The organism is Haloferax litoreum (assembly GCF_009674605.1).
Lineage (GTDB): Archaea > Halobacteriota > Halobacteria > Halobacteriales > Haloferacaceae > Haloferax > Haloferax litoreum.
The window spans coordinates 886,913-999,712 of record NZ_WKJO01000001.1; the positions used below are offsets into that span (position 1 = coordinate 886,913).

At 63.4% G+C, this 112,800-nt stretch carries 117 protein-coding genes, 1 tRNA gene and 1 pseudogene (2 of these 119 only partly in view); 71 read left to right on the forward strand and 48 right to left on the reverse strand.

What is annotated here, in order from left to right; genetic code table 11:
* Positions 1-438, forward strand: the end of a protein-coding gene (gene thsA, locus GJR96_RS04635) for a thermosome subunit alpha (RefSeq protein WP_151163908.1). 1,212 nt of this gene lie to the left of the window's left edge; 438 of the gene's 1,650 nt are visible here — the last part of the coding sequence; the start codon falls outside the window, past its left edge; the stop codon is at positions 436-438.
* Positions 439-745: 307 nt separating this feature from the next.
* Positions 746-1,159, forward strand: a complete 414-nt coding sequence (locus GJR96_RS04640; RefSeq protein ID WP_151161863.1) for an ABC transporter ATP-binding protein/permease — start codon at positions 746-748, stop codon at positions 1,157-1,159.
* Positions 1,160-2,611: 1,452 nt separating this feature from the next.
* Here GJR96_RS04640 and GJR96_RS04645 read toward each other — a convergent pair.
* Positions 2,612-2,685: transfer RNA gene (locus GJR96_RS04645), tRNA-Arg, on the reverse strand.
* A 43-nt stretch (positions 2,686-2,728) separates the two neighbouring features.
* On the reverse strand, positions 2,729-3,106 hold the full coding sequence (locus GJR96_RS04650; protein WP_151161864.1) for a YccF domain-containing protein: 378 nt from the start codon (positions 3,104-3,106) through the stop codon (positions 2,729-2,731).
* Positions 3,107-3,227: 121 nt separating this feature from the next.
* On the opposite strand from GJR96_RS04650, the gene GJR96_RS04655 reads away from it, so the two are divergent.
* Both GJR96_RS04655 and GJR96_RS04660 read left to right on the forward strand, forming a co-directional pair.
* Positions 3,228-3,797 (forward strand): AAA family ATPase, encoded by a 570-nt coding sequence (locus tag GJR96_RS04655; protein WP_151161865.1) that lies wholly within the window; start codon positions 3,228-3,230, stop codon positions 3,795-3,797.
* Positions 3,794-4,210 (forward strand): RNA-binding domain-containing protein, encoded by a 417-nt coding sequence (locus GJR96_RS04660; protein ID WP_151161866.1) that lies wholly within the window; start codon positions 3,794-3,796, stop codon positions 4,208-4,210. The genes GJR96_RS04655 and GJR96_RS04660 overlap by 4 nt, the downstream gene beginning before the upstream one ends.
* A gap of 24 nt (positions 4,211-4,234) precedes the next feature.
* Here the strand turns inward: GJR96_RS04660 and GJR96_RS04665 are convergent, their stop codons facing one another.
* The 4 genes from GJR96_RS04665 to GJR96_RS04680 form a co-directional block, all read right to left on the reverse strand.
* Positions 4,235-5,218, reverse strand: a complete 984-nt coding sequence (locus tag GJR96_RS04665) for a nucleoside recognition protein (RefSeq protein ID WP_151161867.1) — start codon at positions 5,216-5,218, stop codon at positions 4,235-4,237.
* A 53-nt stretch (positions 5,219-5,271) separates the two neighbouring features.
* Positions 5,272-5,832, reverse strand: coding sequence for a magnesium transporter (locus GJR96_RS04670; RefSeq protein WP_151161868.1), 561 nt, complete (start codon positions 5,830-5,832; stop codon positions 5,272-5,274).
* A gap of 1 nt (position 5,833) precedes the next feature.
* Positions 5,834-6,415, reverse strand: coding sequence for a magnesium transporter (locus GJR96_RS04675; protein ID WP_151161869.1), 582 nt, complete (start codon positions 6,413-6,415; stop codon positions 5,834-5,836).
* Between the two features lie 110 nt (positions 6,416-6,525).
* The gene (locus tag GJR96_RS04680) at positions 6,526-7,920 is read right to left on the reverse strand and encodes a signal recognition particle protein Srp54 (RefSeq protein WP_151161870.1); all 1,395 of its coding nucleotides are present in this window, start codon (positions 7,918-7,920) and stop codon (positions 6,526-6,528) included.
* Positions 7,921-8,010: 90 nt separating this feature from the next.
* Here GJR96_RS04680 and GJR96_RS04685 point away from each other — a divergent pair, with 90 nt between their 5' ends.
* Entirely contained in the window at positions 8,011-8,997 is a 987-nt protein-coding gene (locus tag GJR96_RS04685; RefSeq protein ID WP_151161871.1) for a D-2-hydroxyacid dehydrogenase, read from the forward strand.
* A 9-nt stretch (positions 8,998-9,006) separates the two neighbouring features.
* Positions 9,007-9,624, forward strand: coding sequence for a LysE family translocator (locus GJR96_RS04690; protein ID WP_151161872.1), 618 nt, complete (start codon positions 9,007-9,009; stop codon positions 9,622-9,624).
* A gap of 42 nt (positions 9,625-9,666) precedes the next feature.
* Here the strand turns inward: GJR96_RS04690 and ftsY are convergent, their stop codons facing one another.
* The 6 genes from ftsY to GJR96_RS04720 form a co-directional block, all read right to left on the reverse strand.
* Complete coding sequence (gene ftsY, locus GJR96_RS04695; protein WP_151161873.1) at positions 9,667-10,923, reverse strand: signal recognition particle-docking protein FtsY; 1,257 nt, start codon at positions 10,921-10,923, stop codon at positions 9,667-9,669.
* A gap of 18 nt (positions 10,924-10,941) precedes the next feature.
* Complete coding sequence (gene pfdA / locus GJR96_RS04700) at positions 10,942-11,415, reverse strand: prefoldin subunit alpha (protein WP_151163910.1); 474 nt, start codon at positions 11,413-11,415, stop codon at positions 10,942-10,944.
* Positions 11,415-11,591, reverse strand: a complete 177-nt coding sequence (rpl18a, locus tag GJR96_RS04705) for a 50S ribosomal protein L18Ae (protein WP_058571521.1) — start codon at positions 11,589-11,591, stop codon at positions 11,415-11,417. Before rpl18a ends, pfdA begins: the two co-directional genes overlap by 1 nt.
* A gap of 81 nt (positions 11,592-11,672) precedes the next feature.
* Positions 11,673-12,338, reverse strand: a complete 666-nt coding sequence (locus GJR96_RS04710) for a translation initiation factor IF-6 (RefSeq protein ID WP_151161874.1) — start codon at positions 12,336-12,338, stop codon at positions 11,673-11,675.
* Positions 12,339-12,341: 3 nt separating this feature from the next.
* Positions 12,342-12,620 carry a 50S ribosomal protein L31e gene (locus GJR96_RS04715; RefSeq protein WP_151161875.1) on the reverse strand — a complete coding sequence of 93 codons (279 nt, stop codon included), beginning with the start codon at positions 12,618-12,620 and terminating at the stop codon, positions 12,342-12,344.
* Between the two features lie 3 nt (positions 12,621-12,623).
* Positions 12,624-12,776, reverse strand: coding sequence for a 50S ribosomal protein L39e (locus GJR96_RS04720; protein ID WP_007544136.1), 153 nt, complete (start codon positions 12,774-12,776; stop codon positions 12,624-12,626).
* A gap of 160 nt (positions 12,777-12,936) precedes the next feature.
* Here GJR96_RS04720 and GJR96_RS04725 point away from each other — a divergent pair, with 160 nt between their 5' ends.
* Positions 12,937-13,878, forward strand: a complete 942-nt coding sequence (locus GJR96_RS04725) for a DMT family transporter (protein WP_151161876.1) — start codon at positions 12,937-12,939, stop codon at positions 13,876-13,878.
* Positions 13,879-13,906: 28 nt separating this feature from the next.
* Here GJR96_RS04725 and thpR read toward each other — a convergent pair whose 3' ends face one another.
* Together thpR and GJR96_RS04735 are read right to left on the reverse strand one after the other, a co-directional pair.
* Positions 13,907-14,461 (reverse strand): RNA 2',3'-cyclic phosphodiesterase, encoded by a 555-nt coding sequence (gene thpR / locus GJR96_RS04730; protein ID WP_151161877.1) that lies wholly within the window; start codon positions 14,459-14,461, stop codon positions 13,907-13,909.
* A 41-nt stretch (positions 14,462-14,502) separates the two neighbouring features.
* On the reverse strand, positions 14,503-15,105 hold the full coding sequence (locus tag GJR96_RS04735; protein WP_151161878.1) for a histidine phosphatase family protein: 603 nt from the start codon (positions 15,103-15,105) through the stop codon (positions 14,503-14,505).
* Positions 15,106-15,196: 91 nt separating this feature from the next.
* Between GJR96_RS04735 and GJR96_RS04740 the strand changes: the two genes are divergently transcribed.
* Both GJR96_RS04740 and GJR96_RS04745 read left to right on the forward strand, forming a co-directional pair.
* Positions 15,197-15,937 carry a tetratricopeptide repeat protein gene (locus GJR96_RS04740; RefSeq protein ID WP_151161879.1) on the forward strand — a complete coding sequence of 247 codons (741 nt, stop codon included), beginning with the start codon at positions 15,197-15,199 and terminating at the stop codon, positions 15,935-15,937.
* Positions 15,937-16,239, forward strand: coding sequence for a DUF424 domain-containing protein (locus GJR96_RS04745; protein ID WP_058571528.1), 303 nt, complete (start codon positions 15,937-15,939; stop codon positions 16,237-16,239). The genes GJR96_RS04740 and GJR96_RS04745 overlap by 1 nt, the downstream gene beginning before the upstream one ends.
* A gap of 58 nt (positions 16,240-16,297) precedes the next feature.
* On the opposite strand, the gene GJR96_RS04750 is transcribed toward GJR96_RS04745, so the two are convergent.
* On the reverse strand, positions 16,298-17,344 hold the full coding sequence (locus tag GJR96_RS04750; RefSeq protein WP_151161880.1) for a sensor histidine kinase: 1,047 nt from the start codon (positions 17,342-17,344) through the stop codon (positions 16,298-16,300).
* Positions 17,345-17,437: 93 nt separating this feature from the next.
* On the opposite strand from GJR96_RS04750, the gene GJR96_RS04755 reads away from it, so the two are divergent.
* Positions 17,438-17,644 carry a hypothetical protein gene (locus tag GJR96_RS04755; RefSeq protein WP_151161881.1) on the forward strand — a complete coding sequence of 69 codons (207 nt, stop codon included), beginning with the start codon at positions 17,438-17,440 and terminating at the stop codon, positions 17,642-17,644.
* A 160-nt stretch (positions 17,645-17,804) separates the two neighbouring features.
* Entirely contained in the window at positions 17,805-19,079 is a 1,275-nt protein-coding gene (gene sufS, locus GJR96_RS04760) for a bifunctional cysteine desulfurase/selenocysteine lyase SufS (protein ID WP_225317751.1), read from the forward strand.
* A gap of 121 nt (positions 19,080-19,200) precedes the next feature.
* Here the strand turns inward: sufS and GJR96_RS04765 are convergent, their stop codons facing one another.
* The gene (locus tag GJR96_RS04765) at positions 19,201-22,017 is read right to left on the reverse strand and encodes a G8 domain-containing protein (RefSeq protein WP_151161883.1); all 2,817 of its coding nucleotides are present in this window, start codon (positions 22,015-22,017) and stop codon (positions 19,201-19,203) included.
* A 166-nt stretch (positions 22,018-22,183) separates the two neighbouring features.
* Between GJR96_RS04765 and GJR96_RS04770 the strand changes: the two genes are divergently transcribed.
* Positions 22,184-22,759 (forward strand): mechanosensitive ion channel domain-containing protein, encoded by a 576-nt coding sequence (locus GJR96_RS04770; RefSeq protein WP_151161884.1) that lies wholly within the window; start codon positions 22,184-22,186, stop codon positions 22,757-22,759.
* A gap of 72 nt (positions 22,760-22,831) precedes the next feature.
* A complete protein-coding gene (gene sufU, locus GJR96_RS04775; protein ID WP_058571533.1) occupies positions 22,832-23,257 on the forward strand; it encodes a Fe-S cluster assembly sulfur transfer protein SufU in 426 nt (141 codons plus the stop codon).
* 21 nt (positions 23,258-23,278) lie between these two features.
* Here the strand turns inward: sufU and GJR96_RS04780 are convergent, their stop codons facing one another.
* The 6 genes from GJR96_RS04780 to htpX all read right to left on the reverse strand — a co-directional run bounded on the left by GJR96_RS04780 (position 23,279) and on the right by htpX (position 29,088).
* Positions 23,279-23,695 (reverse strand): DUF1641 domain-containing protein, encoded by a 417-nt coding sequence (locus GJR96_RS04780; protein ID WP_151161885.1) that lies wholly within the window; start codon positions 23,693-23,695, stop codon positions 23,279-23,281.
* A gap of 10 nt (positions 23,696-23,705) precedes the next feature.
* Positions 23,706-24,851, reverse strand: a complete 1,146-nt coding sequence (locus tag GJR96_RS04785) for an NAD(P)/FAD-dependent oxidoreductase (protein ID WP_151161886.1) — start codon at positions 24,849-24,851, stop codon at positions 23,706-23,708.
* Positions 24,852-25,156: 305 nt separating this feature from the next.
* A complete protein-coding gene (gene radA / locus GJR96_RS04790) occupies positions 25,157-26,188 on the reverse strand; it encodes a DNA repair and recombination protein RadA (RefSeq protein ID WP_151161887.1) in 1,032 nt (343 codons plus the stop codon).
* A gap of 167 nt (positions 26,189-26,355) precedes the next feature.
* Positions 26,356-26,961, reverse strand: coding sequence for a PspA-associated protein PspAB (gene pspAB, locus GJR96_RS04795; RefSeq protein ID WP_151161888.1), 606 nt, complete (start codon positions 26,959-26,961; stop codon positions 26,356-26,358).
* A gap of 54 nt (positions 26,962-27,015) precedes the next feature.
* Positions 27,016-28,110 carry a phosphotransferase family protein gene (locus GJR96_RS04800; protein WP_151161889.1) on the reverse strand — a complete coding sequence of 365 codons (1,095 nt, stop codon included), beginning with the start codon at positions 28,108-28,110 and terminating at the stop codon, positions 27,016-27,018.
* Positions 28,111-28,206: 96 nt separating this feature from the next.
* Positions 28,207-29,088 (reverse strand): zinc metalloprotease HtpX, encoded by an 882-nt coding sequence (gene htpX, locus GJR96_RS04805; protein WP_151161890.1) that lies wholly within the window; start codon positions 29,086-29,088, stop codon positions 28,207-28,209.
* Positions 29,089-29,206: 118 nt separating this feature from the next.
* Here htpX and GJR96_RS04810 point away from each other — a divergent pair, with 118 nt between their 5' ends.
* The 4 genes from GJR96_RS04810 (at position 29,207) to GJR96_RS04825 (ending at position 32,477) form a co-directional block, all read left to right on the forward strand.
* Positions 29,207-30,097 (forward strand): NAD-dependent epimerase/dehydratase family protein, encoded by an 891-nt coding sequence (locus GJR96_RS04810; protein WP_151161891.1) that lies wholly within the window; start codon positions 29,207-29,209, stop codon positions 30,095-30,097.
* A 52-nt stretch (positions 30,098-30,149) separates the two neighbouring features.
* Entirely contained in the window at positions 30,150-30,584 is a 435-nt protein-coding gene (locus GJR96_RS04815; RefSeq protein ID WP_151161892.1) for a hypothetical protein, read from the forward strand.
* A 69-nt stretch (positions 30,585-30,653) separates the two neighbouring features.
* Positions 30,654-31,292, forward strand: coding sequence for a phosphoribosyltransferase (locus GJR96_RS04820; protein ID WP_151161893.1), 639 nt, complete (start codon positions 30,654-30,656; stop codon positions 31,290-31,292).
* Between the two features lie 57 nt (positions 31,293-31,349).
* Positions 31,350-32,477, forward strand: coding sequence for a 60S ribosomal export protein NMD3 (locus GJR96_RS04825; protein ID WP_151161894.1), 1,128 nt, complete (start codon positions 31,350-31,352; stop codon positions 32,475-32,477).
* Positions 32,478-32,583: 106 nt separating this feature from the next.
* Here the strand turns inward: GJR96_RS04825 and GJR96_RS04830 are convergent, their stop codons facing one another.
* From GJR96_RS04830 to GJR96_RS04840, 3 genes are all read right to left on the reverse strand, one after another.
* Positions 32,584-32,778 (reverse strand): DUF7317 family protein, encoded by a 195-nt coding sequence (locus GJR96_RS04830; protein WP_151161895.1) that lies wholly within the window; start codon positions 32,776-32,778, stop codon positions 32,584-32,586.
* 495 nt (positions 32,779-33,273) lie between these two features.
* Positions 33,274-35,151, reverse strand: a complete 1,878-nt coding sequence (locus tag GJR96_RS04835; protein WP_151161896.1) for a helicase C-terminal domain-containing protein — start codon at positions 35,149-35,151, stop codon at positions 33,274-33,276.
* Between the two features lie 70 nt (positions 35,152-35,221).
* Positions 35,222-35,425, reverse strand: a complete 204-nt coding sequence (locus GJR96_RS04840) for a DUF7561 family protein (RefSeq protein ID WP_058571546.1) — start codon at positions 35,423-35,425, stop codon at positions 35,222-35,224.
* A gap of 111 nt (positions 35,426-35,536) precedes the next feature.
* On the opposite strand from GJR96_RS04840, the gene GJR96_RS04845 reads away from it, so the two are divergent.
* The 3 genes from GJR96_RS04845 (at position 35,537) to GJR96_RS04855 (ending at position 38,189) form a co-directional block, all read left to right on the forward strand.
* Positions 35,537-36,433: a YkgJ family cysteine cluster protein gene (locus GJR96_RS04845; RefSeq protein WP_151161897.1), complete on the forward strand. Its 897-nt coding sequence runs from the start codon at positions 35,537-35,539 to the stop codon at positions 36,431-36,433.
* A 48-nt stretch (positions 36,434-36,481) separates the two neighbouring features.
* Positions 36,482-37,426: an NAD(P)H-binding protein gene (locus tag GJR96_RS04850; RefSeq protein WP_151161898.1), complete on the forward strand. Its 945-nt coding sequence runs from the start codon at positions 36,482-36,484 to the stop codon at positions 37,424-37,426.
* 67 nt (positions 37,427-37,493) lie between these two features.
* Positions 37,494-38,189, forward strand: a complete 696-nt coding sequence (locus GJR96_RS04855; protein ID WP_151161899.1) for a DUF7530 family protein — start codon at positions 37,494-37,496, stop codon at positions 38,187-38,189.
* A gap of 24 nt (positions 38,190-38,213) precedes the next feature.
* Here GJR96_RS04855 and GJR96_RS18040 read toward each other — a convergent pair whose 3' ends face one another.
* On the reverse strand, positions 38,214-38,390 hold the full coding sequence (locus tag GJR96_RS18040; RefSeq protein ID WP_191965809.1) for a DUF5786 family protein: 177 nt from the start codon (positions 38,388-38,390) through the stop codon (positions 38,214-38,216).
* Between the two features lie 147 nt (positions 38,391-38,537).
* Here GJR96_RS18040 and GJR96_RS04860 point away from each other — a divergent pair, with 147 nt between their 5' ends.
* Positions 38,538-39,542 (forward strand): DUF5784 family protein, encoded by a 1,005-nt coding sequence (locus tag GJR96_RS04860; protein WP_151161900.1) that lies wholly within the window; start codon positions 38,538-38,540, stop codon positions 39,540-39,542.
* A 122-nt stretch (positions 39,543-39,664) separates the two neighbouring features.
* A pseudogene (locus GJR96_RS18475) lies at positions 39,665-39,763 on the forward strand (DUF6757 family protein); the annotation flags it as partial.
* A 68-nt stretch (positions 39,764-39,831) separates the two neighbouring features.
* On the opposite strand, the gene GJR96_RS04865 reads toward GJR96_RS18475, so the two are convergent.
* Positions 39,832-40,116, reverse strand: a complete 285-nt coding sequence (locus GJR96_RS04865; protein WP_058571551.1) for a DUF5789 family protein — start codon at positions 40,114-40,116, stop codon at positions 39,832-39,834.
* A 132-nt stretch (positions 40,117-40,248) separates the two neighbouring features.
* Between GJR96_RS04865 and GJR96_RS04870 the strand changes: the two genes are divergently transcribed.
* A complete protein-coding gene (locus GJR96_RS04870) occupies positions 40,249-41,043 on the forward strand; it encodes a PHP domain-containing protein (RefSeq protein ID WP_151161901.1) in 795 nt (264 codons plus the stop codon).
* A 73-nt stretch (positions 41,044-41,116) separates the two neighbouring features.
* Positions 41,117-41,281: a DUF6757 family protein gene (locus tag GJR96_RS18045; RefSeq protein ID WP_191965810.1), complete on the forward strand. Its 165-nt coding sequence runs from the start codon at positions 41,117-41,119 to the stop codon at positions 41,279-41,281.
* Between the two features lie 59 nt (positions 41,282-41,340).
* Here the strand turns inward: GJR96_RS18045 and GJR96_RS04875 are convergent, their stop codons facing one another.
* The gene (locus GJR96_RS04875) at positions 41,341-41,853 is read right to left on the reverse strand and encodes a DedA family protein (RefSeq protein ID WP_151161902.1); all 513 of its coding nucleotides are present in this window, start codon (positions 41,851-41,853) and stop codon (positions 41,341-41,343) included.
* Positions 41,854-41,946: 93 nt separating this feature from the next.
* On the opposite strand from GJR96_RS04875, the gene hemB reads away from it, so the two are divergent.
* The 7 genes from hemB to hemL all read left to right on the forward strand — a co-directional run bounded on the left by hemB (position 41,947) and on the right by hemL (position 49,467).
* The gene (gene hemB / locus GJR96_RS04880; protein ID WP_151161903.1) at positions 41,947-42,939 is read left to right on the forward strand and encodes a porphobilinogen synthase; all 993 of its coding nucleotides are present in this window, start codon (positions 41,947-41,949) and stop codon (positions 42,937-42,939) included.
* A 328-nt stretch (positions 42,940-43,267) separates the two neighbouring features.
* Positions 43,268-44,662: an ammonium transporter gene (locus GJR96_RS04885; protein ID WP_151161904.1), complete on the forward strand. Its 1,395-nt coding sequence runs from the start codon at positions 43,268-43,270 to the stop codon at positions 44,660-44,662.
* Positions 44,659-45,015: a P-II family nitrogen regulator gene (locus tag GJR96_RS04890; RefSeq protein ID WP_151161905.1), complete on the forward strand. Its 357-nt coding sequence runs from the start codon at positions 44,659-44,661 to the stop codon at positions 45,013-45,015. Before GJR96_RS04885 ends, GJR96_RS04890 begins: the two co-directional genes overlap by 4 nt.
* A gap of 383 nt (positions 45,016-45,398) precedes the next feature.
* Positions 45,399-46,769, forward strand: coding sequence for an ammonium transporter (locus tag GJR96_RS04895; protein WP_151161906.1), 1,371 nt, complete (start codon positions 45,399-45,401; stop codon positions 46,767-46,769).
* Positions 46,770-46,772: 3 nt separating this feature from the next.
* Positions 46,773-47,144, forward strand: a complete 372-nt coding sequence (locus GJR96_RS04900) for a P-II family nitrogen regulator (RefSeq protein WP_151161907.1) — start codon at positions 46,773-46,775, stop codon at positions 47,142-47,144.
* A gap of 263 nt (positions 47,145-47,407) precedes the next feature.
* A complete protein-coding gene (locus GJR96_RS04905) occupies positions 47,408-48,097 on the forward strand; it encodes a CPBP family glutamic-type intramembrane protease (protein ID WP_151161908.1) in 690 nt (229 codons plus the stop codon).
* A gap of 32 nt (positions 48,098-48,129) precedes the next feature.
* Positions 48,130-49,467 (forward strand): glutamate-1-semialdehyde 2,1-aminomutase, encoded by a 1,338-nt coding sequence (hemL, locus tag GJR96_RS04910; protein ID WP_151161909.1) that lies wholly within the window; start codon positions 48,130-48,132, stop codon positions 49,465-49,467.
* A 62-nt stretch (positions 49,468-49,529) separates the two neighbouring features.
* Here the strand turns inward: hemL and GJR96_RS04915 are convergent, their stop codons facing one another.
* A complete protein-coding gene (locus GJR96_RS04915; RefSeq protein ID WP_151161910.1) occupies positions 49,530-49,919 on the reverse strand; it encodes a hypothetical protein in 390 nt (129 codons plus the stop codon).
* Positions 49,920-50,034: 115 nt separating this feature from the next.
* Between GJR96_RS04915 and hemC the strand changes: the two genes are divergently transcribed.
* The 6 genes from hemC (at position 50,035) to GJR96_RS04945 (ending at position 56,350) form a co-directional block, all read left to right on the forward strand.
* A complete protein-coding gene (gene hemC / locus GJR96_RS04920) occupies positions 50,035-51,132 on the forward strand; it encodes a hydroxymethylbilane synthase (RefSeq protein WP_151161911.1) in 1,098 nt (365 codons plus the stop codon).
* 1 nt (position 51,133) lies between these two features.
* Positions 51,134-52,012 (forward strand): uroporphyrinogen-III C-methyltransferase, encoded by an 879-nt coding sequence (gene cobA, locus GJR96_RS04925; RefSeq protein ID WP_151161912.1) that lies wholly within the window; start codon positions 51,134-51,136, stop codon positions 52,010-52,012.
* The gene (locus tag GJR96_RS04930) at positions 52,009-52,752 is read left to right on the forward strand and encodes a uroporphyrinogen-III synthase (protein ID WP_151161913.1); all 744 of its coding nucleotides are present in this window, start codon (positions 52,009-52,011) and stop codon (positions 52,750-52,752) included. Before cobA ends, GJR96_RS04930 begins: the two co-directional genes overlap by 4 nt.
* Positions 52,749-53,966 carry an MFS transporter gene (locus GJR96_RS04935; protein WP_151163911.1) on the forward strand — a complete coding sequence of 406 codons (1,218 nt, stop codon included), beginning with the start codon at positions 52,749-52,751 and terminating at the stop codon, positions 53,964-53,966. The genes GJR96_RS04930 and GJR96_RS04935 overlap by 4 nt, the downstream gene beginning before the upstream one ends.
* A gap of 77 nt (positions 53,967-54,043) precedes the next feature.
* Positions 54,044-54,775, forward strand: a complete 732-nt coding sequence (locus GJR96_RS04940; protein WP_151161914.1) for an enoyl-CoA hydratase/isomerase family protein — start codon at positions 54,044-54,046, stop codon at positions 54,773-54,775.
* Positions 54,776-54,931: 156 nt separating this feature from the next.
* Positions 54,932-56,350 carry a DHHA1 domain-containing protein gene (locus GJR96_RS04945; RefSeq protein ID WP_151161915.1) on the forward strand — a complete coding sequence of 473 codons (1,419 nt, stop codon included), beginning with the start codon at positions 54,932-54,934 and terminating at the stop codon, positions 56,348-56,350.
* A gap of 10 nt (positions 56,351-56,360) precedes the next feature.
* Here GJR96_RS04945 and ppk2 read toward each other — a convergent pair whose 3' ends face one another.
* On the reverse strand, positions 56,361-57,191 hold the full coding sequence (gene ppk2 / locus GJR96_RS04950; protein WP_151161916.1) for a polyphosphate kinase 2: 831 nt from the start codon (positions 57,189-57,191) through the stop codon (positions 56,361-56,363).
* A gap of 285 nt (positions 57,192-57,476) precedes the next feature.
* Between ppk2 and GJR96_RS04955 the strand changes: the two genes are divergently transcribed.
* From GJR96_RS04955 to GJR96_RS04970, 4 genes are all read left to right on the forward strand, one after another.
* Entirely contained in the window at positions 57,477-57,698 is a 222-nt protein-coding gene (locus tag GJR96_RS04955) for a DUF7557 family protein (protein WP_151161917.1), read from the forward strand.
* A gap of 230 nt (positions 57,699-57,928) precedes the next feature.
* On the forward strand, positions 57,929-58,246 hold the full coding sequence (locus GJR96_RS04960) for a DUF5783 family protein (RefSeq protein ID WP_151161918.1): 318 nt from the start codon (positions 57,929-57,931) through the stop codon (positions 58,244-58,246).
* Between the two features lie 42 nt (positions 58,247-58,288).
* A complete protein-coding gene (locus GJR96_RS04965; RefSeq protein WP_151161919.1) occupies positions 58,289-58,657 on the forward strand; it encodes a NifU family protein in 369 nt (122 codons plus the stop codon).
* Positions 58,658-58,736: 79 nt separating this feature from the next.
* Positions 58,737-60,278 (forward strand): sulfatase, encoded by a 1,542-nt coding sequence (locus tag GJR96_RS04970; protein WP_151161920.1) that lies wholly within the window; start codon positions 58,737-58,739, stop codon positions 60,276-60,278.
* Positions 60,279-60,312: 34 nt separating this feature from the next.
* Here GJR96_RS04970 and GJR96_RS04975 read toward each other — a convergent pair whose 3' ends face one another.
* The 5 genes from GJR96_RS04975 to GJR96_RS18050 form a co-directional block, all read right to left on the reverse strand.
* Entirely contained in the window at positions 60,313-61,209 is an 897-nt protein-coding gene (locus tag GJR96_RS04975; protein ID WP_151161921.1) for a ketopantoate reductase family protein, read from the reverse strand.
* A 46-nt stretch (positions 61,210-61,255) separates the two neighbouring features.
* The gene (locus GJR96_RS04980) at positions 61,256-61,543 is read right to left on the reverse strand and encodes a DUF7130 family rubredoxin-like protein (RefSeq protein ID WP_151161922.1); all 288 of its coding nucleotides are present in this window, start codon (positions 61,541-61,543) and stop codon (positions 61,256-61,258) included.
* Positions 61,544-62,181: 638 nt separating this feature from the next.
* Positions 62,182-65,790, reverse strand: coding sequence for a DNA polymerase II large subunit (locus tag GJR96_RS04985; RefSeq protein WP_151161923.1), 3,609 nt, complete (start codon positions 65,788-65,790; stop codon positions 62,182-62,184).
* Positions 65,791-65,793: 3 nt separating this feature from the next.
* Entirely contained in the window at positions 65,794-66,213 is a 420-nt protein-coding gene (locus GJR96_RS04990; RefSeq protein WP_151161924.1) for a PPC domain-containing DNA-binding protein, read from the reverse strand.
* Positions 66,214-66,304: 91 nt separating this feature from the next.
* A complete protein-coding gene (locus GJR96_RS18050; protein WP_191965410.1) occupies positions 66,305-66,472 on the reverse strand; it encodes a DUF7556 family protein in 168 nt (55 codons plus the stop codon).
* 235 nt (positions 66,473-66,707) lie between these two features.
* Here GJR96_RS18050 and GJR96_RS04995 point away from each other — a divergent pair, with 235 nt between their 5' ends.
* The 21 genes from GJR96_RS04995 (at position 66,708) to argF (ending at position 89,624) form a co-directional block, all read left to right on the forward strand.
* Positions 66,708-68,546, forward strand: coding sequence for an ABC transporter substrate-binding protein (locus tag GJR96_RS04995; RefSeq protein WP_151161925.1), 1,839 nt, complete (start codon positions 66,708-66,710; stop codon positions 68,544-68,546).
* 214 nt (positions 68,547-68,760) lie between these two features.
* Positions 68,761-69,810: an ABC transporter permease gene (locus GJR96_RS05000; RefSeq protein WP_058571577.1), complete on the forward strand. Its 1,050-nt coding sequence runs from the start codon at positions 68,761-68,763 to the stop codon at positions 69,808-69,810.
* 6 nt (positions 69,811-69,816) lie between these two features.
* The gene (locus GJR96_RS05005) at positions 69,817-71,256 is read left to right on the forward strand and encodes an ABC transporter permease (RefSeq protein ID WP_151161926.1); all 1,440 of its coding nucleotides are present in this window, start codon (positions 69,817-69,819) and stop codon (positions 71,254-71,256) included.
* On the forward strand, positions 71,253-72,332 hold the full coding sequence (locus GJR96_RS05010) for an ABC transporter ATP-binding protein (RefSeq protein WP_151161927.1): 1,080 nt from the start codon (positions 71,253-71,255) through the stop codon (positions 72,330-72,332). The genes GJR96_RS05005 and GJR96_RS05010 overlap by 4 nt, the downstream gene beginning before the upstream one ends.
* Positions 72,329-73,663 carry an ABC transporter ATP-binding protein gene (locus GJR96_RS05015; RefSeq protein WP_151161928.1) on the forward strand — a complete coding sequence of 445 codons (1,335 nt, stop codon included), beginning with the start codon at positions 72,329-72,331 and terminating at the stop codon, positions 73,661-73,663. Before GJR96_RS05010 ends, GJR96_RS05015 begins: the two co-directional genes overlap by 4 nt.
* A 3-nt stretch (positions 73,664-73,666) precedes the next feature.
* Complete coding sequence (locus GJR96_RS05020) at positions 73,667-74,089, forward strand: DUF7555 family protein (protein WP_151161929.1); 423 nt, start codon at positions 73,667-73,669, stop codon at positions 74,087-74,089.
* Between the two features lie 84 nt (positions 74,090-74,173).
* Positions 74,174-74,770, forward strand: a complete 597-nt coding sequence (locus tag GJR96_RS05025; RefSeq protein WP_151161930.1) for a DUF7529 family protein — start codon at positions 74,174-74,176, stop codon at positions 74,768-74,770.
* Positions 74,771-74,872: 102 nt separating this feature from the next.
* On the forward strand, positions 74,873-75,727 hold the full coding sequence (locus GJR96_RS05030; RefSeq protein ID WP_151161931.1) for a CBS domain-containing protein: 855 nt from the start codon (positions 74,873-74,875) through the stop codon (positions 75,725-75,727).
* Complete coding sequence (gene glyS, locus GJR96_RS05035) at positions 75,720-77,504, forward strand: glycine--tRNA ligase (RefSeq protein ID WP_151161932.1); 1,785 nt, start codon at positions 75,720-75,722, stop codon at positions 77,502-77,504. Before GJR96_RS05030 ends, glyS begins: the two co-directional genes overlap by 8 nt.
* Before the next feature lie 7 nt (positions 77,505-77,511).
* Complete coding sequence (locus tag GJR96_RS05040; RefSeq protein WP_151161933.1) at positions 77,512-78,114, forward strand: dolichol kinase; 603 nt, start codon at positions 77,512-77,514, stop codon at positions 78,112-78,114.
* 69 nt (positions 78,115-78,183) lie between these two features.
* Positions 78,184-78,669: a cation:proton antiporter regulatory subunit gene (locus GJR96_RS05045; RefSeq protein WP_151161934.1), complete on the forward strand. Its 486-nt coding sequence runs from the start codon at positions 78,184-78,186 to the stop codon at positions 78,667-78,669.
* The gene (locus GJR96_RS05050) at positions 78,669-79,868 is read left to right on the forward strand and encodes a cation:proton antiporter (RefSeq protein ID WP_151161935.1); all 1,200 of its coding nucleotides are present in this window, start codon (positions 78,669-78,671) and stop codon (positions 79,866-79,868) included. The genes GJR96_RS05045 and GJR96_RS05050 overlap by 1 nt, the downstream gene beginning before the upstream one ends.
* Positions 79,869-80,331: 463 nt before the next feature.
* Complete coding sequence (locus GJR96_RS05055; protein ID WP_151161936.1) at positions 80,332-81,552, forward strand: argininosuccinate synthase; 1,221 nt, start codon at positions 80,332-80,334, stop codon at positions 81,550-81,552.
* 1 nt (position 81,553) lies between these two features.
* Positions 81,554-83,020, forward strand: a complete 1,467-nt coding sequence (gene argH / locus GJR96_RS05060; protein ID WP_151161937.1) for an argininosuccinate lyase — start codon at positions 81,554-81,556, stop codon at positions 83,018-83,020.
* Positions 83,021-83,346: 326 nt separating this feature from the next.
* A complete protein-coding gene (lysW, locus tag GJR96_RS05065; protein ID WP_058571591.1) occupies positions 83,347-83,526 on the forward strand; it encodes a lysine biosynthesis protein LysW in 180 nt (59 codons plus the stop codon).
* Positions 83,527-83,528: 2 nt separating this feature from the next.
* A complete protein-coding gene (gene lysX / locus GJR96_RS05070) occupies positions 83,529-84,404 on the forward strand; it encodes a lysine biosynthesis protein LysX (protein WP_151161938.1) in 876 nt (291 codons plus the stop codon).
* Positions 84,401-85,444: an N-acetyl-gamma-glutamyl-phosphate reductase gene (gene argC / locus GJR96_RS05075; RefSeq protein ID WP_151161939.1), complete on the forward strand. Its 1,044-nt coding sequence runs from the start codon at positions 84,401-84,403 to the stop codon at positions 85,442-85,444. Before lysX ends, argC begins: the two co-directional genes overlap by 4 nt.
* 54 nt (positions 85,445-85,498) lie before the next feature.
* Positions 85,499-86,428 (forward strand): acetylglutamate/acetylaminoadipate kinase, encoded by a 930-nt coding sequence (locus GJR96_RS05080; RefSeq protein WP_151161940.1) that lies wholly within the window; start codon positions 85,499-85,501, stop codon positions 86,426-86,428.
* Positions 86,428-87,564: an aspartate aminotransferase family protein gene (locus GJR96_RS05085; RefSeq protein ID WP_151163915.1), complete on the forward strand. Its 1,137-nt coding sequence runs from the start codon at positions 86,428-86,430 to the stop codon at positions 87,562-87,564. The genes GJR96_RS05080 and GJR96_RS05085 overlap by 1 nt, the downstream gene beginning before the upstream one ends.
* A complete protein-coding gene (locus GJR96_RS05090; protein ID WP_151161941.1) occupies positions 87,561-88,646 on the forward strand; it encodes a [LysW]-lysine hydrolase in 1,086 nt (361 codons plus the stop codon). The genes GJR96_RS05085 and GJR96_RS05090 overlap by 4 nt, the downstream gene beginning before the upstream one ends.
* A 78-nt stretch (positions 88,647-88,724) precedes the next feature.
* Positions 88,725-89,624, forward strand: a complete 900-nt coding sequence (gene argF, locus GJR96_RS05095) for an ornithine carbamoyltransferase (protein WP_151161942.1) — start codon at positions 88,725-88,727, stop codon at positions 89,622-89,624.
* Positions 89,625-89,644: 20 nt separating this feature from the next.
* Here the strand turns inward: argF and GJR96_RS05100 are convergent, their stop codons facing one another.
* The gene (locus GJR96_RS05100; RefSeq protein WP_151161943.1) at positions 89,645-90,109 is read right to left on the reverse strand and encodes an ester cyclase; all 465 of its coding nucleotides are present in this window, start codon (positions 90,107-90,109) and stop codon (positions 89,645-89,647) included.
* Positions 90,110-90,229: 120 nt separating this feature from the next.
* Positions 90,230-90,694 (reverse strand): DUF6789 family protein, encoded by a 465-nt coding sequence (locus tag GJR96_RS05105; protein ID WP_151161944.1) that lies wholly within the window; start codon positions 90,692-90,694, stop codon positions 90,230-90,232.
* A gap of 165 nt (positions 90,695-90,859) precedes the next feature.
* Here GJR96_RS05105 and GJR96_RS05110 point away from each other — a divergent pair, with 165 nt between their 5' ends.
* A complete protein-coding gene (locus GJR96_RS05110) occupies positions 90,860-93,067 on the forward strand; it encodes an ATP-dependent DNA helicase (protein ID WP_151161945.1) in 2,208 nt (735 codons plus the stop codon).
* A gap of 30 nt (positions 93,068-93,097) precedes the next feature.
* On the opposite strand, the gene GJR96_RS05115 is transcribed toward GJR96_RS05110, so the two are convergent.
* Positions 93,098-93,688, reverse strand: coding sequence for a methyltransferase family protein (locus tag GJR96_RS05115; RefSeq protein ID WP_151161946.1), 591 nt, complete (start codon positions 93,686-93,688; stop codon positions 93,098-93,100).
* A gap of 261 nt (positions 93,689-93,949) precedes the next feature.
* Between GJR96_RS05115 and GJR96_RS05120 the strand changes: the two genes are divergently transcribed.
* Positions 93,950-95,326, forward strand: coding sequence for a cytochrome P450 (locus GJR96_RS05120; RefSeq protein ID WP_151161947.1), 1,377 nt, complete (start codon positions 93,950-93,952; stop codon positions 95,324-95,326).
* 36 nt (positions 95,327-95,362) lie between these two features.
* Here GJR96_RS05120 and GJR96_RS05125 read toward each other — a convergent pair whose 3' ends face one another.
* Positions 95,363-95,860 (reverse strand): 2'-5' RNA ligase family protein, encoded by a 498-nt coding sequence (locus GJR96_RS05125; protein WP_151161948.1) that lies wholly within the window; start codon positions 95,858-95,860, stop codon positions 95,363-95,365.
* A gap of 72 nt (positions 95,861-95,932) precedes the next feature.
* Positions 95,933-96,127, reverse strand: a complete 195-nt coding sequence (locus GJR96_RS05130) for a DUF7554 family protein (protein ID WP_151161949.1) — start codon at positions 96,125-96,127, stop codon at positions 95,933-95,935.
* A 159-nt stretch (positions 96,128-96,286) separates the two neighbouring features.
* Between GJR96_RS05130 and GJR96_RS05135 the strand changes: the two genes are divergently transcribed.
* Entirely contained in the window at positions 96,287-97,483 is a 1,197-nt protein-coding gene (locus GJR96_RS05135) for an SPFH domain-containing protein (protein ID WP_151161950.1), read from the forward strand.
* A gap of 343 nt (positions 97,484-97,826) precedes the next feature.
* On the opposite strand, the gene GJR96_RS05140 is transcribed toward GJR96_RS05135, so the two are convergent.
* The 4 genes from GJR96_RS05140 to uvrB all read right to left on the reverse strand — a co-directional run bounded on the left by GJR96_RS05140 (position 97,827) and on the right by uvrB (position 102,320).
* Entirely contained in the window at positions 97,827-98,267 is a 441-nt protein-coding gene (locus GJR96_RS05140) for a universal stress protein (protein WP_151161951.1), read from the reverse strand.
* Between the two features lie 39 nt (positions 98,268-98,306).
* On the reverse strand, positions 98,307-99,392 hold the full coding sequence (locus tag GJR96_RS05145; RefSeq protein ID WP_151161952.1) for a sulfite exporter TauE/SafE family protein: 1,086 nt from the start codon (positions 99,390-99,392) through the stop codon (positions 98,307-98,309).
* Between the two features lie 419 nt (positions 99,393-99,811).
* Entirely contained in the window at positions 99,812-100,234 is a 423-nt protein-coding gene (locus GJR96_RS05150; RefSeq protein ID WP_151161954.1) for an NUDIX hydrolase, read from the reverse strand.
* Position 100,235: 1 nt separating this feature from the next.
* Positions 100,236-102,320: an excinuclease ABC subunit UvrB gene (uvrB, locus tag GJR96_RS05155; RefSeq protein ID WP_151161955.1), complete on the reverse strand. Its 2,085-nt coding sequence runs from the start codon at positions 102,318-102,320 to the stop codon at positions 100,236-100,238.
* Between the two features lie 89 nt (positions 102,321-102,409).
* Here uvrB and GJR96_RS05160 point away from each other — a divergent pair, with 89 nt between their 5' ends.
* Both GJR96_RS05160 and GJR96_RS05165 read left to right on the forward strand, forming a co-directional pair.
* Positions 102,410-102,679, forward strand: coding sequence for a DUF7553 family protein (locus tag GJR96_RS05160; protein WP_058571609.1), 270 nt, complete (start codon positions 102,410-102,412; stop codon positions 102,677-102,679).
* A 167-nt stretch (positions 102,680-102,846) separates the two neighbouring features.
* Complete coding sequence (locus GJR96_RS05165) at positions 102,847-104,133, forward strand: hypothetical protein (RefSeq protein WP_151161956.1); 1,287 nt, start codon at positions 102,847-102,849, stop codon at positions 104,131-104,133.
* 251 nt (positions 104,134-104,384) lie between these two features.
* On the opposite strand, the gene GJR96_RS05170 is transcribed toward GJR96_RS05165, so the two are convergent.
* The 3 genes from GJR96_RS05170 to GJR96_RS05180 form a co-directional block, all read right to left on the reverse strand.
* Entirely contained in the window at positions 104,385-104,984 is a 600-nt protein-coding gene (locus GJR96_RS05170; protein WP_151161957.1) for a transcription antitermination protein, read from the reverse strand.
* A gap of 190 nt (positions 104,985-105,174) precedes the next feature.
* Positions 105,175-105,474, reverse strand: coding sequence for a hypothetical protein (locus tag GJR96_RS05175; protein WP_151161958.1), 300 nt, complete (start codon positions 105,472-105,474; stop codon positions 105,175-105,177).
* A gap of 126 nt (positions 105,475-105,600) precedes the next feature.
* Positions 105,601-106,461, reverse strand: coding sequence for a sulfurtransferase (locus GJR96_RS05180; protein ID WP_151161959.1), 861 nt, complete (start codon positions 106,459-106,461; stop codon positions 105,601-105,603).
* Between the two features lie 252 nt (positions 106,462-106,713).
* On the opposite strand from GJR96_RS05180, the gene GJR96_RS05185 reads away from it, so the two are divergent.
* Positions 106,714-107,490: a sulfurtransferase gene (locus GJR96_RS05185; protein ID WP_151161960.1), complete on the forward strand. Its 777-nt coding sequence runs from the start codon at positions 106,714-106,716 to the stop codon at positions 107,488-107,490.
* Positions 107,491-107,532: 42 nt separating this feature from the next.
* Here the strand turns inward: GJR96_RS05185 and GJR96_RS05190 are convergent, their stop codons facing one another.
* Positions 107,533-108,639, reverse strand: a complete 1,107-nt coding sequence (locus GJR96_RS05190) for an AI-2E family transporter (protein WP_151161961.1) — start codon at positions 108,637-108,639, stop codon at positions 107,533-107,535.
* 121 nt (positions 108,640-108,760) lie between these two features.
* Between GJR96_RS05190 and GJR96_RS05195 the strand changes: the two genes are divergently transcribed.
* From GJR96_RS05195 to GJR96_RS05205, 3 genes are all read left to right on the forward strand, one after another.
* On the forward strand, positions 108,761-109,894 hold the full coding sequence (locus GJR96_RS05195) for a thiamine ABC transporter substrate-binding protein (protein ID WP_151161962.1): 1,134 nt from the start codon (positions 108,761-108,763) through the stop codon (positions 109,892-109,894).
* Positions 109,895-109,975: 81 nt separating this feature from the next.
* Complete coding sequence (locus GJR96_RS05200; protein WP_151163917.1) at positions 109,976-111,709, forward strand: ABC transporter permease; 1,734 nt, start codon at positions 109,976-109,978, stop codon at positions 111,707-111,709.
* Between the two features lie 131 nt (positions 111,710-111,840).
* A protein-coding gene (locus GJR96_RS05205) for an ABC transporter ATP-binding protein (RefSeq protein WP_151161963.1) crosses the window boundary here: on the forward strand, positions 111,841-112,800 show its 5' portion. 90 nt of this gene lie beyond the right edge of the window; 960 of the gene's 1,050 nt are visible here — the first part of the coding sequence; it begins with the start codon at positions 111,841-111,843; the stop codon falls past the right edge of the window.

Consider the following 112,800-nt stretch of genomic DNA (forward strand, 5'->3'; position numbering starts at 1 on the left):
GAACTCTCGCTCGTCCTGCGCGAATTCGCTGACTCCGTCGGTGGCCGCGAACAACTCGCCATCGAAGCCTTCGCCGAAGCGCTCGACATCATCCCACGCACGCTCGCCGAGAACGCTGGTCTCGACCCCATCGACTCCCTCGTCGACCTTCGCTCCCGCCACGACGGCGGCGAGTTCCCTGCCGGCCTCGACGCCTACACGGGCGACATCATCGACATGGAAGCAGAGGGCGTCGTCGAACCCCTCCGCGTGAAGACGCAGGCCATCGAGTCCGCAACCGAAGCCGCCGTCATGATTCTCCGCATCGACGACGTCATCGCTGCTGGCGACCTCTCCGGTGGCCAGACCGGCGACGACGACGACGAAGGCGGCGCACCCGGCGGTATGGGTGGCATGGGCGGCATGGGCGGTATGGGCGGCATGGGCGGTGCGATGTGAGCACCCCCGGATAGGCCTACACCACTCACCCCCTGACCCACGCATCGACTCGAAACGTCGGCCCGATTTCGCACCGTTTTTTCTGGCTTCACGTCCGAGAGCGACGCCCACACCGTGAGAATCGCGGTTTGCGTGGCGTTAATCGAGTGCCGACGCCGAGATATCGGATTCAGTGCGCCAGAGTGTTGTATTTCTCCAGAGATTCCGAATAAAAGTGTACAAAACATTCTAAAACCGCGGTTATGGTGTTCGAAACGTCGGTGGGAGAATCTATACTTATACCCCGTGGCAACCACTGACAACGTGTATGTCCCAAACCGAGACAACGGAGTCCTCCGCCGTCTCGGACGCCACCGACCCACCGAGACGACCCCAATTCCTCGCTGTCGTCGGTTCCCGCGTCTCCGAGGCGGCCTCCGTCGCCGCCACCGTAGCCCCTCACGTGTCTCCGCTCGTCTGCGCTCCGCACAGCACGTCGCCGTCACGTCTCCGCGCGACGTTCGCCGCGATGCGCCAGCCAGATACCCCCTTCGTCGTCGCAACAGACAGCGCCGCCGCCGTCCGCGACGCCGACAAAGTCCTCGTTACCGACGGCGGAATCGTCGTCGAAGACGGGACCCCCGCTGACCTCCTCGCCGTACCCGGACTCTTCGCCCAGCGGTACGGCGACGAAATCGGCGCGAACTTCTCCGACCCGGGGAAGGACGTCGCCGACGAGTGACGAACCGGCCCTCCAAACATTCTCGGTGTTTCGCGTGGTAGCCACTGGCATGGGTGACAGAGCGTGTTACCGCGAGTTCTGTCCGGACTGCGACGCGCAGGTGACCATCGTGGACGAGGTGTGCCCAGAGTGCGGACGAGAGTTGGAACTGAAGTAGGATTTCACGACTCTGTCGAAACCCTCAGTCGCTGATAGTTTATCGAGGCCGTGCTGAACTCAGGGCGCTAGTCGGTCACTCGACGTTGCTGGTCTTGATGTTCGGTATGGGGATTATTATTATAACTCCCACAAGGGCTATCACTCCATAGAAGTCATATAACTAACACATGAAGTTCATCTACATCGCTATCGCCGGTGCGGTTTTTGCACTAATATCGCTCCCACTCGGCCTCATGCTAATCATTGTGGGACTGTCATTGCATTTCTTTCAAAAGTACAACTCTCGCCGCCTTGATGAAGCGGGTGAACGATAGAAAACCACGGGGGTAACTATGCACACCTATCTAGCGGCTGTTTCGTCACTGGTCGCGTGAAACGAACATCGAAGTCTTGCTGAACTCACCCTCTGAATGTGTCACGCCACTTCTGACAGCATCCGGTGAGGTTTCAGCGGGCGTGCTGAATACAGGGCGTGAATAGATCAATGAATTGCCTTTTTGTAAGGTGCGTCTAAGTATCGGACATGTCCCAGCCACACCCAATTGAAGTCTTCATTCCCGTGGTATTCTTCGGTGGTATCGGCTATCTGGTGGCGGGTCCCTTTGCAGCAGGTGCGGGAGTAGTCGTGGGTGCTGCAATGGGAACTGCATTTGGAAAATCAGAGTCGTAGCCCGTACTGAATACACCCTCTCTCTGTGTCACGCCGCATCTGACAGAACTTGGTGATTTTTCTGCGGTCGTGTTGAATAGAGGGAGCTTATAAATCATAGGAGAGTGACAGAAAAACAGGTCCTCGCATCATGGATAATCGAAAAATCCGAGGCGCGGTATTCCTTATTATTGGCCTCGGCCTGCTAATTAGTGCTATCACCCAATTGTTAGGTTGGGTTGTGATTACGCTACCTCCAATCGTCTATCTCGTACTGGGGATTGGCATGTTCATTTACGGGCTGTTGCAAGCCACGTAACTGCAAGACGAATCCTCTGTCTGTGTCACGGTAATCCTGTCAATTTCTGAGTATTTCAACAGAGCCGATTCCCCGAAGAGTTCGAATCCCGCGCGAGTGCGTTCCAACACGACTCGCGTCCGCTCAGCGGTCTTCACAACAACAGAGCGCGACGGGACTCTCGTGAACGAAGTGAACGAGAGTCAGGAGCGCTCGCTGAACGAGCGAAGCGAGAGAAGCGAGCGCGACGGGATTCGAACCGGACCGAGACTCGCGTCGCTCGTCTCGTAGGATTCGAATCCCGCCGGTGCCGTTATCACTGCTCGCTGTCGCTCGCAGAGAATAACGAGCGCGACGGGATTCGAACCCGCGGCCGTCGGATTAGAAGTCCGACGCTCTGTCCAACTGAGCTACGCGCCCTCGTATCTCAAAAACAGGTGCCAAATGAAAAACGAATCGGCTTCTACCCGTCGAATCGGTACAGCGACGTGACCGCAGGAAGCCGATTGAACATCCAGTAGGCGATGGGGAGGCCGACGATAGTGACCGCGAAGAACGCCGCCACGTTCGCCCAGAACCAACTGAGCCACCACCCGACGAACAGGAAGTAGACGCCGCGGACGAGGAGCGACCGCTGGCCCGTTGCAGCATCGGGATTCCCGAGCGAACGCGGTTCTTTCAGCGAGAGTACCGTCGGCACGAGATTGATGAGTTTGATTCCCAGTGGCAGACCGATGATGGTCGCGTTGAGGAACCACGCGATGTTGACGACGGCGGGCGTGGCCCACCACCCGATGAACAGGAACCAGAGGATACGAACGAGGAGGGACCGCTGTTTCATACCCGACACATCGTGGCGAGGGAGGAAAAGATGGGTGGGTCGGCGGAGCGTCTTCGACACATCGCGCGCCCGGAGCGACGTGAAGGGAGGGTTTAACAGCGCGAACGCGGTAACACCGCCTATGAGAGTCATCGGGACGGTCGGCTTGCCCGGAAGCGGAAAGGGCGAACTCGCCGAGGTAGCCCGCGAAGCAGGCATCCCCGTCGTGACGATGGGCGACATCATCCGCGAGGAGTGTCGTGCCCGCGGCCTCGACCCCGCGACGGACCACGGGAAGATAGCGAAGGCACTCCGCGAAGAGGAAGGCGACGACGCCATCGCCGCGCGCTCGCTGCCCGTCATCGAAGACCACCTCGACGCGAACGACGTGGTGGTCGTCGACGGCCTCCGGTCGGACGTCGAACTCGACCGCTTCCGCGACGCCTTCGGCGACGAATTCATCCTCGTGAGCGTCGAAGCACCGTTCGAAACCCGCGCCGAGCGACTCGGTGACCGCGGCCGCGACGAGAGCGACACCGACGTCGAGTCACTGAAGAAACGCGAAGCACGCGAACTCGACTTCGGGATGGGCGAGGCGATGGACCGCGCCGACGTGGTCATCCAGAACACCGGAACCCTCGACGAATACCGCGAGACCATCACCCGATTGTTCGAAGAAGGGCCAGACGCCCTGGCTGAGGCCAACCCATGATTTACAGCGTCGACGTTCGCATCGAAGTTCCAGTCCGCGACACCGAGGTCACAGACCGCGTCGCCGACGCCGTCGAGAACCTCTTTCCGGGGGTCGAACTCACGCACGAACCCGGGAAACTCGTCGGCGAGACCCACGAGTTAGAGCGCTTCTCGGAGCGTCTGCACGAACAAACCATCCTCGACACCGCCCGGCGAGAGTTCGACAAACGCCGCGACGAGGAAGGGTTCTCGTTCGCGCTGAAGAAACAGGCCGCGTTCAAGGGTGTCGTCAACTTCTCCGTCGGCAACCCCGACGAACTCGGCGACATCGAGGTACACGTGACCGTCCGCGACCCGTCTGTCGAAGAACTCATCGACTACATCGCGCCGCCGACCGAAGACGGTCGGCCAATCGACCCCGCCGACCGCTGAGTGGCACGCCGCCCGAACGCGGTGTTAGGCGACCAACAGCGCCACCGCGATGGCGATGAAGACGACTTTCAAACTCGTGTTGACGGCGATGACCTTCGACCCGAACTCTGGCCCCCAGATGCCGTACTGAAACGGAATCGACCGCTTGAACGTCGAGACGGCGAAGGAGATGATACCCCCGATGAGCATCGTCGCCACCGCCTGTTTCGGCGTGAACGTCTCGCCGATGGCGGGCGCGATAGTCGCCGCACCGGTCGTCGTGTCGAACGCGAAGGCGACGACGACGGGGACGGCGGCACCCGGCAGGCCGACGAGGTTCGTCAGCGGACTGGCGAGGTTGGTGAAGGATTCGAGGTCCGTCGTTCGCAAGAGGAGCGTGACGAGCACGTAGACCACCGCGAGTCGCGGGACGATTCGACGAACCGTCTTCCACGTCTTTCGTGCGGCGTCTTCAGCCATCGACCGGACCGAGTCGTCGTTGACACCGTGTTCGCCATCCGTGTCGCCTGCGCCGTCCGTCTCGGCGATGGCCGTGGGGGTGACGTTCTGTTTCGAGAGGAGCACCGCACCGGCAGCGACGCCAGTGAGCGTAATCGCCAGTGCGATTGCGGCGCGGGCACCGACGTACATGAATCCGACTTCTCGCCCGAGGATAGGGATGAGGACCGGCCAGTAAAACGTGAAGATGTGTTGGACGAACCCGAAGAACGTGTTGATGGTGACGGCGACGAGCGTCGCTCTATCGTCTAGGACGCCAGATTCGCGGAACTCGGCGAGCATCCCGTATCCCGCCGTCGTCGACGCGGCGGTGGTGACGATAGCCGTCCCAACTTCGTCGGGGAGGTTCGCGGGACTCGTCAAGTACCGAGAGAGACCGGCGATGCGTTCGACGAGGCCGAAGGCGACGACGAGGTTCGCCGCGAAGACGCCGATGGCGATGTAGACGGCGATGCGCAGGACTCTGGGGAGCACCTCGACCAGCACCGGGAGAACGGTCGACGACTGCACAGGGAGTGGTCGGGTGGCGAGGAACTAATCGCCGTCGGTCGGTGTCGTGCCGATTAGACCAACAGTTGTGCGACCGCAAAGAGGACGACCACCCCGAGTACGTCGCAGACGTTGGTGACGACGGGGATGACCACGTCGTCGGGGTCGAGACCGAACCGATAGGCGACGTACGTGGCGGTGAACGTCACGAAGACGGCCAAGACGGCGAGCGTGATACCGCTCGATAACGCGACCAAAACGACAGTCGAGAAGGGGAGTGCGGGACCGCCAGTGACGATGAACGTCGCGGCCCACGCCCCAACGCCGATGACCGGAAAGATGGTCACTGCGAGGACGACCGTCGCAAGCGCGTTCCCCGCGAGTTCGTCGTCCGCCGGCGAGAACGTGAGGGTCCCGAGGTGGAACGACGTCGAAAGTCGTGCCGCGAGGATGCTCCCGAGATTTCCTGCCGTTCCGATGGTGACGGGCACGAGGACGAGCAGGGACGGATACCTGAGTAACTGCGCTTCGAAGCTTCCGAGGACGAGACCACTGCCGAGTTCGACGAGCGTGAGGACGAACAAGACGGGGAGCATCGCCCGCGAGATGGCACGGACGGTCCACTCAGTCGGCACGTCAGAACACCCCAGCGATGGCGAGGACGGTTCGGACCGCGATGAGCAAGAACAGGATTCCGAACACGTCACCGGTGGTCGTCACCAGTGGGCCGACGATGGTGTCGGGGTTCCGTCCCCGTCTGTACCCCGCGAAGACGACGGTCACGACGACGACGGTGAGGACGATACCCGACAAGAGACCGGCGACGATAGCGATGCCGACGAGAATCGGGAGCGGTGCCACCCGCTGGCCGAGGAACGTGAGCAAGAAGAACGCCATGATGGACGCGAAGGTGCTCGTCAGCACACCGTTGGCGAGTGCCGCCGTCGCGGCGGCCCGAAGTCGCTCGTCAGCACCGGTGACGTAGGGTTCGATGAGACCCTGATGCAGTGCCGTGGCGATACGAGCACCCAGCGACCCGTAGACGTTCCCGCGGGTCGCGAGCAGTGCAGGCACGAGGACGAGGAGACCCGGAACCGCACGGAGTTCGGCGCGCATCCCGCCGAGGACGACGCCGGCGATGAGGCCACCGACGAGACTCGCCGCGAGTGCAGGGAGGGCTTCTTTGTAGGCCTCGACTGCCACGTCTCGCACCGTCATTGTCGGGTCCGACGGCCCCGAGCGTTAAAAGTCGGCGGTATGTCGAATTCGTGGTGCGAAGAAGACAGAAGAGAAGATACGTCAAACGGAGAGGAGTCAGAAGGTAGCGGTTAGAACGGACCCATACCGCCGAGGCCACCCATACCGCCACCGCCGCCACCTTGCTGCTGGAGTTTCTTCATCATCCGCTGCATGTCGCCGTCGCCCATGCCCTGGAACTGCTTGATGGTCTGTTCCATCATGCGGTGTTGTTCGAGGAGTTCCTGAATCGTCTCCTCGTCCTTCCCAGAGCCCTGTGCGATGCGCTTCACACGCGAGGCACCGATGATGCGCGGGTTCTCCAGTTCGTCTTCGGTCATAGAGTCCATGATGACCTCGAACGACCGCATCCGGTCTTTGGTGACGTCCATCGCGTCGTCCGGCAGTTGGTCCTTCAGACCGCCACCGAGACCCGGAATCATGTCGAGCACCTGGTCGAGCGGCCCCATCTTGTTCATCGCCTCCATCTGTTTTTGCATGTCCTTGAGGGTGAAGTTCCCCTTCATCATCTCCTCGGGGTCCCAGTCCTCGTCTTCGGCCTGGGTCTCGGACATGGCGCGTTCGACGCGTTCGGAGAGTTGCTTCAGGTCGCCCATCCCGAGGAGACGCGAGATGAAGCCGTTGGGCTCGAACCGTTCGATGTCCTGAACGGTCTCACCCATCCCGAGGAAGGCGATAGACGAGTTCGTCTCGTTGACGGCGGTCAGGGCACCGCCACCCTTCGCCGTCCCGTCGAGTTTGGTGATGACGACGCCACCGATACCGATGGATTCGTCGAACTGCTGAGCCTGGTCTTTCGCGCCCTGCCCGATTGCCGCGTCGAGGACGAGCAGGTTCAAATCGGGTTGGACGACGTCTTCTATCTCTTCGATTTCGGCGATGAGGTCGTCTTCGAGCGCGTGACGACCGGCCGTGTCGACGATGTGGATGTCGGCGTCGTCGGTGGCTTCGAGGCCCTCACGTGCGATTTGCACCGGGTCGTCGCAGTCGGGGTCGCCGTAGAATTCGACCTCGGCGCGTTCACACATCTGCTTGGCCTGGTCGTACGCACCGGGCCGGAAGGTGTCGGTCTGGATGACCGCCGGGCGGAGGCCCTTCTTCGAGAACCACCACGCCATCTTGGCAGAGGTGGTCGTCTTCCCCGACCCCTGGAGGCCGGCGAGCATGATAGTCTGTGATTCGAGCGGAATCTCCGTCGACTCACCGATGAGACCGACGAGTTCCTCGTAGACGATTTTCAGCACGTGGTCGCGGGCGTTCGTCCCACCCGGAGGCTCTTCTTCCAGCGCCCGGGTCTTGATGGAGTCAGAGAGGTCCATGACGAGGCTGACGTCGACGTCGGCGGAGAGCAAGGAGCGCTGAATCTCCTTGACAATCTCCTGAACGTCGTCCTCGTCCAGACGGGACTTACCCCGCAGCTTGTCGAGACTGCCGCGGAGAGAACTCCCGAGATTATCGAGTACCATTGTCCCCTCCTACGCCGCCGCGTCGGTAAAGGCTTTATCCGTCGCGTCCGCGGGCGAAGAGCTATCGGTCGACGTAGTGACACACCAACGATGACGCGAATCCTCGTCCTCGACCAACCCGCACACGACATCCCCGCCGAGGAGTACGCCGACGCCCTCCGCGAGCGACTTCCCGACGCGACAGTCGTCCACCCGAAGACGACGGCCGAAACGCTCGAAGCCGCGGCCACAGTGGATGTCATCACCGGGACGTACCTCCAGCGCGACGTACTCACCGCCGCCGACGAACTCCGACTGTTCGCCGGCGCTGCCGCAGGGTACGACCACCTCCCGATGGAGATGCTACGCGAGCGAGATGTCACGGTCACGAACGCGTCCGGTGTCCACGGACCCAACATCGCCGAGCACGTTGTCGGATGGCTCTTGACGATTACCCGCCGCCTCGACGAGGGAATCCGCCGACAGGAGCGCCGCGAGTGGCGGTCGTTTCAGGCCTACGGCGAACTCAAGGGGTCGACAGTCACCGTCGTTGGGTTGGGCGCAATCGGGCAGGCCGTGGTCGAGCGTCTCGACCCCTTCGGTGTCGAGACCATCGGCGCTCGCTACACACCCGAAAAAGGCGGACCGACGGACCGAGTCCTCGGCTTCGACGACCTCGAATCAGCCCTCGTCGAAACGGACTACCTCGTCCTCGCGTGTCCGCTGACCGACGAGACGGAGCACCTCATCGACCAGCAGGCGTTCTTTGCCCTGCCGAACCACGCCGTCCTCGTGAACGTCGCTCGGGGTGGTGTCGTCGACACCGACGCACTCGTCTCCTCGATTCAGCGTGGGTACCTTCGGGCCGCCGCACTCGACGTGACTGACCCGGAACCGCTCCCTGAGAACCATCCCCTGTGGTCCTTCGAGAACGTCTTCATCACCCCCCACGTCGCGGGCTACACACCGCAATACTTCACTCGACTGGCGGACATCCTCGCTGAGAACGTCGAACGGTTGGAGTCGGGAGACGGAGACACCACTCTTCGCAACCAAGTGCTTCCCGAAACCCCACGTACTTCACCCGACGAGTCGTAGGCGGCGGCGATGAGCAGTATCGCATTCGGACTGCAACCAACCACGATTCTCGCCTTCTCTGGGGCGGCAATCGCGCTCATTCTCACACCCGGTCCGGACACGATGTACGTCCTCGCCCGCGGCCTCGACGGGCGCGAATCGGGTGTCCGCTCGGCGTTCGGTATCGCAACCGGCGTCCTCTTTCACACGATGCTCGCCACGCTCGGTGTCGCCGCGCTGCTCCAGACAGTGCCCGAAGCGGCCGCGGTAGTCCAGTACGTCGGGGCGGCGTATCTCGTCTACCTCGGCGTGGTTGCCCTCCGTGACGACGAGTTCGACCCGGCCGTCGAGACGGACGCCTCGGGAAGTTTCCGGCGCGGCGTCCTCGTCAACGCCCTGAACCCGAAAGTCGCACTGTTCTTTCTCGCGTTTCTCCCCGGGTTCGCCGGGCGTGGCCCCGGCGCAGGTGAACGAATGGCCTTCTTGGGCGCACTGTACGCGGTACTCACCGCTATCTACCTCTCCGCCGTCGCACTCGGAGCCGACAGACTCGGCGACACCCTCGCCGAGACGCGGGTGAGTCGCGTCCTCAACTACGTTGGTGCGGGGACGATGCTGTTGCTCGGTGTCGTACTCGCGCTGGAGTGAGAAAACGACGGACCGGACGATGAGGAAGCCTGTTGTTGGCGCTTACTCGTCGTGTCCGAGGAGACGGTCGACCATCGCTTCGGGGTCGAACCGCTCGATGTGGTCGTATCCCTGCCCCACGCCGAGGAACAAGATTGGCTTGCCCGTGACGTAGGCGATTGAGATTGCCGCACCACCGTTGGAGTCGGCGTCGGCCTTCGTGAGAATCGCGCCGTCGATGGCCGCCGCGTCGTTGAACTTGCGGGCGCGTTCGACTGCGTCCTGTCCGGCGACTGCCTCGTCCACGAAGATGGTGAGGTCAGGGCCGACGACGCGGTCTATCTTCTCTAACTGCGCCATGAGGTCGTTCGACGTGTGCAGGCGACCGGCCGTGTCGCCGAGGACGATGTCGATGTCGTGCGCGTCGGCATATTCGACGGCGTCGTAGATGACGGCCGCCGGGTCGCCACCCTGTTCGTGGGTGATGAGTTTCTTGTCGAGTGCCTCCGCGTGCTCTCGAATCTGCTCGTTCGCGCCGGCGCGGTAGGTGTCACCGTTTGCGAGGACCGTCGAGTAGCCCTGCGTTTCGAAGTAGCGGGCGAGTTTGGCGATAGTCGTCGTCTTCCCGACGCCGTTGATGCCGGTGAAGATGAGGGTGACAGGCTTGTCCGCCTCGGCGATGCGCTGGTCGAAGTCGAACTGGCCGACGCTGATGACTTCGTAGAGCGCGTCGTGGAGTGCCTCTTCGACGAGTTGGCCCGTGCTCTGGACCTGCTTTCGCGTCTCGCCGATGAGTTTCTCGCGGATGGTCTCGAGAATCTCCTCTGCGACCTGCATCTCGACGTCGCTCTGGAGGAGCGCCATCTCGAGTTCCCACAGTGGGTCTTCGAGGTCTTCTTCCTCGATGACGACTTTCCCGGTTGCGAACGCGGCGGCGCGCTTCAGGCGACTCTTGCTGGACGACGAGTCGCTCTCGTCTCTCGTGGACAGTGCTTCCTTCGCCGCGTCCGATGCGAGCGACTCGGGAGTCTCGCCGTCGACGTCCGCGGCGTCTTCGGTCTCCGCGTCGCGAGCGGGTGTGTCCGCGGGTGCAACGTCGTCCTGCGAGTCGTCGACTGTCTCGGTGGTCGAAGTGACTGCTTCGTCGGGGTCGGCGGACACACCGTCCGTCTCCGCCGCTGTCTCGTCGACTTCCGCGTCAGCGTCTGCGCTTGCGTCTGCCGCTTCAGCCTCGGCTTCTGCCGCTTCAGCCTTCTCTTCGGCGGTGTCTTCGACGTCTTCCCGGAAGCGGTTGAGTTTCTTCTTCAGTCCGTCGAACATCTGAATAGGGGGTGAGGATTACTCGTCGTCGCCGTCTTCGCCTTCGCCCTGCATCTGCTGTTGCATCTGCTGCATCTGCTGCTGCTGCATCTGCTGTTGGGCCTGCATCGCCTGCTGTTCTATCTGTTCGCTCTCTTCTTCGAGTTCGTCGATTTGACCGCGGATGCTCGCGATTTCCTCGTCGAGCATGTCCTGCTTGCGGCGCAGTGCTTCGACGGCGTCAGACTGGTTCTGCTCGGCCGCGTAGTTGGCACCGAGCGAGACGATGACCTCGTCGATGTCCTGCACTTCGGCGCGGAGGTACGCGTCGCCACCCAGCGGGACCTGCACGGTCGAACCCGTCTCGAGCGTCTCGATTGCTTCGACGGCCTCGTCGATTTCGGCCTTCTCGTCGTTGAGGTCGGAGACCTCACCTTCGAGCGATTCGATTTCCTCGTCGAGTGCCTGCAGTTCCTGCGAGAGCTGCTGGAGTTGCTGCTGACCGCCGCCCATCATGCTGCGGACACCTCCGTGAGGTCGACCTTCGTACGTTTGATGCCGTGCTCACTTCCGATGAGAGAAAAGGCACGTTCTCGTGCGACGTTCTCGTTGGGTGCGTCCACAGTTTTCGTGAACTCGTGGGTCACTCCACGGCTCGTGAAGCGTCCAGAGATAGTGAACTGGCTCATGCACGTCGGTCGGGTGGCGAGCGGGAAGAGTCTTCCTACTCACGGTGAGAATGAGCCGCGAAAAGGGTGGACGAGAGGCCCTCAGTCGATGTAGTCGAGGGCGTCTTCGATGCGACCCAGTTCCGGACCGGTCGTCTCTTCGCCGACGATGTACGACTCGTCGTTGGCGACGAGGCCAGACCCGACGAGCGGTCCACCGTAGTTGATGGTTCCGAGGTCCGCGCGAACGTCGAGGAGCGCTTCGAGCGCTTCGAGTTCGGGTTCGCGAGACTTCGGGTGGCAGAGGACGCCACGGTTGGTGGCGACGGCCGCCATCCCGACGGTTCGAACGTCGGCGAGGTCACCGCGTTCGACGGGAACTTCCAGTGCCTCTTCGACGGCCGAGACGGCCTCGCCGGAGAGGTCTGCGTGGACGTACGCGCCGTAGTCGTTCGCGAGAACGACGTTCCCAGCGGCGTTGATGCGACCGGGGAGTTCGTAGACGGGGAGGTCTACGACCTCGGCGAGTGCCTCCTTTTCGCGGGTCGTCGCACGGCTCGAGACGAGCAGTCCGTTCTCGTTACCCGTGGCTAACGCACCGACAGTTCCTGACCCGCCGACGGTCGTCTTGACCACCGGCACGTCGAGTTCCTCGGCCATCCGTTCGGCGAGTGAATCGTCGGCATCGGGGCGAACGAGGAGGACGTCGTCGGTCGCCCGAGCGAAGACGCCGATGTAGGATGAACCGGCGAAGGAGGCGCGGAGCACCGTTTACTCGGCCGGTTCGGCTTCGACGACCGACTCGCCGTCCTCGTCGAAGCGTGCGGCGCGGACGCGGAACTTGCTCGGTGGGTCCTGACGACCGCTTGCCCAGATGGTCTCGTTGATCTGGGTGTCGAGACGCACGTCGTCGGCGTCGACCTTGAAGTGCTTCGCGAGGTGCTCGCGGATGAGCTTCATCGCGCGGCCTGCACGCTCGTAGGACGGGACTGCCTTCACGTCGCGGAGCGGGACGGTGACGACGCGCTCCTCGAAGTCGTTTGCGCTCATTGCTTACTCGTCCGTGTTGCTTCGCCGCCAGTTGCGACGCTTGGGGTTTCGCGTGACTTCCATGTCGGTCTTGAGCATGACCCACGCTGGGACACGACTGTTCTGACGTTCGAGCTTCGCCAGACGCTTCTTCTTAGCCTTCGACTTCTTACCCATAGTGGCCTACAGTTTCCATCCTCCGCATAAAATCTTGTTCCTTCGCGTTTGAGAGGTGTGAGAGGCGTCCACAGGGTGGAATCCGTCGAATTCACCCGCGGGTCGGTGGGTACCGGGCGAATCGACTCATTCAGTATCGTCGGCGCAAAAGTCCGGGTGAATGAGTCGGGCCCGCACACTCGTCGGCTTTCTCACCCTCTCTGCCGTCTGGGGCAGTGCCTTCCTCGCGACAGAACTCGCCCTCGAAACGGTCCCGCCGGCGTTCCTCGCCGCCATTCGGTTCGACGTCGCGGCGTTACTCCTGTTCGCACTCACTATCGCCCGCGGCGACCGATTCCTACCAGCAGTACGAAGCGAGTGGCGACCGATTCTCGCCGGCGGCGTGTTCAGCATCGGCGCCCACCACGCGCTCTTGTTCTCGGGGCAGGTGTACGTTCCCGGGTCCGTCGCCTCTGTCCTCCTCGGCATCATCCCACTGGCGACGCCGACACTGACCCGTCTGACCGCCACGCGAGAGCGACTCTCGCCTCTCAAGGTGGCCGGTCTGGTCCTCGGCTTCCTCGGCCTCGTCGTCATCGCCAATCCGAACCCCGGGAACCTCCTGTCGTCGAACCTCGTCGGTGCGGTACTGGTGTTCGGTTCGGCCATCGCGTTCGGTCTCGGGGCCGTCCTCACGCACGACAGCGAGACGGGCATGTCGCTCCTCGCGGTGCAGGCGTGGATGATGCTCATCGGGGCAGTGACGCTCCACGTAACGAGCATCGCGCTCCCGTGGGAGTCTGCCGCCGACGCGGTGTGGGTACCGACGACGCTCGTCGCAACCGGCTACCTCGCCATCGTCGCCGGCGCGGGCGGGTTCCTGCTCTACTTCTGGCTTCTCGACCGAGTCGGACCCATCGAGGTCAGCCTCTTGGAGTACGTGATTCCGCTGTTCGCCGCCCTCGCGGAGTGGGTCGTCCTCGACCGCGTCCCGACGCTGACGACGGTTTCCGGGTTCGTCCTCATCTTCCTCGGCTTCCTCCTGTTCAAGCGTGATGCCCTTCGCGGCGAACTTCAGCGGGCAGTCGACCGGCGACAGCGACGTAGACCGGCCGACGACTGACAGAACTCGATGGGTTCGGAGGACGAGGCTACAGCGAGAATCGAGACACCGTCTCGTACTCGGGGCCGTCGGGGCCGAGTTCGCTCTTCTTCAATCGCACCTCGCGCACGCGAAACGACCCAATGTTCGGGTCTTCGTGTTCGACCACGCGCCTAACGAGGGCCTTTCCGCGGGCGTCGTTCATGCGGGCGAGCGTGACGTGCGGGGAAAAGTCGTGGTTCTCGGGGTCGAATCCGATGGTCGTCGTCTTGCGTTCGAATGCGTCGTGGAGGCGCGTCATCTCCACGGCCCCGTCGTCGATACCAGTCCAGACGACGCGAATGTAGTCCAGTGAGGGGAAGACACCCAATCCGCCGACTGAGGCGTCGAACTGCTCGACACCCGCGGCGTCGATGGCCGATTCGACCGCATCTTCGACTACAGAAACACGGTCTGGAGGCGTCTCGCCGAGGAACTTCAGCGTGACGTGGGCCTGTTCCGGGTCGGTGAATCTGAGTCCACCCGCGTCTTCGAAGAGCGCCTGCACCGCCGCGACACCCTCCGAGAGCGACGACGGCAGGTCGATGGCGAGGAAGAGGCGCATGGCAGATAGATGACTGGAAACAGACGTTAAGCTTCCGCCGCTCAGTCGCTTCCGGCACCTGCCGCCGTCTCGCTCGGTGGTACCCACGTCCGCACGATTCCAGCGAGTTCGCCGCCGAAGAACGTCGCTTCGTACACGTCGGGCATCGAGAGCGTGTTCCAGAACTCGTAGCCGTAGCGCGGGTCGTACGCGTTGAACACGAGTGCCATGAGCGTCCCGTGGGTGCCGACGACGACGTGGCGGTTCGGGTACGCTTCGACGAGTCGCTCGACGGCGGCGACACCGCGTGCCTGTGCCTCGGCGTGTGACTCGCCGCCGGGGTGCGACGCCGCCGGGTTCCCCCAGAGGTATTCGACGGCCGATTCGAAGTCCTCGACGTGTTCGCCGGCGAGTTCACGCTCTCTGAGGTCTTCGTCCACGACGAGTGGAACGTCAGCGGCGTCGGCAACTCCTTCGACGGTGGCGCGAGCGCGCTCGAACGGACTCGTGACGACGACGTCCGCAACGTCCGCGAGGTGGGCCGTGACGGCAGCAGCATCGCGGCGTCCCCGGGTCGAAAGCCCGCGACTCCGCTCGGCGTTGGGGACGTACGGCGAGTGGGCGTGTCGGACGAACGAGACCACAGTCGTCGAGGGGGCCTGCATTCTCCCGTGGTACGCCGACTGCCGCTAAAAAGCGGTCGGTGTCGCGCCTCTGACGTAGCGTTTAACCGCCGTGACTCCCAATCGCGCTTATATGACCGACGACGGCAAGCGACCCCACCGTTTCTCCGAAGGGCAGGGGTTCGACGAGGACTACTCCGATTTCTCGCTCGACCCGCCCGAACTCTCGGTGGACCCGACGAAGGTCGACCCGGTCGACTCGCGCGTCCTGACCGACATCCTCGACAAACGAAACATCGACCCGGAAGACGTCGACGTGGAGAAACTGCTCGACGTCGGCCTCTCGTACATGCAAATCAACCGGTTCGAGGAGGCAACCGAGGCGTTCGAGCGGACTGCACGCTTCGCAGGTGAGGAGTCCCCCATCGCACAGGAGGCGTGGGTGAACAAGGGCGCTGCGCACGCCCAACTCGAAGAGTGGGACGAGGCAGTCGGTGCCTATCAGGAAGCACTCCGCGTCGACGACGACAGCGAACACGCCGCGACGGCACACACCAACCTCGCGTACGCGCTGTGGGAGTCGGGCCAGACCGCCGACGCCCTCGACCACGCTGAGCGTGCCGTCGAACTCGACCCGCGCTTCCCGCAGGCGTGGTACAACCGTGGCTTCTTCCTCCACGAACGTGGCCTGAACGAAGACGCTGTCAACGCCTTCGACAACGCCATCCGCCTCGGCATGCGGACGCCCGCCGTCCACGAGGAGAAGGCGCGCGCCCTCGAAGAACTCGGTCGCGAAGAAGAAGCAGAACAGGCCCAACAACAGGCTGACGACATTCGCGAGCAGGCCGAAGCGGAACTCGTCGAGGACTACTGATGCTCCTGCGTGAACGCGAGACCCCGGAAGGACTGCTCGTCTCGGTCTGTGATGCCGACTGCATCGGCGAGACGTACACCGACGGCGGTGTCTCGCTCGACGTGACCGAGGACTTCTACGGCGGTGAAGAGGCCGAGACAGTCGACCAGGACGCCGTCGTCGAGAGTCTCACTCGCGCTACCGTCGCCAACATCGTCGGCGAAGAGTCGGTGAACGTCGCTATCGACGCTGGCCTCGTCGACGAAGAGACAGTTCTCGAAGTCGGCGGCACGCTCCACGCACAACTCCTCTGGCTTCGGTAAGTCGTCGTTCTCGCCGTCCGATTCCGCGTTTTCTCCTGCCGTCGAGCGACTGCGAAACCTACGCGTCCAGTTCGACGCCCGTGAGTTCGAATCGTGCGCCACCCGATTCGGACTCGGTCAGTTCGAGACACCACCCGTGGGCCTCGACCGCTTGGGCGACGATAGAGAGCCCGAGGCCGGTTCCTTCGGTCGCCGACGAGTACCCATCCTCGAACACGTCGTCCCGTTCGTCGGCGGGGATGCCGACACCATCGTCTTCGACGTAGAACCCGGTCCGGCCGTCGTCGGTGGTGAGCGTTCCGACCGTCACGGTCAGCGGTGGGTCGTCGTCTCCGCGTCCGTGTTCGATTGCATTTCGAAACAGGTTCTCGAAGACGTGGGCGAGGAGATTCGAGTCCGCCTCGAACGTCGCGGAGTCGGCGACGACCAGCGACGAACCACCCGTCTCGACGTGTTCCCACGCGTTTTCGGCTTGCGTGCCGAGGTCCACCGTCACCCGCTGTTCGACAGAATCGTGCCTCGCCAGCACCAGCGCGTTCGAGACGATTTCGTCCATCCGTTCGAGCGAGTCGACGACGCGGCCGAGACGGTCCGTCGCGATACCCTCTTCGATGAGCGTCTGAGCATAGCCGAGGGCGACAGCGAGCGGATTGCGCAGGTCGTGCGACAGGATGCTGGCGACGTTCTGGAGTCTGTTCGCTTTCTCGTCGGCCTCGATTTCGGCGAGTTTTCGCTCGGTGATGTCCAAGTGGACGACCTGAATGTACGTCTCCGCTTCGTCGGTGAACCGGGTCGCTCGCATCGTGAACCACCGGCGCTCGCCGGGCGAGTGACACGGGTATTCGTAGGAGAACTCGTCCCGGTCACCGTCGATGACCGACCGAATCCCACTGGCGGCGTTTCCACCGTTGTCACCCCCACCAACCTCACAGACGCCGAGGTAGTTCATTCCGATAGAACTGGAGTCTCCGGCGTAGTCGTTCTCGTCGCCGAATTCGCGCCACGCCTCGTTGGTGTAGAGAATCTCACCGTCCGTGTTCAGAACCGCGAGTTGCATCGGGAGTGCGTCCAGACTGGACGTGGCGAGAGGAGGCGACGGAGACATACACCTCTAGAGACGCGTCCACTACTTTATTGACACGCTCGGGACATTCGTCCTCGCTAACAGCTATAGCCCCACGCAGCGAAGACGCAGACTGTGTCCTCGAAACCGACCACACACCCCGCCGTCCTCGTGAAACTCGACGCGATAATCGGGTTACTCCTCGTCGTCAGCCTCCTCCTCGCACTCGTCGCGATTACACTCTCGGGCGTCCTCGGAGTGCTCGGTGTCCTCGTCATCGCCGTGTTCGGCGTGGTCGGGTGGTACAGTTACCTCAAAAATCTCGACCGGTACGCATCGTAGGACACCGTCCCGCCGAAACGACGGCCGATTTCTCGTGCAGGCCCGCAGTCGTCACCGGTCCCGGCAACAGGTGCCAGTTCGCGTAACGGGTTTCAGTTACACAGAAACGCGAGGACCGAAGACGTGTTGTGCCTCGGGTGGTAACTCACTCCCAATGGGAGTGCAGGAATCGTACCCTGTCGACGTCGACGCCATCCGCGAGGACTTCCCAATCCTCCAGCGGAAGGTCGGCGGCGACATCTCGACGCCCGGCGAACACGACGACGACACCGTCCCCCTCGTCTATCTCGACAACGCGGCCACGAGTCACACCCCGAAGCACGTCGTCGACGCCATCGTCGACTACTACTACGGGTACAACTCGAACGTCCACCGCGGCATCCACAGTCTGAGCCAAGAGGCCTCCGTCGCCTACGAAAACGCCCACGACAGGGTCGCCGAGTTCATCGGTGCCTCCGGCGGCCGCGAGGAAGTCGTCTTCACCAAGAACACCACCGAGGCGATGAACCTCGTCGCCTACGCGTGGGGCCTGAACGAACTCGGCCCCGGCGACTCGGTGGTCCTCACCGAGATGGAACACCACGCCTCGCTGGTCACGTGGCAGCAAATCGCCAAGAAGACCGGTGCCGAGGCCCGGTTCATCCGCGTCACCGACGACGGCCGACTCGACATGGAGCACGCGAAGGAACTCATCGACGACTCCACGAAGATGGTCTCCGTCGTCCACGTCTCGAACACGCTGGGCACCATCAACCCCGTCTCGGAACTCGCCGACATGGCCCACGACGTTGGTGCCTACATCTTCGTCGACGGCGCGCAGTCGGTTCCGACCCGACCGGTCGACGTGGAAGCCATCGACGCCGACTTCTTCGCCTTCTCGGGCCACAAGATGTGCGGCCCGACGGGTATCGGCGCGCTCTACGGCAAGCGCGACATCCTCGAGGAGATGGACCCCTACCTCTACGGCGGCGAGATGATTCGGCGCGTCACCTTCGAGGAGTCGACGTGGGAAGACCTGCCGTGGAAGTTCGAAGCGGGTACCCCCCCTATCGCGCAGGGTATCGGGTTCGCCGCCGCCGTCGACTACCTCGACGACATCGGCATGGAGAACGTGCAGGCCCACGAGGAACTCCTCGCCGAGTACGCCTACGACCGTCTGAGCGAGTTCGACGACATCGAAATCTACGGTCCACCGGGCGACGACCGCGGCGGTCTCGTCGCGTTCAACCTCGACGGCGTCCACGCCCACGACCTCTCTAGCATCCTTAACGAGCAGGGCGTCGCCATCCGCGCCGGCGACCACTGTACGCAACCACTCCACGACGTTCTGGGTGCTGCGGCCTCCACGCGGGCGTCGTTCTACATCTACAACACGAAAGAGGAAGTCGACAAACTGGTCGAGGGACTGGAAGTCGCACGCGACCTGTTCGCTTGAGTACTGCCTGCACTGTTCCGCGAACGAAGTGAGCGGGGGTGAGGAACCCGCGAAGCGGGTGACGAATCCTTTTGGTCCAGCTTTTACGAGCGAGCAGCGCGAGCGCAGCGTAAAAGGTGGGCTACTGTTCTCGAACGAACACCGTGTACATCCTGTGTGAGTCCGGGTTCCCGCCGAGTCGCACCGTTCCCGAGTCGAACGTCTGTTCGTAGACGCGTCGCGTTCCGTCCGAGGTGCCGATAGTGTCGCCAGTGTCGTTCCACCCCGAGAGCCATCCGGGAGACGAGTCGGTGTCGACGGCGACGTAGACTGTCGCGGGTGACGAGAGTGTGAGCGTCAGGTGCGACTGGCGCGACGAATCACCATCGTCGTGTTCCGGTCGGACGTACGGCAGCCCCGCGTACCGCCCGGGGACGGTCAAGAACGTTGCGTCGTCGTAGACGTAGAGTGGTTCGTCGGACCGGAGACGCCCGAGTTCGTACATCGACCCATCCGCAGAGTGGACGTGTTCGAGTGGCCCGAGCGAAGGAGCAGTCGACTCGTCGTCGCCATCGACGACGAACCCGTTTTCCACGCCCGCGAGACTGACGGCGTCTGGCGGGCGAACCGCCCCTTCGACGGCGAGGCCGAACGCGTCGAACAACTCGGCGTTCGACTTCCCCACGAGCGCCTTCGGCGACACGTCACTCAGGTCTGCGAACGGGTCGTCGCCGGGGTCTGCGGCCTGTACGTCGGCTTTCGTCGGGAACGGAACGAACTCCGGCGCTTGCTCGGCGAAGTACACCTTGTCGCCGTCGCGCCGGACGTGCCCCTCCGGGGTGAAGAGGCCGTAGAGGTGGTCGTCGAGTTCGGCGCTGAGGAACATGTCGGCACGGCCGCCGTCGACGAAATCGACGTTCTCGACGTCCACCTGTTGCTTCTTCGACCAGCGACGGTCCGTCGTCCCGCCGATGACGTGCACGTCCACGTGGTTGTCGAGTCGGCCGCCGCGAATCGGGGCCGACCCCCGAGGTGGTGCGCGAATGCCGACGAACCATCCCTCGATGTCGGGGTTCTCGACGTGGACGTTCGCCGGCGCGTGATTGCGGTTGATTCCGACGCCGCGGCGGCCTCCCGTACCCGAGACAAGGGTCGGGTTCCGAACGACGACGTTGGCGCTGTACCGAATCGAGATGCCATTTTCGCCGCCCTGCGCGCCGCGTCCGTTCGGAGGCCTGAGTCGGTCCCACTGACTCACGTGCGACCCGATGTTGAACGCCGTGAAGTCCTCGACGACGCTGTAGGCCTCGACCCGGTCGTGCGCGAAGGTGAACATGTGTCGCGAGATATCGAGGCCGCCGCCGGAGGCGAAGACGGTGTTGCGGGCGAACGACGCGAGGCGGACGAAACTCGACGGAACCATCCCGTCTTCGACGCGGTCAGAGCGAGCGAGTTCGGGTTGGCCGTCGAGCGCTTCGACGGGGACGTTGGGAACCGTTCCGACGAGACTACCGAGTGCGTCGGGCGGAACCTCGGCGTCTGGTTTCGCGCGATTCCAGTAGACGAATCCGTAGTGTCTGTGGCCGGCGGCGACGTTGTCTTCGACGGCGACAGTCGGTCCCTGAAACCAGAATCCATAGCCGCCGTGGCCGAAGTCGTCGATGTTCCCCGGCGACTCGGCTTTGAACTGCCTGCCGTCGGGGACCGACCCGGACCCATGCGAGCGCAGGGCGAGGTTTCGACGGAACGTCCCTCGTTCGGCCCCCGTCTCGGCGACGAATCCCGCGCCGAAGACACGGAACGAGACGTTGTCCTCGAATCGGACGTAACTCGCGTGGTTGACGTAGCCCCACCCGGGACTCCCATCGACGACGCACCCTTCGACGACTCGTGGGGGGTTCTCAGTACCGGTGCCAGTCCGGTGGAAGTGACAGGCGTAGCGGGCCTGTGGGTTCGGGTCGGCGTCTTCGGGAGGGACGCCGTTCGTCGGGTCGGTGAAGGGTCGCGACTTGTCGGTCCGACCGAGTGCGGAGAACGCGGCGTGACTGACGTGCACGTCGTCGCTCATGAACATCACGTGCCCGCGGCGCTTCGTTCGCGTGGACTCCGATTCGAGCGTCACCGCTCGGTCCATCGCGGCGACGACACCCGAGAGCGACTCACGGGGTGGGTCGTGGTCGAATTCGAGCGGTGATTCGAGGCGAATCCGCGACTCGTCGACACCAGCTATCGTCACGACTTCGTCTTCGTCTCGGTCCGGGTGCATGCCGGCGACGACGAGCGTCTCTCCAGCCTCCCACCCGGTCGGTGAATCGGTAACGAGCAGTTCGGTCTCTCCCGCGTGAGGCGGGCGTTCGAGGTGAAGCCACGGGGTTACGGGCTCACCCACGATGCGAACCGTCGCGCCGGCGAGCGTGAGCAACCCACGGCCGATGCGTTCGGGGTCTGCCGACTCGTCGAGTGGTCCCTCGTCGAGGAAGGTGATTCGCGCACCGGCGTCTCGCTGGACTGGGTTCTCGGGCGTCCCGAGTTCGAGCGTCCCCGTCTCTGTGACCGCGAGCGTCCCGAGTTGGAGTCGCGTCGTCGTCGTCGGGTCGACGCGAAGCGTCCCGTCGACGCGGACTGTCCGAAGTCGGGACGTCGCCTCGTGGTCGAGTGTCACCGTCACGTCCGCCGGGATGTGAACGCGAGCACCGTCACCGGGGGCTGACCCTTCCCACGTATCAGAGACGCGCCACAGACCCCCTGTCGCCCGGTTCGTCGCGTCGTCCTCGGCGACGAGTGTGCGGACGTGGTGGGCGTCGGAGTGGTCGCTTTCGCCCCCGAGTCCGGGCATGTCTGGCACGCCAGCGAGCGCACCTGCTGTCCCGGCAGCGCCGACACTGAGTCCGGCGAGAAACGCGCGTCGAGTCGTGAGGAGTGCACGGTCAGTCGAGTCGAAGGGAGGGTCGTCGCTCATGGGTCGTGTGACGTTCAGTCTCGTATGAACGTCTGTACCCAGCGAATACACCTAAATAAGTCTGAAGGCCGATTCGCTGAACCCGCTGAGACGCCCCGCAATCCGGGAGACGTCGGCCGTCGACTGGGGACAATGCCTTTGGTCCACTGAGACGACAACCGACCGTATGCTCCAATCGGTGACCGGGTTCGTCTTCGATATCCTCGAAAGCACACTCGTCGAGTTCGGCAACGCGATTCGCGACGCGGCACCGAAGGTTCTCGCTGGTATCGTCTTCGTCGGTCTCGCGTACGTCGGCATCAGAGTCATCCTGTACCTCCTTCGTGGCGCACTGGACGGCCTCTATCCTGAAGAGCAAGACCTCATCGTGGACCTCGGCGTCGCCATCGCTGGCGTCTTCCTCTGGTTCGGAGCGGCGTTGGCGCTTTTGAACATCGTCGGCATGGAAGAGATTGCGGCGAGTCTCGGGACGGCGACTGGGTTCATCGCGCTGGGCGTCTCGTACGCGCTGTCGAACATGATTGCCGACACCGTCGCCGGCGTCTACCTCCTTCGAGACCCCGATTTCAATCCCGGTGACCGTGTGAAGGCAGACCCGGTGACAGGGACCGTCTCGGCCATCGAACTCCGAAAGACACGGTTCGAGAGCGACGAGGGAGACACCGTCGTGGTCGCCAACCGCGACGTAGAGAAGAAGTGGACGAAGTACGACGGAGAGTCGTCACCAGCAGACACGGCGTAAGCAGCGAAATCGGCCGCTTCGCCGGCCCCGGAACCCTTTTACGGCGCTCGGGCGTAGCCCCGACGAACACCAATGGGCATTGGCTCAGACATGTATCGTCAGCAGATTTTGGACCACTACAAGAACCCCCGCAACCACGGTCGGCTGGAGTCGCCGACGTTCACCCACACGGGGGAGAACCCCTCCTGCGGCGATACGATTACGATGGACGTGCAGCTCGCCGACGACGGCGAGACGATAGAGCGCGTCGCGTTCTCCGGCGATGGCTGTGCCATCAGTCAGGCGTCCGCGAGCATGCTCACGCAACGACTCCCGGGCACCACGCTCTCGGAACTCGACGCGATGGACACCGACGACATCACCGAGATGCTCGGTGTAGACATCTCACCGATGCGAATCAAGTGTGCCGTCCTCGCGCGACAGGTCGCACAGGATGGCGCGAAGATTCACGACGGCGAGATAGAAATCGAGAAGACGAAGACCGAAGACGACGCGTAGACCGACCGGACTCGTCGACGCTTACTTCTCGTCGTCTGCTTGCGCGCCGAGCGCTGCGGCCAGCGCGATGAGGTACCCGAGGCCGGACTTCACGTTCGGGTCGCGGGTGGCACGGATGAGACCCATCGCACCGACGGGTTTGGCGTCTGCTTCTTCCGCGTCGCCGACGGCGTTGAGCAGGCGTTTGATGCCTGCCACAGTCTCCGGTTCGGCCGCTTCGTCCGCGACTTCGGCGAGCGTGCTCCCGGTCCGCGCGAGGGAGTGAACCATCTCGTCGTCGACGGCACCGACGCCGAGTTCGACCACGTCGATGAGGTCGTTGATGAGGCCAAGTCGCTCGATGAGCACGGCGACTTCTTCGGGGTTGTTCTCGATGGCCGCCACGAGTTCTTCGGGGACCTGCTGTGCTGTCGTCTGTGTGTTTTCTTGTTCCTGCATCGTCCTCACCTCAGAGCATTCCTCTGGCAGTCAGCCAGTACGATTCGTTGTACGCGTGTTTCGCCCAGTGGATGGTCTTCGACGGGCGTCGCATCGTCGCGGGCGTCTCGTAGTCGAACGAGACGAACGACGCCTCGTCGAGACCGGTCTCGACGAAACAGACGGTCTTCCCGTTGTACTTCTTCGTGGGCGTTCGGTCCCGCACCTGCGACGCGAGTCGTTCTGCGACGGTGAACGCCTGGAAGTGCGCCGCACTGCCGGCTTTCGGAATCGGGAGCGACGCCGTGTCGCCGATGGCGTACACGTCGGGGTCGGCGCTCGCCTGCAAGGTTCGCTGGTCGACGTCGACCCAACCGTTGTCGCCGAGGCCGGACTCGATAATCATCTCGTCACCGCGGTGCGGCGGGATGCCCACGAGGAAGTCGTAGGCGAGTTCTTCGCCGTTCTTCGCGGAGATGACCCGGTCGTCGGGGTCGATAGACTCGACGACGAACTCCGTCTCGACGCGAACGTCGCGTTCGGCGAGGAGTGGGTCGGCCCATTCGGCGACTTCGGGCTTGCCGTGACTTCGGTCGATTGGGTACGTGTAGACGAGTTCGGTGTCCGCACGAATTCCCTGGTCACGGAGCCAATCGTCCACGATGAGCGTGAACTCCAGCGGTGCGGCCGGGCACATGTGGGGCGTCCCGACGACGCTGAGCACGAGACGGCCACCCTCGAAGTCGGCGAGTGCCTCGCGGAGTTCTTCTGCACCGCGGGCACTGTAGAAGTGGTGCGCGGCCTGTTTGAATCCGGGGACTGCGTCGGGGTCGAGTTTCGCGCCGGTCGCGAGGACGAGTTTGTCGTACTCGATGACCTCGTCACCGTCCTGGCAGTAGAGACGCTTCTCGTCGGTGTCGACGCGGCGAACCCGGTTGGTGACGATGTTCACTCGGTCGTCGACGAGTTCGCGGAGGTCACGAACGCCGTCTTCGGGTTCCGCGAGACCGAACGGAACGTAGAGGAACACCGGCTTGTAGACGTGCTTCGTGTCGTCGGTCACCAGCGTAACTTCGACGTTGCCGCGGTCTATCTCCTCTGCGAGTTCTTCGGCGAGGCGGTTCGAGACCACCGTGCCGCCTGTACCACCACCAACGACTGCGATTCGTTGTGTCATCGTGTTCACCTTAGTTGAGAAGTCGCTCCGTGAAGGGTTAGTATTGCCCTCTGTTTCCAATATTATGAGAACTAAGATAAAGGCACACACGTGAGACAAGATAGCACGGGAGAGCCCAGTGACAGCGGGTTCGTCTCCCGATTTATACGGTCCGGTGGCATCGGCGAGCCGACGTCGCTCGGTTCACGGTGGAACTCGTCGGCCAGCGTGTGTTCGAGAGTGGTACGAGAGACCGACAGGTCACGTCGATAGCGGTCGCTCGCCGACACGGAAAGGGGGAAAGAGGGAGCGTCGTCTGACGTCGCTTACTCGGGCTTCAGGCCGCCGTCCTGCACGCGCATGACGGCTTCGCCGTCGGCGAGGTTCGGCGCGTCCACGAGACGGACGATACGCTTGTCGCCCTTGGACTTGCGGAGGTAGATACGGAACGTCGAGGTGTGGCCGAGGATGTTACCACCGATAGGCTGGGTCGGGTCACCGAAGTAGGAGTCGGGGTTCGACGCGACCTGGTTCGTGACGAGGATACCCGTGTTGAACAGGTCGCCGATTCGCATCAGGTCGTGGAGGTGCTTGTTGAGTTTCTGCTGGCGTTCGGCGAGTTCGCCACGGCCGACGTACTCGGCGCGGAAGTGGGCGGTGAGCGAGTCGACACAGAGCAGGCGGACCGGCCAGTCGGTGTCTTCGTGCTCGCCGGCGAGTTCCTTGGCCTTCTCTGCGAGGAGAATCTGGTGGTTGGAGTTGAACGCCTTCGCCACGTGAATCTTGTCGAGGACGTCGTCGACGAGTTCCTGCATCGTCTCTTCGTCGTCGACGGAGCCTTCGATTTCGCGGTCTGCGAGCGTCGCTTCGAGCACGTCGTCTTCGAGGCCACGGACCATGTCGTCGATACGCTCCGGGCGGAACGTGTCTTCGGAGTCGATGAAGATACACCCGCCGCCAAGGCCGCCCTGTTCGGGCGGGAGCTGGACGTTGACGGCCAGTTGGTGCGTAATCTGGGACTTCCCGGCACCGAACTCACCGTAGACTTCGGTGATGGACTGGGTTTCGAGGCCGCCACCGAGGAGTTCGTCGACTTCGTCGATTTGCCAGCTGAGTTTGCCGATTTGCTTGCGTCGTTCGAGGACCATCGAACCCGTCTCGAAGCCACCGACGTCGGCGGCGTCGCGGGCGGCGTTGATGATGTCCGAGGCCGTGCTGGAGCCGATATCGGCCTTGTTCGAGAGTTCGCCGGGGCTGGCGACTGCGATGGACTGATAGCTGTCGTAGCCGCTCTCTACGAGTTTGTCGGCGGTCGCCGGGCCGACACCGGGGAGACTTTCGAGGTCGTCTTCTGCCATACACCGTCGTTCCGCCTATACCCACATAAACCCTCGTTAACAGCAAGGTGAAAGTGAAATCAGGAGACTGCGGCGACCCGATGACGAGCGTCTGACGGAGGTTGAAGTCGGATGTCGCTGGAGTCGGCGCGAAGACGCGTGGAAAAACAGCACTCAGACGCCGCGCGTCACTCCCACGGGTGGCCGGACGGCGTCGAAGGCCACAGCGGGTACCAGTACCCCTCGTCGTCTTCGATTTCGAGTTCGCCGTCGAGGACAGATTCGAGTTTGAACTCCAGTTTCTGGTTCCGCTTGGAGGTTCCCTGCGGGGCGAATGGGTAGTACGCGCCGCGGCGGAACGAGTAAATCCAGTAGACTCGGTCGTCGCCCTTCCGGAATCCGAAGAGCGCCGCGAGGAGGCGCGACCCGTAGCCACGCTCGATGAACTCGTCGGCGGCGAAGTGGACGCTCGTCACGAGGTCCTCGGGGTCGTCGTCTCCGAGGACGACCCAGTTGTACCCGTGGCCGTCGGTGTGGCGGTCGAACGTCGTGCCGGTCTCTTCACTGCCGGCGCTGAGAATGGTCTCGACGGAATCGACAGTGTTGGCGAAGTCAGTGCTGTCTACGGAGGAGAAACAGAGGGCCGCCTCGTCGGCGGAGTCGAACCCGAGGTCTGCTTCCATCGTCAGATAGGCCGTACTCATGCCAAAGAGGTCGTCGGGGTCGGCCCGACTGGTCGCGTCCGACTCGGCGCTGATTCCGAGGGCGGCGCGAAGCGAATCGAAGAGTCCCATGCCCACCGCTAGGTGTGGTGGTAACTTAGCGTCGTGGGGCGAATCCCGAGAGAGTCAGCGTCGGAACTCGCCGCGAACGATGGCGTCCGCAACTATCGACATATAGTCGATGAGTGCGCCTCTGGTCGCTTCTGACCCCATTTGGACATCGTGTCGGTCGAGGTCAGCCCACACTACTCCGAGCATGAACGCAGAGTACGCCCGGTAGAACCGTTGATGCTCGAACTCGATGCCCGTCTGTCTCTCGTAGCGAGCGAGTAGTTCTCGTCGTGTCGGACTGCCGGGTTCCAACGAAAACGGTGTGAACCCGTGTTCGTCGAGGTCCCTAACGTGTTGGATGCCACCCGCATCGGCGTACTTCGATTCGAGTTCAGAAAGTGGGAGTGTCGGGTCTGCTTCGTCTCGCCAGTAGAGACAGAAGTAGCCGAGTTCGGTCAAGGGGTCGCCGAGTTGGGCGGTTTCCCAGTCGATGACGCCCGCGAACACTGGGTGATTCTCGCTCCCGAAGACGATGTTACTCGGTCTGAAGTCGCCGTGAACGAGCGTCGTCTTCGACTCCGACGGGGCGTTCTCCCGAAGCCACGAAGCGATGGTCATGAGCGACGAGAGGTCGTGGTCCGTCACACGCGCGCTCTCGTCGAGTCGGTCCGTCGCACGAGCGACTTGTTCCAACGGCGAGCGGCGTTCACAGACCCCTTCGAAGGGTTCGATATCAAGCGAGTGAATCTCGGCGAGTAAATCGATAAAGCCGGTCGCGACGCGCTTGCGTGCAGTCGGATTTTGAAACCGCTCAGGGAGGGCGGCACCGACCGGAATCGTTTCGCCTTCGAGGTGTGTCGTGACAAAAAACGGTTCTCCGAGTACCGACTCGTCGTCGCAGAAATGGACGGGCGACTGTGTCGGTATCGACGTCTCTTCGAGACGTTGCAGTAGTTCGTATTCGCCTTCCAACTCACCGAACAGACTGGTGTCTCGCAGCCTGTTCGGCCGGCGGAGAATGAAGGCATCCTCGTCGTCCGTCGTCGAGACCGCGAGCATCACGTTGAGTTTGTCGTTGAGGAGGCGGGTCTCGGTCACCTCGACGCCGAGTTCCGTGGAAAAGTACGACGTCAACTCGTCTTCATCGATACTTGGAGGGAGAGTATCCATGGTTTGGCAACTAATCGACATCTCATAAAGACTCGGAAGTGACCCGACTCAAACGAGGGACACCCGCGAAAGCGGTCGAAAAGTGTAGGAGCCGGGTTAGACTGTCTCCATCTCGCGTTCCATGTCGCGGAGACGCTCGACGCGCTTGTCCGTCGAGGGATGGGTGCTGAACAGGCGACCGATGAAGTCGGACTTGATGGGGATGATGAAGAACGCGTTCATCTCCGAGGTGTCGCGCATGTCGCGCTTCGGGACGTTCTCCATCCGGCCCGAAATCTTGAGCAGGGCGGACGCCAGCGCCGACGGGCGACCCGTGATGATGGCGGCCCCGCGGTCTGCCGAATACTCGCGGTAGCGCGAGAGCGCCCGGATGAGCAGGTACGAGATAATCCAGACGACCAGCGACGCGACGATTGCGACGATGACCGGCATGTTCTGGCGGTTGTCGTCGCCACCGAAGAACCAGCCCCAGCGGACGATGAGGAACGCGATGCTGGAGAGGAACGACGCGATGGTCATCACCATCACGTCGCGGTTCTTCACGTGCGCGAGTTCGTGTGCGAGCACGCCTTCCAACTCGTCGTCGTCGAGCGTGCGCAGGAGTCCGGTGGTGACGCAGACGGCCGAGCTCTTCTGCGACCGACCCGTCGCGAAGGCGTTCGGAACGGACGTATCCGAGATTGCGACTTTCGGCTTGGGCAGGTCGGCCTGCTGCGAGAGGCGGCCAATCATCGCGTGGAGTTTCGCGGCCTGTGGCCCGTCGTCTTCGTCGACGACGTGCGCGCCCATGCTGTAGAGCGCTATCTTGTCGCTGAAGAAGAACTGGACGAAGAGGAAGATACTCATGAACCCTACGACGACGAGCAGGTCCCCGAAGTAGACCGCCAACAACGTCGCGAAGACGATGTAGAGAGCGAACAGGAGGAACATCGTGAACGCCATGCGCCCGCGAAGTCCCCAGTCCGGTTTCCATTCCATACCCCGTGATTAGTAATCCGGCTAATAAACGCTGTTGGAGTGCGATAGATTCGCACACTGGCGACGAAATCACACCACAATGCGTGGATTTAGCACGACTGCGGGTCATCGACCACGTATGGAGACTGTCATCGTCACCGGTGCCCTCGGACGCTCCGGTCGCTGGATTACCGACCGACTCGCCGACGACTACGACGTGGTTGCCGTCGATTTGGACCACCCCGGGTTCGAAGTCGACGCTCGCGAGAATCTCGACTTCCGCGCCGCCGACCTGACGAACATGGGCGAAGTGGCCGACCTCGTCGCCGACATCGACCCCGATGCAGTCGTCCACTGGGCGGCCATCCCATCACCGACGCGGCACGCCGGCGGGCGCGTCTTCGAGACGAACGTGCAATCGACGTACAACGTCCTCGTCGCCGCCGCGCGCGCCGATGCACGAATCGTCTGGGCCTCGTCTGAGAGCGCCTACGGGTTCGCCTTCGCCGAGGAAAAGCCACTCCCAGACTTCCTCCCGATTACGGAAGACCACCCGCTCCGGCCCGAAGACCCCTACGGGACCGCCAAAGTCGCCGGCGAGGAGATATCCAAGATGGTCGCCCGAAAGTACGACGCCTCAGTGTGCGCCATCCGTCCGTCGTGGATTCAGATGCCCGGCGAGTACAACTGCCGTGGTATCGCGGAGGCAGGAGACCTCGCTGGCGGTGCAGGGAACTGTTGGTCGTACGTGGACGTGCGCGACGTTGCGGGACTCGTCGCCGCCGCCCTCGAAACGCCTGTCGAAGGCCACGAAGCGGTCCACGCGGCGGCCGCAGAGAACTACCTCGGGCGGCCCACCGCCGACGCCGTCGAAGAGTTCTGGGGCGAACTGCCCGGCGAATGTACCCTCGACGGCGAGGAATCGGCCCTCGCGACGGTGAAAGCGGAACTGCTGTTCGACTGGGAACCCACCCACTCGTGGCGTGAGGCGGCCGACGAGGAGGTTCCGGAACCGACGCTCTGGGAGTGAGGGCGAACCGGTAATACGGAGATTTTTGTCACCACTCCGTCAGACAGTAGACATGAATCGGCGTCACTTTCTGGCCTCGACCGGAACCATCGCCACCACGGCGATAGCCGGGTGTTCTGCGCTCTCGAACTTCGCAAAGAAACTCAACGTGACCATCATCAATCGGGACGAAGAACGTCGTTTCGTCTGGGTCGAAATCCTGCGGTTGAACGCCGACGAACTAGACGACGCAACCGTTTTCGACGGAGAAATACAGGTCCCAGCAGCGTCCGACACCGACGCGTCGGTCGTGAAGCGAGACGACATCGCCGAAAGTCGTCCATACATCGTCCGAGTCGACATCCACAACGTTCGAAGACGAATCGCACCCTACCACTTCTATCCGGACTGTGTCGGCGAAGACGGACCAGAAGAACGGCTCTACATCGATATTTCGACAGTTGACGACGGGCGTACACACGTCGAATTTAACCAGAACGGCTGTTGAGTAGCGGTTCGCAATCGACAGAAACCGGGACACACTGTTTTCCCGGCCGGGCACCTATCTCTAGAAAACATGTTCGCCGATAGAAAAGACGCGGGTCGACGGCTGGCCGACCTGCTCGACGAACGGAGCGAAGAGGCGGACGTCGTCCTCGCCATCCCACGGGGAGGACTTCCGGTCGGCCGCGAGGTTGCCGACCGACTCAGAGTACCGCTCGACGTGGTCGTCGCGGCGAAAGTGGGCGCACCGGGGAATCCGGAGTTAGCGCTCGGGGCAGTCGCCGGCGACGGAAGCGCGTGGTGGAACGAAGACTTGCTATCGTACTTCGACGTGACCGACGAGTACCTCGACAGGGAGCGCGAACGCGAGGCTGAGGTCGCACGGGAGAAAGTCTCGTTGTACCGCGGCGGCGACCCACTTCCCGACGTGGAAGGAAAGCGCGTCGTCGTCGTCGACGACGGTATCGCCACGGGTGCGACCGCTCGCGCGTGTCTTCGGCAGGTCGTCGCCGCCGGCGCCGAACGTGTCGTGCTCGCGGTTCCCGTCGCGCCGCCGAACACCGTCAGAGAACTCGAAGACGAGTGCGACGAAGTCGTCACCGTCGAAGCGCCCGAAGCATTCGGTGCCGTCGGCGTGTTCTACCGCGACTTCTCGCAAGTGTCCGACGAGGAAGCCGCCGAATACCTCGAACTAGAAGAGGTCGAAGAGTAGACCCGACCGTCGAAGCGTGGCGCGGAACTTAAGCGGTCGAACGGACTAGACCCGCCAATGAGCGAATCTCGCGACTTCTGTCCCCGATGTGGGGACCCCATCCCGGAGCGGGACGACCCACTTCCCGGGATGCCTCGTGAACGAGACGACGTCGTCTGCGACTCGTGTTACTTCGAGGACTTCGACCTGGTCGACGCCCCCGACGAGGTACAGGTCCACGTCTGTGCGCAGTGCGGTGCAATCGAGCGCGGTAACCGATGGGTCGACGTCGGTGCCCGCGACTACACCGACATCGCCATCGAAGAGGTATCGAACTCCCTCGGCGTCCACCTCAACGCCCAAGAGGTCAGTTGGGGCGTCGAACCCGAGCAGGTCGACGAGAACAACATCCGGATGCACTGTCACTTCTCGGGCATCGTCCGCGGCACGCCAGTCGACGAGTCGATAGTCGTCCCGGTGAGCATCTCGCGAGAGACGTGCAAGCGCTGTGGCCGCATCGCCGGTGGGTACTTCGCCAGTCTCGTGCAGGTCCGCGCCGACGACCGGACACCGACGAAAGAAGAGGCCGAAGAGGCTATCGAAATCGCCGAGTCGTACATCGCAGAACGCGAGGAGAAAGGCGACCGAGACGCGTTCATCTCGAGTATCAAGCGGACACCAAACGGCCCGAACATCAAGATTTCGACCAATCAGATGGGAAGCGGCGTCGCCAAGCAAATCCGCGAACGTTTCGGCGGGACCATCGAGGAACACCCGACGCTCGTCACCGAAGACGGCGACGGGAACGAAGTCTATCGCGTCACGTTCGTCGCGCGACTCCCCCGCTACACCGCCGGCGACGTCATCGACCCGGAAGACGGCGACGGCCCCGTCCTCGTCAGGAGCAACCGTGGCCGCCTCAAAGGGGTTCGTCTCGCCTCCGGAGAAGACTACGAATCTGCCTTCGAAGACGGTGAACGACCGGACGCCGAGCACCTCGGGTCGGCAGAAGACGCCGAAGAGACCACCGTCGTCACCGTCGAAGACGAGTACGCGGTACAGGTCCTAGACCCCGTGACGTTCGAGTCGAAGACCATCCCACGACCGGACTACTTCGACCCAGACGCGGCGATGGTGCCGGTCTTGAAGAGTCAGTCGGGACTCCACATCCTCCCAGACGAAGCAGTCGAAGACGCAGACGAGTAAGCACCGACTGCTCGGGCGGACGAAACGCGGAGATTGTTCTAGAACAGTCGCTATCGAGTGTCAGCGCCGCGAGAACCAAGAGAACGGGGTCGAAGGGAGGGCCGAATCAGTCTGCACTCGCCGAGTGGTCGGTAGACGTTGCCGTAACGGGTGCATCGTCCTCGCGCACCGAGACGCCGTGGCGCTGGAGGGCGACGCGGAGTTCGTCCTCTGAGTACCCAGACCGGGTCGCCGCCTGTGAGAGCGTCAGTGTTCCACTACGATACAGTGTGATCGCCGTGGCGAGTGCGTTAGAGTGCATGACCGATATCCTCTCTTCAATCGCATTTGTGTTAACTATTTCGTGAGAAACCGTGTCAAAGACATAATTAAGGACAGTATAGATTTACGATTGTGGATCAAACATCGTTATCACACTCAATCTGACCAAGACCATTAACAATCATTGAAGATTTGTGTCGTAGCGACGGGAACCCTTGGACGGAGAGAGTATTTTAGTTGTTTTACGATATACTATCACATATTAATACGTTCCCGCCGGCGGCGGTTCGACCCGAACGTCACCGAGGGGGTTCCCGACAGGGTCGCTCACCGACGAACGCCCGTTCGTTCACTGGACATCGTCCGCACCGTAGCACCCGCTCACGCCGTTATCAGTCGCGCGAACCGGTGCAAAAGCGTTAATTACCGCATTCCCGAGGCAACGAACATGGACCGACAGCAATTCATCGCGCTGACGCTCGTGGCACTGATGATGGGGTCGACGCTGTTCTACGGGGTCAGTTTCATCCTGTAATCACTCGCCCCACACGTCAGAGAGCGGGTGACTATCTCGACTCTCGTCGTCGGAACCACCCGACTCAGAGCGATTGCGCCGAGTCGACTGTCCTCCACCCGTCCGAGTGCTGTTCGACCCCGACCCTCCGCTCCGACCACCGGACCGGGACTGCGAACGCTGCGATGACTGCCCGCCGAGGTTCGCACTGCCGAGACTCGAATGGTCGCCGCGGGCGTTGCTTCCGCGCCCGCCGGCGGCGACGGGGTCGAACTCGGGGAGGTCCGGTTTCGTCATCCGGTCGACCTGTTCTGCGAACCAGTCGGGCATGTCGTGGCGCGTCTTCTCGAACAACTGGAGGAGACTGCTGTCGGCGATGTAGGTGTCGCCGTAGTCGTCGGGGGCGCGGACGACCCGGCCACACGCCTGAATCACGGTCCGAAGGGCCGCGCGGCGGTACCACGACCACTGCCCGTCTTCGAGGCGGCGGGCGACGCGCGAGTCGTTCGTGTTGAGGTACGGTGCCTTACACAGCACCTGCCATCGACACAGGTCGCCCTTCAGGTCGAGTGCCTCTTCCATCTTGACCGAGAGGAACACCTCCGGGTCGTCGGTTGCTTTCCACGTCTCCAACTCGGCGTTACGGTTGTCCCTGTCGTGGCCGTGGATACGGTTTCCGAGGCCCATCTCGGCGAGACGGCGGCGTAGTTCCGCCTGAATCGCGTAGGAGTGGCAGTGAATCAGGCCCTTCTCGTCGGGATGTTTCGCCATCAGACGGACGACGAGTCGGGCGATTTTGGGGAGTGTCTCGTCGCGGTGCTCGTACGTCATCTTCCCCTGCGTCACGTCGTACAGCGGGCGGTTTTCGACCGGGAAGGTGTGTCCAACGTCCACGAGTGCGACGTTCGCGGGGTTCAATCCGACCGACCGACAGAACGCGTCTTTGTTCAGAATCGTCGCCGACAGGAGGGCGAACTTGTTTCCGCGGTCCCAGACGGTGTGCTGGAGGTACTTCGCCGGGTCGAGCGGTTTGATAGCGATGGGTGACCCCTCACCGTCGTGCTGGTCGACGACCCACGTCGTCGGACTCTGGGGGTCGCGGTAGTCTTCGACGAACCACTTGAGTTCCGAGCGGAGTTCCTGTAACCGGTCGCGGCGGGCGGCCTCCTCTGGAGTCAACTCGGCCTTCGTCAGTAACTCGTCTTTCGCACGCTTGCAGACGCCGACGAGCGTCTCGGCGAAGCGCGCGGCGCGTTCCACCGGGTCACCCGCCTCGGAGAGGTCCGGCACGCCGATGTCGTCCCACACCGGCACTGTCCGAGGTTTGAGGTCGATAGTCGCGTACATCTCGGCCCACTCGGCCAGTCCGTGCGCCTCGTCGATGACGACCACGTCGCGTTTGCGGAACACGTCAGACCCGGCGGTCTGCATGAAGTACGCGAGCGTCATCGCCGCAATCTGGCGGTTCGACGCGATGGCGCGGTCGGAGAAGTACGGACAGCGGTGTCGGACGGTGCAGTCGAATCCGCGCGTTCGGGCACACGGCGCACGGTCCACCGGCGTGTCCTCTTCACCCCGGATGATACAGTTGTAGTTCGACTTCCCGCGGATAATCTTGAGGTCCGAGAGCAAGTCGTCTTCGGCGACGTCGTCGAGTTGCGACACCTGTGGCGTGGTGTAGTACGCGTCCGTCGCCTCCGCGGGTGACGACTCTTCGACGGTCTGGGCCGTGCCCGCGATGGAGCGTGCGAGGAGGGACTTTCCGCTCCCGGTCGGAGCGCGAACCAGCACCACGTCCTTGCCGTCTTCGAAGGCGGCGCGAATGTCACGCAGGGCTTGCTCCTGATTGCCGCGGAAACTGGGGGCTGGGAACGAGTCGACGATGCGTGACGGGTCCACGATGGTTTCTGTCGGTGGGGAGGCCTAAATCCACCGCTCCCGGTCGAAAACGGCGAGGAGAGTCCGGGTCTTAGAGCGCGGCAACGTCTTCTGCGGTCGGTTCGCGGTCACCGGGCAACTGCTCCATGCACTCGAAACAGAGGAAGTGTTCCGACCCATCGACGAGTTCGAGCGTCATCCCGCCCGACGAGGAGGTTGGGAAGTTCCACAGGTCGCCGATGCCGCCGGCGATACGGACGCCCTTCCCACAGGCGTCGCACGGTTCAGAGGTCATACGACGAGTGAGGTGACGAAGCGCCAAAAGCACCCCGCCCAGCGCGACGTGTGCCACACAGACGACAGCGCGCCGGGAAGTTCATGTCGATAGGCGTATAACTTCTATGGCATGCGTGTCGACTGCGAAGGGTGTGCAGGATGTTGCGTCGACTGGCGACCAGTCTCGCCGCTCCCACTCGACCACGAGCGACGGGGACCACGTGCCCCACTCGACGACACGTACAACCTCGTCCCACTGACTCGCGACGAGATTCGGAACTTCGTCGACGCCGGCCTCGGCGACGTGCTCACGCCCCGTCTGTGGGAAGTCCCGTCCGGTGAGGGCGTCGAAATCGACGGGACCGAAGTGGCGACGATTGGCGGCAACCCGGCGTTCTTCGTCGGCATGCGCAAGCCGCCGAAACCCGTCGCCCCGTTCGACCTCGACAGGACGTGGCTCCGTGCCTGCACCTTCCTCGACCCCGAGACCCTCCAGTGTCGCATCCACGACACCGACCTCTACCCTGCCGAGTGTTCGGAGTACCCCGGACACAACCTCACGCTCGACCAAGAGACGGAGTGCGAACGAGTCGAGGAGTCCTACGGTGGCGAGCGTCTGCTCGACGAGACGCCGCCAGACGACCAGCACGGGTTGCTCCTCGGTCCACACGCACTCGGCGCGAAGGTGTTCGTCCACCCTGACCCGGCACGACTCGACGGCGTGATAGACCGACTCCAGCGTCGGTCGTTGACCCCGGAAGACAGGGCCGAGTTCGTCGGCGTCGCAGTCGGGTCGCATCCGGGGTCGGTAGAAGTAGACCAGACGCGCGCCCGAGACGCGCGTGAGCGCACGCTGAAGTCGGCGTCGTGGGGCGGCGAACTCGTCGACGAGTGGGAGGCAGTCGCCGCCACACTGGGGTCGGCGGCCGCAGATGCCCCACACCCTGACGACGTCGAAGTTGCTCGCGGTGCACCCGAGACACCGGGATGGGATACCATCCGGGCAGAGACAGGGCCCGAGGACTGAGAGAGACGCGACGAGAGTTTAACACCTTGCGCAGCGTCACCACACACCATGAGAGTTCTCGTGACCGGTGCGACCGGATTCGTCGGCCACTGTCTCGTTCCCGCCCTCCTCGACGCGGGTCACGACGTCGTCGCCTTCGTCCGCGACGCGAGTCGCTACACCGGGCCAACGGGGGCCGAGGTCGTCGAAGGCGACTTGCTCGACGCGGCGACGCTCGCGCCCGCCATGGAGGGCGTCGACGCGGCCTACTATCTCGTCCACTCGATGCGGTCCGGTGGCGACTTCGAAGAACGTGACCGACTCGCGGCCCGCAACTTCGTGGACGCGGCGGACGCAGCAGGCGTCGAACGTGTCGTCTACCTCGGTGGTCTGGGGGAAGAGCGAGACAGACTCTCGCCACACCTCCGGTCGCGACGCGAAGTCGAACATCTCCTCTCGTCGGGGTCGTTCGACCTCACCACACTCCGGGCGGCAATCATCGTCGGTGCCGGCAGCGCGAGTTTCGACATGGTTCGCCAACTCGCGAAGCGTCTCCCGGTGATGGTGACGCCGCAGTGGGTCGAGACGAAGTGCCAACCAATCGCCATCGACGACGTGGTCGCCTACCTCGTCGGCGTCCTCGACCATCCCGAGACGGCGGGCGAGACGTACGAAATCGGCGGCCCAGACGTGCTCACGTACCGTGACATGCTCCAGCGCGTCGGGACCCACCTCGGCCAAGCGCCGCGAATCGTCCCGGTTCCGGTGTTGTCGCCGCGCCTGTCGTCGTACTGGATTGGTCTCGTGACCGACGTGGACACGGACGTCGCGCGTCCCCTCATCGAGGGGCTAAAGAATCCGGTCGTCGTCACCGACGACCGCATCCGAGACATCGTCACGGTCGATTTGACACCGTTCGACGTTGCTGTCGAACAGGCCTTACACGAAGAGAGCGAGGAGGAACCGATTCGTATCGAACCCGCGACCGAAATGCCGTCACAGGCCGACGAGTGAGAAGCGGCGACACGTCACCCGTCGTGACAGTGTCGATTGATAAGCCACGGGTCCCTACGACGTGGATATGAACGACGCCCCGGAGTACGGTGAGACGTGGGTGTACGAGAGCATCGTCGGTGCGCTTCCGGGCGTCGATATCGGTGACGCGGGAGCCATCGCCCTCCAAATCGCCGTGTTCGAAGCCGCAGTCCTCGTCTTGGCGTGGGTGTACGACCTCTGGGCGGCGGCTATCGCAGGGACGGCGGCCATCGTCGTCGCCGCCGTGGGAAGTGTCGTGATGCTCCGCATGGGCGAGCGAACCCGCGCGGCCATGGTTCCCGCCCCGTATCGACGCCTCCTCTTCGGGTCGAGCATCGAAGTCGTCCTCGGCATCCTCGCGTTCGTCGCCCTCGTGACACACCTGTTCGTGTTCGACCCCCGGCAAGCGGGGACACCGCTCTTGACCGTGCTCTTCGGGCCGGAACCACCCGTCGTCGTCGTCTACCTGATGCTCCTCGTCCTCTGGGACCTCTGTTATCGCATCGGTACCTCGTGGTGGGCCGCCGTCGTCGGTCTCTGGGGTGCGGTCCGCTACCGCTTCGACGAACCAACTGCGCGAACGGTCCGGCGCGTGAATCTCCTCAACGTCGGGTTCGGCGTCGCGCAGGTGCTCGTGATTCCGTTTATTCTGGACCAACCGGTCTTGCTGGTCGCCGTCGGTGGGCACGTCGTCGCCGTGACTGTCGTCTCGGTGACGGCAGCGGCGCTCGTGCGAACGTGAGGCGCAGACAGGAAAGTGGTCGGCCTAATCGTCCGACTTCATCTGCTTGAACTGTTCGAGAAGCGCCTCCGTCGAATCTCCGGAGTCGTACTCGATAGAGCCGTGGTAGGTCGTCCGGTCGTCGTCGGTGCCGGGTTCGACCTGGCTCGTCATGCGTTCACGGCGTTCGTGTTCGGCTTCGTCGTAGGCACCCATTGACATGATACACCATACCGTGCGGAGGTGTACCACATATATCTATCGGAGATGTTCAGAGTATTGATACATATCCCCCGGACGTAACGATAGCGACGACAGAGACGAGCGCCGGCGGGAAAGGATAAAAACACCTGACGGACTACACCGTGTGTGGCACGCCCCCTTCGATTTCGCTATGCTCCCGGCCGGTGGGATATGTCGCGCGTCAACCGCGACGTCTACCAGCCGCTCGACGCCAACCTCGGTGCGACGATGAGCGCCCCGTGGTACGACCCACCCGACGGCTACGAGGCCCGTCGGTTCGACGTGGACAACGGTGATACGGCCCTCCTCGCGTGGACCGACGACCACGCGTACTGGCTCGGTAACACCGAGACACCGAGTTCGCTCTGGCGTACCGACAAAGAATCGTTCGACGAAGCACCCTTCGAGATATCTCGCTGGGCCCAGCGCGAATTCATCGCCGAACTGTTCGAGGAGTCACCGTGGCTGAAGCCCTACCCACACCTCTCGTGGTTCTTCCTGCCGGTGTTCCTCTCGAAAGACGGCCGCGAGACCACGCGCTCGTTCTTCTACGAACACGCGGCGGGGTTCCCCGACGCGACCCGCGACGAGGCACTCGAATTCTACGAGGACTTCTTCGCGACGGGCGTCCTCGACGAGTACCGCGAACTCATGGCCGGTAAACTCGGAACCTCTGAATACTTCGACCCGACGCGGATGGCCGCCGCGATGGGCGAGTTCGACGTGGCATACCTCCTGACGGAAGCGGGCTACGACATCACGCCTGAAATCGAAGTCGCGACGGGGCACTCTATCGACTTCCGCGCAGAGAACACCCGCGCCGGCGGTGCACTCATCGAAGTGACGCGCCCCCTCCCTCCGAATCGGCGCTCGGTCAGCAACCCAATCGCCGCGATTCGTGACACGGCACAGACGAAGACGAACGGAGAGGGCCAACTCGCCGAGCACGGCGGCGGTGTGACCCTCTTCGTCGACTGTTCGTCGTACCCCGACGACGATTGGTCCGCTATCATGGGCGAACAACCAGACGTTCGACACCGCCCAGCCGTCGTGTTCAGACTCCGTCCGTCGGGACACGTCGAGGGCTACTCGAAAGGGTCCGTTCCCGTGGACCTGCCGTGGCTTTCGTAGCGGGGTTGTCCCGTGACCGTTCCTCCCGGCGTTCGAACCGGACGTGACTGCGGTCGTGTCCAGAGAGAAAGACGCAGCGTAGCGAGTGCATAGCTACATCCGACATCCCCAGATAGACGGGTATGCAGTGTCACTACTGTGACCGGGAGGCCGCATACGCCCCCGAAAAAGACCACGTCAAGGTCGGCCTCTGCAAGCGGCACCTCCGCGAGCACTTCCAGTAGCGTGACGAGCCACTGGCTCAGGGGACTGAGTTACTGAGAAAATTATTCCACAGGGTTTCCGGTGCTTAGAAGGAGACCATTTCGGGGCCGTCCTCACCGAGCGGCGACGGGTCACGGTCGCTGTAGTACCGCCGACCGATTGCCTCGTGACCGACACCGGTGAAGAGGGCGTCGCGGACGTCCTGGGGGCACGTGTACGTCTCGTCACCGAGACGAGCGAGAATCTCTGCGACGGTCTCCTCGCCGTTCTGAAGCTCGATTACTTCGTCCCCGTAGTGTTGGGCGAAGTCGGTCGAGCTAGTCGGGTATTCGTGGCGATCGATGGCGTCGCCGAGTCCATTCAGGCGCATTACACCCAGACAAATCCGGACCACATCCTTAATGATTTTCCATGATTGTCCTTAGAGAATTGGTAGTCCTTAATCGTCCTTAATTATAGTTCGTGCGCAAGACTTGTTGCCTCCTCGGACCCACGACGACGCATGCACGACGACCCGCCGGTAGCGGACCTCCACCTCCATACGACCGCATCGGACGGTCGCCTCACCACCGACCGTCTCCCCGATGCGGCCCGCGCGGGCGGTGTCGACGTGGTGGCGGTGACGGACCACGACCGCTATCACCCGGAACTGGACGCGCCAGTCGTCGAGCGTGACGGCGTGGCCATCGTCCACGGCATCGAACTCCGCGTCGACGCCGGTGAACGTCGGGTCGACCTCCTCGGATACGGTGTCGAACGGCGCGCCGGACTCACTGCCGAAGTCGAGCGACTTCAGCAAAACCGGGTCGAGCGCGCGCGCAAAATCGTCGAGTACGTCGAAGAGACGACCGGCGTCCACCTCGATATCGACCTCCACGACGGTATCGGCCGACCACACATCGCGCACGCAATCGACACCAGCGACGCCCCGTACGACTATCAGGGGGCGTTCGACGAACTCATCGGCGCGGACGGACCGTGTTACGTTCCCCGGGACCTCCCGTCGTTCGACCACGGCGTGGGCGTACTGAACGATGCGTGCGCAGTCGTCGGCCTCGCACACCCCTTCCGGTACCGTGACCCGGCGGGCGCACTCTCCCTGTGTGCGGACCTCGATGCTGTCGAACGGTACTACCCGTACGGATACGAGACGGACGAGTCACTCGTCGACGACGCAATCGAGAAGTTCGACCTGTTCGCGACCGGCGGAAGCGACGCGCACGACGAGACGTTGGGCCGTGCTGGACCGCCAGAGTCGGCGTACAGTCAGTTTGCCGGTGAAATTCCCGGTCTCTAACTCGTTAGTCAGCTAATAACTCCGGATTACCCCGGGGCGTAGACTTAAATCCTGTGACGACTGATGGGCGGGTATGCAGTGTCACTACTGCGACCGTGAGGCCGCATACGCCGCCGAGAAAGACCACATCAAGGTCGGCCTCTGCGAGCGACACTTCCGCAAGCGCGTCGAGCAACTCGCCGAGTCAGAAGAACTCGCAAATTTGAAAGAGAAACTCGACATTAACCGAACGAAGTGAGTTCCTACCCACGGACGCACCCCCGCTAAGGACTGCCTACCGTCCTCCAAACGGTCACTTTACCCGACGACTCGCCCACCGAACACGAAGAGCACCGCGAGTGCAGTCTCGAACACCAGTGTCCCCGCAGCGGATAGCACCAGGAAACGCCGTGACGACATCTCTGCGAACCCCGCCGGCACGGTGAGCATCCCGCGCGTGAACAGCATCGCGTTGCTCGCGGGGACGACGAGTGGCCCCCATCGCTCGAACCACCCGTCGAATCGGTCGAGTTTGGACTCGTCGAGACGGAACCACGAACGAGAGACGAGGTACTCGCGCCCACCGTGCTTGGCGACCAAAAACAGGCCGTACTGCCCGACAGTCGCGCCGGCGACGGCGGTTGCGAGGATGGGGAACAGGTACTCTTCACCAATCAGCACCAGCGCTCCTGGAACGAGCAACTCGCTGGGCGCGATGTAGAGCAACATCGCACCTTCGAGTACGAACACCACGAAGAGGACGACGAACGCGACGTCCGACGTGAGGAGTTCGCGGAGGAATTCGGGGAGTTGGGGGACCACTGCGCGCATCGGTGCGAAGTAGTTCGACGGCGAGCATCGTCACTGTGGTGGTCTTCAGAGCGAGAGCGACGGCATTTTGCCACCGCCATTCGAAGGCACGGTATGGACCTCACCGACCGCCCGCGACGGCTTCGAACGGACGGGATACGGCCACTCGTCTCGGAGACGACACTGGCGGCGACGGACCTCGTCGCGCCCGTGTTCGTCGACGCGACGACTGACGAACGACTCCCAATCGAGTCGATGCCGGGCCACGAACGTGTCCCCGTCGACGAGGCGGCAGACCGTGTCGACGAGGTGCGCGAAACCGGCGTCGAGGCGGTCATCGTCTTCGGTATCCCGGAGACGAAAGACGCCGAAGGGTCGCGCGCGTACGCGAAAGACGGCGTCGTACAGGAGGCAGTTCGGCGCATCACCGCCGAGACGGACGCCTACGTCATCACCGACGTGTGTCTCTGTGAGTACACCGACCACGGGCACTGCGGGGTGCTGGAAGCACACGCAGAAGACGACCCAACGCTGACCGTCCAGAACGACCCCACGCTCGACTTGCTCGCGAAGACGGCCGTCTCGCACGCCGAGGCCGGTGCCGACATGGTCGCGCCGTCGTCGATGACCGACGGGATGGTCGGCGCAATCCGCGAGGGACTGGACGACGCAGGCTACGGTGACGTCCCAATCATGTCCTACGCCGCAAAGTACGAGAGCGCCTTCTACGGGCCGTTCCGCGACGCCGCAGACGGTGCGCCAGCCTTCGGTGACCGGCGACACTACCAGATGGACCCCGCCAACGCCCGCGAAGCGATGCGCGAAGTCGCCCTCGACGTCGAACAGGGCGCTGACGTGCTGATGGTCAAACCCGGATTGCCGTACCTCGACATCGTCCGCGCCATCCGCGAGAACTTCGACCACCCCGTCGCCGCGTACAACGTCTCGGGAGAGTACGCGATGCTCCACGCCGCCGCCGAGAAGGGCTGGTTGGACCTCGACGAAACTGCGTACGAGTCGTTGTTGTCGATGAAACGGGCGGGAGCGGACCTCATCATCACGTACTTCGCCGAACACGTCGCCGAGATGCTCTCTACGGACCGATAGCGGACCCGGGAGAGATACCGGAGACGGCACGCGGTACCGAGCGCGCGACGGCCAGAACGCCTATGCCCGGCAACATTTTCCTGAACGTTCGTCCACAGTTTGCCGAACAATCGTCTACAGAGTGGACGATATACAACCTTATATGCGTAATATTCTAGCCTATTTTGTTCGAGTGTCGTATTATGCCTGTTGAAAATTTACAACTTCAACCCCACACTTTATGTATTACCTCACCATGAAGCCGAACCGTGATGAAGCACCACAATCCACACGGATACGGTAGAAAAGTAGCCGATTGTTCAGTAGACAATCTTGGAGGTGGGCACACGTGACGCCACTGCAGGTCGACCCCGCAGTCGTCGCACAGGGGGTCAACTACGTCTGGATTCTCGTCGTGTCGTTCCTCATCTTCTTCATGCAGCCGGGGTTCGCGCTGCTCGAAGCAGGGCAGGTTCGCGCGAAGAACGTCGGCAACGTCCTGATGAAGAACATGACCGACTGGGCGCTGGGCGTCTTGGTCTACTTCATCGTCGGTGCGGGCGTGGCGACAATCGTCGGTGGCCTCACCTCGCCGGGTGGCTTCGACCCCGTCGCCGCGTTCTCCTACATCGGTGACTCCGGTGCGTGGATCGATTGGCTCTTCGGTGCCGTCTTCGCCATGACCGCCGCCACCATCGTCTCCGGTGCCGTCGCAGAACGCATGGACTTCCGCGCGTACATCGTCTTCGCGGCGACCATCACGGGCTTCATCTACCCCGTCGTGCAGGGACTGACGTGGTCCGGTGGCCTCCTCTCCGGAAGCGGCTACCTCGGTGCCGTGCTCGGCGTCGGGTACCTCGACTTCGCTGGTGCGACTGTCGTCCACATGTGCGGTGGCGTCGCCGGCCTCGTCGGCGCGAAAATGGTCGGTCCACGTAAGGGTCGCTTCGACGCGAACGGGAACAGCCAGCCCATTCCGGGCCACTCGATGCTGCTCGCCGTCCTCGGCACGCTCATCCTCGCGTTCGGCTGGTACGGCTTCAACGTCGGCACGCAGGCGACCGTCCTCGCGACCACCGAAAGCGGTGGACTCGAATTCATGGGTGCCGCACTCGGCCGCGTCGCCCTCGTGACCACGCTCGGTATGGGTGCCGGCGCAGTTGCCGCGATGCTCGTCTCGACCAGCTACCAGGGCAAGCCAGACCCACTTTGGATGGCAAACGGTCTGCTCGCTGGCCTCGTCGCCGTCACCGGCGCTGTCCCCCACGTCACGTGGTGGGGCGGCCTCATCCTCGGCGCGCTCGGCGGCGCAATCGTCCTGCCCGCCTACCGCTGGACCGTCGACTCGCTGAAGATAGACGACGTGTGTGGCGTCTTCGCCGTCCACGGCGTCGCAGGTGCGGTCGGCACGGCCCTCATCCCGGTGTTCGCCGTCAGCGGATTCTCCGCGACGCAACTGGTCATGCAGGTCGCCGGTGTCGGCATCATCGCCCTCTGGACCATCGTCGCCTCGGCAGTCGTCTTCGCGATTGCCGACGCCATCTTCGGCCTCCGCGTCTCGGAAGAAGAAGAACTCGAAGGCCTCGACGTCGGCGAACACGGCGTCTCGGTCTACCCCGAGTTCGTCGGCGACTCAGGACCAGACCGTGGTCTGGGAACGCCGACCGCGACGGACGGTGGAACCGACGTGCGCACTGACGGCGGCCACACCGAAGAAGCGGCCAACGGAGGTGACGACCAATGAGCGAGGACGAGGGAATCAAGATGGTGATGGCCATCATCCGCCCCGACAAACTCGCCAACGTGAAGACGGCACTCGCCGAAGTGGGTGCACCGTCGCTCACCGTCACGAACGTCTCCGGCCGCGGGTCCCAACCCGCGAAGAAAGGGCAGTGGCGCGGCGAAGAGTACACCGTCGACCTCCACCAGAAGGTCAAAGTCGAGTGCGTCGTCGCCGACATCCCGGCCGGAGACGTGGTCGACGCCATCGCCGACGCCGCCCACACGGGCGAGAAGGGTGACGGGAAGATATTCGTCATCCCCGTCGAAGAGGCAGTCCAAGTCCGCACCGGCAAGGAGGGGAAACCGGCAGTCTGAGCGACTAACCAGCCGATAACGACACCTTTCGCCGCCGCACACGTGGGCTGTTTCCACCGCGCACGCGGCAGCACACCCGCTGGGGGTCTCGATTCTGTCCCGACCCTCCCATAACTTTTCTTACACTACATGCGTCGAATTGTGCGGCAACATTTGTCCAATTAGTACCCACCTTACGACCTTAAACAACTCATACTCCATTTTAAAGCGGACATATGTCTTCCACACAGAGATTATATGGACATATGTCAACACGAATGGTTATGTACCTTCATGTGGTTACAATCTCTCATGATTCGCGAGACATTCGGTCGCGAATCGAGCACCAACATGAACGACTGTCCACTCGAACCTCAGTTCGAATCGTCTATCGGAGGAACCGTATGCTGACCGCCCTGCAGACAGACCTCGCCTCGGTCGTCGAAGGTGTGAACCTCGTGTGGGTTCTCACCGTGACGTTCCTCATCTTCTTCATGCACGCCGGATTCGCCATGCTCGAAGCCGGACAAGTGCGTGCGAAGAACGTCGCCAACCAACTCACGAAGAACCTGCTGACGTGGAGTATCGGCGTCATCGTGTTCTTCCTCTTGGGCGCCGCCGTCTCGTCCATCATCGCGGGCGTCACCGGCGGCCCGTCGACGACGATTACGAGTGCCTTCATGGGCCTCTACGCGCCCGACGCCGCGGCGACGACGGCGTGGGTCGATTGGCTCTTCGGCGCTGTGTTCGCCATGACCGCCGCAACCATCGTCTCCGGTGCCGTCGCAGGCCGCGCGAGACTCCGCGCGTACCTGACGTACACCATCTTCATCGCGGGCGTCATCTACCCCGTCGTCGTCGGCGTCACCTGGGCCGGTGGCTTCCTCGGGGGACTCGGCTTCCACGACTTCGCCGGCGGCATGATCGTCCACGGGATGGGCGGCATCGCCGGCCTCACCGCCGCGTGGCTCATCGGCCCGCGGATGAACCGCTTCAACGCCGACGGGAGCGCGAACGTCATTCCCGGCCACTCAATCACGTTCGCCGTCCTCGGCACACTCATCCTCGCGTTCGGCTGGTACGGTTTCAACGTCGGGACCGCCGCCGCGCCTCTCGCGTACGCTGACGGCGCAGTGACCCTCGGGTCGTTCGCCTACGTGGGTCGCGTCGCCCTCGTGACCACCCTCGGCATGGCCGCCGGCGCAATCGGTGCCGGTGGCGTCGCCATGTACAAGACCGGGAAGGTGGACACGCTCTACGTTGCGAACGGCCTCCTCGCCGGTCTCGTCGGTGTCACCGCCATCGCGGACGACATCGTCTGGCCCGGTGCCCTTGTCGTCGGCCTCCTCGCCGGCATGCAACTCCCCATCGTCTTCGAGTTCGTCGAAAAACGCCTCCGCATCGACGACGTGTGTGCGGTCTTCCCCGTCCACGGGTCCGCTGGCGTCCTCGGGACACTGCTGTACCCAGTGTTCGCCATGCCGGTCTGGCACGGTGGGGCCTCGGTCGTCTCGCTCGCTATCCCGCAGATTGTCGGCGTCGGCGTCATCGCCGTCTGGACGTTCGCCGCCACCGCGGCAATCTTCGGTGCCTTCCGCGCCGTCGGACAAGCCCGCGTCTCCCCCGACCACGAGCGTCAGGGTCTCGACACGGCCGAACACGGCGTCGACACCTACCCCGAGTTCGGGTCGCCCGACGCCGACACCGGCATCCGCGCGGACGGGTCGGGCATTCCCCACGGGGATGGATTCATGACGACGGGGAAGGAGGACTGAGCCATGAGTGACACTGACCTGCCGAACGACGGCGGTATCAAACTCGTCATGGCCATCATCCGCCCCGACAAACTCGCCGACGTGAAGACGGCGCTCGCCGAGGTAGGCGCACCGTCGCTCACTGTCTCGAACGTCTCCGGCCGCGGGTCCCAACCCGCGAAGAAGAGCCAATGGCGCGGCGAAGAGTACACCGTCGACCTCCACCAGAAGGTCAAAGTCGAGTGCATCGTCGCCGAAATCCCGGCAGAAGACGTGGTCGACGCCATCGCCGACGCCGCCCACACGGGCGAGAAAGGCGACGGGAAGGTGTTCATCCTCCCCGTCGAGAGCGCGGTGCAGGTCCGAACCGGGAAGACCGGTCGCGACGCGGTCTGAGGGCGTCGACGACGCGGTACTCGCCGCGTCGATGAATCACGACGTCGGCTTTCTCGGCCACCACGGCCGTCTCGGCAACTTCAGTCCACAGAACCGTCTCGACCGCCTCAATCGGTGATATTCTCGTTCACTGAGAGGCGAAGTACCTATATCTACACAACCGAAGAAGCCGGTAGCCCCCACCACCGGGGCGGAGGCCGAACCCACGCGAAACCATTTTTGGACTCTAGACTAAGCGACGTGACGATGAACGGTGTCCCGCTGTGTTGAGTGTCGAAGTTCTCGGTGGTCTCTTCATCGCCCTCGCCGGGGTGTCACTCGTCGGCGTCGCCATCGACCGGTACGTCCCCGACCCCGGCGACCCGCGCGCGGACCTCGTCCTGAGTGACACCGGGAAGTGGGGCGTCTTTCTCACGCTCTGTGCGTACGTCGTAGTCGTCGAAGGACGGCCACTGTCGTCGCTCACCGGGCGCACACTCGACCCACTCTCGTTCGTCGCAGTCGTCGGTGGCGGCGTCTTCGTCCTCTTCGCGGCGAGCGTGCTGACTGCGCCCGTCTTCGACCGAGTCGGCATCGGTGACCTCGGCGATGGCATGTCGCAACTCGCGTCGCTGTCGGTTCGACACCGCCTGCTGGTCGCGTTCACCGCCGGTGTCACCGAAGAAGCGCTGTTCCACGGGTACGCCATCGAGCGACTCCTCGAAGCGACCGGCAGTCCGCTTCTCGCTGGAAGCGTGTCGTTCGTCGCATTTACCGCGAGTCACGCCCTCGGGTGGGACCGTGGCGCAGTCGCCCGCATCGCGGTCCCTGCGTTGCTGACGACGGTCATGTACCTCCTCGTGCGCGACGTGGTGGCCCTGATGGCAATCCACGCACTCAACGACGCCGCCGGGTTGCTGTTGGCGAGACGGATACAGGACTCGAGCGACGCGGCAGACAGCGCGACCCAGTAAGGTCTTTGCCGCGAGGGTTCGAACCGCCGCGCATGAGACACGACGAGTCGCGTACGTTGTACGACCGAGCGCTGTCGGTTCTCGCCGGCGGCGTGAATTCCTCGGTTCGGGCGACGAAGCCCTACCCGTTCTTCGTCGAACGTGGCGACGGCGCGCACGTCATCGACGCCGACGGGAACCGGTACATCGACTACGTGATGGGCTACGGGCCGCTTCTGTACGGCCACGACGCCCCGGAACCCGTGCAAGCGGCCGTGCAGAAGCACGCCGCGGCGGGCCCGATGTACGGTGCACCGACCGAGATAGAAGTCGAACACGCGGAGTTCGTCGCACGGCACGTCCCGTCCGTCGAGATGATTCGCTTCGTCAACTCCGGCACGGAGGCGACTGTCTCCGCGGTTCGCCTCGCGCGCGGCGTCACCGGACGCGACAAAATCGTCGTCATGCAGGGCGGCTATCACGGCGCGCAGGAGTCGACGCTGGTCGAGGGCGGCCCCGAGAGCGTCCACCCGAGTTCGCCCGGCATCCCGTCGTCGTTCGCCGAACACACGATTCCCGTCCCGTTCAACGACACCGAGACGATTCACGAGGTGTTCGAAGAACACGGTGAAGACATCGCCGGGGTGCTGGTCGAACCCATCCTCGCGAACATGGGCATCGTCCACCCGGTCGATGGCTACCTCCAGACGCTCCGCGACGTGACCGAGGAGTACGACTCACTCCTCATCTTCGACGAGGTCATCACCGGGTTCCGCGTCGGCGGCCTCCAGTGCGCGCAGGGCAAGTTCGGCGTCACGCCGGACCTCACGACGTTCGGGAAGATTATCGGCGGTGGGTTCCCCGTCGGCGCAATCGGCGGCACGGCCGAACTCGTCGAGCAGTTCACCCCCGGCGGCGACGTGTTCCAGTCCGGAACCTTCTCGGGCCACCCTGTCACGATGGCCGCGGGCCACGAGTATCTGAAGTACGCCGCCGAGAACGACGTGTACGAGCACGTCAACCGCCTCGGCGAGAAACTCCGCACGGGCATCTCGGACATCCTCGAAGACCAGGCACCCGAGTACACCGTCGTCGGTACCGACTCGATGTTCAAGACCGTCTTCACGCGCCACGGACCCGCCAACCGGTCGGACCTGTGTGAGAGCGGGTGTGAACAGCGTGAATCGTGCAACCGCTTCGACTACTGTCCGAAGACCGCTGCCGACGTGGCGAAGGCGGAGACGGACCGCTGGGAGCGCGTCTTCTGGCAGGAGATGAAAGACCGCGGCGTCTTCCTCACCGCGAACCAGTTCGAGTCGCAGTTCGTCTCGTACGCCCACACGGACGAGGACATTGAGCAGACGCTCGAAGCGTACAAAGAAGCCCTCTGACACGGAGGGCGACGCAGTCGGTCGTATAATACTTCATTAACGCTACATCTCGACGTTCGGCTTCAGTCCACTCGGAGTCTCGCTTCTGCCGCGCGCCACAGCGGTGGATAGGCGAGTCCGACGCCCAGACCGAGGCCGACACCCCACGCGACGACGATTCCGACGGCGTTCCCGTCCAATTCGAAGAACACGAGCGCCGTGATGAAGACGACCAGCGTGACGAGGCCGACGAGCCACACCCGAACGACGAGGCGGAGGCGAAGTGGGCGAATCCACGACAAGGCGGCCCCTGCCGCGCCGGCGAGAACGTAACCGAGCCATCTCGGTGCGTCGTAGCCGAGGATGGGAAGGAGCACGTCGAGCGGACCGAACAGCGGGAGCAACCCGAAGAAGAGGAGCGCGATGACGACGAAGTCACCGACCTGCTGGCCGACCGAATCGAGAGAGGGCATTGCGGGAACCGTAGTGCGGGCCGAGTATGCGTCTTTCCCCTGCGTGGTGCGTCAGGACCCGACACGACGGCGACGAACTGGAGGGCTTTTCAACGCGGACGCCAGACAACAGCGTATGACTACACGGACGCTGCGACTGGCGACGCGGGGGTCGGCGCTCGCTCGCGCACAGGCTTCGAGCGTACAGGAGGCGCTCGGAAGCCGACGACTCGACGTCGAACTCGTCGAAGTCGAGACCGAGGGAGACCGGATTCAGGACGAACTCATCCACCGACTGGGCAAGACGGGTGCGTTCGTTCGCGCGCTCGACGAACGCGTTCTCGCCGGCGACGTCGACGCGGCGGTCCACTCGATGAAGGACATGCCGACCGAGAAGCCCAACGACCTCGTCGTCGCGGGCGTTCCCGAACGCGCACCCGCGGGCGACGTCCTCGTGACCCCTGACGGGAAAGACATCGACGAACTCCCCGAGGGAGCAGTCGTCGGCACCTCGTCGCTCCGCCGGCAGGCGCAACTGCAGAACTACCGCGAGGACCTCGAAGTCGCGGCACTCCGCGGCAACGTCGACACGCGCGTCGAGAAGTTGCTGGCGACGAGTCTCCAGCGAGAACACGAAGCGCGCATCGACGACGACGAAGAACGGAAAGGCAAGCACGGAAAGACCGACCACGAGAGCGAGTTCGACCAGCGACCCGACGAGTGGTTCGATAGCCTCAGCGAACTCGAACGCCAGGCGATGGGCCGAAAAGTCGAGACGGAGTACGACGCCATCGTCCTCGCAGAAGCGGGCCTCAAGCGTAGTGGCCTCGCCGACAAAGTCGAATACCAGCGTCTCGAGCGAACGTCGTTCGTCCCCGCGCCCGGGCAGGGAGCCATCGCCGTGACGGCCTCGGACCCGGAGATTATCGACCTCGTCCACGACAAACTCGACCACCCGCGGACTCGCGTCGAGACCACCGTCGAACGGACCATCCTCGCCGAACTCGGCGGCGGGTGTATCGCACCGGTCGGCGTCCACGCCCTCCTACAGGGCGAACACGTCCACGTGGACGTGCAGGTGCTCGCAACCGACGGGTCGGAAGCCATCAAGACGTCCCGCAACCTGCCGGTCGGCAACCACGCGAACGCCGCCCGCGACTTCGCGGCCGACCTGAGTGAACGCGGTGCCGGCCAACTGGTCGAAGACGCCCGGAAGGAAGCAGAGGAGGAGTAAGATGCCGGGAGCGGACGAGACGACAGAGTCCGGTTCCGCATCGACTGACGCCGATTCCGTCGGTGTCGTCCACCTCGTCGGTAGCGGTCCGGGCGACCCGGAGCTGCTCACGATGAAGGCCGCGCGCCTCATCGACGAAGCGGACGTCGTCCTCCACGACAAACTGCCCGGCCCGGAGATTCTCGGGATGATTCCGCCGGAGAAGCGCGAAGACGTGGGCAAGCGCGCCGGCGGCGAGTGGACGCCACAGGAGTACACGAACGCGCGGATGGTCGAACTCGCCCGCGAGGGCAACGAAGTCGTCCGACTGAAAGGCGGCGACCCGTTCGTCTTCGGGCGCGGCGGCGAGGAGATGGAACACCTCGCCGAGAACGGCATCCCGTTCGATATCGTGCCGGGCATCACCTCGGCCGTCGCCGGTCCGGGGTCGGCAGGCATCCCCGTCACCCACCGCGACCACGTCTCGTCCGTCTCGTTCGTCACCGGACACGAAGACCCGACGAAAGCGGAGTCGGCAATCGACTGGCACGCCCTCGCCGCGACGGGCGGGACGCTCGTCGTCCTCATGGGCGTCGGCAAACTGCCGCTGTACACCGCCGAACTCCGCGACGCTGGCATGGACGGTGACACGCCCGTTGCCCTCATCGAACGCGCGACGTGGCCCGAGATGCGCGTCGCAACCGGCACCCTCGACACCATCGTCGAGGCACGCGACGAGGCGGACATCGAACCGCCGGCAATCACCGTCATCGGTGACGTCGCGGCGACCCGTGACCGGGTCAAATCGTTCCTGCACGGCGGCGGTGTCGACGCGCTGGCCAACGCTGCATCGACCGACGACGTGAAGGAGAGCGGCGACGAGGAGGCACACGACGAATGAGCCAACAGGTTCGTGCCGCCGTCTTCCGCCCCGACGACGACCGTATCGACGCGGCGGTCGAACTGCTGGAGTCGCTCGGTGCGACGCCCGTCGCCGACCCGATGCTGGCCGTCGAACCGACCGACGCCACGCCCGAACCCGCCGAGTACGTCGTCCTCACGAGCAAGACCGGTGTCGAACTGCTCGCAGAGGCCGGGTGGGAACCGGGCGACGCAGTCCTCTGTTGTATCGGACCCGCCACCGCCGCCACCGCCCGTGAGGCCGGGTGGACCGTCGACCGTGTACCCGATGAGTACACCTCCGCAGGGCTGGTCGAACACCTCGCGCCCGAAGTGTCGGGCACGACGGTCGAAGTCGCCCGGAGCGACCACGGGAGTCAGGTTCTCCTCGATGGCCTTCGGGATGCGGGCGCAGACGTACACGAAACCGTCCTCTACCGCCTCGTCCGCCCCGAAGGGGCCGGGAAGTCGGCCGTCATGGCCGCCGACGGTGACCTCGAAGCGGCCCTGTTCACCTCGTCGCTCACGGTCGAACATTTCCTCGACGCCGCCGACGAGCGTGGCATCCGCGAGGACGCAATCGCTGGGCTGAACGCGGCCATCGTGGGCGCAATCGGCGCTCCGACACGGGAGACTGCCGAATCGCTCGGTATCGACGTCGACGTGGTCCCGAGCGAGGCGACGTTCGAAGCACTCGCGTGCGACGTCGTGGAGACGGCGGCACCGACGTATCACGAGTGACGGGGGCGCGCCGCCACGACTCGGGTACGAGTGCGACACGTGCGTCGGAAACCGAGGGGTCGTGGCGCGCCGTCGCAACCGTCGCCGGGTGGCAGACGGCCGCCAGTCTCTGTTACTACACCATCTTCGCCGCGACGGGGTTCGTCCGCGAGGCGTTCTCGCTGTCCGAGTCACTCGTCGGGGTCTTTCTCACCGCCGGTCTGCTCGGGTACACGCTGTTCTTGTTCCCAAGCGGTGCGGCAGTCGATGGCTACGGCGAAAAACCGGTGATGGTCGTCGGTCTCGCCGCACTCGCCGTCGCCCTCGTCGGCGTCTCGTTCGCGCCGTCGTACGCACTCTTGTTGGGGACCGCCGGTCTGCTCGGTGCGGCCTACTCGACGGCGATGCCCGCGTCGAACCGCGGCATCGTCGACGCCGCGCCCGCCGGGAGCAAGAACCTCGCGATGGGGCTGAAGCAGGTCGGCGTCACCGTCGGGAGCGGTGCCTCGTCGCTCATCGTGACGGGCATCGCCGTCGTCGCCGCGTGGCAAGTCGGGTTTTGGCTCATCGCCGTCGTCGCCTTCGGGTACGCACTCCTGTTCGCTGCCCGCTATCGAGGGAGTCCTGGAACCGGCCGCCTCGAACGCCCGCGACTCGCAGGATTGGGTGACAACCGAGCCTACGTCGCACTCGTCGCCGCCGCGTTGTTCATCGGCGCGTCCATCTTCTCGATGCTCGGTTACACCGTCCTCTACGTGCAGGACGTCGTCGGAACGGGTCCAGCACTCGCGGGTGGCGTCCTCGCGGCGACGCAAGTCACCGGGAGCATCGGACGAATCGGTGCGGGAAGTCTCGCCGACCGACTCGGCGGGGCGCGCGGCGCGGCGACTGTCGCACTCGTCCAACTCGCAGGTGCAATCGCCCTCTTCGGCCTCCTCGCGTGGTCGGGCGGGTCGCTGGTCTTCACTACACTCGTGTTCGTCGCCCTCGGCCTCACTATCCACGGGTCGACTGGCGTGTTCTACTCCTGTCTGAGCGGCGTCGTCGACGACGACGATATCGGCGCGGCGACCGCCGGCGGACAGACCGCGCTCAACACGGGCGGACTGCTCGCGCCACCGCTGTTCGGCATCGTCGTGGAGTCGGTTGGCTACGGGGCCGGGTGGGCGCTCGTCGCAGTCTCCACCGTGGCGGCGGCGAGTCTGCTGTTCGTCGTCACGCGGCGTCTTCGATGACGTGACTCGCAGCGAGTACCGACGACTGTCACATGTGAACCCCCAGACTATTCTCGCTCGTCTGCGCACTGTGTGTCATGTTACGATACGACACTCGCGGCGACGCCAGTTGGCTGACGCTCGACCGACCCGAGAAGATGAACGCCCTCCACCTCAAGGGGTGGCAGGAGCTCCGTGACGGTCTCGACCGGGCGGCAGACGAGTCGCGGGTCGCAGTCCTCACGGGGGTCGAAGACGTGTTTTGCGCCGGTGACGACATTGCGCTCATCGAAGGCGCGGAGACAGCAGACGACGTAGAAGAACTCACCGACTGCCTCTACGACGTACTGTTCGGCATCGAGTCGCTGGACGTTCCGGTCGTCGCGGCGGTCAACGGCCTCGCCTACGGCGGGGGGTGCGAACTCGTCGCCGCGTGTGACCTCGCCGTCGCCGTACCGGACGCCACGTTCGCGCTCCCCGAGACGACAATCGGCGCGTACCCTCCCTACGCAGTCGAACGCGTGGCCGAAACCGTCGGCAAGAAGCGACTCATGGAACTCGCGCTGATCGGTGACCCAATCGACGCGGACCGGGCGGCCGAGTGGGGACTCGTCAACCGCGTCGTCCCGGACGACGAACTGGAAGCGACGGTCGGCGAGTTGGTCGAGTCCATCGCCACGTCGCCGCGGCGTTCGACTCGGCTGGCGAAACGACACGCGGCAGTCGGCGCGGCCAATCCGGGCACCCGTGAGCGCATTCGCGGTGCCTTCCAAGAGATTCGTGCCGACGACGAGTGCCGGGCGGCGACGCGGCGGTTCTTCGAGCGATAATCCACAGCACGGGAATCGAGAGTCCCCCACGCCCTCCAACGAAGGTTTTTGTACGAACACGAGACCACTGCCGCACGTCGTGGCCGACAGTCGCACCGAGACGTTCTTCGCCGAACTGCCAGCGTTTATGCCGATGACGACGTGAGTACCCTACAGATGGAAGGCCCCGTCCCCGACCTGTCCGAACACGCCGCGGCGTGCGCCGACCGCCTCCGCGACGCCGACCGGGTACTCCTCGCGTCGCACATCGACGCCGACGGGTTGACCAGCGCCGGCATCGCCTCGCTGGCACTCGAACGCGCCGAGATTCCGTTCGAGACAGTGTTCTGTCGGCAACTCGACGAACGGGCTATCGCGGACATCGCGGCGACCGACTACGACACTGTCCTCTTTACCGACTTCGGCAGCGGGCAACTCGACATCATCGCCGAGCACGAAGCGGCGGGTGACTTCCACCCGGTCATCGCCGACCACCACCAGCCCGCAGATGGAGTCGAGACCGAACACCACCTCAACCCGCTTCGGTTCGGCCTCGACGGGGCCACCGAACTCTCCGGGGCGGGTGCGAGTTACGTCCTCGCGCGCGCACTCGAACCCGACGGCGGCGACAACCGCGACCTCGCCGCCCTCGCCGTCGTCGGCGCAGTCGGCGACATGCAGGATACCAACGGGACGCTCACCGGTGCCAACGAGGGCATCGTCGAGGAAGGCGTCGCCGCCGGCGTCGTCGAGGAAGGGACCGACCTCCGAATCTACGGTCGGCAGACGCGTGCGCTTCCGAAACTCCTCCAGTACGCGACAGACGTGCGCATTCCCGGCATCTCGAACAACGAGGCCGGCGCTATCGAGTTCCTGACCGAACTCGACGTGCCCTGCCGTGACGACGACGGCGAGTGGAAACGGTGGGTCGACCTCACGGGAGACCAGCGACAGACGCTCGCCAGCGCCCTGATTCGCCGGGCCATCGCCAGCGGGGTGCCAGCCAGACGAATCGACGACCTCGTGGGGACGACGTACGTCCTCTCGGAAGAACAGGAAGGGACCGAACTCCGCGACGTGAGTGAGTTCTCGACGCTGTTGAACGCGACGGCCCGCTACGACCGCGGCGACGTCGGCCTCGCAGTCTGTCTCGGTGACCGTGACCGCGCACTCGATAGGGCGCGGAGACTCCTTCGGAACCACCGCAAGAACCTCTCGAACGGCCTCCAGTGGGTGAAAGAACACGGCGTAACGGTCGAGGAGAACCTCCAGTGGTTCGACGCCGGCGACGAGATACGCGAGACCATCGTCGGCATCGTCGCCGGGATGGCCGTCGGAACGGACGCGACGCGGAACGGAATCCCCGTGTTAGCCTTCGCAGAGAACGAAGACGGCGACGTGAAAGTCTCCTCCCGCGGGTCGTACGTGATGGTCAGAAACGGACTGGACCTCTCTGTCGTCATGCGCGAGGCGTCCCGAGCAGTCGGCGGCGACGGCGGCGGTCACAACGTCGCGGCGGGCGCGACGATTCCGAACGGGACCGTCGCGGAGTTCATCGCCGAGGCGGACCGCATCGTCGGCGAGCAGTTAGAATAGACCCGCCGACTCAGTCGTCGTCCACCGGGTTCGACCCGAACCGTGCGGGCACCCAGTTCTGGTCGTCGATGGGCGGGCGTTCGTAGTCGGCGTTCTGTCGCGGCGGGAGTTCGATGGGGTCGGGCGTCAGGTCTTCGTACGGAATCTGGTCCAGTAGATGTGAGATACAGTTCAATCGCGCGTGGCGCTTCACGTCGGCGTGGACGACGTTCCACGGGGCTTCCTCGATGTCCGTGTGTTCCAGCATCGCGTCTTTCGCTTTCGAGTACTCGACCCACTGCGAGCGTGCTTCGAGGTCCATCGGACTCAGTTTCCACCGGCGCTTCGGGTCCTCGTTGCGCTTCTGGAACCGCCGTTCTTGCTCCTCGTCGCTGATGGAGAACCAGTACTTGATGAGTACGATACCGGACCGGACGAGCATCCGCTCGAACTCGGGACACGTCCGCAGGAACTCTTCGTACTCTTCGTCGGTGCAAAAGCCCATCACGCGTTCGACACCCGCGCGGTTGTACCAACTTCTGTCGAACAACACCATCTCGCCCTCTGTGGGGAGTTGTTCGACGTAGCGCTGGAAGTACCACTGGCCCTTCTCGCGTTCTGTGGGCGTTCCGAGAGCGACGACACGGGCGACCCGCGGGTTGAGTCGGCGGGTGATACGCTTGATGACGCCACCTTTCCCCGCGGCGTCGCGTCCCTCGAAGACGACACACACCCGCAGGTTCTCTTCTTTAATCCAGTACTGGAGTTTAACCAGTTCTTCTTGCAGACGGTTCAACTCGCGCTTGTACTGTTTCTTCTTCAGCACCCCCTTCTTGTTGTAGCGGTCCGCGTCACTCGGCATGCCCCCAATATGTTCCTTGAGAACAAATACCACGTGGCTGAATCGGTGAGTACGGTCCCACTATCACGGACCCAGTAGCGGTTCAGACAGGCCTGCTCGCCGCGCACGAATTTTCGGAAGGAACCACGCCATTTTGTATCGCGACATGCGATTTATAGTGTGGTGGTGAAGGTCTCACGAAAGACGGCATACATTGCGTCTCACCCGCTATTTCCGCGAAATCCTCATATTGTATGCTCGTGTATCACACGGTGCCGGCCGTCACGGCCGGAGAGGGGCAAGACGATGGCGACCGCGAGAACAAACAAATTCGAATACGAATACCCGGTCGGGTACGAACCGGAGGTACAAACAGAGACGGTCGAGTTGGACCGTCGAACCGTCGAGCGACTGGACGCAATCCTCGAAGAGGACGAGTCGTACGACGAACTAATCAGCGAACTCGTGTCCATCTTCGTGGCGAGCGAACTCAGCGCCGCGCGCGTGGACAGCCCACTCATCGAGTGACGCGCACCACGTCACTCCATTTTCGAGACCCGATGCACTGTTGAGCCACGGCTAATCGAAAGGGTTTGCGCCGTCAGCGACACTAGACCCGGTTTCACGAGACATCGCAATCTCTCCATCGACCGTGGCATAAACGGGCAGATGCTATACGAAACGGCAGTCGACGCACTACGCCGAGCGCGCACCGACCAATCGTCCGATTTTTTGCTGCGAGTGGGAAATCTCCGAGTATGACCGACTTCGACCCGGAGAAGTTCGAAGACAAATACGTCCACTACTTCCCCCAACTCCAGCGGGCGTACAAGAACGCGTTCGAGACGATGAACGACGAGTTCGACTCGACGCTCATCCACGGCATCGACCAGCAGATTCTCAACGAGTCTGAACCCTTCTACGAAGATGGTGAGTTCCGGGTCGAACTCCCCGAGAACCCGCCGGAGCGACTGACTGCGGTCGAAATCGCGGACGACGAACTCGACGCCGTTCTCGACCGCTACGTCGACGAAATCGAAGGTGAACTGCACCGCGTCTTCGGCGTCGAAGCGTAACCGAACCAAAGGCCTAAGCCCGTTCACCCCGAACGCGCGTCCATGAGCACGGAGACGCAGGACGGCGAAGACGACCTCAAAGAGCGTGTCGTGAACTTCCTCCGTCGGAACTTCCCGCAAATCCAGATGCACGGCGGTAGCGCGGCTATCCGCGACCTCGACCGCGAGACCGGTGAGGTCACGGTCCTCCTCGGCGGCGCTTGCTCTGGGTGTGGCATCTCCCCGATGACCATCCAGGCCATCAAGACCCGCATGGTCAAGGAAATCCCCGAAATCAACGAAGTCCACGCCGACACCGGCATGGGCGGCGACATGGGTGGCGCGAGCCGTGGCGGCGACGTGAGCCCATCGTTCCCCGGAGACACGAGCGAGGACCGCGAAGACGACCAAGGTCCGCAAGCACCCTTCTAAGCCGGGTTCTCGGGTTCTTTCTGTTCGACCGGCGACAGAGAACAGGAGTTTTATCGGCGACTACACCCCACCCACGGGTATGACAGCCGAGTCGCCCGAGAACGTCCTCTTCGTCGTCATGGACACGGTCCGCAAGGACCACCTCACGCCGTACGGCTACGACCGCCCGACGACGCCGGGCCTCGACAAGTTCGCCGAAGAGGCGACCGTCTTCGAACAGGCCGTCGCGCCCGCGCCGTGGACGCTCCCCGTCCACGCGTCGCTCTTCACTGGAATGTACCCGAGTCAACACGGGGCCGACCAGGAGAACCCCTACCTCGAAGGCGCGACCACGCTGGCCCAGACGCTCTCGGCGGCCGGATACGACACCGCGTGTTACTCCTCGAACGCGTGGATTACGCCCTACACCCACCTGACCGACGGGTTCGCAGACCAGGACAACTTCTTCGAGGTCATGCCGGGCGACTTCCTCTCCGGCCCGTTGGCGAAGGCGTGGAAGACGATGAACGACAGCGACACCCTCCGGGCGCTCGCCGACAAACTCGTCAGCCTCGGCAACACCGCCCACGAGTACCTCGCCGGTGGTGAAGGCGCTGACTCGAAGACGCCTGCCGTCGTCGACCGAACCATCGACTTCGTCGACGACTCCGACCAGTTCTTCGCGTTCATCAACCTCATGGACGCACACCTGCCGTACCACCCACCCAAGAAGTACAAAGAGCAGTTCGCACCGGGCGTCGATTCGACCGAAGTGTGCCAGAATTCGAAGGAGTACAACGCCGGCGCGTACGAGATAGACGACGACGAGTGGGAGGACATCCGCGGTCTCTACGACGCCGAAATCGCCCACATCGACGACCAACTCACCCGCCTGTTCGACCACCTCAAAGAGACAGACCAGTGGGACGACACCATGGTCGTCGTCTGCGCCGACCACGGCGAACTCCACGGCGAACACGGCCTCTACGGCCACGAATTCTGCCTGTACGACCCGCTCATCAACGTCCCGCTCATGGTCAAACATCCGGCGCTCGGAACCGGACGTCGCGACGACCAGGTCGAACTCGTCGACCTCTACCACACGGTTCTCGACTCGCTAGGCGTCGAAGGCGGCGAACCAGCCAAGTCCGGCGACAGCGTCGTCGCACTCGACCGAACCCGGTCGCTCCTCTCGGCGAACTATCGCGACTTCGCGGACGCGAGCAACGGCGACCCCGGACAGCACCACGATGGGCAGTACGCCTTCGTCGAATACTCGCGCCCAGTCGTCGAACTCAAGCAATTAGAAGAGAAGGCCTCGAAGGCGGGAATCTCCCTCCCAGAGGACTCACGATTCTACTCGCGGATGCGGTCTGCCCGCCGTACCGACGCCAAGTACACCCGAATCGACCGCATCGAAGACGAGGCCTACCGCCTCGACGAGGACCCCGACGAGACCGAGAACCTCGCCGAATCAGACGACGAGGCCATCGCCGAGACGGAGGCCGCACTCAGTGAGTTCGAAGACGCGGCCGGTGGCGCGTGGACTGACGCCCTCGGCACCGACGTGTCAGACGATTCAGTCGACCAGATGGACGACGAAGCACAGGAACGACTCCGCGACTTAGGATACCTCGAATAACCGACTCGACTACCTGACCGAAGCACCTCTCCCTCTACCGAAGCCCTTCTCCTCGTTCCCACGCCCGTAAGAGCGCCGCGAGCGTTCGATTCGTCGGCACTTCGTAGTCGTATTGTTCGGCGGTATCGACGACTGCACCATTGATTGCGTCCACCTCGGTTCGCTTTCCATCCTCGACGTCCTGGAGCATGGACGACCGGTTGGCGGCGGTCTGGTCGATGACGCGGTCGATGGCCTCGCGGGCGACACGGTTCGGGAGTCGAGCACCCTCGAATCGGGCGACGCGGGCAGTCTCTCGTGCGGCGCGGTGGGCGACCTCGCTTGCCTCGCCGGCTGCGAGTCCCCCGTTTTCGACCCGCGAGAGTGCAGTGACGGCGTTGATACCGGCGTTTACGGCGAGTTTCTCCCACCGTCGGCGAGGCATGTCGGCGGCGACGAGCGTCCGAATGCCCGCGTCGCGGAAGGCCTTTCCAACCCGTTCGGCGAGGGGTGAGGTGCCGCCATCAAGGACACCTAAGACGACGCGGCCGATGCCTGTACACTCGACACGGCCGGGGGCGACGAGGCGAGCACCGTAGGTCGCAGTTCCCGCGAGAACGGGCACGTCGAGGGCCGATTCGAGTACCTCTTCGGTCATGCCGTTTTGGAGCGAGAGGACGGCATCGACGTCGCACGCTTCGAGGGCCTCGGCCGCCGCGGGCGTGTCGAACGACTTGACGGTCACGAGTGCAAGGTCTGCATCGTGGCCTGTTTCGGTCGTCGTCGCCGCCGGTGAGACGTGCGCGGACTCGGCATCGACGATATCGAGACCAGTCTTCGAGACGCGCGAAACGTGTCGGTTCCGGCCGACCAGCGTCACGTCGTGTACCGACGCGAGGAGTCCGCCGACGAGGGTTCCGAGGCTACCCGCGCCGAAGACGAGGATTCGCATGGCTACAGGTACTCATCGGGTGATAAAAATCGGGACCTTTCGGGAGTCAGTCTTCGGTCCAGTAGTAGATGTACTCGCGCGCCGCGCCGCAGTTCGGACAGGAGTCGGGTAACTGCTCGATGTCACCCATCTCGCCGCAGTCACTGCACCGCCACATCAACTCCGCTTCGCCGAACTCGTGGCCCGCGCGTTCGTGTTCGATGGACATCGCGGCGAATCCCTCGCGGGTCGTGACGTAGAACCCGTCTTCGTCGAATCCCCGGATACTGCCGATTTTGGTCCCATCCTTCGCGTACACCGCCATGCCGACGGTTGGCTGTGTCTCACCACTCATGTGTGAACATACGTCACGGAGCCACCTAAATTCGGACGGCCAGCGCCGTCTCAGACGAGACGGCTCGATATCCCCGTCGTATAAATAATAAACTGAATAGCGCGATATAGAATTGTGCTGTGGTCTGAAACAGTCCTCGATAGCCACCACGAGATGGACCGCCACAGGATGGAGACTCCTTCACCCACTTCAGTACAGGTCTCTCGGACTGCAGTCGGTGCACAGCACAACAGTCACCGAGAGCAACGCGTGCCAGTTAGCAGTGTGGCAATGTTTGCCTTACGCGCGCGCCGGAGAAACACTAGTCACTGCTGGACGAGGATGGGTACGAACGTACGACATTCTAGAGAGACGTGATAAAAAGACACATCGCACACCTGAAGTGCAGACTCGGGGCCGGATATCACAGTACGACTACAGTGTTGTCCCCGGCGAGAACAGTGTCCGTCGTTTCTACGAGGCGGTTCCACGCACTCGGAGCAGAACAGAGATGACAGAGACTACCGGAAACCGGGAGGAGAGTCGACTCAGACCGACATGAAGTCCGCGATGCCAGATTGTTCGTTCCCCACTTTTTCCACGCCGAGTGAACGGGCCACTCGGCTCGAAAACCTGGAGGAAAAACCGCTCGACAGAACCTACATGAAGTCCGCGATGCCAGATTGTTTGTTCTTGTCGTTCTCGAAGATGGATTCGAGGCTCTTTTCGAGCACTTCGAGGCGCTGTTTCGTGTAGTCGCGGCAGTTGAACTCCTCTGCGACGTCGATGGCGACGTCCATGTACTTGTTTACGGACCCTTGGTGAACGGTGAGGTTCACCCGCCCACCACACTCGCGACACTCACCGGTGAGTGGCATCCGGCGGTACTTCTCCCCGCAGTCGAGACAGCGTGTCTCCTGTCGGGAGAACGCACGAAGGTTCCCGATGAGGTCTGGCAGGAAGTGGCCCTCGATGACGCGTTCTGCCACGTCAGTCTCGTCGACTGCGCGAAGTTTCCGCGCGAGGAAGAGTTGTGCATCCATCTTGTCCATCATCGACCCGAGCGTCTTGTACGCAGAGAGGTCCGGACCCGCGGCGATGTCCGTCGTGTCGTGTGTATGGTTGAACCCTGTGTACTCGCGGTCGGTTCCGAGGTACTCCTCGGCGATTGTGACCTCGTCTTCCCAATCGTCTGGGTCTTCCATCCGGAGAGTGGCCTCGTAGAACTCTCGCGGGTACTGCCGAACGATGTCCATGTTGTGCGCCTCGTCGTCGATTTCCGAGGGATCGATGCGCGAGGACATCACGAGTGGCGCGTCCATCTGCCCACCGCGTTTGTCGGGGAGGAACTCCTTGGAGAAGTTGAGAAGGCCGTCCATGAGCAGCATGACACAGTCTTCGTCACCGTCACAATTCCGCCGCTTCGCGGCGTGGAAGTACGGATGCGCGTACCCGACCGCTGCTGTCGTGAATCCGACGACTCTGCCGACGACTGCCGCGGACGTGTGGGGTGCCATCCCGAAGACGAGTTCGCCGATGAGGTCGTCGCGTTCTTCCATCTGGTAGAACCGGTCGAGGCCGTAGAACTGCTCTAAGAGGTCGTCGACGAAGTTCGCCGTCTGCATCATGTGCCGCGCCGCGCCGTTCGAGAGGACGATGTCCTGTACTTTGAGTTCGACCAGTTGGTCGTCGAAGCGGAGGGGTTCACCGTCGATGTCCGTCTCGTAGCCGAGTTCACGGAAGTGGTCGGCCGTCACGTCGAGTTCCTCGGGGCGAACCGACGTGACAGGCAGGTCGGTCATGTCGTAGCGGACGGTCCCGTCTTTGAACGACGAGACGTCGTGTTTCGCCCGGAGGACACCTTTCTCGATGGGTTCGGGCGTCTTGTTCGCGGAGGTGAGACCCTTCACGCCCTTCAGAATCTTGAACGAGGACTCGCGTTCACCGACGGATTCGAGTGCGTTTCTGTACTCGGTGTTCAGGTCTATCTCCTGCCACTCGGCGCTCTCGACGTCCCACTCACACCGTTCACAGTAGACGCGACCAGACTCGTCGGGTTCGACGACGGTGCCACAGTCGTCACACTCGTAGTGTGGTTCGGTGTGGCCACCGCACTGCTCGCACTTCGACTTGAACCCGAACGCCCCGCAGTCGGGGCACTTCCGCTTCCCGACTCGGACGGAGACGTGGCCGCGCTTGCCGGACTCACCGAACTCGCGGGCGGCGTCGCCGACGTCGCGCTGACTGCCACCTGCTTCGCCGATGGGAAAGAGCGTGTGGACTGCCGGCGAGAGGTCACGGCGCTCGGACTTCTCCGGGCGACCCATCCGGTTTCCGATGCGGGTCGGTGCGCGTTCGCGGACGGCGAATGGAGCGACTTCGTTGACGGCCTCGATGGCGTTGTCACCCTCGTCCCACACGCGGGCGCGTTCAGACAGGTCGTCGAGCGTCCACGTCCGTTCCCGGTCGTCGGTGAGACCGAGCGTCCGCGCGAGGGGCCGCCAGATGGGAACACGGAGTTCGTCGTCGGTCTGACGGTGCGCGACGAGGAGGTGTTCGAGTGTCTCGCGGACCTCGGACGTATGTTCGAGGACGAGCGTCCCCTGTTCACCTCCTTCGGGTTCGTTGTCGGCATCGACGCCGACGCCGGTCCCGCCGTCCGCCTCCGCGGCGGCGATATCGCCGGCGGCGACAGCGTCTGCGAGTCGGTCGAACTGCTCGATCGAGACGTCGTGCCAGAGATACGTGTACTCGGGGTGGAGTGGCGCGTCGAACTCGGTCGCCCACGAGAGCGCGTCGTCCACGCTCGGATGTTCGAGGTCGATAGTCGGGTCGTCCCGGAGTGCTTGGACGTTGGCATCTGTCGCCTCGAAGTCCTGAATCCACCACTCGAAGACGTACGACGCGGGTGCCAACGGGTGGTTGTTCTCGACGAACTCGCCGAAGTTGACGAGGTACTCGCCGAGGTCCAGAATCTTCTCGACCCCGTTCTGGAGTTCTTCGGCCTCTTCGGGGTCGTCGATACGGCGAACGTCACCGTTGGCGAGTCTGACCGTCGGCCCCTCGATGGAGTCGACGGGGACGACACCGCCCGCTTTCCCGGGGCGTTCGGTCTTTATCTGCGTCCCGGTGGCGATGAAGTCGTCCACGATGTGCATCGTGGCGGGGTGGACCCCCGCGGTTGCGAATCCGTGATTGCGGGCGCGGCCGTACCGGAGACGGAACCCGCCGGGTGCAGAGGGGTGGCCGAAGACCGGACGGCCAGCGATGAGGTCACGGAGGAACTTCGTCGCGGGTTCGACGCGGACGGAGCCCTCGGGTTCGTCCGGTGACGTCTCGTCGTCGTCGACTTCTGCCGCGGCCTCGTCACCCTCGCCGGACTCGGCGTCCCCGTCTTCGGCTTCAGACTCGTCTTTCCCACTGTCTTTGCCGATGGTTCCGTCGATGAGGTCCTGTAACCACGGCCAGTCGACTTCGTCGAGTTGCCGAGTGTACCGCTGAATCTTCGGGGCCTTGAGGGCGATTCCCTCTGCCATGACGAGGCACATCCCACCACGGGCGGAGTTGGTGTCGACGCGTTCGAGGTCACGGTAGCCAGACACCTCTTCGTCACCCGTCGCCTCACCGTCGAGCATGATGGGCATGTTCTCGGCGATGAATCGGGTCTCTTTGTCCTTCGGCGAGTACTGAAGCCCGGTCTCCTTGTCGTAGAGGTTGATTTCCTCGACGTAACGCTCCGCCTCGTCGTTTCGTGTCTTGTACTCGTCGATGCCGAGCAGCGACCGGGCGTAGTCGGCGACGAGAACCGAGAGTGCCTGTGCGGTCCCACCCGCAGAGCGAATCGGGCCGGCGTAGTAGACGTTGACGAACTCGGTTCCGTCGTCGTTCTCGAGAATCTCGACACGGTCGATTCCCTCGATTGGTGCGGCGACCACACCTTCGGTAAGGAGGGCGACGGCGGTTCGAACCGCACCTTCCACTTTGCCTTCGCGTGAGTCGTAGTCACCGACGTTGCCGTCGACGAAGTCGGTCACGAGTTCCAGCGCCGCCTCTTCGCGAGACATCTGCCCTTCGAGTTCACGGACGCGTTCGGCGACGCCGTCGATGCCGAGAATGTTCTCGACACGGTCGGCCATGTCCTTGGCGACCGGAATCTCCACGTTCGTCTTTGGGTCGTGTCCCTGCGCTTTCGCGGCGCGCGCTAACTCGAACGCTTCGTCGAGACGGTCTTCGATGCGCGCGAAGTAGCGCTCGTCCTCCTCTCGCACGGTTTACAACCAGAGGTCCAGGTCGGTTACGTCGTCGTGTTCGCGTTCGAGTGGTTCGTCGAACGCGCGGAGGTTCACCTCGCCGGCGAAGACTGTCGCCGAGTCGAGGTGCCCTGCCAGCGACTGACCGCTTCGTCGGGAGAGTACCGCGTGCGTGTGGGCGAACGGTTCGCCGTCGAGGAGTGAGACGTTCCCCACGCAGGCGGCGACTTCGAGCGGTTCGTCGAACGTGACAGACTGATACTCCTGGTCGTCCTGGTCGTAGAACCAGATTTCGGCGTCCTGCACGGCCCCCATCGCGTTGAACCACGCGGACTCGATACCCTTCCGCGCGCAGAACTCCTCAATCTCCTCGCGCCAGTCTGCACCGTGTTCGAGGCGTGCGAGATACTCCTCGCTGACTGTCACCGCTCGAGCGTTCATGCGACGTACCACGAGCGAGTCGGACTAAAATGTAAATGGTCTCGTCCGCCAGTGGACGAACGGAAAAATCGAGTCGTCGGTGCCGGACTGGTTATCGCCAGTCGTCGAGTGCGAGTGCGTCGGCTACGTCGGCCGCGAGCCATGCGTCGTCGCGGGAGATGTCCGCGATAATAAGACGCTGGCCCGTCTGGGTGCTGTCCACCGAGGCCATAACCTCGGCGCCCGAGTCGTCGACGGAAGCCTTCGCATCCGGCGTCATGTATGATACATAGTGTCACCCCTATATAAGTTGCCCGAAACGGAAGACGTGCAAATGTCGTCTCGCACGATTCTGTTGCCTCGAAAACCGGTTTAGATATTAAAATGACCGTTTGAGCGATTCGTGTGGCAGAATTCGCCGTTTAGGTAGGGAACTACACCCCTACCACGCTATACTATATCAAACAAATCGAATACGGTAAGTTTATCCACAAGGACTGGGAAGATTGGCCCGAATGCCAGACACTAACAAACTCTCGCGTCGTCGTTTCCTGAAGGCAACGGGTGGGGCCGCAACGGCCGCCGCTCTCGCTGGTTGTACCGGCGGTAACGGTGAAGAGACAACGACCGAATCGGGTGGGCAGGAAGAGACCACGACCGAACAGCAGACGGAGACCGAAGACACCGGTACCGAGCTGTCCGGGTCCGTCTTCCAGCGCATCCTCACGGGGACGATCACCACGCTCGACCCCGTCGCAGCGACCGACACCTCGTCCGGTATCATCATTCAGCAGGTCTTCGACTGCCTGATGTCCTATCCGGACGGCCTCCCGACGGTCGAGAACGAACTCGCCGCGGACTACACGTCCTCGGAAGACTTCACGACCTACACGTTCCAGCTCGAAGACGCGACCTACCACGACGGTCGCGCAGTCAAAGCAGCTGACTTCGCCTACGCGTGGGAGCGTCTCGCCGCATCCGAGAACAGCCGCCGCGCCTACTTCATCCTCGACTCCATCGGTGTCGAACACGAGACGGACAGCGAAGGTAGCTACGTGCCCGGTTCGCTCGGCGTCGAAGCCCCGAGCGACACCGAACTCGTCGTCAACCTCAGCGAGCCGTTCCACGACACCCTCGAGATGCTCGCGTACACCTCGTTCGCCGCATACCCCGAAGGTATCGTCGGTGACCTCGACGAGTACGAGGGCGAGATGGAGTACACGGACTTCGCCAGCAAGAACCCTGTCGGCGCAGGTCCGTTCGAACTCGCCTTCTGGGAGAAGGGTACCGCAGCAGCCGTCTCCAAGTACGACGACTACTACGGAGATGCCGCGCAGGTCGACAACGTCCGCTGGCAGGTCATCGAGGACGACACGGCCCGCTACAACTACGCGATGAACGAGAACGCGGACTACTTCAGCATGCCGACGGCTCAATACGACCCCGGTAAGGTCTCTATCGAGTCGACGGACGAGTTCGGCCGTGAAATCGGTACGTACGGCCCGGTCCGCAACGGCAAGACGGTCAACTACGTCGGCGTTCCGACCCTGTCCATCTTCTACGTTGGCTTCAACATGAAGAAGGTCCCCAAGCCGGTCCGCCAGGCGTTCGCGTACGTCCTGAACCAAGACCAGATGGTCGAAGAAGTGTTCAAGGGCCGCGGCTCCCCGGCGTACATCTTCACGCCGCCGACCATCTACCCGGGTGGCGCACAGGCCGCACAGGAGAAGGTCGAGTCTGACTACCCGTACGGCGTCGCCGAGACCAACATCCAGAAGGCCCGCGAGGTCATGGAAGAGGCTGGCTACGGCCCGGACAACAAGTTCGAGGTCCAGTGGACCCAGTACAACTCCGACACGTGGGAGGAGATGGCGAAGATCCTGCGCGACCAGCTCGCGTCGGCTCACGTCAACATGAAGATTCAGAAGGCCGACTTCTCGACGCTCCTCGAGCGCGGCCGCAACGGTCAGCTCGAAGCGTACACCCTCGGCTGGATTGCTGACTGGCCAGCAGCGGACAACTTCCTCCAGCTGCTCAACCCGCCGCAAACGGACACCTCCCAGCAGGGTCCCATCTCGTACGTCAACTGGACGTCCGACAACGGCGATTCCTACCAGAAGGCGACCGACGCCTACCAGCGCGTCGTCAACAACCCAGCGCCGACCGACGACGCTCAGGCAGTTCGCGACGAAGCCTACGTCGAAATCGAGGAATCCAACTGGGACGACGTCGCGATGCTCACCATCTACAACCGCAAGGACGAGCGGTTCTGGTACGACACCGTCAACATCGAGCCGTTCGGTGGCATGGGTCCGAGCCGCCAGAAGCTGAACAACGTTACCCTCAACCGGTAATCGCGTTCACACCGGCAACGGTCACGCGCCCGTCGCCGAAATCAGAACGCTCAAATATTTTTGACATGCGTGCAGTTAGTCACCGCTATCTGTAAGATTGGGATGAAAGAGGTCTCGAAAGTTCGAGATTAAGACTCCGAAGCGCAAGACATATCCATCCCACTCATTAAACCTGTACAATAATGTCCGCTCGAACGGTCTGCGAGGTGATGCCATGAGTCGATGGCAGTACTTCCTCCGCAGGGTACTGATGTCGATTCCTGTCGTCATCTTCGGGACGACGATTACGTTTGCGCTCATCCGCCTGGGTCCCCTCGACCCCGTCTCAGCGATTTTGGGGACGCAATACAACCCTCAGGCGGCCGAGCAGATTCGAAATAACCTCGGATTGAACCAACCACTCTGGAGCCAGTACTTCGACTTCATGTACCGGCTGTTCACCTTCCAACTCGGCCAGTCGTGGGTCATCGCGCCCGGGACGACTGCGTACGAACTCATCCAGGTGTACGCACCGCGGACGATTTGGCTCGGCTTCTGGTCGGTCCTCATCGCCCTGTTCGTCGGGATTCCGCTCGGATTCTACGCCGGGCTGAACCCGAACACGCTCTCCGATTACGTCGCATCGTTCGGCGGAATCGTCTGGCGTGCGATGCCGAACTTCTGGTTGGCGATTATGCTCGTCACTGCCCTCTCACAGACCGGGCAGTGGACGAATGGGTTCTTCACGTGGCAGACGTGGATTGTGAAGACGAACGTCGTCACACCGCCGGCGCTCGGCTTCTTCCAATCACCGCTACAGGGATTCATCGAAGACCCGGGTGGATGGATTAACTCGTTCGTCAGGGCGACCAAGCAGATTGCACCTGCGGCGCTCGTCCTCGGGTCGGCGTCGATGGGTAACGAGATGCGTATCGGCCGGACGGCAGTCCTCGAGACCATCAACTCGAACTACGTCGAGACGGCCCGCGCGAAAGGTGTCTCCGGTCGCTCGCTCGTCTGGAAGCACATCTTCCGCAACGCGCTCATCCCGCTCGTTCCCATCATCACTGGCGAGGCGTTCTTGCTTCTCGGCGGGTCCGTCTTCGTCGAGACCGTCTTCGCCATCAACGGGCTCGGATGGCTGTTCTTCAACGCAGCCATCAACGGCGACTTGCCACTCATCGGGACGCTGATGTACATCTTCATCCTCATCCTGGTTGGCACGAACATCCTGCAGGACTTCCTGTACACAGTCATCGACCCGCGCGTCGGGTACGAGGGGTGAATCACAGTGAGTACACCAACAGAAACCGAAATACCGCTTCGACAACGAGTCGCTGAGAATCCCCAACCAGCGCTGATTTGGGCCGCAGTCGGTGTGGTCCTCCTCGGCGTCGAACTTGGCGCAATCCTTCAGGTCCTCGGTGCCATCGCTGGCGTCATCGTCAACCTCCTGCCGGGAGACCCCGGTGCCGCCGCAGTGAGTTCTCTCCAGGAGTCGCTCAAAGGCATCCCGACGCTCGTCTCCCGCGACTTCATCCCGAATCAGGGCTACTGGGACGGGTCGCAGTGGATCGGAACCTTCCTCGGTCTCTCACCCGCCGCGGCGTGGGCGATTCGCGTCACCGTCGTGTACGCGTACGCCTTCGCAATCCTCGGTTGGCTCTGGAACGGCTACAATCGCTACCGACGATTCTACCGCCGCGTCGACTGGACGCCGCGTGACGACGTCGTCAACCGCTTCCGGGGTCACACCTGGGGCCAGTTTGGACTTATCATTACTATCACGTTTGTGGTTATGGCGGTATTCGCCCCCGCGCTCGGACCGACCACCATGGAGGAGAACATCCTCCAACCGTACGACTACGAAGTCAGCTACTGGGACGACGAGAGCCAGTCCGTCCAGACGGTTCTCGTCGGCGAAGCCAACCTCGGGTCTGGTTCGCAGGGTGCCGGTGACGAGAACGTCGCGCCGATGACCTACGACGACTACGGCAGATTCCATCCCTTCGGGACAGCGACAAATGGGAAGGACTTGTTCACACAGGTGGTGTTCGGAGCGAGGATATCGCTCACCATCGCCACTGTCGCCATGGGAATCGCTGGTATCATCGGGCTCTCGTTAGCAATGCTAACCGCCTACTACAAGGGCCTCGCCGACTTGGCCATCGTGCTCGCGAGTGACTCGATACAGGCGTTGCCGGTCATCATGGTCCTCATCTTGATGCTCGTCATCTTCCAGAACACCTGGGTGAGGGAGTTGTACGACGGCGCAGTGCTCATCATCCTCATCTTCAGCCTCGTCTACTGGCCGTTCATCTGGCGGTCGATACGTGGTCCAGCGTTCCAAGTGTCCGAACAGGACTGGATCGACGCCGCGAAATCCTTCGGTCAGACGCCGGGACAGGTCATGCGCAAGCACATGGCTCCGTACGTGTTCAGTTACATGCTCATCTACGCGTCGCTCAGTCTCGGTGGTATCATCATCAGTGTGGCCGGCCTCTCGTACCTCGGTCTCGGTATCACGGCACCGACGCCCGAGTGGGGCCGTCTCATCGCCGACGGACAGCAGTACGTCGCGAGTCCCTCGTGGCACATCTCGCTGCTCCCCGGTGTGCTCATCACGCTCGTCGTGACGGGCCTGAACGCATTCGGTGACGGTATCCGCGACGCAATCGACCCGCAGGCCGACACCGGTGACGAGGCCGCGGCGACCGGAGGTGGCGCATGAGCACCGAACAGACGACCACGACGCGCCAGAAGGGCGAGCCGATTCTGTCGGTCGAGAACCTTCGCACCGCGTTCTACACAGACAAAGAGGTCATCCGTGCCGTCGACGGCATCTCGTTCGACATCCACCGCGGCGAGACGGTCGGTATCGTCGGCGAATCCGGGTCCGGGAAGTCCGTCACCGCGCGGTCTATCATGCGACTCGTCGACAATCCGGGTCGCATCGAGAACGGTCGCATCATGTACGACGGCGAGGACCTCCTCGACAAGACACCCAAGCAGATGCGCCGCATCCGTGGCGGCAGTATCGCGATGGTGTTCCAGGACCCGTTGACGAGTCTGAACCCCGTCTACACCGTCGGGAACCAGATCAAAGAAGCGCTCCGTCTGCACCGCGGTATGAGCGGGTCGAAGGCGACGCGCGAAGCCATCGAACTGCTCGAAGCAGTCGGGATTCCGGACGCGCACCGTCGAATCCGCGAGTACCCACACCAGTTCTCTGGTGGGATGCGACAGCGTGCCGTCATCGCGATGGCCCTCGCGTGCGACCCCGAACTGCTCATCTGTGACGAACCGACGACGGCACTCGACGTGACCATCCAGGCGCAGATTCTGGAACTCCTCGAAGAACTCCAGGAAGAACGTGACCTCGCTATCATGTTCATCACCCACGACATGGGTGTCATCGCCGAAATCGCAGACCGCGTCAACGTGATGTACGCGGGCGAAATCGTCGAGAGCGCACCGGTCGTCGAACTGTTCGAGTCGCCGAAGCACCCCTACACGCAGGGTCTCCTCGGTTCGATACCCGGACAGGGCCTCGAAGAAGGTGGTCGCCTCGCGACCATCGAAGGCGACGTGCCGACGCCGAACGAAGAACCGACCTACTGCCGATTCGCACCGCGATGCTCCAAGGCGTTCGGCGAGTGTGACACCGTCCACCCGGTTCCGGTCGACGTGGGTGACGACGCGACCCAGCATCGTGCGTCGTGTCTACTCTACCCAGAAGACCTCCCGACGGCGGAGGCAGTCGACGTCCACCGCTCGGGCGGTACAGACGGAGGTGACCAGCGATGAGTACGACGTCCACTGAAGAAGAGAAGATGAGCCACGAATCCGGAGAGACGCTCCTCGAAGTGAACGACCTCAAGACGTACTACGAGGACGGCGGCCTACTCAGCAGCAACCCTGTGAAGGCAGTCGACGGCGTCTCGTTCAGCATCGAACGCGGCGAGACGCTCGGTCTCGTCGGCGAGTCTGGGTGTGGAAAGTCCACGCTCGGTCGGACGCTGATGCGCCTCGAAGAAGCGACCGCTGGCGATGTCAAACTCAACGGGACGGACATCACGACGCTGTCCGGCGCGGACCTCAAACAGTTCCGCAACGACGTGCAGATGGTCTTTCAGGACCCCGATTCGAGCCTCAACGAGCGGATGACGGTCGGCGAAATCATCCGCGAACCGCTCGACGTGCACGACTGGAAGACGCCGAAAGAGCGTCGCCAGCGCGTTCGCGAACTCCTCGAGACCGTCGGTCTGCAGGAAGAACACTACTACCGCTACCCCCACCAGTTCTCCGGTGGGCAGCGACAACGTATCGGCATCGCCCGTGCCCTCGCACTCGAACCCGAGTTCATCATCCTCGACGAACCGGTCTCGGCACTCGACGTGTCGGTGCAGGCGAAGATTCTCAACCTGCTCGAAGACCTCCAAAACGAGTTCGGCCTGACGTACCTCTTCATCGCCCACGACCTCGCGGTCGTCAAGCACATCTGTGACCGCGTCGCGGTGATGTACCTCGGCAACATCATGGAGATTGGTCCGGCCGACGAGATGTTCGAGTCGCCGGCGAACCCGTACACGCACGCGCTCTTGTCGTCGATTCCCGAACCGAACCCGACGGCCGAACGCGACCGTATCACGCTCCGTGGCACGCCGCCGAGTCCGCGTGACCCGCCAGCAGGGTGTCCGTTCTCGACCCGTTGTCCGGTCAAGATTCGCCCCGAGCAGTACAGGAGCCTCGACGACGACCTCTGGGAACGCATCGAAGTGTTCCGCGAAGTCCTCCGCGAGCGTTCGCGCGCAGAACCGTCGCTGTCGGACCGCGTCCGCGACCTTCTCGGCCGCGAGACGCACCAAGCCGGGATGGACGAGACACTCACCGAACTGTTCGGTGACCTCGACGTTCCGACGGACGTGATGGACCACCTCCGTGAGGCCGCAGACTACGCAGAGAACGACGACGAAGACGCAGCACGCACCTACCTCCGCGAGGAGTTCGGCAGCGTGTGTGACCGCGAACGGCCCGACCAACTCGGCGTCGGTGACCGTGGCCGACTGAGCCTCTGTCACCGCCACGAAGAGCAGTACGAAGAACCCGCAGCAGTCTTCGAGACACTCGTCCAGTAATCGATGGAGTTCGACCCACGCCGAATCGGTGTCAAGACCATCGACGCGGTGGTCTACGCCATCTTCCTCACCGGCGTGGTGTTCGCTCTCACCGCGACCGTGAGCTTCGCCGCCGGCGGCGGACTTCCGGGTGCGAAGTGGCTGATGTTCTTCCTCGGTTTCACGATGCTCGCGTACGCGTCGCTCAAACTTCGTCCGAAAGCGGCGTGGAAGGGCGGCCGAGACGACGGCGGCCTGTTCGCCGGCGACGACGAACCCGTCGGTATCGAGAAACTCGTCGGGGGTCTCCTCGACCGCGTGTTGCCGCCGTCACTTCGCCCGGTTCCGGACGAACGCCCGTCGAGCGGGGCGAAACTGTTCCTCGCAGCGGTCTGTATCCTCGGCACGTCGTTCGTCATGGAAGTCGTCTTCGGCATCAACTACTGACGGCGACGGCGAGTCACCGAATCGGGAGTCACGTCGCGCCCTGTGGTCCGATGCCTTTTACCATATCCATCGTCCACCACAGATATGGTCGAGTCTGGAGACGAAGACGTACCCAACGTCGAACGAATCGCGAGCGAGGCGGACCGCCGTCGCGAGGCGTGGGGTGCGACCCTCGACGACATGACAGCGCTGGCCGACGAGTACGAAGAAGAGGGGTGGGACACCGTACGTATCGCCGCAGGCGACACCGGCACGTTCGGCCCCGGCGACGCGAAAGCGGACGAGGAAGCGTTCGGTATCGCGTACGTCGTTCCGGGCGACAAAGCCGAAGAAGTCGCCGACCTCTTCGAGGAGTCATCGTTCCCCGAGTACGAAATCTACCGGGCGGAGAACGACGGACTCGTCTACATGGTGACCGCGCTGTTCGCGCCAGACATCCAGACGGCCGTGTTCGTCGCCGGCGCGTTCGAACTGCGTCACGCGCTCAACTGCGCGACGACCGCAGTCGAGCGGGGTCGCATGTACAGTTACTTCCAGAAACTCGACGGAACGCTCGTCGGCGTCGTCGAACACGATGACCCCGACAAATTCTTCCCCGACCTCGACGCAGTCCGCCGATTCGCACCGAACGCCGGCGACGACGAGACGGCGGACGACGCCGCAGACGACACCGACGCGTAACTGTTCTCTCTGACGCGGCGGTCCGGACGAACCCCCTTTTGGTGTGTCAACGAGGCGAGAGCGTTCGCAGAGTACATTAGGCGGGGGGATGAAAGCGGGGGTATGAAAGTAGCCGACGCGATGACACCCGGTGAGGAGGTCGTGACCGTGTCCCTTCCGGGCACCCGCGACGACGTTCTGGAATACCTCCAAGAGCGTGGCTTCTCCTCCGTACCCGTCGTAAAAGAGACCGACGACGGCGCGACGTATCGCGGCCTCATCTCCCGAGAAGACCTCATCAAGCACCCCGACGAGGACCAACTCGCCGTCCTCGTACGCGAAGTGCCGACTGCGAGCGCAGACGACGACTTAGACGCAGTCGCTGCGACGATGGTCGCAGAAGACGCCCGCCGAATCCCCGTCGTCGACGGCGACGCAATCGTGGGTATCATCACCGTGACCGACGTGGTCCGCGCCATCGCGCGCGGCGACATCGACGGTGAGACACTCGTCGGTGACCTCGCGTCGAAGAACGTCAACACGACGTACGTCGAGACGCCCCTCCCGGTCGTCGAGCGTGAGATTTACTACGCGAACGTCCCGTACGCCGTCGTCCTCGACAAGGAGACCTCGCTGGCCGGCATCGTCACCGAAGTCGACATCATCGAAGTCGCCCGCGTCGTCGAAGGCGAAGCGGGGACCGGTGACTCCGTCGCCAACCAGGACGACGAGTGGATGTGGGAAGGCATCAAGGCGGTCGGCAACCGCTACATCCCGACCCGCAACGTCGAGATTCCGGCCGAACCGGTCTCGAAGTTCATGAGCGACGACCTCGAAACCGTCTCGACGCGGGCCAGTGCCAAAGACGCCGCGCAGATGATGATTCGCGAGGACATCGAGCAGATTCCGCTCGTGACCGGCGACGAACTCATCGGCATCGTCCGCGACATCAACCTGTTGGAGGCACTGTATGAGTGAGGGCACCGAGTCGGCCGCACTCGCCGAACTTGCGAAGCGCCGCGGGTTCTTCTTCGGTTCCTCGGAAGCCTACGGCGGCGTCGGCGGCTTTTACACGTACGGCCCGCAGGGTGCCGCGCTGAAGTCCAACGTCGAAGAGGCGTGGCGTGACCGCTTCGCGGTACAGGAGGGTAACCTCGAAATCGAGGCCCCGACAATCATGCCCGAACCCGTCTTCGAGGCGTCCGGTCACCTCGACGGCTTCGACGATATGCTCGTCGAATGTGCCGAGTGTGGTGAGTCCCACCGCGCGGACCACCTCATCGAGGACAACTCCGAACTGGAGGACGCCGAGACGCTCTCGCCGGAGGAAGCGGCGGAGAAAATCGCGGACCTCGGTCTCGTCTGTCCGAACTGCGGTGCCGAACTCGCTGGCCAATCGGTCGAAGAGTTCAACCTGATGTTCGGCACGAACATCGGCCCCGGTTCGAAGACGCCCGGTTACCTCCGACCCGAGACGGCACAGGGTATCTTCGTGGAGTTCCCGCGCATCAAAGAGTACGCGCGGAACCGCCTCCCGTTCGGCGTGACGCAGGTCGGCCGCGCCTACCGCAACGAGATTAGCCCGCGCAAGAACATCGTCCGTACCCGTGAGTTCACGCAGGCCGAACTCGAGCAGTTCATCGACCCCGAACGCGACGAACCGGACCTCTCGTCGGTCGAAGACGTGGAGGTACGCCTCTACCCGGCGACCGAACAGCAAGACGACGACGGCGACTACCTCGACACCACCATCGGCGAGGCAGTCGACGAGGGCATCATCGCCAACGGGTGGGTCGGCTACTACCTCGGCATCGCACAAGAGTGGTACGAGCACATCGGCGTCGACATGGAGCGGTTCCGCTTCCGCCAGCACCTCCCCGGCGAACTCGCCCACTACGCCGCCGACTGTTGGGACGCCGAGAGCGAGGTCGACGGCGACTGGATAGAAATCGCCGGCTTCGCCTACCGCGGCGACTACGACCTCTCGAAGCACGGCGAACACGCCGACGACGACTTCACCGTCTTCCAGCAGTACGACGAACCAAAGACGGTCGAACGCGCCGTCGTCGACCCGGACATGGCGACGCTCGGCCCCGAGTTCGGCGCACAGGCCGCCGACGTGGCCGAGGCACTCGAAACGCTCGCGGAACGTGACCCTGACGCCTTCGACGCCGACGAAGTCACCCTCGACATCGACGGCGAAGCGGTCACCGTCGACACCGACGTGGCGAACTTCTCCGTCGAGACGCAGACCGAAGCGGGTGAGCACATCACGCCGCACGTGGTCGAACCGTCGTTCGGTGTGGACCGTACGGTCTACACACTCCTCGTCCACGCGTACGAGCAAGACGAAGTCGACGGCGAAGCGCGGACGTTCCTCTCGCTGTCGCCCACGATTGCGCCGACGAACGTCGGTGTCTTCCCCCTCGTCAGCAACGTCGACGAACTCGTCGACCTCGCGGACGACGTGGCCGAAGAGCTCCGGGCCGCCGGGTTCGCAGTCGTCTACGACGACTCCGGCAGCATCGGCCGGCGCTACCGCCGGCAGGACGAAGTCGGCACGCCGTTCTGCGTCACCATCGACCGCGACGGTATCGAAGGCGCGGGTGACACCACCGTGACCATCCGCGAACGCGACACCGGTCGGCAGGTTCGCGTCCCGGTCGACTCACTCGTCGAGACGTTCGTCGGCCTCCGCGCAGGCACCACCTCGTTCGACGACGTGCTCGACGCGAACGAAGTCGTCGAGGCGTAATCCACCCGTGGGTCGCCCGAGCACCGCCGAGATAAAACGGCGACTGGTCCACGCGAGTGGGTCGGGGATGCCACTCCTGTACATCCTCGGCATCGTCGACTGGCAGACACTCGGGTACCTGTTCGTCCTCGCGTCGGTCACCGTGACCGTCCTCGAAATTCTGCGCCTCTACGGCGACTTAGACTGGCGTATCTACGACGAACTCACCCGCGAGTACGAACAGGACAACGTCGCAGGGTACGCGCTCTACACCTACAGTCAAACCGCCGTCGCCCTCGTCTTCGCGCCGCCCGTGGCCGTCCCCGGGATGTTGATGCTCACCATCGGTGACCCAATCAGCGGTCTGCTCGGGTCTGCACCGGTCGGCGAGATGAAGTCGCTGCGTACCCTCGCGGCGATGTTTACCGTCTGTTTCGCCCTCGCCGCCCCGTTCGTCGTCCCGGTGGCGGGCGTCGTCGTCGGGGGTGTCGCTGCGGCGGCGGGTGCGCTCGGTGCGACGGCCGCCGACGGCGTGAAACCCGTCGTCGCGGGGTACGTCATCGACGACAACCTCTCGATTCCGCCCGTGGCCTGTACGGCAATCGCAACTGTGCTGTTTTTCGTTGCCTGAGCGAAAGACAGGCGTTCGTCGTCTACCCGGAGGACGACTTTATTTCACCGGGTCACTAATCTCTCTGTCGTGACTGTCTACGAGAGCGACCTTCCGGGCGTCGGAAAGAAGCACGAGGTGGAACTCGGCGACGGTGCCCGACTGGTCATCGTCACCCACAACACGGGGAAACGAGAGGTGTTCCGCCGCGCGAGCGCCGACAGCGACTCGGAGAAACTGTTCGAACTCGACGACGAACTCGCACGGCAGGTCGGGACGCTCCTCGAAGGGGCGTACTTCCAACCCGTCGAGACGACCGATATCGAGACGCTCCTCGGAGATAGTACTCTCCTCGAGTGGGTCGAGGTCAGCCCGGACTCCGACGTTGCCGGGAAGACACTCGGCGAGTCGGACCTCCGACAGGCGACCGGTGCGTCGGTCATCGCCATCGAACGCGACGACGAAGTCATCACGTCTCCGGGTGGCGAGACGCCCATCGAGGCCGGTGATACGCTCATCGTCATCGGCCCGCGGGAGTCCTGCCGCGAGTTCGCGGCACTCGTGAAAGGAGCCTAATGGCAGCGGAACTGCTCGAATTCGGGTACCTGTTCGTCGTCCTCGCCGTCACGGGAGCGGTTGCGCTCCGACTCGGCCTCTCTGTCATCCCGCTGTACGTCGTCGGCGGCGTCGTCGTCGGCCCGTACGTCGCCGGCCGATTCGGTCTCCCGTACGTCGCCGACGGCGAAGTCGTGACGCTCCTCGCGGAACTCGGTATCGTGTTGCTGTTGTTCTTCCTCGGACTGGAGTTCAGCCTCGACAGACTCCGCGCCGCGCGCAGTAACATCGGCCGTGCGGGCGCGATAGACCTAGTGGTGAACCTCCCACTGGGCGTCGTCATCGGCCTCGCTCTCGGGTGGTCTGTCGTCGAGGCGTTCCTCCTCGGCGGCATCGTCTACATCTCGTCGTCCGCCATCGTGACGAAGACGCTCATCGACCTCGGATGGATTGCCGACCCCGAATCCGAGCCGATTCTGGGGACGCTCGTCTTCGAGGACCTCGCTATCGCCGTCTACCTCGCCGCCGTCACCTCGCTCGTCCTCGGCGGCGAGGGCGGACTCGCCGCCATCGGACGCTCGCTCGCCATCGCGTTCGGCTTCCTCGGCCTCCTGTTGGTACTCGTCCAGTACGGCACACCGTTGTTCACCCGCGTCCTCGACGTGGAGAATCAAGAGGCGTTCGTCCTGCGCGCACTCGCCGTCGTCGTCCCCGTCGCCGGGGCGGCGCTGGCACTCGGCGTGAGCGAGGCGGTTGCCGCCTTCTTCGTCGGCATGGGCTTTTCGACGAGTGGGCACCGTGAGACCATCGAGCGGCGGTTGACGTCCGTCCGCGACGTGTTCGCGGCGATATTCTTCTTCTGGATTGGCCTCGGCACGGACCCGACGTTGCTGGCGGCGGTTGTCGTTCCACTCGTAGTGGCCGTGGTGTTGACGACGCCCGCGAAAGTCGTCTCGGGCTATCTCGGGGGGCGCGTCTACGACCTCTCGACGCACCGGTCGCTCCGTGTCGGCGTCGGCATGGTCCCGCGCGGCGAGTTCTCGCTTGTCATCGCGGCGCTGGCGGCGTCGGGGTCGACACAGGTGATGCGCGAGGCCATCCCGGCGTTCGCCGTCGGCTACGTGCTCGTCATGAGCGCCCTCGGAACGGTGTTGATGCAGCGGTCTGACCTCGTCGAACGACTGGTCTTCCGCGGTGGGTCGGCGAAGGCGGACTCCTGACCGAGAGGGAGACATCCGACCAGACGGCCACAGAATACGTTTCGAACGCGTGACTCACGGCCTGACGCACCCATGACACTCATCGAATGGCTCGCCATCGGCCTCGTCGTGCTCGTCGTCCTCGCACTCGTGGTCGCGCTGTTCGACGAAGAACTCCTCTTGGAACTCGCCGTCGAGGTGCTCGACTGAGGCGAAGGTTGCGTCCCCGAAAGAATTTAATAGGGACGATGTTGTAGGGTCTCACAACCATGGCGACTCGCAGCACCTTCGCCACTTTTGCCCCGCTGCGAGCCGCTGCTGTCCGACGACGACGACCGGCCCCTCAGGGCCAGTAATATCATATCCTTCGGGACACGTCGAAATTGCTAATCTACAGTTTTCTTGCCTATAGGCATCTCTACCACTTAATTTCACAAATTGAATGCAAAGAATTTATTTAGTTACTCCTTCCACAGTCAGGTACATGAAGAAAGTCGCACTCGCGTTCTCCGGCGGACTGGACACCACAGTCTGCGTCCCAATCCTCGAAGAAGAATACGGCTACGACGAAGTCATCGGCGTCACCGTCGACGTCGGTCAGCCCGAAGAAGAGTTCGACGAGGCCTACGAGACGGCCGAGGCACTCGGACTCGAACACTACGTCATCGACGCGAAAGACGAGTTCGCACAACTCTGTCTCGACTCGGTGACCGCCAACGCGGACTATCAGGGCTATCCGCTCGGGACAGCGCTCGCACGCCCGGTCATCGCTAACGCCATCCTCGACCTCGCACAAGAAGAGGGCTGTGACGGCATCGCCCACGGGTGTACGGGCAAAGGCAACGACCAACTCCGCTTCGAAGCGGTCTGGCGCGCCTCCGACCTCGAAGTCATCGCCCCCGTCCGCGAGATGGGCATGACCCGCGAGTGGGAAATCGAGTACGCCGCCGAGAAAGACCTGCCCGTACAGGGCGGCAACGAGGGCGTCTGGTCCATCGACACGAACCTCTGGAGCCGTTCCATCGAGGGTGGCAACCTCGAAGACCCCGGCTACGTCCCGCCGGAAGACATCTACGAGTGGACCGACCAGCCCTCGGGTGAGACGGAACTCATCGAGATTACGTTCGAAGACGGCTACCCCATCGCCATCGACGGCGAGGAGATGGAGGCCCTCGAACTCATCTCGTACCTCAACGAGAAGGCCGGTTCCTACGGCGTCGGCCGCACGGACATGATGGAAGACCGCATGCTCGGCCTGAAGGTGCGCGAGAACTACGAGCACCCGGCCGCGACGACGCTCCTCAACGCCCACAAGGCGCTCGAAGGCCTCGTCCTCACGAAAGAAGAGCGTGACTTCAAGGCCACAGTCGACAACGAGTGGTCCCAGAAGGCCTACGAAGGCCTCATCGACGCCCCCCTCGTCGGGGCGCTGGAAGCCTTCCTCGAAAAGACCCAAGAGCGCGTCACGGGCACCGTGACCATCAAGTTCGAGGGCGGACAGGCCCGCCCGGTCGGCCGCGAATCCGAGTACGCCGCGTACTCCGAGTCCGCCGCCTCCTTCAACACGGAGACGGTCGACGGCATCGAGCAGGCCGACGCCACGGGCGTCGCCAAGTACCACGGCTTCCAGGCGCGTCTCGCCAACCAGAACGCGAAGACGAAGCAGAAGCCCGAACTGGCCGCAGACGGCGGCAGCGACGAGTAAGATGACAGGCGAGGACGGTGACTCCGAGGGCGTCATTCGCCGGGACCGCTTCAGCGGCGGCCCCGCCCGCGGGTTCATGTCGAGCCTCGCGGCCGACGAACGCATCTTCGAGGCCGACCTCGCCGTCGACCGGGCGCACGTCGTGATGCTCGCGGCACAGGACATCATCGAGTCCGACGTCGCCGCCGACATCCTCGCCGCACTGGATGAGGTAGAAGCAGCGGGTCACGACGCACTGTCCGGCGGCGAAGACGTTCACGAAGCCATCGAGGCCGCCGTCATCGATATCGTCGGCCCCGACGGCGGGAAGATGCACACCGCACGCTCGCGCAACGACGAGGTTGCCACGTGCATCCGCTACCGTCTTCGCGACGACGTGCTGGACGCCCTCGACGCCGCACTCGCACTCCGCGAGTCACTCGTCGAGACGGCGAGTGAGCACACCGAGACGGTGATGCCCGGCTACACGCACCTGCAACCCGCCCAACCGACGACGGTTGCGCACTTCCTGCTCTCGTACGAACGGGCGGTCGCCCGCGACTGCGCCCGCCTCATGTGCGCGTACGAGCGTCTCAATCAGTCTCCCCTCGGGTCGGCCGCCTTCGCGGGCACGCCCTTCGACGTGAACCGCGAACTCGTTTCCGACCTGCTCGGGTTCGACAGCGTGATGGAGAACTCGATGGACGCCTCGGCGACCCGCGACTTCCTCGCGGAGACCCTGTCGGCGCTCACGACGCACGCAATCACGCTCTCGGGACTCGCCGAAGACCTCGTCATCTTCTCGAACAAGGGCTTCGTCGAACTCTCGGACGATTACTCTTCGACGTCGTCTATCATGCCGCAGAAGAAGAACCCCGACACGATGGAACTCGTCCGTGCCGTCGCGGGCGACGCCGTCGGGGAACTCACCGGCCTGATGACGACGCTGAAGGGACTGCCGCGCGCGTACAACCGCGACTTACAACGCGCGCACAAGCACGCCTTCCGCGCCGTCGACGACGTGTCCGAAGCGGCCGCCGTGGCCGCCGGTGCCGTCGCCTCGGCGACGTGGCCCGAAGACGAACTCGCCGCGGCCGCCGGAGACGGGTTCTCGACGGCGACGGGCGTCGCAGACCTGCTGGCGATGGCCGGCCTGCCGTTCCGCACGGCCCACGAAGTGGTCGCAGAGGCGGCCGCTCGGTCCTCGGGAACGCCCGACGTGGCAACACTTGACGCCGTCGCTACGGACGTATTAGGTGAGTCTCTCTTTACGCACGTGACAGCAGACGCCGTCGAAGCCGCGCTCGACCCGACCGAGAGCGTGGCGAGTCGCGATTCCGTCGGTGGGCCCGCGCCCGCCGCCGTGGAGGCGACCCTCTCGACGGCGCGTGACGACCTGTCGGCAGACGCCGCGGCAGTCGCGGACGCCCGCGACACACTTACCGCCGCTGCCGACGAACTCGACGAAGAGGTTTCGAGCTATGTCTGAGGTATCCACCCCCGTCGCTGGCCTGCCGCGACCGCCGCGAGCGGTTGCGCCGCGACCACCGCGACGACCGGTCTCGGTTCCGCGACGGCCCCGACCGGAACCGCGACCACGACCACGCCCGACGGCGGGGACGGCCCGACCGGTTCCGCGACCGGTTCCGTCCCCGGTGTTGGGTGAGGGTGGCAACCGAGCCCGACACGTTGTTCGACCGACCACCTCGGTCGGCCGATTCTCCCGATAACCGCCGAGAGATACTTCTTTACGCTGTTTTTTGCTTCGTAATTTTCGACGGATTTAATACCATCCGTGGTCCAGCCAAGGATGTAATGAGCGACACCATCACTGCGGAAGACCCGCTGAGCGGAGAAGAAATCGAGCTGCCGTCCGACGTCGAGGTCGGCGAGATTATCGACAGCCCCGCCACAGGCGCGGAGCTGGAAGTCGTCTCGCTCGACCCCGTGATTTTGGAAGAGGCACCTGAACTCGAAGAGGACTGGGGAGAGTAAGCGTGCATATTGGACTGCTCTACTCCCGGATTCGCCGCGACGAGAAGTTGCTCCTCAACGAGCTTCGTGAGCGCGGCCACGAGGTGACGAAGATAGACGTTCGGAAAGAGCAGTTCGACCTCTCTGAGCCGCCGGAAGCGTTCGACGGCCTCGACATCGTGGTCGACCGCTGTCTGGCGACGAGCAGGAGCCTCTACATCACGCGCTTCCTGCAATCGTACGGCATCCCCGTCGTCAACTCCCACGAGACGGCCGACATCTGCGCCGACAAGGCGAAGAACAGTCTCGCCCTCGCGGACGCGGGTGTGCCCACGCCGAACACGAAAGTGGCGTTCACCGTCGAATCGGCGATGGACATCGTCGAGGAGTTCGGCTACCCCTGCGTCCTCAAGCCCGTCGTCGGGTCGTGGGGTCGCCTGATGGCCAAAATCGACTCCGAGGCGGCCGCCGAAGCCATCCTCGAACACAAGGCCACGCTCGGGAACTACGAGCACAAGGTGTTCTACATTCAGGAGTTCGTCGAGAAACCGGGCCGCGACATCCGCGTCCTCGCCGTCGACGGCGAACCCATCGCCGCGATGACTCGCTCGTCGGACCACTGGCTCACCAACGCCGCGAAGGGTGCCGACGCCGAGGCGTTCGAACTCGACGCCCGCGCGAAAGAACTCGTGAAGCAGGCGTCCGACGCAGTCGGCGGCGGCCTGCTCGGCGTGGACCTCATGGAAACTGGTGATGACTACACCGTCCACGAGGTCAACCACACTGTCGAGTTCAAGGCGCTCAACGACGCCGTGGACGTGGACGTTCCCGCGAAGGTCGTCGATTGGCTGGAGGCGAAAGTCGACAGCGAAAAGACGCTCGCGGAGGTTTCGGCGTGAGCGAGGCACTCACTGCGGGCGTCGTCGGTGGCTCTGGGTTCACCGGCGGCGAACTGCTCCGCCTCCTCGACGGCCACCCGAACTTCGAGATTGCACAGGCCACGAGTCGCTCCTACGAGCGCAAGACCGTCGGCCACGTCCACCCGAACCTTCGTCACCTCGACCTGCGCTTTACGTCTCCGGAGGACCTCGAATCCGTGGACGTACTGTTCACGGCGACACCTCACGGTGTCTCGATGGAACACATCGACGCGTTCCAAGACGCCGCCGACACCGTCGTCGACCTCTCCGCCGATTTCCGTCTCTCCGAAGAAGCACAGTATGACGAGTGGTACGACGGGCACATCTGCCCCGAGTACCTCGACAAATCGGAGTACGCACTTCCCGAACTGAACCGCGAGAACCTCCCCGGTGCGGACCTCATCGCGGCGGGCGGGTGTAACGCGACGGCGACGATTCTCGGGCTGAAACCGCTCTTCGACGCCGACATCCTCTCCGGCGACGAGCAAGTCGTCGTCGACGTGAAAGTCGGGTCGTCCGAGGGCGGCGCGGGCGCGAGCAAAGCATCCTCACACGCCGAACGCTCGGGTATCGTTCGTCCCTACGCACCGACCGGCCACCGTCACGAGGCCGAAATCGAGGAGTACCTCGGCGTCTCTGTCTCCTTTACCGTCCACGCGGTGGACATGGTCCGCGGTGCGGCGGCGACCTGTCACGTCTTCCCCGACGGACCAGTGTCGAAAGGCGACATGTGGAAGGCCTACAGAGGTAGCTACGGCGACGAACCCTTCATGCGCACCGTCGCCGGCGGTGGTGGCGTCTATCGCTACCCCGAACCGAAGTCCGTCGCGGGCACCAACTTCGGCGAAGTCGGGTTCGAAATCGACCCCGCGAACCGACGCCTCGTCGTCTTCTCGGCCATCGACAACATGATGAAAGGCTCCGCCGGGCAGGCGGTCCACGCCGCCAACATCGCACTCGACTTAGAGGAGACTGCCGGCCTCGACTTCACCGGCTTCCACCCAATCGGCTCACCCTGAGCGCACCGTCCCCGAACACATCACTCCCAGACTGACCACCGTACCACTTCGACTATGACAGGATACACACGCGAGGAACTGCTCGCGGCACACGAACAGCTCGTCGACAACGAGGCGAACCTCATCGCAGATGGGGGGAAAGAACCACCGGTCGTCGTCAAGATTGGCGGCGCGAAAGCCGTCGACCCGGAGGGTGCCGTCGCAGACGTGGCGCACCTCGTCGCAAACGGCACCGACGTCGTCGTCGTCCACGGCGGGTCGACCGCCGTCGACGAGACGCTCGAAGAACTCGGCGAGGAACCCACCTACGTCGAGTCGCCCTCGGGCGTGACCGGCCGCTTCACCGACGAGCGCACCATGGAGGTGTTCTCGATGGTGATGCCCGGCAAACTCAACACCGACCTGACGGCGCTGTTCCGCGAGGCGGGGGTCGACGCGCTGGGCCTCTCCGGCGTCGACGGCGGCCTCCTCACCGGCCCGCGCAAGTCGGCGGTTCGCGTCGTCGAAGATGGGAAGAAGAAAATCAAGCGCGGCGACCACTCCGGGAAGATTACCTCGGTCAACGCGCCGCTCCTCGAAACGCTCCTCGACGGCGGCTACACGCCTATCGTGACCGTCCCGATGCTCGCCGACGACGGCGTCCCGGTCAACGCGGACGCCGACCGTGCGGCAGCAGCAGTCGCCGGCGCACTCGGTGCGAGACTCGTCGTCCTCACCGACGTGAAGGGCGTCTACGCCGACCCCGACGACGAATCGACGCTCATCGAGACGGCCGACACGCCCGAGGAGTTCGAAGCACTCGAAGCGGCCGCAGAAGGCTTCATGACGAAGAAAGTCATGGCCGCGAAGGAGGCGCTCGACGGCGGGGCCGCGGAGGTCATCGTCTCGGACGCGAACCTGAACGACCCCATCGTGACGGCGCTCAACGGCGGCGGAACGCACGTGACGCCCGGTGCACTGGTCGAAGCGACGGAGGCTGAATGATGTCGGGGTTCGTCTTCAACGAGAAACCAATCACCATCGAATCCGGTGAGGGACCGTACCTCTATTCGGACGACGGGACCGAGTACCTCGACTTCGGCGCGAGTTACGCCGTCGCGGCACTCGGCCACTCGCACCCGGCGGTCACCTCTGCCATTCAAGAACAGGCCGCGAAGTTGACCTACGTGCAGGCGTCGTACCCCGTCGAGGTTCGCACCGAACTCTACGAGAAACTCGCCGCGCTCGCACCGGGCGACATCGAGAACGTCTGGCTCTGTAACTCCGGCACCGAGGCTAACGAGGCGGCGATGAAGTTCGCCCGCTCTGCGACCGGTCGCCAGAAGATTATCGCCACGAAGCGCGCGTTCCACGGCCGCACCCTTGGCTCGCTCGCGCTCACGTGGAAACAGAAGTACAAGAAGCCGTACGAACCGGTCGCCGGCGGCGTCGAGTTCGTCACGTACGGCGACGAAGAGGAACTGGCCGAAGCCGTAGACGACGAGACGGCCGCCGTCTTCCTCGAACCGATTCAGGGCGAAGGCGGCATCAACCCCGCTGCGACGGAGTACCTGCAAACCGCCCGCGACCTGACCGAAGACGCCGGCGCGGCACTCGTCTTCGACGAGATTCAGACCGGTATCGGCCGGACCGGGTCGCTGTGGGCGTGCGAGAACGTCGGCGTCGTTCCCGACATCCTGACCAGTGCGAAGGGTATCGCCAACGGCCTCCCACTCGGTGCGACGCTCTGTGCCGACTGGATTGCCGACGGCGCGGCCTCTCACGGGTCGACGTTCTCCGGCGGCCCTGTGGTCTGCGCCGCGGCGAACGCCACGCTCGACACCATCGTCGAGCAGGATATTCCCGGTCACGCCGCCGAAATCGGCGACTACCTCACGTCGGGACTCGAAGCGGCCGTGGAAGAACACGACCTGCCGGTCCGCGAGGTACGCGGCGACGGCCTCATGATTGGCGTCGAGGTCAAGCGCGGCGCGAACCGCACGCTGAAGCACCTCGCGCTGTCCGAGCAACTCCTCGCGCTTCCAGCGGGACGGACCGTCGTGCGGTTCCTCCCGCCACTCATCATCGACGAGGAACACGCAGACTACGCGGTGGACGCCATGACGAGCGTGTTGTCATGAACGCCGGAACCACACACGACGGCCACGCCGACACGGACGCCGACCTCATCGCCGGGAGCGACTGGGTCGAGGCGCGTCGTCTCCTCTACGACATGGTGTCGACGCCGTCCGTCTCGGGCGACGAAGAAGACGCCGCCGAGGTGCTGAAGGCGTTCTTCGAGGCGCACGACCGCGAGGTCTGGATAGACGAGGTCGGCAACGTCCGCGCACCCGCCGACGATTCCGTCCTCCTCACGTCGCACATCGACACCGTCCCGGGCGAGATACCAGTGAAGGTTGACGACGGCGTTCTCTGGGGTCGCGGGAGCGTCGACGCGACCGGCCCCCTCTGTTCGATGGCCGCCGCCGCCGTCGAAACAGGCGTCTCGTTCGTCGGCGTCGTCGGCGAAGAGACCTCGTCGCGCGGCGCGTGGCACCTCGTCGAGGACCGCGAAGAACCCGGCGCTGTCGTCAACGGCGAACCCTCGGGATGGGACGGCGTGACCCTCGGCTACCGTGGATTCCTCTCGGGAACGTACGTCTCGACCAGTGAGTTGGGCCACTCCTCGCGCCCCGAGGACAACGCCATCCAATCGGCCGTCGCGTGGTGGTCGCGCGTCGCCGACTTCTTCGACGAAGAGTACGACGGCGTCTTCGACACGGTGACGACGAAACCCGTGAACTTCGACGGCGGTCCAACCGACGATGGCCTCGCCGTCGAGGCGACGGTGGACGTGCAGTTCCGCGTCCCACCTCGTCTCACCATCGACGACGTACGCGAAGTCGCCGAGGGCGAACTCACTCGCGGGAGCGTCCACTGGAACAAGCCCATCCCGCCTGTGATGATGAGTCCGCGCACGGAAGTCGCGCGGGCCTTCCGCGTCGCCATCCGCGGCGTCGGTGGGACCAAGCCACGCTTGCTCCGCAAGACCGGAACCAGCGACATGAACATCTTCGCCGGCACGTGGGACTGCCCGATGGCGACGTACGGCCCCGGCGACTCGGACCTCGACCACGCCCCCGACGAACGCCTCGAACTCACCGAGTTCGACAACTCCATCGACGTGCTGGTGGAGGTCTGCGAGACACTCGCGGACGACTGACCCGAACCGTCGAAGACTGAATCGAGACACACAGACGACCGAGACACCGAATCGACACGGAGACACGACACTCACACAATGCTCGAAACGACACACTTCACCGACATCGACGACATCAGCGCATCGGAGTTAGACCGCGTCCTCACCCGCGCCGCCGACATCAAATCCGGCGACGACGAGACGCGACTGCCCCGAGCGACGCTGGCGATGCTCTTCGAGAAACCGAGTACCCGCACGCGTGTCTCCTTCGAGACGGGTATGACGCAGTTAGGCGGTCACGCCCTCTTCCTCGGCCCCGAAGACATCCAACTCGGTCACGGCGAACCACTCTCGGACACCGCTCGTGTGCTGGGTCGCTACGGCGACGCCATCATGGTCCGCCTCTTCGAACACGAGGACCTGCTCGAAATCGCCGAACACTCCGACGCACCGGTCATCAACGGCCTGACCGACGACGCCCACCCGTGCCAGACGCTCGCCGACCTGCTCACCATCCGCGAACACGTCGGCGACTTCGACGAGGTACAGGCCGCGTGGGTCGGCGACGGCAACAACGTCGGCCAGTCGTTCGTCCTCGGGTGCGCGATGGCCGGCATCGACCTGACGGTGGCGACGCCACCGGGGTACGCGATGGACGACGAAGTCATCGCTCGGGCCGCCGAACTCGGACAAGCGCCGACGGTCACCACGGACCCCGAGGAAGCCATCGACGGCGCGGACGTCATCTACACCGACGTGTGGATTTCGATGGGCCAAGAGAGCGAGCGTCACCAGAAACTGCAGGCGTTCGAAGGCTTCCAACTCAACGAGGAGTTGCTCGCGGATACGGACGCGAAAGTCATGCACTGTCTCCCCGCCCACCGCGGTGAGGAGATTACCGGACCCGTCCTCGAAGGCGACCAGTCTATCGTCTGGGACCAAGCGGAAAACCGTCTCCACGCCCAGAAAGGACTCATCGTCGAGTTGCTGGACGAATAAAACCGAAGAACGCAGTCTGCCTACGCTTCTGCGCCCGTCCCGCCTTCTGCCTCGGTCGCTTCGGGCGGAATCAGACCGAGTTGCTGCATCGTTCCGTAGTAGTCGAACGCGTCCCACTGTTCTGCGATTTTGTCACCCTCGAACCGATAGATGCTGATACCGCTCGATTTCCAGTGGTTTCCCGTCGGTTCGTCGGTCAGGTACGACGGTGACTCGTTCGTTCCTTCCAACGTGTAGCGGATGGTAGCGCGGTCACCCGCCGCGAAGAGGTCGTCGATGGTGAACTCGAGGTCGGGCGTCCCATCGAGAACCGCTTGGACCATCTCTTTGGAACCTTCGAGGCCCCGGTCGCCCATCGAGTCGTGCATGACGAAATCGTCGGTAGAGTACCCGTCGATGGCGTCGGGATTCCGGCCGTTCCAAGCCTCTTCGTGATACTTTCTCATTATCGCCTTCATCTCTGCTGTCGGTATCGGGTCCATCATAGTCCACCAGGTGTGGGTACTCTCGGAAAATGCATAGAATATTTGTCACAAAATGTGGTGTGTCTCGATTAGGTGACAGTGTTTGCAAGCAAAAACTGCCGCCGCGGTCTCTCTCGGCCCCTACAGCACCCGTTCGAGCGTCGGGTACGCGATTCCGATGACCCCGCCGTAGACGACGTGGCCGACGAGACTCGTGACGTTGACGTTCGGAAGCGGCGGGTTCGCGGGCGACCCGACGACGCTCAACCAGACGGGCATGACGAGGACGGCGAGAATCGCCCAGAGGACGACGCCGTAGACGACGCCGGCGCCGAACGATTTGGCTGTCGAGTCGAGGCCGACGTATCCAGCGAGGCCAGCGAAGACGACGCCGAGAATCGCACCGTGGGCGACGTGAATCGTGAAGCCTGCGGCACCGCCCATGAGTGCGTACATCGATGGAATCGCGACTTCGAGGACGGGACGCATCTGGACGACCATCATCGCACCCATGACGACGGCGGCGAGTGCGCCCGCGGCGACGCCCGCTTGCCACGATTCAGTTGCTGTGGTCTCGATTCGTGAGGTTGCAGTCTCTGATGCCATGTGCGAGGAGTCAACAGCCTCCCGAATAATCCTCTCTCGGACGGGCGAGACCGCCGCATGGCGGAGATACGGTTATATGCAGTGTGTCGTGTCTGGCGGTCTCGGCGGCGTCGGTTCGGGGTGTTCCTCCGAGGCTTTTAATCAGATGGCGGCCGAGAACCGTTCGTGGCCCACGCGAACGGTCCCCGCGACGACGATAGCGACTTGGAGAGAGCGTGGCGCTTCTTCCCGTACGACGAACCGTATCCGAATCAGGAAGCGGCGATGTCCGGCATTTCGGACGCACTCGACGACGAGCGCAACGTCCTCCTCGAAGGAGCAACTGGGACGGGAAAGACCATCTCCGCACTCGTGCCGGCGCTCGAATACGCCCGCGAACACGACAAGACGGTGGTCATCACGACGAACGTCCACCAGCAGATGCGGCAGTTCATCGAAGACGCCCGCGCCATCACCCGGCGCGAACCCATCCGGGCGGTGGTGTTCCGCGGGAAGTCCTCGATGTGCCACATCGACGTTGGCTTTCAGGAGTGTCAGACCCTCCGCGATACGACCAGAAGCATCGTCGAAAAGGAGTCAGACAAGTCCGAACTCTCGGAGCAGGCCCAGACGCTCCTCGACCGGATGCGCGAGGGCGAGTCCGGTGCTGGTGAAGCCAGAAGCGCCGTCACCGACGAACTCGACGCCATCGACGACGAGTTGGAGCAGTTGAAAGACGGCAACTACTGCGAACACTACTACAACAACCTCACGCAGAACACAGACGAGTTCTTCCAGTGGTTGTTCGACGACGTGCGGACCCCCGACGAGATTTTCGAACACGCCGGGCGGCAGAACTTCTGTGGCTACGAACTCCTGAAAGAGGGGATGGAGGGCGTCGACCTCGTGGTCTGTAACTACCACCACCTGCTCGACCCGATGATACGCGAGCAGTTCTTCCGGTGGTTGGACCGCGAGGCGGACGACATCATCACCGTGTTCGACGAGGCGCACAACATCGAGGGGGCGGCGCGTGACCACGCGAGTCGTGCCCTCACCGAGAACACGCTCGAAAGCGCGATGAACGAGTTAGAAGAGGTCGACGACTCACGCGCCGAGAGTGCCCAAAACGTCGTCGGGACGTTCCTCGACGCACTCCGCGAGAGTTACGACGAGGCGTTCGGGTTCGGCGAACGCGAACAGGTCGGTGAGAACTGGCACGACCTCTCGATTGCCAATCAGGGCCGGCGAGACGACCTGACGATGGAGTTCCTCCAGTCGTACGAAGGCCGCGGCATCGACGTGGAAGTCGAACTCGCACTCCAGTTGGGAAAGCGCCTCGACGAGCAGTACGAAGACGAGTACAAGAACGGCGAGGCGACGACGCGCAAGGAGTGTCAAACCCTCCAAGCCGCCGGATTCATCGCCGACTGGATGGAGATGGGCGGCGAACTCGGCCGTCACCCCATGTTGTCGGTGCGTCGCGACGGCGGCAGCGACGAGATATACGGTCGCGCCGAACTCTACACCTGCATCCCGCGCGACGTGACTCGCGAGTTGTTCGAGGAAGTTCACGCGAGCATCCTGATGTCGGCGACGTTGCGCCCGTTCGACGTGACGGAGCAGACGCTCGGCCTCGAAAAACCGGTGACGATGGCGTACGGTCTCGAATACCCCGAGGAGAACCGACGGACGTTCTCCGTCTCGTTGCCGGCGCTGTTCTCGTCGGAACGCGACGACCCCGGGACGCAAGAGACAATCGAGCAGTTGCTCGTGGACGCCGCGCGCTTCACGCCGGGGAACACGCTCGTGTTCTTCCCGTCGTACGCGGAGGCCGAACGCTACCACGAGCGGTTGCGTGGGAACCCCGCGGCAGACTTCGACTTCTTCCTCGACGAACCGGGCGTCCGCGCTGAGGAGGCGCGACAGGAGTTCGTCGGCAAAGACGACGCGATTCTCCTCACGTCGCTGTGGGGGACCCTCGCCGAAGGCGTGAGCTTCGACGGCGACGACGCGCGAACCGTCGTCGTCGTTGGCGTTCCGTACCCGCACCTCTCCGAGCGACTGGAGGCGGTTCAAGACGCCTACGACCGCATCTATCGCGGCAAGAAGGAGGCTGGATGGCGCTACGCCGTGGAGATTCCAACCATCCGTAAGACCAGACAGGCACTCGGGCGGGTCATCCGCGCGCCCGACGACTACGGCGTGCGCATCCTCGCCGACAAACGCTACACGCGCGAGAGTTCCTCGATGGGGAAATACGGTGTTCGTGGGTCGTTCCCCGTCGAAGAGCGTGCAGAGATGGTCGACATCACCCCGGAGAAACTCAAGTTCGCGATGCTGAACTTCTACAACGACCACGACGCATACGACGGCGACCCACCGCGACCCTAACCACGGGGGTCACCATCGGCCGAAGACACCTCAGTTCGCCAGTTCACGGAGCGTCGTCCGGCCGACGAATCGAGGGACGCGGTCGGTGTACCGTTCGTACTCGCGTCCGTACTCCTCGTGCAGGTGAGGTTCTTCTGCGAAGGGCAACAACACGACCCAGCCAGCGTGGACGGCGGCGAGGACGGCGACGAAAAACGAGTTGACGAGCACTGCGAACCCGACGATGCCGACGAGCATCCCGACGTACTGCGGGTTTCGACTGTACGCATATGGGCCGTCCGTGTACAGGTCACCGGTCACGCCGCGAACCTCGTCGGACTGCATCGCGTTCGCGCTCCGAAGGAAGATTGCCGCCCCGAGTCCCGACAGGAGGACACCGACGACGAGCGACGCTGGTCGCGGCAGTATCCACTCGTTCCAGTCGAGGACGGCGACGGTGAGAATGGAGACGTTGAACACGGCGACCAGCGACCAGTGGAGGTAGTACGCCCACGTCTTGTCGCCGGGTGGCCACCACTGGCGAGTCGTCGTGAGCGTGACCACCAAGATGAGGTAGATTCCGGACGCAGCGACGAGACCGGTTCCGAACGCGATGGACGTCACAGTCGGCAGTGCAGTCATACGATGGGTTCCAGTAGGAGGAACTGGCCGATAGTCGCACTGCCGCACCAGTGAGGCCGATTTTTATGTCGGGCAGGAGAGGCCGTGGAGGCGGTGCTCGAGGGCCTGCCGGTCGGGGGACCAGTCGACGTTCGGGCCATCACCGACTCCGAGAGGCGCGCCCCGGCGCAGTCGGCGTCTTGAACGACCGACACGTGTGGCCCGTGCAGGCCGACACAGACCGCCGTGCGATTCTTCCCTCTGCGAACCAACACATAGCTGATGAGTGCGACCCCTCCCGGCCCGAAGGGCATCCCAGTCTTCGGTGCCAGTCGGCAGTACGCCCGCGACCCGTTTCGGTTCCTGACGGCGGTAGCCGAGTCCTACGGCGACGTGATTCACTTCGACCTCGGTCCGCTGGACACCTACATGTTGACGAACCCGGCCGACATCGAACGCGTCCTCGTGAGCGAGGCGTCGAAGTTCCGGAAACCACAGTTCCAAGACCAGGCAATCGGTGATTTGCTCGGCGACGGCCTCCTCATGAGCGAGGGGGAGACGTGGCAGAAACAGCGACAACTCGCCCAACCCGCCTTCGACATGCGTCGCATCTCGACGATGGCGGGGATGATGACCGACCGAACAGCGACGATGCTCGACTCGTGGCACGACGGCGACGTGGTCGACGTGCAACTGGAGATGACGCGACTGACCGTCGAGATAATCGTCGACGCGATGTTCGGCGCGGACATCGACGACGAGCGTATCCGACTCATCCAAGAGAACCTCGAACCACTCGGAACGCGGTTCGAACCCGACCCCATTCGGTTCCTCATGCCCGACTGGGCACCGACGAGAGAGAACCGCGAGTACAAGCAGTCACTGTCGCTCCTCGAAGACCTCATCTGGGATGTCGTCGACGAACGGCGTGGGACCGAGTACGGGCCGACGCCGGCGTCGTCTGTGGCCGAGAGCGAGTCGGTCGAGGGAGAACCGATGGACTTGCTGTCGATTCTGCTTCGCGCCTACGACCGGGACGAACAGACGGAGGAGAATCTCCGTGACGAACTGATGACGATGCTTCTCGCGGGCCACGACACGACGGCGCTGACGCTTACCTACGCGTGGTATCTGTTGTCCCAACACCCCGAAGTCGAGGAGAAACTCCACCGCGAGTTAGACGAGGTTCTCGGTGGGCGGACACCGACCTACGAAGACGTCCGGCAGTTAGAGTACACAGAACGTGTGCTGAACGAGTCGATGCGCCTGTACCCACCGGTGTACGTCATGTTCCGCGAGCCAAAAGTCGACGTACGTCTCGGTGGGTACCGTATCCCGGAAGGGTCGGCGATAATGCTTCCGCAGTGGGTCGTCCACCGGTCCGAGCGCTGGTGGGAGAACCCACTCGAGTTCGACCCGGACCGCTGGGCACCGGAACGGATGCGGGGCCGGCCGCGGTTCGCGTACTTCCCCTTCGGCGGCGGGCCTCGCCACTGCATCGGCAAGCACCTCTCACTGCTCGAAGGACGACTCATCCTCGGGACGGTGGCACAGCAGTACGAACTCGACTACATCCGCGACAGACCGTTCTCGCTTCGCGGGTCGCTGACGATGCACCCACAGGAGCCGATGGGGATGCGGTTGCACGCCCGCGAGTAGCGAAGACGACTGGTTCTGTCAGGGGACTGCCCACGGTCAGCCGGGAAGCGAAATCGTCGCCGCCGTCTCTCTGAAGTTCCCATCGTAGAGGTCCACGTTCGAGACGGTCCACTCGATGGGGTCGATTTCTTGGCTCGCGACTCGGCGGGCGTCTGCGACGTCGCCGCCGCGAGCGAGCGTGATGTGGGGGACGTAGTCGTCACCTTCGAGGCCGTCGATTGCGCCGAACTCGTCGACGAGTCGCCCGTGGAACGCTTCGATACCGGGACTCTCGACAGTCAGGTAGACGACGGGTGCAGACCCACGAGGTGGGTGTTCGAAGAAGTCGATGCCTGTCACACGGGCCTCGAACGCCGGTGAACCGAGAAGTGTCTGCCGGAGACGCTCGCGGAGGCGGTCGAAGTCGGTCGCTTCGAAGCGCTTGCAGACGAGCGTGTGCCGGTCGCGGACCCGGTCGAACGATGCGAGATACGGGAACAGGTCGGACGCGAGGCGGGCGACCCGCCCCGGGACCGGGACGTTCAGACTGTACACGCCCGAATCTCACGGGTAAGATACAAAGGAGTGTCGTCGTCGCGTGCGGTTCGCCGTGGTGTCGGGGCGTCGTCAGATTCGGTCGAGCAACCAGAGGACGATGAGTGCCGCGACGACGAGTCCGAGAAGTGGCCGGAAGGGGCCGAGGAGTGCGGTGAAGAGGCCGAGAATCTCTCCGATAATCTCGAGTACGAGCCAGATGAGGACGAGGACCAGCACCAGTTTCAGGAGGTCATCGACTTCCAGAGCGCCACGATTCGTTCGCATACTCGCCGGTCGGGGAGTCGAGAGCAAATACTTGGTGGCCGTGTGTGGCAACTGTGAGCGCTCGACGACGGGTGGACATCTGTGGCCACCCGAAGACTGGTCAAAATCTGTCGCCAGATTGCCGGGTAGGTTTATTCGTCTTCAGTGTCACTCTCTTGCATGGACAGTGTGTTTTACCAACTTGGGAGGCTCTCCCGTCCATCCTCGGGAGCGGAGTCCTCGGCAGCAGTCGGGAGTTCCTCACGCGTCCCACGTTGGCTTGGTCCCCTCGCACTCGCGGTGATGGTGTTCGGTATCGCCGTCGTCGTCTTCCCCGTCACGCCCCTGACGCTCGTCGGGTACGTCGTCCTCGCACTCGCCATCGCGGCGGTGTACGACGCCGTCGAAATCGTTCAGGCGTACGAGAAGCGGACGCTCAGCGTCTTCGGCGAGTACAAGGGAATTCTCGACCCGGGTATCAACTTCATCCCACCGTTCGTCTCGAAGACCTACCGCTTCGACATGCGGACGCAGACCCTCGACGTGCCCTCCCAAGAGGCTATCACCGAAGACAACTCACCGGTGACCGCCGACGCCGTCGTCTACATTCGCGTGATGGACCCAGAGCGCGCGTTCCTCGAAGTCGACAACTATCGACGGGCCGTCTCGTTGCTCGCACAGACGACGCTCCGTGCCGCCCTCGGCGACATGGAACTCGACGATACGCTGGCACGGCGTGACCACATCAACGCGCGCATCCGCCGCGAACTCGACGAACCCACCGACGAGTGGGGCGTCCGCGTCGAGTCCGTGGAAGTTCGTGAAGTGAAACCCTCTGCGGACGTTGAGAACGCGATGGAACAGCAGACTGCCGCCGAGCGTCGCCGCCGCGCCATGATTCTCGAAGCGCAGGGTGAGCGTCGCTCTGCCGTCGAGAAAGCGGAAGGTGACAAGCAGTCGAACATCATCAGCGCACAGGGGAAGAAAGAGGCCGCCATCCTCCGTGCACAGGGTGACGCCATCTCGACAGTCCTCCGCGCCCGCGCCGCGGAGTCGATGGGCGAACGCGCCATCATCGACAAGGGAATGGAGACGCTGGCGAGCATCGGCACGTCGCCGTCGACGACGTACGTCCTCCCGCAGGAACTCACCTCGCTGCTCGGTCGGTACGGACAAGGTCTGACCGGGTCCGACGTACAGAGCGCCGCCGGCCTCGAGAGTCAATCGTTCGACGCGGAGACCCGACAACTGCTCGGACTCGACAACATCGACGACATCCTCGGTGAACTCGACGACTTCGAATCGAAAGAGTTGGACACCGACGCAGTCGACATCGAAATCGAAGACGGCGGCGTCGAGACGGAGTCGCAGAAGTAACTGCGTTTCTCGGACGCGGAACACGCCGTGAACGGCGTGTCTACCGTCGAAGAAGATGGCCGCTCGACGAGTTCGACACCGTCCTGCGGTCTCATCCCCGATACCACCAGACTGTTCCCTCCCGGGAGAGCCCCCAGCGACCGTTTCTCGTATTCCTCCCGATACGAGTCGAATCGCATCCGCTTTCCCACCATGTCTGCGGCGGTCCGCAGACAGTCCAAATGTTGTCTTAGTAACTATTAGTCGCGTGCGAACGTTCTCAGACGGCGAGAGTCGGTGGTAACGAGGAGGTACACAAACCACGGTGAGTAAGTGAACGGTCGCGGAGGTGAGGCGACTCGACTTACTCGTCGTCGCTCGCCCGGACCGTCAAGACGGGCGCGGACGACTGCCTGACGACGCGTTCGGTGACACTACCGATGAGGTAGTGGTCGAGGCCAGTGCGTCCGTGGGTCGCCATCACGACGACGTCGATGTCGGCGTCGTCGGTGTACTCGGCGATGACCGAATCCGGGACGCCCTCTTCGACGATTCGCTCTGTCTCCACGTCGTCCGGGAGTGCGTCGATAGCGGCGTCCACCGCCGCTTCGGCGCGTTCGTGTTCGGACTCTCTCCACACGTCGGGTGCGATGCCCGCGGACGGACTCTCGAAGCGGTTGCGCGAGTCGGCAACCGACAGGACGTGGACCGTCGCTTCGTACGTGTGTGCGAGCGTCGCGGCGTGTTCGATAGTCGCTTCTGTCGCGTCACTACCGTCGGTCGGGAGCAGGATGTGGTCGTACATGGGTTGGTTTGAAGGAAAACCGAATCTGTGGAGTGTCGGTTAGATGCCCGCTGCCATCAAGAACAGTGCGACGGAGATGACCGCGAAGAGGCCACCGACGAAGGTCTTGATGGTTTCAGTCTCAAGGGCGTTGGAGACGTACGGAGCGATTTGGCCGCCGAGGACCGTCGCGGGGACGGTGAAGACGACCATGTTCCACGGCGTGGAGGCGAGACTCAGCGAGTGGCCACCGACGAGTCCCCCACCGAAGACGTGGACGAGCGACGCGAGGATGGCCGTCAGTGCGACGACGATGTGGTTCGTCCCGATGGCGACGCGGACGGGGACCTTCGTGCTGAGCATCGAGATGATGCCGAGTTCGCCGACACCGAAGCCAGCGAGTCCCTGGAACGTCCCACCGATGCTGTAGTTGGCGAAGCGGCGGAGGTAGCCGCTACGGGTGTATTTGTAGTCGTCACCCTCGCGGTCGACGCGGGTGACGGTGCCGTCGTCGTCGGTGCGGACGCCGGCCGGACCGAGCTTTCCGGGGTCGTTCGGAAGACTGGACGTGACGGTCCCACCGTCGGTCGCGGCGGCGTGTTCGGACCCGGAACTTCCGGGTTCTTCGTGCCCGAGGTCTGCCTTGAACAGCAGGTAAGAGGCCGCCAACAGCGCGATACCGAGAAGCGCGTGGAAGACGACTTCCGGGATGACGAACGAGAGCAGTGCGCCCCCGACGACGAACGGAATCGACCCGGCGACGAGGCTGAGGGCCAACCGCCGGTCCACGAGGCCGTACTGGATGAACGCCACGGCCGAACTGGAGAGGCCGAACGCTTCGCTGATGAGACCCACCTTCACGATGGTCGCGGGTTCGAGCGGGTGTGCGAGCACCGGGAAGATGAAGATGAGGAACGGGACGAACAGCGCCGACCCGCTGATTCCGACCGTGTTCACGATGGTTGCTCCGAGGACGAACACCGGGAACAACCACCAGTAGTTGAGCCAGTAGTCCGTGCCGACATCGGTAGGTGTCGGTGCCATGGTGAACACGGCGGCGATGAACAGCACGGGTGCGGTGAACACGAGGATGTGTTGATACTTCAGGAACGACTTCTGGACGTGACTGAGAGACTGAGAGCTCATGGTTCTCGTGGTTTTCAGTACGTTGTGACGTGCGCGTTCACTCCGATGGAGTGACGCGTCGAAAACAGATTAGCTACCGAATCGCCAGCGGATTCGCACCGCGTGCAAGGTTCATCCACCACAGACGGCGTGACCGACTCACATACCGGGGTCACCGGTCGCGAGTGGTCACCCGACGAGTCGAGCGACTCCGACTCGAACGACGGGAACATCTAGGTGATACCCCCGTTCGGGAAGGCGCGGTGAACGTTGTGTCCTGCTTGCTCGTCCGCAGCGTCCGCGAAGTTGCGGGTCACGGTGAAACGGGCATAGCGAGGTTTGGGTAATAAATCTTGATACCGACCCCACTTTTGGGTACAGTCCTCACACCGACGCGCGTCGAAGAACCGGCGACAAGTGTGGCTACCCCTAGTCTGTACTCAGTCTGATGGGTCCAACACCCGTCGAACGAGGCCACGTTCGTTCTCGTAGGTAAGAACGTCGAGCGCATCCGCGGGGGCGACCCACTGGCGCGCGTCCACCTCGTCGTTCGGGTCGAAGGGATGTTCGTCGACGAGGCGCATGTGCCAGAGGAAGACGCCTTTTGGACCACTCGCGGTGTCGACGTCGCCACCGACGTGGTACTGGTAGCGCCCGGCGAAGCGACCGCACTCGACCGAGCAGCGAGTCTCCTCGCGTACCTCTCTGACAGCAGTCTCGACAAGCGTCTCACCTGATTCGACCTTCCCCTTCGGGAGCGACCAGTCGTCGTATCGCGGGCGATGGACGAGACAGAGACGACCATCGTCGCGGCGGAGGAGGCCACCGGCGGCGAAGGTGACCCGATTCTGAGACGTGTCCACGTCAGAACTCGTCCGGCGGCGTGAGGCCGTCGTCGTCTTCGTCGGGGTACTCGGGTGCGATACCGTCTTCGAGGGCGTCCACGTCGTACTCGCGGCGGAGTTTGTGGATTCGGTCGCGGATGTCGGCGGCGAGTTCGAATTCGAGGTTGTCGGCGGCCTCCTGCATTCGGTCTTCGAGGAACGCGATTTGCTCGACTGCCTCGTCCGCGTCCGCAGGTGCATCGCCCGAGACACCGCGGGTGTCCGTCTTGCTTCCGGGCAGGTTCGTCTCGCCGACTTCCTTCTCGATGGTCGTCGGCGTGTAACCGTGTGCTTCGTTGAACTGCTGTTGGATGCGGCGACGGCGCTGTGTCTCGGAGATTGCGGCGTCCATCGCGTCGGTTACCTCGTCGGCGTACAGGACGACTTCGCCGTTGACGTTGCGGGCCGCACGGCCCATCGTCTGGACGAGCGTCGTCTCGGAGCGCAGGAACCCCTGCTGGTCGGCGTCGAGGATGGCGACGAGCGAGACTTCCGGGATGTCGAGACCCTCGCGGAGGAGGTTGATGCCGACGAGGACGTCGATGTCGCCGAGGCGGAGCGACCGGATGAGTTCGTGGCGTTCGAGCGTGTCCGTCTCGTCGTGCATGTAGGCTACGTCGACACCCGCCTCTTCGAGGTACTCAGTGAGGTCTTCGGCCATGCGTTTCGTGAGCGTCGTCACGAGGACGCGCTCGTCGCGGTCGATTCGGTCGTCGATGCGAGCCATCAGGTCGTCGACCTGCCCGGACGCTTCCGTGACTTCGACCTTCGGGTCGACGAGGTGCGTCGGCCGGACGATTTGCTCGACGGTCTGGTCGGAGTGGTCACGCTCGTAGTCGCCGGGCGTCGCGGAGACGAACAGCATCTTCCCCGTCTTCTCTTCGAACTCCTCGAACGTCAGCGGGCGGTTGTCGTAGGCTGTCGGGAGGCGGAAGCCGTTTTCGACGAGCGAGTCTTTGCGGGACTTGTCGCCGGCGTACTGCCCCTTTATCTGCGGGAGCGTGACGTGCGATTCGTCGACGACGGTGAGGAAGTCGTCGGGGAAGTAATCGAGGAGCGTGTAGGGAGCGTCGCCCGGTTCGCGGTCCGAGAGGTGGACCGAGTAGTTCTCGATACCGGAGCAGTGGCCCGTCTCGCGCATCATCTCGATGTCGAAGGTGGTCCGTTCTTCGATGCGCTGAGCGGCGACGAGGTCACCCTGTCGCTGGAAGAACTTCACCCGTTCTTCCATCAGTTCCTCGATTTCGGAGATGGCCTGTTCCATCTGGTCTTCGGGGATGGAGTAGTGTTCCGCCGGGTGGACGAGGACGGCGGGTTCGGACGATTTGACCTCGCCTTCGAGGGGGTCGAGTTTCATCATGCGGTCGATTTCGTCACCCCAGAACTCGATGCGGACGGCGTAGCGGCCGTACATCGGGAACACCTCGACGGTGTCGCCGCGCACGCGGAACGTCCCGTGGTGGAAGTCCACGTCGTTGCGTTCGTAGTTCAGGTCCACGAGTCGCCCGAGTAACTCGTCTCGGTCGATGGCGTCGCCGACTTCGAGACGGAGGGACATGTCGGTGTAATTCTTCGGGTCACCGAGGCCGTAGATGGCCGAGACGGAGGCCACGACGATGACGTCGTCGCGGGTGAGGAGCGACCGGGTCGCAGAGTGGCGGAGGCGGTCTATCTCCTCGTTGATGGACATGTCCTTGTCGATGTAGGTGTCGGTCTGTTCGATGTACGCCTCGGGTTGGTAGTAGTCGTAGTACGAGACGAAGTACTCCACCGCGTTGTCGGGGAAGAGACTCTTGAACTCCTCGTACAACTGGGCAGCGAGCGTCTTGTTGTGCGCGAGGACGAGTGTCGGTTTCTGAATCTCTTCGACCACCCACGAGACGGTGTTGGTTTTGCCGGAACCGGTGACGCCGAGCAGCGTCTGGATGTCGGCACCGTTCCGGTAGCCACGGACCAGTTCCTCGATGGCCTCGGGTTGGTCTCCCGCCGGTTCGAAGGGGGCCTCGACGCGGAATTCGCGTTCTGCCTCTGGTCTGTCGGCGGACAGGGGACCGGACTCGCTCATTGCCCCTTCGTTGGGAGTCTGCGTACTTGAGCGAGGCGGTGCTTGTCGTCGTGGGAACGGTTTTCCGCCGCGTCGTCGTATGAGACACCATGACACGAGAAGAGCTTCAGACGGCGAGCCAGCTACTCAAAGAAGCTGCCGAAGCAACCGACGGGGACGTGCAAGCACGCCTCTACGAGCAGTCCGACCAGTTGGCGAAACTCGCCGACCGCGAGCAGGGACCGGACCACGGCCGACTCGCCCGCCACATGACCGTCCTCCACGAACTCGCCGAGAGCCTCGACGGCGACGTGGCCGAGACGGTCCGCGAGGCCCGACAGCAAGTCCTCGAATACCGAAAAGGCGTTCCCGGCGTCTGACGGCCGTCAGACAGACCCCTTCGTTTCCACTGGAACGTGAAGGGTTGGCAAGCGCAGCAACGTCGCTGGGAGTGAGCCGTTCGGTGCCGATTTTCCTCGATGTCACACTCAGTAGCTCAGCAGCCATCTGACAGAAAACCTATACCACAGCGCTGGCCACACTGGCTATGGACCGCCGGACAGCCCTCCAAACTCTCGCCGGCGTCTCTGCCCTCCTTGGCGGGTGTCTTTCGACACCTGAGTCAGCACCGTCCGAGACGCCCCCAAACTCACAGCCGCCAGCCACCGATAACGAGACGCTCTCCATCGTGAGTGTCGAAACGCCAACTCACGCGCTCCGATTGAACGAACTCGGTGCGTCGCCGAATTCGGTGTCCGCGTGGTTACACCTCTCTGACCGCGAACGAGACGTACTCGAACAGGCAATTGACGGCGGCTACGAGACGGCAGACCCACCAGAGTGGATCGTCTCGTTCGTCTCATCGACGCCATACTTCTTTCGAGACGAAGAGTACTACCGGCTCGACAACCCGTTCCCACGTTACACGATTACAGGTGAGATTGTCACCGAGGAGTCCGTCAGCGGTCGAATCGCTTCGGGAGAGACGTATCGGGAAGCAGTGACACACGACGGGGTGATTTCGACAGGAATCGCCCGACTTGCCCTTGAGGAGGGTGGCTACGAGACACGCTCCGTCTGGGACGGACTCCGCGAGTTCATCGAGACGTACGAGGCATTCGAGAATCCCTACGGGGAAGACCTCGTGAAACTCACACTGGAACACAACGACGCCGAGCCACCGTACACGATTACAGCGACGCCAGTTCAGCCGACCGAAGTTACGGATTTCGAGATTTGGGATGCCACGAACGCCACTTCGGAAATTAGGTCGGTCGTTACGGCCGCCGGGAAGGTAGACGGACTGTATCAGATAGATACTCCTCCTGTGGAATTGGTCGACCAACTCGAATCGCATCAGTACGTCTACCTCGAGAATACATTCTACACGACGTACGTCGAGACGCCAGGTGCGCTCCCCGTCTCGGTCGGTGCGTCACTCACCGACGACACTCTCTCCGACGGCGCGCGAATCGAACTCACGTTGACGAACCACGACGACGAGGAAGTCGAGATTGGGAGCGGTGCGCCGAGACCATTTGGTATCCTGCGGTTCCACCCGCGCGGAGAATCTGACCGGCGGGTTCTCCTCTGGACAGACGCATACGAGGAAAGTTCGCACGTCGAGACTGATGGTCACTCAATCGGACGGATTGAGGAAATCATGGAACTCACCCGTCTGAAGTCGGGCGAAACGGTCCGGCACGAGTTCCGCATCGAGGAGACGGACCTCCAACCCGGACGCTACGTTATCGAGAGCGATGTGCAAGTTTCGACCGCAGATGGCGAAGGTGGAGCCCTCCCGTACCGAATCGTGTTCTCGGTGCCCGAGTAAGCCTGTCGCGAGAGTTCACCGTCAGTCACGGAAACGTCGCGAGCCAACACGAAAACCCAGTACAAGCACACTGTCCCGCGAGCGAGGCCGAAGGCCGAGTCTCGCGGCCTTTTTTTTTCCTCCACCGTGAGACACGCTGCGTCTCACGAGCCTTCGTTCGCTACCGCTCACGAAGACAGCTTTTTCGAGGAGGGTTCCCGCAGGGCAGCGAAGGCTGCCCGAGGAAACCCGACGACGAAAAAGGTGGGCGTCTAGCAAACGTTCTTCGGCTTGATGCCCATCCCCTCTAACGTCTCCACGTATTCGTCGTAGGCGGCCTCGACGACGGCGTCGGCGGCCTCTCGGGCGATAGCCTCGTCCTCGACGAGTTCGTCGACGGCGTCGGCGAGCGTGTCGAGTTGGGCTTGCAGGTCGGATTTGAGCGTGCGGAACGTGTCGGCCGCCTTCGGGTCGGCGTCGCCGATGAAGAAGCCGACCATCTGTTCGACTGTCTTCAACGAGACGAGCGCACGCGCGAGTGCGCCGCCGAGTCGTCCATCGGTCGTCTCGAACTCGGCGAGGACGTCGTAGACGTTCGGTTCGTCCGCGGCGGGTTCGGCACCGACCGTCTCGGCGTGGTCGCGGGCGGTGTCCGCGAGGTCCGAAAAGAGCGTCGAGGCTTCGCCGTTCGCCTCGTCGTCGCCCCACCACTCGAACAATTCAGCGGCGGCCATCGCCTCTGCGGCGGCAGCAGCACGAACGGCGTCGCCGCTCATCTCGCCGTCGGTGACGGCGTACAGTGCCTTCGAAGAGCCGAGTCTGGAGAGGGGCGTCTCGTGGTCGTCGCGGAGGGAATCGAGGAGGTTGGACATGTGGGTGTGTACGGTCGTTTCGGGTTTGTACCCATCGGCGGCGGCGAGTTCAGGTGGGAGTCTACGACGGGTGTTCGACGCTCGGTGAGCAGAGTCCTGTCAGTCGGTTCACGTATTTCACTCATTCTTCAGCGTACTCGTTTTCGCTCGTGGACAGGGTCCGCCGAACCCTGAACTCGGAGCGCGCTATCTAGGACCCGTCACCACCACCACCACCGATTGTGCCGTGTTTCGCCTTCATCTCTCGCTCGCGCCGATTGCGACGTTTCTCCTCGTCTGCTTTCTGTGGGTCGCTGTCACGTTGTCTTTCTTCTTGCCTCCGTGTCCGTCGCATCGCCCAACTCAGGACGAAGAGGGCCGTGACGAACGAGACGAGCGCGTGAATCGCGTAGGCCGTGCCACCGAGTACGAGGAACGACACCGCGAGTACGGTACAGAGCCCGACAGCGTACCCAAACCTGTTGAGTTGTTTCGAGGAGCCGTCCGACATAGCAAGAGCTGAAATCCCGGTGACAATAAATATGAACACCGTTTGACGGTGCCGCCGCTTCGACCGACGCGACTACAGGCTGCGATTCACACCACTGAAAGAGAAGAGTCCGAACCGCGAAACCGCTTAGTTACCCTTCTCGACCGGAGCACCCACGAGGTTGCCCCACTCGGTCCACGACCCGTCGTAGTTGGTGACGTTATCGTAGCCGAGCAGTTCGTGGAGCGCGAACCACGCGATGGACGAGCGCTCGCCGATGCGGCAGTAGGCGATGGTCGATTCGTCGCCTTCGATGCCTTCGGCGGCGTAGAGTTCGCGGAGTTCGTCGGCGGACTTGAAGGTGCCGTCGTCGGTGACCGTCGCGGCCCACGAGATGTTGCTGGCACCGGGGACGTGGCCGCCGCGCTGGGCGGTCTCCTGGAGTCCCGGGGGCGCGAGAATCTCGCCGGAGAACTCTTCGGGCGAGCGAACGTCGACGAGGGGCAGGCCCTTGTCGACGGCCTTCTCCACGTCGTCGCGGTACGCGCGGATGTCCTCGAAGGGACCTTTGGCGGTGTACGTCTGCTCCGAGAAGGACGGGACTTCGTCGGTGACCGGATAGTCGTTGTCGACCCAGTAGTCGCGCCCGCCGTTCATCAGGCGCACGTCCTCGTGGCCGTAGTACTTGAACTGCCAGTAGGTGTAGGCGGCGAACCAGTTCGAGTTGTCACCGTAGAGGACGACAGTCGAGTCCTCGGAGATGCCGTGGGAACCGAGGAGGTCCGCGAAGTCTTCCTTCGTCAGGACGTCGCGCGTCGTCTGGTCCTGCAGTTGGGACTCCCAGTTGAAGCCAATCGCACCGGGGGCGTGGCTCTCGTCGTACGCCTCGGTGTCGACGTCGACTTCGACGAGGCGATACGCCGGGTCGTCGCTCTGGAACTCGTCGAGGTGGGACTCCACCCAGTCCGCAGAGACGAGGACGTCCTTCGCGTAATCGGAGTTGGACATTGCGATACATGATACGACAGCAACGGGCATAACTCTCACAGCGACGGCATGTACGGCCTCACCCCGGGTGATGCGGAAAATGTTGCCCACACATCGCAGTGCCGGCACCCGATTATCGGACGAAATTCGACTGATTCACCCGGTTTTCGGTGGCGATTTCGCCGATGCGGTAAGAACGTCCGGTATTCCGGACACGTGGCGAGGGGTGCAACGAGCCACGGACCTAAATCCGCAGGCCGAGTAGGTATCTGCATGGTAGACGTGGTCTCCGCAGACTGGCTTTCGGAGCACCTCGAGGACGTTCGCGTCGTCGACGTGCGCGATGGGTGGGAGTTCGACGGTATCGGTCACCTCCCGAACGCCGTCTCGATTCCGTTCGACGAGTTCCGCAACACCGAGGGCGACGTGGGGATGCTCCCCGGCAGCGACGTGTGGAGCGAGTTGTTGTCGAACGCGGGCATCTCGGCTGACGACGACATCGTCGCCTACGACGACACCCACGGCGTCTTCGCGGCCAGATTCCTCGTGACGGCGCTGTTGTACGGTCACGAGTCGGCGAGGCTTCACCTCCTCGACGGGGATTTCAGCGCGTGGAACCGCGGGCACGAGACGACGACGGACGCATCCGACGTGCCGGCCGCGACCTACGAGGTGTCCGACTCGTCGGCGTCACCGTTGGTCGATTTCGAGACGGTCGAAGCCGCACTGGACGACTCGGAGACAGTCATCGTCGATACCCGCGACGCCGCGGAGTTCGAGGAAGGCCACCTTCCCGGCGCGGTCAACCTCGATTGGCGCGAACTCGTGGACGACGAGACGCGGGGGTTGAAGTCCCGAGACGAACTCGACGCCATCCTCGAACCGGCGGGAATCACGCCGGACCGCCGAATCGTCCTCTACTGCAACACGGCACGCCGAATCAGCCACACCTACGTCGTCCTCTCGCACCTCGGCTACGAGCACGTCGAATTCTACGAAGGGAGCCTCATGGAGTGGGAAGCGCGCGACGGTGCGCTCGTCGAAGGGTAGTCACGGAAGGTCGCCGCCGGCCAACCGAACACACAGTCTGCGTCACGGTGGAACCCCAGTCGCTTCGTCCGAGTCCGCGTCAGACCCAGAACCGGGGTCAGTCGCCGAGTCAGAAGCGTCAGGCTCGACTGTTGCCTCTGTCGCATCTTCGGGTGCGCGTCCGTTTTCGACGTCCAGTTCGTCACCCAACAGCGACACCGACTCCGCGAGGAGTGCGACGACGAGTGGTCCAGCGATGATACCGACGGGACCGAGGCTGAGGAGACCACCGACGAACCCGACGAAGTAGAGACTTCCCGGCAGGTCCGCCGTCTCTCTGGCGAGACGTGGACGAATGAGAATATCTGGAAGCCACGCGATGGCGAACCCACCGACGACGCCGACGAGGATGGCGGCGAGGAAGTCGCCCACGGCGGCGTGATACAGCGCCATCAGCGCGAGGAGGAAACTCGGGCCGACGATGGGGATGAACTGGAGGATGGCGGCCACCGTCGCGAGCGTGATGACGAAGTCGTACCCGAGTATCGAGAACACCGCGAACGCGATGAAGAACGTCCCGACGGCAGTCGCCGCCTGCAAGACGTAGATTGCGAAGAGCGTCTCTCGAGCGCGCGTGTTGAGCGAGGTAGCCACGTCGTGGTACTCTACGGGGACCAACGCGAGGAGCGTCTGTCCGACCGAGTCGCCGCCGAGGACCAGCGAGAACACCAAGAACCCGAACAGGGTGAGTTTGATGAGGACGACGGGTGCCGCCGTGGCGACAGACCGGCCGATGGACCGAATCAGCGAGAAGAGGACCGTGAGAGCCTCGTCGAGCGTCACCTCGTAGGCCATCCCGAGAACCTCGAACGAGAGTGACTCCGGCAAGAGCGACGCGAGTACGAAGAGGTCGTTCAGTCGGAGAAAGAAGATGACGAACAGCGGTGCCAGAACGACGGACGCACCGATGGCGGCGACGACTGTCGCGATAGCACTCGCTCCCCACCGAGACACGCCACGAACTTCCAGACGGCGTCTGAGCGGGATGAGGAGGTACGCGACGGTGATGGCGAAGAATACCGTCGCCAGTACGTCGAGGAGGATAAACGCCGCGAGCAGCGAGAAGAGCGCGAGGACACCGCCGAGGACGTACAGGCGCGAATTACTCACTCGTAGTGATTCTCTCGCTGAGAGCAAAATCGTTCCGCCGACTGAGGGGTTCGGCGGTGGGGTCGACAGTCGAGGGCACACATCACGGACATTAAATATCACCGGGTACAACAACCGAGTAATGAAACGACGAACCTTCCTCAAAACTGCCGGTGCGAGTGGGACGGCCGCACTCCTCGCCGGGTGTACGGGAACGTCGGGCGAGACCACGACGGCAGAATCGGGCGGCGGCGCGGAGACGACGACCACGCAAGGGACGACAGTCGACGGCGGCGACCAGACGCTCAGCGTCGGAACCTACGCGTCGTTCGTCGACGCACCGAGTACGAGTCCCGGTGTCTGGCTGAAAGACGAGTTCGAGTCCGAGTTCGACGCCACACTGGAGTGGCAGACGCCCGACGCCGGCGTGAACCACTACATCGAGCGCTCACTCCGCGGTGTCGAGTCCGGGGCAGACCTCTACGTTGGCCTCGACGCGCAGATGCTCGTCCGTATCGACGATAAACTCGACGAGGCACTGTTCACCCCGGCCGAGGGTCTCTCACGCCTCGGTGACGTGAACGAAGAACTCGAATTCGACCCACAAGGCCGCGCGATTCCCTACGACACGGGGTACATCTCGCTCGTCTACGACGAGACGCAAGGCGAAGACGGACCCTTCACGGCCCCGGAGACGTTCGACGGTCTGCTCGAATCCGAGTACGCGGGCGCACTCCTCGCACAGAACCCGACGTCGTCGGCGACGGGACAGGCGTTCTTGCTCCACACCATCGACGCGAAGGGTGAAGACGGCTACCTCGACTACTGGGCACAGTTGAAGGAGAACGACGTTCGCGTCCTCGGCAACTGGGCCGACTCGTACACCGCCTACTCCAACGGCGAAGCGCCGATGGTCGTCTCGTATTCGACCGACCAGGTGTACGCCAACCAATCCGGCGAAGACCTGGCGAAACACCAGATTCGCTTCCTGAACGACCAGGGCTACGCCAACCCGGAGGGGATGGCGGCGTTCGCCGATGCCACTGAACCCGACCTTGCCACCGAGTTCATGGACTTCGTCCTGCGCCCCGAGGTGCAAGCCGAAATCGCCGTGCGCAACGTCCAGTTCCCGGCGACGACGAACGCCGAACTTCCCGAAGACTTCGCCCAGTACGCCCACGAACCCCCGGAGGCAGTCACGTTCGCGTACGACCGTCTCAAGGACAACCTGAGTGACTGGACCGACGCGTGGGCCCAGGAGTTCGCCAGCAAGTGAGCCCACACCGTGGCCACCGAGAGACCCGAACCCTCACGTGAACACAGTGTCAGGGTTTCAGGGTGAGACGACGTGAGTACCATCGACACGCTCACTGACGCGACACGGACGCCGGTGCGGTGGGTCACCCGAGCCCTCGAACAGCGACTGCTCTCGCTCGTCGCAGTCGTCACCGCCGTCGTCCTCTTCGTCCTCTTTTACTACCCCGTCGCGACTGTCTTCGCCGACGCCGTCGTCGACGACGGCGCGTTCACGCTCGAACCTCTCACAGAGATTCTGACGAGTGAGTTCTACCTCGTCGATATCATCTGGTTCACGGCGAAACAGGCGTTCTATTCGACCCTCGCCAGTCTCGCCCTCGGCCTCCCCGCGGCGTGGTTGTTCGCCCGCTTCGAGTTTCCCGGCCGGGAGACGCTTCGCTCGCTCACCATCCTCCCGTTCGTCATGCCCTCCATCATGGTCGCTATCGGGTTCGTGGCGACGTTCGGGCGCAACGGGACGCTCAACCGTGCGCTCACGGCCGTCGGCCTTCCCCCGGTCGAACTGCTGTTCACGCTCGAAGCCATCATCATCGCGCACGCCTTCTACAACGCACCACTCGTCGCTCGCGTCGTGACCGCCGCGTGGGAGAGCGTCGACGCCCGCGCCGTCGAGACTGCGCGCGCCCTCGGTGCGAATCCGAGACGTGCGTTCCGCGACGTGGTCCTCCCGCAACTCCTCCCGTCAGTCGGTATCGGCGCGACGCTGACGTTCATCTTCACCTTCGCGTCGTTCCCCATCGTCCTCGCCCTCGGCGGGTTCCAACTGGCGACCATCGAGGTGTTCGTCTTCGCGAAGGTTCGTGACCTCGCGTACGCCGAGGCAGCGAGTCTCGCCGTCATCGAGACGGTCATCTCGCTCACGCTGACGGCGGCGTACCTCAGTTACGAGGGGAGACAGCGCGCCGCGGGCGGGGCGGCGAATCCGCTTCCGCGGCAGTCAGTCGTTCCGACGACGTGGTCACCGAAGTCCGCGCTTCAGACCGTCGGTATCGCCGCGTACACCGTCGTCGTCGGCCTCGTGTTCATCGTCCCCATCGCCAGCATGATTCTCGCGAGTGTCACCGGTGCCGACGGCGGACTCACCCTCGAACACTACGCCTTCCTCGCCGAACGGCAGGCGACGGGAGCGACGTATCAAGTCAAACCGCTGCCCGCAATCTGGAACTCGCTTCTCTTCGCCGCCGGGACACTCCTCGTCGCCGTTCCGATGGGTGTGACGATGGCCATCCTCACGACCCGGCGCTACCGTGGTCGGACGCTCATCGACGCCCTCGCGATGGCCCCCTTCGCCGTCTCGGGAATCGTCGTGGGCCTCGGCCTCTTACGTGGTCTGGTCTTCGGTGTCGACGTCTTCGGCACACGCATCCGCGTGACCGGTGCACTCGCCATCGTCGCCGCCCACGCAGTCAGCGCGTATCCGTTCGTCACGCGAAACGTCGCACCACTGTTCTCTCGCCTCGACGACCGACTCGTGGAGTCGGCGCGGAGTCTCGGGGCGACCCGAACGCGCGCCCTTTTCGACGTGGAACTGCCGCTCGTCTGGACTGGCGTCGTCGCGGGCGCGGCCTTCGCCGTCGCCATCAGCATCGGCGAGTTCGACTCCACGATTATCCTCGCAGAAGGCGCCGGTCGGTACACCATGCCCGTCGCTGTCGAGCGACTACTGGGTCGCCGACTCGGTCCCGCGACGGCGATGGGATGTGTCCTCCTCCTCGTCACGTCTGTGAGTTTCTTCGTCGTCGACCGGTTCGGCGGCCGGTGGGGTGAACTATGAGTGGCCAGCGAGATGGACCGGAGAAATCAGTCAGTGTGAAGCGGCCGAGCGGAGCGAAGCGACCACCCGAGGAGGCGGAGAGTTTTACCCGTCGCCAGAAGACTGAGAGACGTGACCCCGGAGGGCAACCTATGAAACTCGAACTCGACAGCGTGTCGAAGCGCTACGGGACCGCGACGGCACTGGATTCGGTATCGCTCACCGTCGACGATGGCGAGTTCTTCACGCTCGTCGGCCCCTCCGGGTGCGGGAAGACGACGACGCTCCGGTGTATCGCCGGATTCGAGTCGCCGACTGAGGGCACGGTTCGCTTCGACGGCGAGTCGATGGACGGGGTTCCACCCGAAGCGAGGGGGGTCGGTGTCGTGTTCCAGAACTACGCGCTGTTCCCGCACATGAGCGTCGGCGAGAACGTCGCCTACGGACTCAGGTTCGTGGACCCACCCGGTGGGGTCACCCGCGACGAACGCGTCGAAGAACTCCTCAAACTCGTGGACCTCGCAGGGTTCGAGGACCGCGAACCCGACTCCCTCTCCGGCGGGCAACAACAACGTGTCGCCCTCGCGCGCGCCCTCGCACCCGGTCCGGCCATCCTCCTCCTCGACGAACCCATGTCGGCGCTGGACGCCCGTCTACGTGAGCGACTCCGCCAACAGGTCAAGCGCATCCAGTCGGAACTCGGTGTCACGACAGTCTACGTCACCCACGACCAATCGGAAGCACTGGCAGTCTCTGACCGCGTCGCCGTCCTCAACCGCGGGCGCGTCGAGCAAGTCGGTGAACCCCGCGACGTGTACCATCGGCCTCGAACTGAGTTCGTCGCAGAGTTCGTCGGCGAGAACAACGTCCTCCACGGAGTCGTGGAGTCTCGACTGGAAGCAGAGGGGGTCGAAGTGGACGTGGATGGACACTCGTTCATCCTCGACGGCGTCGACAAATCGGCCGGTGAGTCACTCACGTTCTGTGTCCGCCCGGAGAACCTTCGGGCCGGTACCGAGACGAACCAGATTCGTGGGACCATCACCGGCACGGAGTTCCAGGGTGCGACCACCCGTCTCGGACTCGACTGGAAGCAGACCGACGTGACCGTG

Bases quoted from the DNA above. Each gene is read 5' to 3' on its own strand.
- GJR96_RS05050 (WP_151161935.1), top strand. From the start codon at position 78,669: ATGGCAGCGGAACTGCTCGAATTCGGGTACCTGTTCGTCGTCCTCGCC.
- pspAB (WP_151161888.1), bottom strand. From the start codon at position 26,961: ATGGGACTCTTCGATTCGCTTCGCGCCGCCCTCGGAATCAGCGCCGAG.
- GJR96_RS05105 (WP_151161944.1), bottom strand. From the start codon at position 90,694: ATGGCATCAGAGACTGCAACCTCACGAATCGAGACCACAGCAACTGAA.
- GJR96_RS04820 (WP_151161893.1), top strand. From the start codon at position 30,654: ATGTTCGCCGATAGAAAAGACGCGGGTCGACGGCTGGCCGACCTGCTC.
- GJR96_RS04955 (WP_151161917.1), top strand. From the start codon at position 57,477: ATGGCGACCGCGAGAACAAACAAATTCGAATACGAATACCCGGTCGGG.
- hemL (WP_151161909.1), top strand. From the start codon at position 48,130: ATGAGACACGACGAGTCGCGTACGTTGTACGACCGAGCGCTGTCGGTT.
- GJR96_RS04720 (WP_007544136.1), bottom strand. From the start codon at position 12,776: ATGGGTAAGAAGTCGAAGGCTAAGAAGAAGCGTCTGGCGAAGCTCGAA.
- GJR96_RS04650 (WP_151161864.1), bottom strand. From the start codon at position 3,106: ATGAAACAGCGGTCCCTCCTCGTTCGTATCCTCTGGTTCCTGTTCATC.
- cobA (WP_151161912.1), top strand. From the start codon at position 51,134: ATGCCGGGAGCGGACGAGACGACAGAGTCCGGTTCCGCATCGACTGAC.
- GJR96_RS04660 (WP_151161866.1), top strand. From the start codon at position 3,794: ATGATTTACAGCGTCGACGTTCGCATCGAAGTTCCAGTCCGCGACACC.
- GJR96_RS04970 (WP_151161920.1), top strand. From the start codon at position 58,737: ATGACAGCCGAGTCGCCCGAGAACGTCCTCTTCGTCGTCATGGACACG.
- GJR96_RS04765 (WP_151161883.1), bottom strand. From the start codon at position 22,017: ATGAGCGACGACCCTCCCTTCGACTCGACTGACCGTGCACTCCTCACG.
- GJR96_RS04895 (WP_151161906.1), top strand. From the start codon at position 45,399: ATGCTGACCGCCCTGCAGACAGACCTCGCCTCGGTCGTCGAAGGTGTG.
- GJR96_RS04715 (WP_151161875.1), bottom strand. From the start codon at position 12,620: ATGAGCGCAAACGACTTCGAGGAGCGCGTCGTCACCGTCCCGCTCCGC.
- argF (WP_151161942.1), top strand. From the start codon at position 88,725: ATGCTCGAAACGACACACTTCACCGACATCGACGACATCAGCGCATCG.
- thpR (WP_151161877.1), bottom strand. From the start codon at position 14,461: ATGCGCCTCTTCCTCGCCATCGACCTGCCGTCGTCGCTCTCGGAGGGT.
- GJR96_RS05135 (WP_151161950.1), top strand. From the start codon at position 96,287: ATGGACAGTGTGTTTTACCAACTTGGGAGGCTCTCCCGTCCATCCTCG.
- glyS (WP_151161932.1), top strand. From the start codon at position 75,720: ATGAGTGAGGGCACCGAGTCGGCCGCACTCGCCGAACTTGCGAAGCGC.
- lysW (WP_058571591.1), top strand. From the start codon at position 83,347: ATGAGCGACACCATCACTGCGGAAGACCCGCTGAGCGGAGAAGAAATC.
- radA (WP_151161887.1), bottom strand. From the start codon at position 26,188: ATGGCAGAAGACGACCTCGAAAGTCTCCCCGGTGTCGGCCCGGCGACC.
- GJR96_RS05175 (WP_151161958.1), bottom strand. From the start codon at position 105,474: ATGTCGGACGGCTCCTCGAAACAACTCAACAGGTTTGGGTACGCTGTC.
- GJR96_RS05160 (WP_058571609.1), top strand. From the start codon at position 102,410: ATGACACGAGAAGAGCTTCAGACGGCGAGCCAGCTACTCAAAGAAGCT.
- GJR96_RS04825 (WP_151161894.1), top strand. From the start codon at position 31,350: ATGAGCGAATCTCGCGACTTCTGTCCCCGATGTGGGGACCCCATCCCG.
- GJR96_RS05170 (WP_151161957.1), bottom strand. From the start codon at position 104,984: ATGTCCAACCTCCTCGATTCCCTCCGCGACGACCACGAGACGCCCCTC.
- htpX (WP_151161890.1), bottom strand. From the start codon at position 29,088: ATGGAATGGAAACCGGACTGGGGACTTCGCGGGCGCATGGCGTTCACG.
- GJR96_RS04830 (WP_151161895.1), bottom strand. From the start codon at position 32,778: ATGCACTCTAACGCACTCGCCACGGCGATCACACTGTATCGTAGTGGA.
- GJR96_RS04745 (WP_058571528.1), top strand. From the start codon at position 15,937: ATGCTCCTGCGTGAACGCGAGACCCCGGAAGGACTGCTCGTCTCGGTC.
- GJR96_RS04680 (WP_151161870.1), bottom strand. From the start codon at position 7,920: ATGGTACTCGATAATCTCGGGAGTTCTCTCCGCGGCAGTCTCGACAAG.
- GJR96_RS05145 (WP_151161952.1), bottom strand. From the start codon at position 99,392: ATGAGCTCTCAGTCTCTCAGTCACGTCCAGAAGTCGTTCCTGAAGTAT.
- GJR96_RS04965 (WP_151161919.1), top strand. From the start codon at position 58,289: ATGAGCACGGAGACGCAGGACGGCGAAGACGACCTCAAAGAGCGTGTC.
- GJR96_RS04915 (WP_151161910.1), bottom strand. From the start codon at position 49,919: ATGCCCTCTCTCGATTCGGTCGGCCAGCAGGTCGGTGACTTCGTCGTC.
- GJR96_RS05115 (WP_151161946.1), bottom strand. From the start codon at position 93,688: ATGACTGCACTGCCGACTGTGACGTCCATCGCGTTCGGAACCGGTCTC.
- GJR96_RS05195 (WP_151161962.1), top strand. From the start codon at position 108,761: ATGAAACGACGAACCTTCCTCAAAACTGCCGGTGCGAGTGGGACGGCC.
- GJR96_RS04740 (WP_151161879.1), top strand. From the start codon at position 15,197: ATGACCGACGACGGCAAGCGACCCCACCGTTTCTCCGAAGGGCAGGGG.
- GJR96_RS04815 (WP_151161892.1), top strand. From the start codon at position 30,150: ATGAATCGGCGTCACTTTCTGGCCTCGACCGGAACCATCGCCACCACG.
- GJR96_RS04930 (WP_151161913.1), top strand. From the start codon at position 52,009: ATGAGCCAACAGGTTCGTGCCGCCGTCTTCCGCCCCGACGACGACCGT.
- GJR96_RS04655 (WP_151161865.1), top strand. From the start codon at position 3,228: ATGAGAGTCATCGGGACGGTCGGCTTGCCCGGAAGCGGAAAGGGCGAA.
- GJR96_RS04780 (WP_151161885.1), bottom strand. From the start codon at position 23,695: ATGCAGGAACAAGAAAACACACAGACGACAGCACAGCAGGTCCCCGAA.
- GJR96_RS05055 (WP_151161936.1), top strand. From the start codon at position 80,332: ATGAAGAAAGTCGCACTCGCGTTCTCCGGCGGACTGGACACCACAGTC.
- GJR96_RS04675 (WP_151161869.1), bottom strand. From the start codon at position 6,415: ATGACGGTGCGAGACGTGGCAGTCGAGGCCTACAAAGAAGCCCTCCCT.
- GJR96_RS04855 (WP_151161899.1), top strand. From the start codon at position 37,494: ATGAACGACGCCCCGGAGTACGGTGAGACGTGGGTGTACGAGAGCATC.
- GJR96_RS05120 (WP_151161947.1), top strand. From the start codon at position 93,950: ATGAGTGCGACCCCTCCCGGCCCGAAGGGCATCCCAGTCTTCGGTGCC.
- GJR96_RS05185 (WP_151161960.1), top strand. From the start codon at position 106,714: ATGGTAGACGTGGTCTCCGCAGACTGGCTTTCGGAGCACCTCGAGGAC.
- ftsY (WP_151161873.1), bottom strand. From the start codon at position 10,923: ATGTTCGACGGACTGAAGAAGAAACTCAACCGCTTCCGGGAAGACGTC.
- GJR96_RS04785 (WP_151161886.1), bottom strand. From the start codon at position 24,851: ATGACACAACGAATCGCAGTCGTTGGTGGTGGTACAGGCGGCACGGTG.
- GJR96_RS18040 (WP_191965809.1), bottom strand. From the start codon at position 38,390: ATGTCAATGGGTGCCTACGACGAAGCCGAACACGAACGCCGTGAACGC.
- GJR96_RS04890 (WP_151161905.1), top strand. From the start codon at position 44,659: ATGAGCGAGGACGAGGGAATCAAGATGGTGATGGCCATCATCCGCCCC.
- GJR96_RS18050 (WP_191965410.1), bottom strand. From the start codon at position 66,472: ATGACGCCGGATGCGAAGGCTTCCGTCGACGACTCGGGCGCCGAGGTT.
- hemB (WP_151161903.1), top strand. From the start codon at position 41,947: ATGGACCTCACCGACCGCCCGCGACGGCTTCGAACGGACGGGATACGG.
- GJR96_RS04800 (WP_151161889.1), bottom strand. From the start codon at position 28,110: ATGGATACTCTCCCTCCAAGTATCGATGAAGACGAGTTGACGTCGTAC.
- GJR96_RS04990 (WP_151161924.1), bottom strand. From the start codon at position 66,213: ATGAACGCTCGAGCGGTGACAGTCAGCGAGGAGTATCTCGCACGCCTC.
- pfdA (WP_151163910.1), bottom strand. From the start codon at position 11,415: ATGGGCGGCGGTCAGCAGCAACTCCAGCAGCTCTCGCAGGAACTGCAG.
- GJR96_RS05080 (WP_151161940.1), top strand. From the start codon at position 85,499: ATGACAGGATACACACGCGAGGAACTGCTCGCGGCACACGAACAGCTC.
- GJR96_RS04960 (WP_151161918.1), top strand. From the start codon at position 57,929: ATGACCGACTTCGACCCGGAGAAGTTCGAAGACAAATACGTCCACTAC.
- GJR96_RS04770 (WP_151161884.1), top strand. From the start codon at position 22,184: ATGCTCCAATCGGTGACCGGGTTCGTCTTCGATATCCTCGAAAGCACA.
- GJR96_RS05100 (WP_151161943.1), bottom strand. From the start codon at position 90,109: ATGATGGACCCGATACCGACAGCAGAGATGAAGGCGATAATGAGAAAG.
- GJR96_RS04850 (WP_151161898.1), top strand. From the start codon at position 36,482: ATGAGAGTTCTCGTGACCGGTGCGACCGGATTCGTCGGCCACTGTCTC.
- GJR96_RS05140 (WP_151161951.1), bottom strand. From the start codon at position 98,267: ATGTACGACCACATCCTGCTCCCGACCGACGGTAGTGACGCGACAGAA.
- GJR96_RS04940 (WP_151161914.1), top strand. From the start codon at position 54,044: ATGTTACGATACGACACTCGCGGCGACGCCAGTTGGCTGACGCTCGAC.
- GJR96_RS04980 (WP_151161922.1), bottom strand. From the start codon at position 61,543: ATGAGTGGTGAGACACAGCCAACCGTCGGCATGGCGGTGTACGCGAAG.
- GJR96_RS05030 (WP_151161931.1), top strand. From the start codon at position 74,873: ATGAAAGTAGCCGACGCGATGACACCCGGTGAGGAGGTCGTGACCGTG.
- GJR96_RS04995 (WP_151161925.1), top strand. From the start codon at position 66,708: ATGCCAGACACTAACAAACTCTCGCGTCGTCGTTTCCTGAAGGCAACG.
- GJR96_RS04685 (WP_151161871.1), top strand. From the start codon at position 8,011: ATGACGCGAATCCTCGTCCTCGACCAACCCGCACACGACATCCCCGCC.
- GJR96_RS18045 (WP_191965810.1), top strand. From the start codon at position 41,117: ATGCAGTGTCACTACTGCGACCGTGAGGCCGCATACGCCGCCGAGAAA.
- argH (WP_151161937.1), top strand. From the start codon at position 81,554: ATGACAGGCGAGGACGGTGACTCCGAGGGCGTCATTCGCCGGGACCGC.
- GJR96_RS05085 (WP_151163915.1), top strand. From the start codon at position 86,428: ATGTCGGGGTTCGTCTTCAACGAGAAACCAATCACCATCGAATCCGGT.
- rpl18a (WP_058571521.1), bottom strand. From the start codon at position 11,591: ATGAGCCAGTTCACTATCTCTGGACGCTTCACGAGCCGTGGAGTGACC.
- GJR96_RS05025 (WP_151161930.1), top strand. From the start codon at position 74,174: ATGGTCGAGTCTGGAGACGAAGACGTACCCAACGTCGAACGAATCGCG.
- GJR96_RS04725 (WP_151161876.1), top strand. From the start codon at position 12,937: ATGAGTCGGGCCCGCACACTCGTCGGCTTTCTCACCCTCTCTGCCGTC.
- GJR96_RS04945 (WP_151161915.1), top strand. From the start codon at position 54,932: ATGGAAGGCCCCGTCCCCGACCTGTCCGAACACGCCGCGGCGTGCGCC.
- GJR96_RS04865 (WP_058571551.1), bottom strand. From the start codon at position 40,116: ATGCGCCTGAATGGACTCGGCGACGCCATCGATCGCCACGAATACCCG.
- GJR96_RS05000 (WP_058571577.1), top strand. From the start codon at position 68,761: ATGAGTCGATGGCAGTACTTCCTCCGCAGGGTACTGATGTCGATTCCT.
- GJR96_RS05020 (WP_151161929.1), top strand. From the start codon at position 73,667: ATGGAGTTCGACCCACGCCGAATCGGTGTCAAGACCATCGACGCGGTG.
- GJR96_RS04975 (WP_151161921.1), bottom strand. From the start codon at position 61,209: ATGCGAATCCTCGTCTTCGGCGCGGGTAGCCTCGGAACCCTCGTCGGC.
- ppk2 (WP_151161916.1), bottom strand. From the start codon at position 57,191: ATGCCGAGTGACGCGGACCGCTACAACAAGAAGGGGGTGCTGAAGAAG.
- sufU (WP_058571533.1), top strand. From the start codon at position 22,832: ATGGGCATTGGCTCAGACATGTATCGTCAGCAGATTTTGGACCACTAC.
- GJR96_RS05130 (WP_151161949.1), bottom strand. From the start codon at position 96,127: ATGCGAACGAATCGTGGCGCTCTGGAAGTCGATGACCTCCTGAAACTG.
- GJR96_RS04840 (WP_058571546.1), bottom strand. From the start codon at position 35,425: ATGACCTCTGAACCGTGCGACGCCTGTGGGAAGGGCGTCCGTATCGCC.
- GJR96_RS04750 (WP_151161880.1), bottom strand. From the start codon at position 17,344: ATGTCTCCGTCGCCTCCTCTCGCCACGTCCAGTCTGGACGCACTCCCG.
- uvrB (WP_151161955.1), bottom strand. From the start codon at position 102,320: ATGAGCGAGTCCGGTCCCCTGTCCGCCGACAGACCAGAGGCAGAACGC.
- GJR96_RS04735 (WP_151161878.1), bottom strand. From the start codon at position 15,105: ATGCAGGCCCCCTCGACGACTGTGGTCTCGTTCGTCCGACACGCCCAC.
- GJR96_RS05015 (WP_151161928.1), top strand. From the start codon at position 72,329: ATGAGTACGACGTCCACTGAAGAAGAGAAGATGAGCCACGAATCCGGA.
- GJR96_RS04845 (WP_151161897.1), top strand. From the start codon at position 35,537: ATGCGTGTCGACTGCGAAGGGTGTGCAGGATGTTGCGTCGACTGGCGA.
- GJR96_RS04900 (WP_151161907.1), top strand. From the start codon at position 46,773: ATGAGTGACACTGACCTGCCGAACGACGGCGGTATCAAACTCGTCATG.
- GJR96_RS05090 (WP_151161941.1), top strand. From the start codon at position 87,561: ATGAACGCCGGAACCACACACGACGGCCACGCCGACACGGACGCCGAC.
- GJR96_RS05010 (WP_151161927.1), top strand. From the start codon at position 71,253: ATGAGCACCGAACAGACGACCACGACGCGCCAGAAGGGCGAGCCGATT.
- GJR96_RS04870 (WP_151161901.1), top strand. From the start codon at position 40,249: ATGCACGACGACCCGCCGGTAGCGGACCTCCACCTCCATACGACCGCA.
- GJR96_RS04640 (WP_151161863.1), top strand. From the start codon at position 746: ATGTCCCAAACCGAGACAACGGAGTCCTCCGCCGTCTCGGACGCCACC.
- GJR96_RS04875 (WP_151161902.1), bottom strand. From the start codon at position 41,853: ATGCGCGCAGTGGTCCCCCAACTCCCCGAATTCCTCCGCGAACTCCTC.
- GJR96_RS04690 (WP_151161872.1), top strand. From the start codon at position 9,007: ATGAGCAGTATCGCATTCGGACTGCAACCAACCACGATTCTCGCCTTC.
- hemC (WP_151161911.1), top strand. From the start codon at position 50,035: ATGACTACACGGACGCTGCGACTGGCGACGCGGGGGTCGGCGCTCGCT.
- GJR96_RS04810 (WP_151161891.1), top strand. From the start codon at position 29,207: ATGGAGACTGTCATCGTCACCGGTGCCCTCGGACGCTCCGGTCGCTGG.
- GJR96_RS05165 (WP_151161956.1), top strand. From the start codon at position 102,847: ATGGACCGCCGGACAGCCCTCCAAACTCTCGCCGGCGTCTCTGCCCTC.
- GJR96_RS05180 (WP_151161959.1), bottom strand. From the start codon at position 106,461: ATGTCCAACTCCGATTACGCGAAGGACGTCCTCGTCTCTGCGGACTGG.